This window comes from Bacillus sp. UMB0893, from assembly GCF_002858905.1.
Lineage (GTDB): Bacteria > Bacillota > Bacilli > Bacillales > Bacillaceae > Bacillus_P.
In genome coordinates this window covers 57,672-173,014 of the sequence record NZ_PKLB01000008.1, presented here as the reverse complement: position 1 = coordinate 173,014, position 115,343 = coordinate 57,672, and the positions used below count along the sequence as shown (strand labels likewise).

Here is a 115,343-nt window from a genome sequence, read left to right as displayed (position 1 = left end):
ACTGAAAACGTTCCGCTTCCCTGCATGAGAACAGCCGTGTATTCTTCTGAACCAGGAGCTGCAAGAGCTGTTAATCTCATTCGAATTTCCTGAACGATTTCGTTATAATCCTTATCCCACGTGCACCAATCTTTCAGCATCGACTCGCGGACTGTTTTTGAAGTTGATAATGGTCCGGGTGTTAACAGCAAGTATGGATTATTCATGTTCTGTCAGCCCCTTTTCCATTTCTTCTAATAAAGGAATCAGTTCTGCAAATTCATTGATTACATAATGAGCACCAGCTCCATAGAAACGGTCCCTGACTTCATCCATCTTTTCCTTTAACTCGTCCTGGTCAAGTCTGCTCACTTCATCTTCAGTCAATCCAAGCTCATTGCTCCCAAGAATAACTCCAATGGTCCACATGCCTGCGTTGATGCCTTCTTTCATATCTGAAACGGTATCACCGACTTTTACAAGCTTGTTCATTGGATAAATCCCCATCTCCATTGCATTCATGTAGGTCATCCACGGATATGGACGGCCTTCTTTTACATCATCAGGAGTGAAAAGATAATCGGGAAAATAGCCTTTTTCCTTTGCATGAGGCGCCACAATTTTCATCATTTCTTTTGTGTAGCCAGTGGTGGAGCCAATTTTTAAACCTTTTTCGCGCAGCTTTTGTATCGTTTGAACCACACCTGGAAGAGGCGATGTAAATTGCGGAAGAATAGTAAATAAAATCTTTTCAAACTCTTCATACATTGTTTCGATATCCTGTTCAGATGGCTCCTGTCCATGAACATTCACCCATTCTTCTTTAATGCGCGGCATTTCGCAAAGTGCGCGTATATGATCAATTTTTAATAACCCCATCGGCTTGCGCGCTTCCTCTGCTGTAATATTTACATCCCGATTCAGAAAAACTTCTATAAACACCTGGAGCGGAGCAAAGCATCCATAATCAATTGTTGTTCCTGCCCAATCCAAGATAACTCCCTCAATTTTCCCCATTTATAGTTCCTCCTTCATTGATTTTCGATTTTTCATCCATTTCACAATCAGTTCATAGCTCACTCTGACAAGAATGTTTGTCGCAACAATCAGGATGCTCATAGCAGCAGCAGACGCTAAATTCCCGGCATCATCCATGCCTACGATTGATACGGCTGCAAGTTTAAAATCAGCTGTATATAAGAATATGACCGCTGAAACTGTCACCATGGCATTCACAAAATAATACATCGCTACTTCAAGAACGGCCGGCAGACACATTGGAACCGTCACCTTCATGAAGGTTTTATAAAACGGAATGCCCATAGACTCAGATACGAGCTCAAATTCTTTGTCCAGTTTTTTCAATGCCGTTGTTGCGGTAATAAACGAAACGGAATAAAAGTGAACGATATTTGCAATGACAATGATGGCAATGGTTCCGTATAGAAAATGAAACGGATTTGCTATCGTATATCCAAAGATTGATAGATTTTGTTTACTGAAAAAAAAGATGTAACCGAGTCCAATGACCAGACCAGGAACTGCAAGTGGAATCAGAGATAAAAAGGTGCTCAATTTCCGGAGTCCAATCATTCCTCTGAATTTTTCAATCATATAAGCAAAAGTGAACGTGAAAATGGTTCCAAAGACCGCTGTCAGAATCGCTGCAAGCACACTATTTTTATAAGCTGTTAAGCCATCGCCCGTGAAGCTGTCAAAGGCAAAATGCTCTAAAGTAAACGTCATGTTATATGGCCAGATTTTCACGCAAGCAGCAATGAAAACAGCTGAAAACAGGACAAAAACGGCTAATGATATGCCAGAGCAATAAAGAAATGCGAATCGGTCTCTTAAAGGGCTGCGTTTTATTTGATAAGGAACTGCTTTTGAACTGGCTGCCCCTTGTTGTTTCCGCTGTGATAGCTGGTCAGCTGCAAATGCGAGTATCGCCGGAAGCATGAGAATCATGCCGACCGTGGCGCCCATCCCCATGTTTTGCTGGCCAATGACCTGCTTATAGACATCTGTCGCAAGAACGTTATATTGGCCTCCTACTATTTTAGGAGCCCCGTAATCTGTAAAACTCAAAGTAAAGACGACAAAGATAGAACTGATTATGCCGTATTTCGCAGTTGGAAGCGTAATTGTGAAAAACTTTTTTATCCTGCTAGCTCCCATGGAATCAGCTGCCTCATATAGACGCTGATCGGCACCTGATAAAGCAACCATTAAAATCAGAAAAGCCTGAGGAAAGGTGTAAATTGTTTCAGCCATAATGATACCGATTGGTCCATATAGATCGATTTTAAATCCAGGAATCGTTTCGAAAAAACCATTTGTAATCAACCCTTGATTACCAAATAGATACATCAAAGCAATTCCGTGCATCATCGTAGGTGCAAATAACGGAAGCAAAGCAGAATAGCGAAAGATTGCTTTTCCATATACATTTGTCCGAACGATTGCAAATGCATATACAAATGCCATACTAACTGCCAGGACTGTTGTGATGCTTGAAACAAAAAGTGTATTTTTTAGAGATTGCACAAGAATTTCCGACTGAAAGTAGCTTGCAAAATTCTGCAGACCAATAAAGATGCCTTCACTATCAATAAATGCTTGTACAAACAACATTAACAATGGGAGTACCAATACAGCAGCAGCAGCTAAAAGCGAGAAGATCAAAAGCAAGCGCTGCAGCCATTCATTTAATCCTGCTTTTTGCCGTTTACGTTTAATCGATGAAAGCTTAGAATGTGCAGTGGCCATTTGCATCTCCATTTAGACAACCACCTGTTCTTTGTAGGCTAACAATCGATGAGCCGGCAGTGTAATCTTCAAAGATTTCCCCTTCGAAAGGTCCATGCGGTGCGCCATATGAGCCGATAAATCGACATGCAAATTCTGATTGAATAGCATCGATTCATTTTCGGTAATTTTCACCTTCACCCTGTAAACAGGTCCTTTGAATTCAACTGCCTCAATCACTGCATTTGCTCCGTCATCATTTGAAACCTGGACATGCTCAGGCCGTATCGCCATCATTTGATTTGTGTCAGAATTCAAGAAATTCATAGATCCGATAAAGTTCGCGACAAAGGGCTGATTCGGCTGATGGTACACTTCCTGCGGAGTACCCGCCTGCATGATTTGAGCATGATTCATGACGACAATCCGATCCGCCATTGTTAATGCTTCCTCCTGATCGTGCGTGACCATAATCGTTGTGATCCCAATCTTTTCTTGAATGGCGCGAATTTCATACCGCAGTTTTTCACGCACCTTAGCATCAAGCGCAGATAAAGGCTCATCCAGCAAAAGGAAGTCCGGCTCAAGTGCTATCGCTCTTGCAAGTGAAACACGCTGCTGCATACCGCCTGAGAGCTGTGCCGGATATTTGTCCTTAACATGCAGAAGATCTACTAGATTCAGAGCTTCCAGCGCTTTCTCTTTCATTCTTTTTTTCGGAACCTTGCGGGTTTTCAGTCCAAATTCAATATTTTGAAGAGCAGTTAGATTAGGAAATAGTGCATAGGATTGAAACACGATTCCGAAGTTGCGTTTAGCCGGAGGCAAATCTGTAATATCTTTGCCATTCACATAAACACATCCTGCATTTGGTTCCTCAAGTCCTGCAATGATGCGCAGCAGGGTTGTTTTTCCGCATCCGCTCGGTCCGAGCAGACAAACAAATTCATTTTTACGAATGTCAAAAGATACATTGTTAAGAGCTGTAAACTGATTGAAGTTTTTACTTACTCCTTCGACCTTCAGATAGGAATTCGGCATCTTTATACCAGCCTTTCTAATGGCTTTGGCGAGAAACCAAGCCCTCGCTAAAGCCTCATTTTCTTACTCTTTCGGTTCCGCTTTTTCACCAAATTCTGCTTCCCACTTCTTAAGAATCATGTCTCGGTTTTCTGCAGCCCAATTCAGATCATTGTCTTTGTACATTTTGTCTTGTACACCTTCAGGGAATGCTTCAGGTTTTTCATACTTATTTTCCATTGTTGAAAATCCATTAGCATCGTAATATTTCTTCATCACATCTTCTGTAATCGCCCAATCTAAGAAAGCTTTTGCAGCCTCTTCATTTTTCATCTCATTTTTAGCAATAAGACCATTCGCTTCAACATCCCAGCCCAAACCTTCTTCAGGAAGAATGACATCTACAGGGGCACCGTCTTGTTTTTGAGTGACACCGCTGTATACTAATGAAATACCAATTGGATATTCCCCGGCTGCTGATAGCTTGGCAGGTTTTGATCCCGAGTGTGTGTAAGTACCAATGTTTTCATGCAGCTTTTTCATATATTCATAGCCTTTATCTTCGCCCATCATCTGCAGCCATGCATTGACTGTTAAGTATCCTGTTCCCGATGATGCAGGGTGAGGCATGACGATTAACCCTTTGTATTCAGGCTTTGTTAAATCTTCATACGTTTTTGGAATTGGCAAGTTTCTCTTTTTAAGCTCCACTTCGTTCACAACAATCCCCGTCATAAAAGCTGTGTTTCCAACCCATTTCTCAGGCTGATTGGCATCTTTGTATTCTGGCAGAATTTTATCTGAATCCTTTGGAGTATAGCCTTGCAGCATTTCTTTCCCATCAAGTGCCAGCAGACTTGAAGCAGCAAGCCCCCAAACAACATCCGCTTTAGTATCTTTTCCTTCTGCTAAAAGCTTAGCTGTAATTATTCCGGTTGAATCCCGAACAATATTTAAGTCGATATTCGGATATTTCTCCTCAAATGATTTTAAGTATTCTGGAATCAGTTCTTCTTCAATTGCTGTGTAAACCGTTAGTTCACCTTTTACTTCTTTGTTTGCTGCTCCATTTGAAGCATTTGACCCGCAAGCAGTTAACAACGTGAATGACAAAAGTAAAACGAAAAGCTTAAGAATGTGGTTTTTCATTGTTTTTTCTCCCCGTTTCGTATTTTTCCTTACAAATACAATATAAAACCACAATGTTAAGCTAATATTAACGTAAAGTTAAGAGTTTGTTTTGTATGCTTTTTTGTTGTATTTTGTTGTTTTTGAAACAAAAAGAAACAGAGGGCACGATCTTCCTCTGTTTCTAAGCTGCTTTGTTATTCAAACCTTTAAATTTTTTTCTATAATAAATCGATAATCCGATAATGATAGGAGTGATCACGATTGTCGGCAGAAACCACAAGAGGATGCTCACAGATTCAATACCCAGCAGCCTTGGAGCCCCAAATACCATAAACGCTGTAATCGTCGAAATACAGCAAGCCAGCATGCCGGAAAAATGCTCAAACCACCAATGCATTTTGTGCTTCGGTTTTTGAAGCCAATAGGAGAGCTGAGAGATTCCAAGAAAAATACCTACAAGCGGAAACCATGTAAGTAAGGGAGCCTCATTTACAGTCCCATAGATGCATATTCCAATTCCAGATGAAAGAAGCAGCAAAGGATAGAAGAGATCAAGCACATTTCTGTGGCGATCCTTTCGATTTTTAAACCGAAGGACACGAATTCCATAATAGGCTGCCGCTGAGCTTAAAATCGCAATAAAAATTAAAAACCATGAAAATGAGATCAGCTCCGCATTTGCATTTTGATCAAAAAAAATACGGTAGGCACCCATATAAAACGCACTGATTGCAACCACGATCATGCCGCTTGTATAAACCCAGCCTGACACACGGTGTGCCTTCCCTCCCTTTTTCGTGACGATTGGAATCCAAAAGACAAATAGGGCAATAAATCCTCCGATAATATGAAGGATTTTAAATAATTGAAAGAACTCCACTTGAATCGCCTCCCTCATTTCATCTTACCATTTTTTACATTATTTTCTTATTATTATTTGTGTTAATTTCTTATCTCAATGCTACCCGAAGAGTAATTTGATTGATTTTTCCAAATAGATCATAACAGCAAGAATGAGGACGAAATGGATTCAGCTTCCTTGTTAAAATTGGAACAACCAAACCATTAGGAGGCTGTAAAATGAATAAAATAAACAAATTTAATGAGCTTCACTTATCAGGGGATGTATTATTTTTAGGAAATGCCTGGGACTTGCTGTCTGCTTTGGCACTTGAAAAAGCAGGGTTTAAGGCAATTGGCACGACAAGCTTTGGGATTGCCCGCTCTCTTGGATTTACAGATGGTGAAAACATTGAATTTGATGATCATTTAAAAATTATCAAAATGATTGTGGATTCTGTTAAAATTCCCGTTTCAGCAGACATTGAAGCTGGCTACGGAGAAGACATCGATACCATTGTTTCTAATGTGTTAAGAACAGCAGATGCAGGTGTCGCAGGTATTAATATTGAGGATTCACTCAAGAAACAAAAGGGGCTTAAAGAAGTTGAGCAGCACAGCAGGCTGCTATCAAAAATGAGGAAGGAATTAGATCGTACTGGCTTTGAGGGATTTTATATTAATGCTAGAATTGATACGTATCTCCAAAAGGAAAATCCCTTTTTGGAAACAATCAATCGGGCAAAAGCATACGCAGAAAGCGGAGCAAGCGGAATTTTCGTTCCCGGTTTGTCTGCAGATGAAGAAATAAAAGAAATTGTCTATCATGTAAACGCCCCGCTTAATCTATTATCTTTACCAGGACTAACAAATTGTAATAAGCTTAAAGAATTAGGAGTTAAACGCTTCAGCTTCGGTAATGCGCTATCCGACAAAATGATAACTTTATTAGAAAAGAATGCTGCTCGCTTATTGGAATATAACGAGACTGCACACTTATATGAGGAATAACCTAATGAGGCGGTGAGTCCTATGATGCCGGATATCAACCTTTCTTTTGAAGAAAAGTGGGAAAAAATCATTGCTTGCGATCAAAAATATGATGGGTTATTCTTTACGGCAGTGAAAACAACTAAAATCTATTGCCGCCCTTCTTGTCGGTCAAGAAAGCCTAAAAAAATGAATGTAGTATTTTACAATGACCTAATAAGTGCAGAAAAAGCCGGTTTTCGTGCTTGCAAGAGATGTCAGCCAGAAATAGATCACTCTCCTCATATTGCACTTGTCAGAAAAGTCATTGCTTTCTTGGTAAATAATTATAATCAAAAGCTCCAATTACAGGATATTGCTGTTCATGCAGGGGTAAGTCCGTTTTATCTCGAACGGCTGTTTAAACTGGAAACTGCTGAAACCCCGCGATCCTATTTGGAAAAAATAAGAGTCGACAAAGCCGTACACTTGCTGATGAGCACTGATAGAAATAATCTGGAGATTTGCTATGAGACTGGATTCCAAAGCCCTTCAAATTTTTACAAAGTATTTCGCCGCTTGAAAAATTGTTCGCCAAGTGAATATCGAAACCTTTTCAGGCAGTGAGATTACAGGAATCCAAAATCAGAAGGCATTACCTTTTTCAGGTAAAGCCTTCTGATTTTAATAGATGGTCTAAAATTTACAGCTGTCTTTCTGCTTTGTGCAGTAAAACGTTAGCCAGTTCCAACAAGCTTTCTGTCGTTTTATTAATTTCTTGAATAGAGTCAACAATTGTATCCAAATCCACTTTATTCCGCCCGAACATCTTTAAGTAATTTTCTATTTTCATTTTCACTGTGATAAGTCCGTTTCTCACTTGTGCAATTTGTGATTGAGAGGTTTGAGTTGAATCATTCATTGAACTCATAATGGTAACAATTGTATCCATATGTTTATTGCTGTTAGCGATTAGTGAGTTAATTTCGTTGCTCGTTCTCTTCGAATCTTCAGCAAGTTTTCTGACTTCACTCGCTACAACCGCAAAGCCTTTGCCGTGATCTCCCGCCCGTGCAGCTTCAATGGAGGCATTTAGTGCCAGTAAATTCGTTTGATCTGCAATGCCTTCATTACAAGCAGTTGACTTATATCCATATGAACATGTTATTAAGTTTAATTGGTTTACTCTCTGTATTTTCCATCTATCCGAAATCGAGATCTAACTTTCCTGTTTAAAAATCCACTTTCAAAAATACAAAAAAAGCGCAAATCAATTTGATCTGCACTTCATTCTTATTGAACAAGAGAATGCTTAAACGCGTAAATAACTGCCTGTGTCCGGTCTTGAACATCCAGCTTGCTTAAAATATTACTCACATGAGTCTTAACTGTTTTTAATGCAATGAATAATTCGTCAGCGATTTCCTGATTTGTCTTTCCTTCTGCAACGAGAAGCAGGATTTCCATTTCACGGGCAGTCAGCTCATCGTGTGGAAGGTGTACCGGCTTTTGACGCATTTTCATCATCATTTTCCCAGTGACTTCAGGCTCAAGAACAGATTGACCGTGAAACGTGTTTCGGACAGCATTAGCGATTTCGCTGGCCTTTGATGTTTTAAGCATATAGCTTGTGGCACCAGCTTCAAGGGCTGGATATACTTTTTCATCATCCAGGAAGCTTGTGACAATGATGATTTTTGCATCTGGCCATTTTTCGATGATCTGTCTGGTTGCTTCAATTCCATCCATTTCGTCCATAACAAGATCCATTAAAATGATGTCAGGACGAAGTTCCATCGCAAGCTCAATTGCCTTAAATCCATTTTCTGCTTCACCCACGACTTCAATGTCGCTTTGCGCGGCCAAATAGGAGGAAACTCCGATCCGCACCATCTCATGATCATCTACAAATAAAACTCTAATCATCATTCTCACCCCTTACAATTGGTATTTTAACTTCAAGCTTCGTTCCTTTTCCGGGGAAGCTTACAATCTTCATCGTGCCACCCAGTTCAACTGCACGTTCATGCATATTTTGCAGACCGTAGCTTCCTGTCTTTGCATCCTCTACTTTAAAGCCGACTCCATCATCCATCACTCTTAGCAGAACAAGGTCGTCACGTTCAATAAAAAGCACTTCAAGTGTTTCGGCTTTTGAATGACGAAGCGTATTGGAGACAGATTCCTGCAAAATGCGGAAAAGGTGATCTTCAATTCCTTTGTCCAGCTTCATCTCTTCCATTTTCCATGTGATTTCCATCGGCACCTTTTGCTGAAGCTCTACTAACAGCTCTTCCATCCCTTCCTGCAGCGTTTTCCCTTTAAGGGCAGCAGGTCTTAAATGCAAGAGCAGGGCTCTCATTTCCAGTTGTGATTGATGGATCATTTGCTCCACCATCTTTAATTGCTTATTTTCTGCATCGCTGCGATTATCTGCTGATTCATTTACAGCTGACATCATCATGGATGCAGCAAATAGCTGCTGACTGACAGAGTCATGCAGCTCTCTCGCCAGCCTGTTCCGCTCTTCTGAAACAATTTTCTGAATGCGCTTTTCCTGCTCTTCCGCCTTTTCATTCGCAAGCTTTTGCGATAGCTTTGTCTGTTCTGTCATATGCTTTTGCAGTTTGCGGACATGCTGCCATATTTTTTCAAACTCCCCTGACTTTCGGGTAAAAGCGCCATCTACATATTTTCCCTGTTCAAGCTGCGAAAGCCCGTCCGAAAGCTGGGTAATCTCGCTTCGCAAAAAAAGACCGGAAAGAAATCCAACGAATAAGCCGATTAGAATACTGACAGCCGGTAAGAAATAGATGAAAGGAAGGTCAAGCATTTCGCTCTCCCATAATATGCTCCAGTCATCCAGCGGAAACATAACAAAAAAACTGACAGACATAAAGATGAGGACTGAAAAAGAAATGGCTGCACCTAGAGCCATTTGCCGAAAAATGCTGCTCATATTCTTTTCACCTCTAAATCGCCGACTATCGAAGTTGTTACCACTTTCACCTTTTGCACAGCAGATTCGTATCCTTTTGTCTGATAAGTAACAACCTGGTTAAAGAACTTTGGCTCACGATTTTCGAAAATCGTAACAGCCCCTGCCCATGCAGAATGAGAAAAAGATGCATCCAGCTCGTATGGAATAAGAATTTTCACATTTCCTATGACATTTCTAATGACGATAATGCATTCTTCCTTCGGCAAAACCGTGTTGCTGAGATCAATGATTGTGTCTCCGATTCCGCTTTGAATGTTAATATCGTTCCATTCATAGATGTCTTCAGCTGATGACTGCTGTCCAAATACATTGTTGCTGAATAAAGGTTTTCTATAGACAACGTCCTCTTTTTGCAATCCGATTGACACTTTGATTTCGGGTGATATAACAGATGGTGTTTTTTTAGACTGCCGATATTGAAATAATAAATAAATGACTAAGGCAAAAATAAGGAATTTAACTGCCCATAAATTTATAATCGTGATGACTAAACTGATTAAGCCGAACCAAAAAAGAAGTTTGCCCGTTTTCTTGGCAAGGCGCTTTTTCCCAAGATAGATGCAGATTGAAGAGAAAAACAGAAAAAAGATAAGACCACCATGATCAAATAATACTTCAAGCATTAATAGAACAATACCTACGAGTAAAATATACGTCATCAAATCAGCGTTCGCTTTTTTGAGCATCTGGGCTTACCTCCTTTCCATTCTGTATGGCTTCAAAAAGGCGCAGATATCTACGCCTTCTTAAGAATACCATGTTTTTACTGTGTAATAGAATCTTCTTTTTTAAGTTCTTTTTCAAGCTGTGCTATTCTTCCGTCAATCGTGTTGCGGTGATAGCCGGTATTCACTTGATGCTCTAAGCGCTCCAAATAGTTTTCCATTTCATCAAAGCGTGCATATGAGCCAGTTGAAAAGCTGCTGCTGTCTAAGACTTTGTTCATTCTGTGTGAAGCGCGTGCTGTATTTTCACGGCCCATCAATTCCATGCGTTTAATGTACATGTCCTTTAATTTATGCTTCATTTCCTCATACTTGCGTTCAAGATCTTCTAACTGACGAGTTACTTCTTTTAGAGACTCGTTTAATCTTACTGTCCGCTCCTGGTATTGCTCATGCTCTCTTACTGCAAATTCATGCAATTCTGTCTCGCCTGCTTGTGCTGCAATCTCAGCCTGACGTTTGCGTTTTTCAGTGAGGTGCTCTGCCTGCTTAAATTCACGTGTAAATTCTTCTTGTAATAAATACTGTCTTTCCACAAGCTTGCGGACCTTATCCGTTTCCTGCTCGCATTCTCTTAAGTATTGGTTCAGCAAAGCGATTGGATTTTTCTGTTCCTTTTGATCCAGCATTTCATGGAAATCTGCTGAGATTGTTTCTTTAATTCTTGTAAATAAATTACTCATTATTTACCTCTCCTTTTTATGTTTTTGTATAGAGCCTGAACTATTGATTTTTTTTCATTTCTGCCCATTGTCTTTCGAAGTTAGTGAATGGGTCATTTGATTCTTTTACGGATGACTTTTCTTTGTTATTCCATTTCTTATAGATAACATAAAGGATATAAGCAGCAACTGCGCCTAATACAGCTGGAAGATTTGAGGCCGAAGCACACAAGGCAATGATTCCGACGATTGCCCAGAAGATCTTCATTCCAGTTGAATCTGTCTTCATGAACCCTTTATATGAGTAATAAAGGATGACAAGGCTGATGGCGAGTGCTAGCATCGGGGCAAGGTTTGCCAGTAAAACAATGGCTGCTATACCTCCTGCTACCAATAAACCGAATTTTTTCATTTTCTGTTCCTCCTTTCTATATCTCTATCCTACCTTCATCGCTGTTTTCTCATAACGAGCCTGAGCTTTATTTTGTACTAAGACCTGAGGCGTAGCATGCCTGAGACTAATGTAAGACTCAAACTTTCGCTTAATATATTAAATTTTTATATAATTTTAAAGATTCCCTCTTGTCCAATACTTATTTCCTTGTTATTATAATGAACATTCAACTATGTAACATCAGGAGGCATTTTTGTGAAAAAACAATATTTGATAGGATTACTCATTTTCATTCCATTTTTACAGATTATCTTGCTTCCTTTCGTAAACAAGATTGATCCGATCATCCTCGGACTGCCATTTTTTCATTTTTGGCTTTTCCTATGGATTGCTCTGACTCCTTTATGCACATGGGGAATCTTTAACATCCAAAGGAAACAAGGAGGGCATGAATGATGCAGGGAAATGTAACAGCATTAAGCATTACGATTTTCATCATTTTAACTGTCGTATTAATCGGTTTTTTAGCAGGCCGTGATAAATCATCAAGAAGTTCAGTTGAAGAGTGGTCTGTTGGCGGGAGAAAATTTGGAGGACTGCTTGTATGGTTCTTAGTAGGTGCTGATCTGTATACAGCCTACACCTTTCTCGGTTTAACAAGCACGGCCTTCCAGGCAGGAAGCATCGCATTTTTCGCGATTCCTTACACAGTATTAGCTTACTTTATAGCTTATTTCTTCCTTCCAAAGCTTTGGAAAGTAGCAAAGGAGTTTCAGCTGACAACACTTGCCGATTATGCCCGTGAACGATTTGACAGCAAGCTTCTATCATCATTAATTGCAATTGTCGGTGTACTAATGCTGATTCCATATATTGATTTGCAGCTCAGCGGAATCATGGATACGCTGCGTGTTGCAGGAACTGGCTACATTAATGTTACCGTTGTTGTTATTACCTCTTTTTTCTTAGTCGCTCTTTACACGTTCTTCAGCGGAATTAAAGGACCGACGTACACAGCGATTATTAAAGATGTTCTTGTATGGGCGATTATGCTCTTTATGGTTGTGTCCCTTCCATTGATCCATTTTGGAGGCTGGACACCAATGATTGACAGAATCGTAACAGATGCCCCGCAGCTGCTGACGATTCCAGAATCAGGTCCTAAAGGGATGGTGTGGTTCTCAACCGCGGCGATCGTTTCGTCCCTTGCCCTATTTATGTGGGCTCATGCGGCTACAGGGGTATTTACAGCGAAAAGCGCAAATGCCATTCGTAAAAATGCTATGTTCTTGCCGTTATATAATGTTGTATTAATTCTTGTTATCTTTTTGGGTTTCATTGCATTTCTAGTTCTGCCGGAAGATACAGATCCGCGCTTTGCTTTGCTGACATTGATACAGACATCTTATGGCGGTGTTGCACAGGGCCTTGCCTATTCAACAATCGCACTTGCATCGCTTATCCCATGTTCCATCATGGCCATCGGTGCATCTAACTTGTTTGCAAACAATATCTACAGAGATTTAATCAACCCTAAAGTAAAACCGGCAAAACTGACGCTCATTACCAGAAGCATGGTTTTTCTTGTAATTGGTCTAGCCTTAATCTTTGGATTGTTGTTCCCAACAGCACTTGTCTCCCTTCAGCTGCTCGGCGTATCCGGAATGGTTCAAATTTTTCCTGCAATCGTGCTGAGCCTGTTCTGGCAAAAGCAGACAAAGGAAGCGACTATCATCGGTCTGCTTGTTGGATTAGGGGTTACCTTCACAGTATACGGAACAGGCCTTTCGTTTGGAGTGTATGAAGGTTTCTGGGGATTATCAGCGAACTTCTTAACTCTTTTTATCTTAAATCCTATTTTTTCTGCAAAAACAAACCATGTTTCTACCTATCTTTTTAAGCCGAAAAAGGAAGATGCTCCGATAAGAAAAGGAGCATAAATGATTCAGGTACATTTCTTACAGAGATGTACCTGTTTTCTTTATAATGAAAGAAACAAGCTAAGGGGTCATTTTATGAAATTTACAGCAAACTACTCAGAGAATACGGTTTTACGCGAAAAATTATATGGTTTATTCGAAAAAGTATTTGGAATTGAAGTTTCCCTGCTCAAAGATTTTCACAGCAGAGGATTTTGGAACAATACTTATCAGCCTTTCTCTTATTTTTTGGAGAACAAGGCCATTGCCAACGTTTCCTTGTTTGAGCTTCCTCTGCTCATCAATGGGAAAGTAGTAAATGCAGCTGGTATACAATCCGTTATGACACATCCCGACTTTCGCGGTAAAGGATTGATGAAAGTTCTATTTCAGAAAATGCTGCAAGAGATCGATGACAATTATGCTTGTTCTTTTTTAATGACAGCAGAGCCTGAGCTGTATACACGTTTTGGTTTTCAAGTGATAGAGGAGCACTGTTTTATTTTGGACTGCCCGCATATTCCAGTACAAAACCGGCTAAGAAAAATGGATTTTTTTGCGGAAGCTGATTTATTCTTTTCATTATTTAAAAATCGGGAGCATCTTTCTCAGGAGTTCTCGCCTCTTCAATATGAATCTTCCTTTGCCTTAAATATGTATAATCCAGCTTTGCAGGAAAATCTTTATTATTCCAGTGAACTGAATTGTGTACTTGTATTTGAAGTGAAAGACAGTACATTAAAACTATATGATGTGATAGGAGCTCAACTTCCATCGCTGCTTGATTTGTGCGCAGAAATTTCTGCTCCCTTTGAGAAAATCGAATTTCATTTCGTGCCTGATGCTTTTGTCAAACAGAGAGTACAAGAAGTAAAAAAAGAGCAAACAACAGTTTTAATGGCAAGACATTCATTTTTATCAGAAAATCAGAGGATTAAACTTCCGATTACAGCAGCCTTTTAAATTCATTATTATGGTTTCCTTCTTTCGTAAAAAGGGGATAATAACTCAAAAAGGAGGCTGCTATCAAAATGAATCTTTCTGGTAAAGTCGCGATAGTCACAGGTGCAAGCTCTGGAATTGGAGAGGCCGCCGCCATTAAATTAGCTGCAAATGGAGCAAAGGTGGCTCTTTTAGACATAAAAGAAGAAAATGCTGAAAAGGTGAAAACAGCTATTGAAGACGGAGGCGGAGAGGCAATGATCGTAGAATGCGATGTTTCTGACGCCGAAAGAATGCAAAACAGCTATGGAAAAGTCATCAGCAAGTGGGGAAAAATTGATATTGTATTTGCAAACGCAGGTATTAATGGCAAATGGACTCCAATTGAAGACCTCACTCCGGAAGATTGGGATCAAACAATCAACACGAATTTGAGAAGTACGTTTTTAAGCGTGAAATATGCGATTCCTTATATGAAAAACAAAGGCGGAAGCATTATCATTACGAGCTCTATTAACGGCAACCGGACCTATCGGGGATTTGGACGCTCAGCCTACAGCACGTCTAAAATCGGGCAGGTCGGATTTGGTAAGATGGCTGCTTTAGAGCTTGCAGGCTATAAAATCCGAGTAAACATGATCTGTCCAGGAGCGATTGAAACAAACATCGGAAGCAACACCTTCACAGAAGAAGAAAACATTAAAAAAGTTGAGATCCCGATTGAGTTTCCAGAAGGTGAACAGCCTTTGGAAAAGAAAGCTGGATCACCTCAGCAAGTGGCTGATCTCGTTTATTTTCTTGCTTCAGATGCATCAAGTCATATTACCGGTACGGAAATTTACATTGATGGAGCAGAATCATTGTTATAAACCAAGTCACCTTCTTTAAAGAGAGGGTGTTTTTTAAATTCCAATGTGAGCCCTCCTGATAGAGAGCTCATTTTTTCCATGCTAAAATTGATCAATATCAATGAAACTGGGATCAAAATCGGTCTTTTGTATAAACTAAACTCCGAACATGTACGAAAGGAGGTTTGACCATGACAAACCGAAATGATAATCGTGAAAGTAAAAATAAATATCCGAACAACCAGAAGCAAGATACTGAAGTCTCTAAAGAAATCAACATTCGAAGTGAAATTACAAAAAAGGATATGAAGAAGTAACGAAAACAGCCGGCAGAAAAAAACCATTTTCTCTGCCGGCTGTCTTAATCTATCCTTGCTTTGCATTCTCAATTTCTTCAACCATCAGCGAAAGTTCTTCCCAGCGCTCCATCGTTGCTTCGAGTTCAGCATCAATTGTCTGCTGCTTTTCCATGAGCTGCTGAATTTTGCCGTAATCACTGCCGCTTGAAGCGATTTGACCTTCAAGCTCTTCTCTTTTTTCTTCTAGTTCTGCAATTTTATCTTCAATAACGTCCCATTCCTGCTGCTCTTTATAGGAGAGCTTTTTGCGCTGCTTCGGAACTTCGGCCGTTTCCTGAACTTTTGGGGCTGCGGCCTGACTTTCAGCCTCTTTCACTCTTTTTCTCTCATCCATATAATCTGTGTAACTGCCTTGAAAACGGCTCACCTCTCCGTTTCCTTCAAAAACGAGAAGGCGGTCAACAACCCGATCCAGGAAATAGCGATCATGGGAAACAGTTATGACGACGCCAGGAAATTGATCAAGATAATCTTCCAGGACACTGAGTGTTTGTGTGTCTAAATCATTCGTAGGCTCATCCAGAAACAGAACATTTGGCTCCTGCATCAATACTTTAAGCAAGTATAAACGGCGCCGTTCTCCCCCAGACAGTTTGCGAATATACGTCCACTGCATCGAGCGCGGGAACATGAAGCGCTCAAGCATCTGTTCTGCTGTTATCGTTTGATGATCAACCGTTTGAACCACTTCAGCAACTTCTTTTATATATTCAACTACGCGCAGATCCTCATCCATTGCTTCATGATCCTGAGTATAGTATCCAATTTTGACGGTTTCACCAATCTCAACCGTGCCGCTGTCAGGCTTTATGCGCCCTGCTATCATGTTCAACAGCGTTGATTTCCCGCTTCCGTTTGGCCCGATAATACCAAGCCGCTCACCTGGGACAACAAGATAATTCACATCTGTCATTAAGCTGCGATCTTGAAAAGCTTTTGATACTCCTTCAAGTTCGATCACTTTTTTGCCAAGCCGAGTAGAACCAATTGCGAAATCAACACTTTGTTTACTAGCTGGTGCATCTTGATCCTGCAAGTCTTCCACACGTCCAATACGGGCTTTTTGCTTTGTTGTACGGGCTTTCGCTCCGCGTCTGAGCCAAGCCAGTTCTCGGCGCAGCAGATTTTGACGCTTGTTTTCAGATTGCTCAGCGTTAAATTCGCGCTCCGCCTTTTTCTCCAGAAATACTTCGTAGTTCCCGTCATAAACGTAGAGTTTTCCGCGCTCTAATTCGAAAATTTGATTTGTTACACGGTTAAGGAAGTATCGATCATGTGTCACAAGAAGAATTGAGCCTTTGTATTGCGCCAAAAATGATTCAAGCCATTCAATGGTTTCATTATCAAGATGGTTCGTAGGCTCATCTAGGATAAGCAGATCTGCCGGCTGAATCAATGCTTTCGCAATTGCAACACGTTTTTTCTGGCCGCCAGACAAGAGGTTAACCGCTTTAGAAAAATCAGAAATCCCAAGACGGGTCAATACAGTCTTTGCAATGGTATTAGCTTCCCAAGCATCGTTTTCATCCATTTTTTGCTGCATTGCAAGAAGCCTCGATTGCTTTTTCTCATTTGCCGGATCTGCTTCTAACTCCGTAAGTGCTAGTTCATATTCGCGCATTACCCGCATGATTTGTGAATCTCCATAATAGATTTGCTCAAGCACGGTCAATTCTTCTTCTAGCTCCGGCTGCTGTGGAAGGTATTCAATATGAAAGGAGTTTGCATGGATCATTTTTCCTTCTTCAACCGTCTCAATTCCTGAAAGATACTTCAGGAGCGTTGATTTGCCTGTTCCGTTTGTTCCAATTAATCCAATTCTCTGTTTTTCAGCAATAGAAAAAGAAATGTGATCAAACAGTGTTTTTTCGCCATATGTTTTATATAAATTCTCTACAGAAAGAATGCTCATTTGCTATCCGCCCTTATCTTTTGCAATGTTTCATTATATTGTACAGCAGGTAGCTGCAGAAAAACTAGCATAAGATATTTCCCTTCACCTAATAACACCTTAGTTTCCAACAACTACCATGGTGTATTTCTGCAGGAATCACCAAATATCCTTATTTATTTCCAAGGAAATGTCGAATGAATAAGAAATGACCTGTTTTTCTAAAAAAAGAGAGAGGAATGTATGTCTCCTCTCTACCTGCTTTTGTTCGACATGATATTCAGTTCTATTAAATTCCCATCTGGATCATTGAAATAAATCTGATCAAACCCGCTTACCCCGTTTACATCCTCACGATATTCAATATGATGCTGAACAAGCCAATCAAGGGCAGACCTATAATCATTTATTCTTAATGCAAGGTGGCCTTCTCGGGAATTCAAGTCATGATTTTTCCGGAGTGTCTGTGAATTTTCATCCACAATAAGATGAATTTGCTGGGATCCGATTTCATACCAGGCACCGTCTGAATCAAATGGCGGTCTTTCAATTTCCTTTAAACATAAAATATTTTCATAAAAATGCTTTGCCATCTCAAGATTTGTTACAGAAAGGCTGACATGCTGAATTGATTGATGTGAGATCATTGGACACACTCCATTGCTCTTATAGTGTATTTCCTGCAGCAGGAATTGGATGTTCTGCCAATATCCTTGCTAAATGAACTAAATTTGAACTCATTGTTCTCGTATTCTTAATCGTAAAAGCATTTTCTTTTCCTGCTTCGATATAGGATGGACCAGGACCTGCTTCTCCAACCCAATACACATCCGCATTAGGAGGAATAAGAAAACCGATGTGCTGTAATCCGTATATAATGGAACGGGACGCTTCTTTTGCTCCATCTTCGTTGCCCGTTACAGCAACTCCGCCAACTTTATTATAATAAATCGACTGACCTTTTTCATTCGTTTCATTGCTTGACGCATACAGCCTTTCCATCACAAGTGTTGCGATGCTGCTCTTTTCTCCCAGCCATAGAGGGGTTCCAATCACTACAATATCAGCTTCCCTTATTTTCTTCAAAATAAGCGGCCACTCATCACCTCTGCCCCTATCCTCAGCCATTCCAAATGCAATATTATAATCTGCTATGCGCAAGACTTCTGTATGCACATTTTCATTATGCAAATACTTTTGAGATTGTTCCATTAACGATTCCGTATTTGAAGGTTCATTTCCTCTTTTTAAAGAGCAATTTAAATAGAGCGCTTTTAACATAGCAAAATCTCCTTTTTGGTTCAATGATATAAATCTAATTGCCTTTTTTTCTTTCCAATAAACATAAAAGCCTCTCGGGTAGATGCTTCGAGAGGCCATTAAATGCGGATGCTACTGCTAAAAAACCCAAAAGTGTTACCTTAAAGAGAATTAGTTAAAAATTGAATCAACCCATTCAGGATGATCAATAAATGGATTTCTGTTGTATTGATAATCATTGTATATGATGTCATTTCTTCTTATTTCACGTGCATCGACAGGATCCTCTCTGTGCCATTCAAGCAGGACAGACAATTTCCCATGAAGCGGAGCTGTTCCGTTATTTACTAGATTATTCAATTCAAGATCAAGCTCTCCGCTGTCACCTTCATAACGGACAGCCATGTAAAATAACATTCTTGCTACATCACCTTTTACAGCATCTCTAGGCTCCCAGGAGTCAGAATCATAATAGTTTCCAAGAGCTTCTGAATGCTGTGAGCCGCCGTTATCAAAATCAAGATTTCCCCGTGAGCTGTTTACAGATACATCAGTCGGCCTTAGATGATGAATATCTGTACCGGCGCCAGCACTTGTTCCAAAGTCTCCATGAGATTTCGCCCAAACGTGCTCTCTGTTCCAATCATTCACGTTTCCGCCGTTTGTCAACTTGCTTTGTGAACGACCTGTATAGAGAAGAAGTACATTATTCGGATTATTTGGGTCTTCGTCTGTATTTCTGAGCGCATCCCAGACACTGTCATAGGAAAGCTCTCTATGGTCATCAATAATATTATGAAGTTCATTCTTTAAATCTTCACCTGTTTTGCCGATAGCAGATTGATAGTATGTGTCATCATATGGGGAAGGTGTTGGATCGACAGGATCAGTTGGGTCAGTCGGATCGACAGAGCCATTTTGTTTTTCCATTGCTGAAGCATTCTTAATTCCAGCATGTGAAAAATAGGCTGCTAATTGACCCGTTACTTTTAATTCTGAACCTTTTAAAGCAGGATTTGTTTTTAAACCGAATTGTGTACGGAATGATGATGGAATTTGAACATAAATCATGTTGGCTGTATTTGTTTCTGTTGGTGAATCTGCCAATGCCAATGCATAATCATTCGGATAGCTGCTTGTGACAACTGTGTTTGCCGCTGTTGGCTGACCAACAACATATCCTTTAACCGTCTTCACAGAATTGTTTTGATTCATATTCGCCTGAGATACAGAATATGGGGCTGACCAAGAGCCGTCTCCCGCTGCAGCCTGTGATGGTGATGCCTGAAACATAGGTATGAATAAACTAAGTACAAGTGACAGTGTTACAATCATCTTTACCTGTTTATTTTTCAGCATGATTCACATTCCTCCTTATTTTTTCAAGATTACGAAATTAGAATACTATGGAAACATTAACTATTTATGATGATTTTGTAAATTTACGTCATTATCCTGCTCTTTCACGAAAGATGAGCGAATGAGACTACAAAGTTCTAATTCAATTAGCATAGAATTATGGGTTAAAACAAAAAAAATACACCTCAGCTTGAAGTGCATCTTTTCATACATATTAATGATTCTGATTTTTCATATGCCCAGCTTTGCGCTTGTTTTTCCGTTTTACGCCAATCACCGCAAAAACGAGAACTACAAACAGCAAGATTATGCCGATGTTTAAAAATCCGCCGATAAAAAGGAAGATATCTCTTAGCATATCAGTCATTACTAATCACCTCTTCTCTCTTTTTACCCGGCTGCGGCAATAAATAATCCTTGTACAGAGAGTTTACACGGCATGAGAAATTTCCTTTTTACCGCAGGATGACAAAATCGCTCCATTCATATGGCAAAAGCGCTTGGTATTTTCCGCTTAAAAAACGGTCGTCTACAAGCACAATGGTACCTGTGTCATCCTCGGAACGGATCAGTCTGCCTCCTGCCTGCAGCACTTTATTCATCCCTGGAAACACATAAGCGTAATCAAAGCCGTTTTTTCCTGTCTTCTGGAAATAGTCTTTCATGATATTCCGTTCAAAGCCGATTTGCGGCAGACCTACCCCAACCACAATGACACCATTTAATCGATCGCCTTTTAAATCAATGCCTTCCGAGAAAATGCCGCCCATAACTGCAAATCCAATCAGCGTTTTGCTGCTATTCTCTTTAAACTCAGCTAAAAAAGCCTCTCTTTCTTGTTCAGTCATTTGAGAGTGCTGAATGAGTGTTTTAATATGAAGATTTTGCTGAATATATGATTCATACACTTCTTTCATATAAACATAGGACGGAAAGAAGATGAGGTAATTTCCAGAACGCTCTGTAAGCAGCTGGTTCAGCATTGATACAATCGGCTGCTTGCTTCTTTCTCTGTCATGATACTTGGTTGATATCGGCTGAATATAGACTTGTAAATTTTCCTTTGCAAAAGGGGAAGGAATTTTGATTTTGAAATCGTCAGACTTACCGCCAAGCATATTCATATAAAATGGAAGCGGGGACAGCGTTGCCGAGAAGTGAATCACAGAACGGTACGATTTTTTCACTTGCTTCAGCAGAAAGGATGGATCAAGACAAAGCAGCTTAATTAAAACCTCACTTTTTTCAGTTTCGATCGTCGTCACATACCTCTCGTCATACAGCTTCGACATTTTCACAAATGCCTGAGCTGAAAAGTAGCAATCCAAAAGAAGCTGTGACTGGCTTCCCATCATGAGTTCTTTTTCCGCGTCCGCGATGAAACGTTCAAGCAGATGAATGAACTCTGCCGGTGAATCCTCCATTTTCACGGCCTGATTTTCACATTGTTTTCTAAATGCAATAAAAGAATCGTTAACTTTTTTAGCATGTTCAAAAATAAGCGTGCTTCCTGCTTTAAATTCTCTTTTCAGTTGAAGAAAATCTGATTTTATTAGTTCCGCTGAAAACATAGATCTGCTTCGGTCAACTAAATTATGAGCTTCATCAATAAGCAGAACCGAATGCTTATTTTGATCGTCAAAAAAACGCTTTAATGAAACACGAGGATCAAATACATAATTGTAATCACAAATAATTGCATCTGCTATGTATGCGAGATCTAATGAAAATTCAAACGGGCATACCTTATGTTTGATTGAATATTTCTCAATAACACTTGCTGTTAAAAGGGATTCATTCGATATTATATCAAGCACGGCACCATTAATCCGATCGTAGTATCCATTTGCAAACTCGCAATAATCCTTTTGACAGCGGGTCTCCTCCTTTAAGCAAACCTTATCTTTAGCAGTAATCGTAACTGTGTTTAAGCACAGTCCCTTTTTTTCCATAAAAGAAAAGGTCTCTTCTGCTGCTGTTCTTGTTATCGTTTTAGCCGTTAAGTAAAAGATCCTTTGGAGCTTGCCCTCTCCCATTGCCTTTATCGCTGGAAAGGTCGTTGAAATCGTTTTTCCAATTCCTGTTGATGCTTGAGCAAACAGATCTGCCTTTTCTGTGATTGTCTTGTAGACAGTTCCTGCAAGCTTTCTCTGTCCTTCTCTATATGTTTCAAATGGAAATGATAACTCCGCCATGCTTTTGTTCCGCTGCGTATGATGCTTAGTCCTTACCTCGGCATATGGAGTATAAGCTTGCACCAATTCACCCATAAATGATTGAAGATCTTTGGCTGAACATGACTTTCTAAACCGCACCTGCTCGCCTGACTGAACACTGACATATGTTAACTGAACGCCAATCTCATCCAGCTCTCTCTCTTTTGCAATCATATAGGCATAGCATTTCGCCTGTGCCCAGTGAACTGGATGTGTATCTTCACCTATAAGAGAAATGTCACCAGCCGTTGATTTAATTTCATCTATATAAATTTGCTCTTCTGATAGGATGAGGCCATCGCATCTGCCTTCAATTAAAAACGAAAGATTATTGTATTCAATGACGGTTTTCACTAATACTTCTTTTTGATCCAACTCTTTATATGTCTTTTGTATAGCTTGGTGTGCCTTCGTTCCTTCTGTCATTGCTGCTGCAGTCCGGAACCTTGAATCAATGCTTCCAGCTCTGAAAACATATTCTACTAGTGCTCTAACTGATATATGAATTTCATTCATTTCGTCATCACCTGCTTTTATTTTACCAGATATGGAGTATGTGCTGAAATCGCTATGTGAACTCAATATTTTTAACGCACTCCCCTTAAATCAACGGTCAAGCTGGGTCCTACTATCAAAAACAGGTCTTCCATTATCAGAAATGCCCTTTTATTAGCGAAACACCCGATTCAATTATCAAAAAACTTAGTTTCATTATCAAATCGGTATATATGAACGAAATCTCAGGTAAAAGCTCGTATCGGCTCTTACTAAAGAGAATATGAACTCCATATTATAACACACTCCCGTAAATCAACGGTCAAACTGGTCCAACTATCAAAAACAAGTCTTCCATTATCAGAAATGCCCTTTTATTAGCGAAACACCCGATTCAATTATCAAAAAGCATAGATTCTTTATCAAATCGGAAATATGAAAGAAATCTATGGTAAAAGCTCGTATCGGCTCTTACTATAATGAATGTGAACTCCATATTTTAACACACTCCCCATAAATCAACGGTCAAACTGGGTCCAACTATCAAAAACAAGTCCTCCATTATCAGAAATGCCCTTTTATTAGCGAAACACCCGATTCAATTATCAAAAAGCATAGATTCATTATCAAATCGGTAATATGAAACAAATCTCAGATAAATGCATGAATCCAGCTCTTCCTAGACAGAATGTATCCATCCAGTCTTTACACATTTTACTGCTAATCCTACGATTCGCCCTGTCGAATAAAAAATCGCCCATCTCCAAAGATGAGCGATTCTCCTATCTAACAGCAGCGTGAAACCTTGCCGCCTTTTGCATTATAGCGAGCTTCCTGTGCTTCACAGAAAAATTCTTTTCTGCTTTGAACTGGCTGCTCTGGATGATGTGCGGTCATATGCTCCACATACGTTTCATAGCTTGGAACACCTGCTATTAAACTAATAAACTGTTTTCTATGCTTTAAGATCGAAGATAGTTTCCTAAACATGATGGCTCATTCCTCCTTCAGAACGAGGGATATATGGAGCCTCATGCAGAGTCGTTTTTTGATTTGTCAGCACTTTTATCCAAATACGAACGGCTGAAATCAGTACGGCTATTACAACGATCATAAAGATGGCACAAAGTGCGGCATCGACATAATCATTGACCAAAACTTGATTCATTTGATCGGCATTCGCTGCAGGTGCGAGTACTTTTCCTTCATCTAGCGCGCCTTTAAACAGTTTTGCATGTGATAAGAATCCAATTTTTGGATTTTCATGAAAAAGCTTTTGCCATCCGGCTGTCATGGTCACAATTAAGATCCATGTCGTTGGAACAAGTGTGATCCAAACGTAAGCTTTCTTGCCCATTTTAAAAAGAATGGTTGTTCCCAGCAGCAAAGCAATGCCTGCAAGCATCTGATTCGCGATGCCGAATAAAGGCCAAAGTGTATTAATTCCTCCTAATGGATCAATAACACCTTGATATAAGAAATATCCCCATCCAAAAACACATAATGCTGTTGCAAGAATATTGGCAGGAAGATATTCCGTTCTGGCCAATGGCTTGTATATGTGACCTAATATATCCTGGATCATAAAGCGGCCAACACGTGTTCCCGCGTCGATCGTGGTCAGGATAAATAAAGCTTCGAAAAGAATCGCAAAATGGTACCAAAATGCCATTAGAGCTTTTCCCCCAATGACTTCAGAAAAGATGTACGCCATTCCAATGGCAAGAGTCGGTGCTCCCCCTGTCCGGGACAGAATGGTTTCTTCTCCAACATCATCCGCAAGGGCAGTTAAATCATCAGGCGTTATCGTAAAGCCCCAGGTTGAAACTGTTGTTGCAGCTTGAACAGCTTCCGTGCCAATTAATGCCGGGGGACTATTAATCGCAAAATAAATGCCGGGCGTCAAAACACATGCAGCAATCATTGCCATGACAGCCACAAAAGATTCTGTAAGCATGGCTCCATATCCTATTGGACGCGCATGTGATTCTCTTTCAATCATTTTCGGTGTTGTTCCCGAAGATACGAGAGCATGGAATCCTGATACAGCACCACATGCAATCGTTATGAATAAGAATGGAAACATGTTTCCTGCAAACACAGGTCCTGTTCCATCAATAAATGGTGTGACAGAAGGCATCTGTAAATCTGGTGCAACGACGATGATCCCGAGTGCAAGTCCGACAATCGTACCGACTTTCAGAAATGTACTTAAATAATCGCGCGGTGCAAGCAGCAGCCAGACAGGTAAAACAGACGCAATGAAACCGTATACAATCATTAAAATGGCAATCGTTTCACCTTTATATGTAAACATCTTTGCCAAAGCTGGATTTTCAGCTACATATTGTCCTAAGAAAATAGATAAAAGCAGCAAAACGACTCCAATAATGGATCCTTCACCAATTCTGCCTGGCCGTATATATCTCATGTAAAGGCCCATAAAGATCGCAATTGGAATTGTGGCTGCAATCGTAAACATTCCCCATGGACTTCCTACAAGCGCTTTCACAACAACCAATGCCAATACTGCTAATAAAATAATCATAATTCCTAAAATGCCAACCATCGCAATAAGTCCAGTTATCGGTCCAATTTCTTCTTTGATCATCTCACCAAGTGATTTTCCTTTGCGGCGCATCGATCCAAATAAAATAATAAAATCCTGTACAGCTCCTGCAAGGACAACCCCTACAATGATCCAGATGGTTCCAGGCAAATAGCCCATTTGTGCTGCTAAGATAGGTCCAACAAGCGGTCCTGCTCCCGCGATTGCTGCAAAATGATGACCAAACAATACCCACTTGTTGGTCGGCACATAATCCTTACCGTCATTATGTGTCTCTGCAGGTGTTTCACGTTTGTCATCTAACTCAAATACCTTATTTGCAATAAATCGGCTGTAAAATCGATAAGCAACCGCATATACACTAACAGCAGCTACCAATAGCCAAATTGCATTTATGCTCTCTCCCTGGTTAAGAGCTATCACAGCAAATCCCGCTGCCCCTAATGCTGATACTAAACCCCAAATTACAATTGATCTCAAAGCCTTCAACTGCATCACCCCTTCTATAACATACAAATCTATTATACTTTTAATATCTGAATTTTTAAATAATTTTTTAGATAATAATACCTTTTTGATAGCAAAAAGGTATAAAACTAAACTCCATTTGTACAAAGAACAAAAGGGCGATGCAAGGGCACGCATCAACAGAAAAGTTCCGGTTTTACTTTTTTTGGCGGAGCCGCTCTGAGTTTTAAAGTAGTTCATGGAAAATCTACTAGGTATAGTGATATTCTTTGATGCACTTTTTTCATCAGTGATCATTATTATAAATATTCTTGGTGAACAAGCAAATAACCACAGCATAATTTTACTGTGGTTTTTTCTTCACATTTTTTATCGGCAAAATCATAGTAACTTCAGTACCATAACCATATTCACTTTTATAAGTCACTCTTCCATTCATTGTTTCGATTATGCGCAGAGAAACAGTTGTCCCAAGTCCTGTCCCTTTATCTTTAGTCGTATAAAAAACAGTCCCAATTCGGGAAAGCTGCTCGGTTGTCATTCCTTTGCCTGTATCTGAAATGACTGTATAAGCTTGCCCGTTTCTTGAATGGAGGTTCACACGGACTTTTCCGCCTTGGGGAGTCGCTTCAATTGCATTCTTAATAAGGTTCACAAGTGCCTGCTTAAGCTGGCTTCGATCCGTTTCTATATAAAGATTGGGCTGCAGCTGATAGTTTAATAGGACTCCCTGTTTAACAGCCAGTGCATTTAAGAGATAGATGACATCATAAATAACCTCTGAAAGCTGAAATTTTTCTATTTTCTTCAGCTGGGGCTTCGCAAAATTCAAGTAATCATTCAGGATGGTTTCCGCTCTGCCAAGCTCACTTAATATCAGACTTAAATATTCTTCATTGTGATTCTTTTTTTCTTTTTCCATCAGCTGCAAAAATCCTTTTACAACGGTTAAAGGATTTCTGACCTCATGTGCGATAGATGCAGCGAGCTCACCTAGCGTGTTCAGCTTTTCCGTGCGGATAATCTCCTGCTTCATCATCCTTCTATCAATACTTGCCTCGAGCAGCATAGCAGCTATGCCAATCGCAAAGACTTGGAGAATCCCGAAAACGAGCACATAAAACAGCAATTCCTTACTCCCGTTAAACGTGTATCTTGATGTAAACAAGAAAACGATCAGAATGAAAAGCTGAACAAGCGCAGGCCAAAACCCAATGATAATGGAAAGCTGAACTCTCTTTCTCGGCCTGTATTTTATAAATCGCCTTGAAAATAGAAAGGGTCCAATCAGCGCAAGGAAGGCACTTATGTACCCAAATAGAAGAGCTTCTCCTCCAATATATGTACGGGCAAGCAGGATGAAAGCGAATACAATCAGACCTGCTGCCGGTCCTCCATATAATAAAGCCAGCACCATTGGAACATATCTTAAATCCCAATAAAGTCCGTAATCATAAAATGAGAAAATCATGCACAAAAAAGCGGCAATCCCGTATAAAACACCTGAAAAATAAGGTGAGGACGCTATTCGCCTATTTTCAAATAGAACTGTGTAAATTAAAACAGGAACTAAAACGATTAATACATGTAATGTCAGTTTCTCTGCGAGCATCGTAATTTCCCCAATTATATATTTATTTCTTGAAGATATTCGACAAAACTCGCATAAATCCTCTTCAATTTTGAACTTACATAACATTTAAACAAACGTTTATTTAATGTTTTAATCCTATGTAAAACAGGTATCTGTACAAACATGGAGGTGATGTTAGCGTGAATGATAAAAAAAAGACAAAACAGGATAACCCTGAACAGATTCCAAATAGAGATGGAAAAACACTGATTGAACGAGAAAATGAAATAACCGTTGACGCTATTCCAACAGAAGAGGTTAAGATCGGACTTCATGATGAGAAAAATAAACACAAAACAAAAGACAGTTCTTCAAGTGAAAACAAGCATAAATAGCAGAAAAGCCCCCTGCCTTGTTAAGCAGGAGGCTTCTTTCTTACTGTGAAGCGTCTCTCATCCCAGTATTAGCTTTCACGAGTACTTCATCAAACTTCTTAGCATCTTCCTTCTTGTTTGAAACAATGGTTCCAATGTAAGCCCCAATAAAGCCAAGTGGTATTGAAACAATTCCTGGATTAGATAAACTGAACAAAGGATCTCCTACCAGAATGGCAGCACCAGCTTCAGGTGACCATACGTTAGGACTTATCGCTACAAGAATCAGTGAACTGAGTAATCCTGTCAGCATACCTGAAACCGCTCCAGCTGTATTAAAACGCTTCCAAAAAATCGTGAATAAAAGGATTGGCAGGTTTGCGCTTGCCGCAACGGCAAAGGCTAGTGCAACCAAAAACGCCACATTCATATTTTGGGCAAATAAAGCGAGAATAATAGAGAGAACAGCTACACCAATTGATGCCCATCTAGCTGCAACAACTTGCTCTTTCTCAGTCGCTTCACCGCCTCGGAGAATATGACTGTAAAAATCATGGGCAAAAGCAGAGGCAGCTGAAAGTACAAGTCCCGCGACAACAGCGAGAATCGTAGCGAAGGCTACTGCTGATACGAATGCAAATAGGAAATCTCCTCCAATAGCTTCAGCAAGCAGCGGTGCAGCCATGTTCCCTGCAGAATTCGCAGCCACGATATTGTCATAGCCAACAAATGCAGCAGCTCCAAATCCTAAGAACACGGTCATAACATAGAACGCACCGATAATCCAAGTTGCATAAACAACTGATTTACGTGCAGTAATAGCATCCTTAACTGTAAAGAAACGAATCAAAATATGCGGAAGTCCAGCTGTTCCCAAAACAAGAGCAAGATTCAGGGAAATCGTATCAAGCGGATTCTTAAACTTATTTCCGGGATTCAAAAAGCTTTCCCCAAGCGGTGTTGCTGTCTGCATCTCTGAAAACATCTTCATAATACTGAAATCAAATTTAGCAAAAACAATAATGGAAATAATGAAGGTTCCAATCATAAGCAGAACAGCTTTTACAATCTGCACCCAGCTTGTTGCTGTCATTCCGCCAAATACCACATAAATGGTCATCAGCGTACCTACAATTAGAACAGAGTAAACGTAATCAATTCCAAGCAACAGATGAATAAGTCCACCCGCTCCAACTAACTGAGCAATCATATAAAAGATTGAGATTGAAATCGTATTAAGAGCGGCAACACCACGTACCTTATTATTTTTAAATCTGACTGCAATCATATCTGCCATTGTGTATTTCCCCAGGTTGCGAAGTGGTTCAGCCACAATATATAAAACAACAAGGTAGGCGACCAAAAAGCCAATACTGTAAAAGAATCCATCAAATCCAGAAAGCGCTATCATACCTGCGATCCCTAAGAAAGATGCAGCAGACATATAATCGCCTGCAATAGCCAGTCCGTTTTGCCAGCCTGTTAAACTGCTGTCTGCGGTGTAGAAATCACTTGTTGTCTTCGTTCGTTTGGAGGCGAAATATGTGATGAATAGTGTTAGAATGACGATTCCCAAAAAGAGAGAAAATGCTAGCATGTTCATTGTAAAATTCCTCCTTTATCCTTTTGCCTCGGCAACAATTTCTTCTACGATCTCATCGAAGTGTTTCGCTCGTCTTGAATAAAGAATACAAAGCGTCCATGTCATAATGAATTGGGCAAATGCAAACACCCACGCCCAGCTGATCGGTCCGACTGCATACTCATTCAGTACAGTCGTATAAGCTGTTAATACTGGCAAAGTAAAGTAAAACGCTAAGAAGAATAAGGACATAGGCAAGATGAAATTACGTTTAGCCTGAAGCAGCTTTTGAAAGGATTGTGACTGAACAATTTTTGTGTAATCAACTGAAGACTCTGCACTCAGCTGTTTCGATGACTCTCCATTACTCACTATCAATTCCCCCTTTTTTAAATAACGTAAAAACCTAATCCTCCTTCTTGTCAATTTTCCACCTTTTCATTATATATTTTTCTGAAAAGTATGTAAATTTAGATATCTTATTTTTAGAATCTTTTCTGAAACATTGTATCTTTTCCATCATATTAGGATGCTAATGAAATAATTGAATATGTCTATCTATGTAAATTAACAATTTTCACGAACAAAGCCAATTTTTAAAAATTAATTCCCTTCCCTTCATTCAAAAATAGATATATTTTAGAAGGTAGACTAAAATAAAAAGGATTATTGAAATCTTGTAATTTCATCAGCTGTTCCAGACAGCTGTTTAGGAGGATAATATGGAGAAAACAAATACACTTCCAACCCGTAAGCTGCTGGGAATCGCCGGCCTTGGCTGGCTGTTTGATGCGATGGATGTAGGGATGCTGTCATTTATTATAGCGGCCCTGCAGTCTGAATGGGGTTTAAGCGTAAAGCAAATGGCATGGATAGGGAGTATGAATTCAATCGGAATGGCTGTTGGGGCCCTTGTTTTTGGACTTTTATCAGATCGGATTGGCCGGAAACATGTCTTTATTATTACGTTGCTTCTCTTTTCAATCGGGAGCGGACTATCTGCTTTCACAACAACATTAACAGCCTTCCTCATCCTCCGATTCTTTGTCGGAATGGGACTTGGCGGAGAATTGCCGGTTGCATCAACACTCGTTTCCGAAAGTGTTGCTCCTGAAAAACGCGGACGAATTGTTGTGCTTCTTGAAAGCTTTTGGGCTGCAGGCTGGCTTATTGCTGCACTCATTTCATATTTCATTATCCCAAGCTATGGATGGCAAACAGCGCTGCTGCTAAGTGCCGTGCCTGCATTGTATGCGTTATACTTACGAATTAAATTGCCGGATTCCCCTCAGTTTTTAGCAATAAAGAAAGCAGAAAAACCTTCCATTCTGCAAAATATAAAGACGGTCTGGTCAAAAGATTACATTCGTCAAACAACCATGCTTTGGATCCTTTGGTTTTGCGTCGTCTTTTCCTATTACGGCATGTTTTTATGGCTGCCGAGCGTAATGGTGCTGAAAGGCTTCAGTTTAATAAAAAGCTTTCAATATGTCCTGATCATGACTCTTGCACAATTGCCGGGATATTTCACCGCTGCGTGGTTTATTGAAAAGTTTGGGAGAAAATTTGTGTTAACAACTTATTTAATCGGTACTGCTCTAAGTGCCTATTTCTTCGGAACTGCTGAATCACTTGCCCTGCTGCTTACATCAGGAATATTCTTATCTTTCTTCAATTTAGGAGCATGGGGAGCCCTATACGCCTATACTCCAGAGCAATATCCGACTGCTGTTCGCGGTACTGGAGCTGGAATGGCTGCTTCCTTTGGACGAATTGGCGGTATTTTGGGACCATTAGTTGTTGGTTATCTTGTAGCACAAAATGCTCCTATGACCGTGATCTTTTCAATCTTTTGTGTATCTATCCTGATCGGTGTGTTAGCCGTAGTTATTCTTGGAAAAGAAACAAAAGCGAAAAAATTATTTTAACAGGAAAAGGGGCTGTCCTATAAATCCCTAAAATGAAGCAGGCAGGAAAAACTTCCGTTTTTCCTGCCTGCTTTTTTTGTGATAATAATAAGTAGCATCAGTCGCCTTAGTATTACCCCTTTTAACAGCTCAAAGCATAATAAGTGGCATCAGTCGCCTTAGTATTACCTCTTTTAACAGCTCAAAGCATAATAAGTGGCATCAGTCGCCTTAGTATTACCTCTTTTAACAGTTCAAGTATAAAAATTGGCATCAGTCGCCTTAGTATTACCTCTTTTAACGGTTCAAAGCATAAAAAGTGGCATCAGTCGCGGTAGTGCGCTACCACTTTTGATGGGGCAAGATCCCAAAAGAAAGGGCTATCCATAAAGTCAGTGAAAAATGACTTTATGGACAGCCCCTCTTATTAATGGCCACCGAGATATGCCATTTTCAGCTGATCGCTTGCATTCAATTCTTCTGCTGTTCCAGACAGCACAACCTTGCCTGTTTCTATTACATATACTCTGTCTGCAATTGATAAAGCCATATTCGCATTTTGTTCGACTAATAAAATTGTTGTGCCAGTCTTATTAATCTCTTCAATGATTCTGAAAATCGTTTTTACAAGCAGCGGCGCGAGTCCCATCGATGGTTCATCAAGCAGGAGGAGCTTAGGGCGGGCCATCAAGGCGCGTCCCATTGCGAGCATTTGCTGTTCTCCCCCAGAGAGTGTTCCTGCCTGTTGTTTTTTGCGTTCAAGCAATCTTGGAAAGAGTTCAAACACTTTTTCGAAATCCTGTTTGATTTCAGCTTTATCCTTGCGCAAGTAAGCACCGAGTTCCAAGTTCTCCTCTACCGACATGTTGGCAAACACCCGACGTCCTTCAGGTACATGAGAGATTCCCTGTTTTACGATTGTTTGAGCGGCTTTTCCTGCAATCGGTTTATCTTGAAAGAGAACCTCTCCCTTTTTAGGCTTTAATAGCCCTGAAATGGTTTTTAAAAGGGTGCTCTTACCAGCACCGTTCGCTCCAATCAGCGTCACGATTTCACCTTGATTGATTTCAAGAGAGACATCCTTTATTGCTTGTATATTTCCGTAGTAAACATTGATACCATTCACTTTCAGCATTATGAAACCTCCTCGCCGAGATACGCTTCGATGACTTTTGGATTGTTCCTGATTTCCTCAGGCGCTCCCTGAGCGATTAACTGACCATGATCGAGCACATAAATTCGTTCACAAACCCCCATGACTAGCGGCATATCGTGTTCGATCAGCAACACGGTTAAATCAAACTTTTCACGGATAAATGCAATTAAATTCATCAGTTCTTCTGTTTCCTGAGGATTCATCCCTGCAGCAGGCTCATCAAGGAGCAAGAGTTTAGGGTGAGCTGCAAGCGCACGCGCAATTTCTAACCGGCGCTGCTGTCCGTATGGGAGGTTCTTTGCTTTCTCGTGCTTCACTTTGTCCAGCTTGAAAATTTTAAGAAATTCAATCGCTTTTTCTTCCATTTCGCGTTCTCCTGAAAAATGGGCAGGCAGCCTGAGAATAGAGCTTGCGATTGAGTGCTTGGCAAGAGAATGATAGGCTACTTTAACATTATCCAAAACAGAAAGTTCGCCAAACAGTCTAATATTTTGAAACGTCCTGCTTATTCCTTTACGCGTAATTTTATAAGGTACAAGTCCGTTCAGCTTTTGACCCTCAAGCATTAACGTTCCTTCAGTCGGAACATATACACCTGTTAATAGATTAAAAAAGGTCGTTTTCCCAGCACCGTTTGGTCCAATCAATCCTACAAGCTCACCTTTTTTCAATTCAATATTTACGCCTGAAAGAGCCTTAAGACCCCCAAACTTTATGCCTAAATTCTGCACATTAAGCAACGGTGTTTTTGCTGTCATGATCCGGACCTCCTTTGATGCCATTGCGATTTTTGAAAAAAGAAGTGATTTCTTTCGTGCCAAGCAAGCCTTGTGGACGATAAAGCATCATCACGATCAGGACAAGACTGTAAATGATCATTCTCGTCTCTGGGTATTCCTGAAGGAATGTAGAGACAATTGTAAGCAGGATTGCAGCCAGAACAGCACCAGACATACTGCCTAGTCCCCCAAGAACAACAAAGATTAAAATATCAAATGACTTTAAAAAGCCAAAGTTTGTTGGCTGAATGATATAAAAGTTATGCGCGAACAGTCCGCCTGCAATTCCTGCGAAAAAGGACCCGATCACGAAAGCCGCAACTTTGTAGTACGTTGTATTGATGCCCATTGCATCTGCTGCTATTTCATTTTCACGAATGGAAATACAGGCCCGTCCATGAGTTGAATTCGTAAAATTGACAATCGCAAGAATGGTAATCAGCAAGCACCCGAACACCCAAGGCCATGTAGTCAGATGGGATACCTGCATACCGCTTGCTCCGCCGACATAATCAATATTCAAAAGCGTAATGCGGACAATTTCACCAAATCCAAGTGTAGCAATGGCAAGATAGTCCCCTTTTAGACGTAAGCTTGGTATTCCAATAATGAGACCCGCAACTGCAGCTGCAAGTCCGCCGACAATCAAGGCAACTGAAAACGGCAGCTGCATCTTCATTGTAATAACAGCTGAAGCATATGCTCCTACCGCCAAAAAGCCTGCATGTCCAATTGAAAATTGGCCGGTAATTCCAATAATAAGATGAAGACTTGCAGCCAATATAATATTAATAGCCATAAAGAACAGTGCATTGACAAGATAGATGTTCATAAACCCGCCAGAGATTAAAACCTGAACGACGATGAAAACAACGAATGCTAAAACGATGGATAACCAAAACCCTTTTGATTTCTTCATTGCTGTCATCCCCCTTACACTTTCTCTCTAACGTTTTTGCCAAACAATCCTGATGGACGGAAGATAAGTATAAGAATAAGAACGATAAACGCTACACCATCACGCCATAATGAATAGCCAAGTGCACTTACGAGTGATTCAATGACTCCGAGAAGCAATCCGCCTACCATCGCACCTGGAATAATACCGATTCCGCCCAATACTGCAGCGACAAAGGCCTTCAAACCTGGAATAATCCCCATTAACGGTTCAATCTTTATATAATACGTTCCAAAAATAACACCTGCCGCACCAGCTAAAGCAGAACCGATTGCAAATGTAGCAGAAATTGTATTATCTACGTTGATCCCCATCAGTCTTGCTGCATCAGCGTCAAAGGAAACCGCACGCATGGCTTTGCCGATTTTCGTTTTATGAACAATAAATTGAAGCAAGATCATAAGCCCGACAGAAATACCCAGAATAAATAATGACTGACTGCTAATTGTGACGCCGAAAATTGAAATGCTCTCAGATGGAAGAACAGTTCCAGGATAGGCTTCCGGCTGTGCTCCTCTCACATAAATAACTCCGTATTCAATGAGGAGGGAAACTCCAATTGCTGTTATTAGAGCTGCAATTCTAGTCGCATTTCTCAAAGGTTTATAAGCAATCCTCTCGATTAAAACTCCGAATAATGCACAAACTGCCATGGAGATGATTAAAGCCGGGAAAAAACCAAGCTCTAAAATTGTAATCGAGTAAAACCCTACAAAGGCACCAATCATGAACACATCACCATGAGCAAAGTTTATGAGCTTTACGATGCCATATACCATTGTATAGCCAAGTGCAATTAACGCATAAATACTGCCCAGAGATATTCCGTTGACAATCTGCTGAAAAATTTCCATAATCTCTTTCTCCCCTGAAAGCCTATTATTTTGTATGGCAGTTTCATTAAAAAATTCAGAATAGGAGGCATTGCCCCCTATTCCATTTGTTATTTGCCTGTTTATTCAGGATCTACATTCGTTTTAAATGTTTGCTCGCCATCTTTATATTCAAGGATAGCTGCAGACTTAACCGGATCATGAAGCTCATCAAGCGTCAGGTTACCTGAAACAAGAGCAAGATCTTTTGTTTCTTCGATTGCTTTTTGAAGCTTCTCAGGATCAGCGCCGCCTGCACGTTTAATAGCATCAGCAAGGAAATATCCAGTATCATATCCAAGTGCATTAAATGCATCTGGAGATTTATCTTTGTATTTAGCCTTGAACGCTTTTACAAAGTCTTGAATTTTCTCCGATGGATCTCCAGCAGAATAGTGGTTTGTAATGAATGTGTTATTTAGTGCTTCTCCGCCTGCAATTTCAATCAGTTTCGGAGAATCCCATCCATCTCCTCCCATGAAAGGAACATCAATGCCAAGCTCACGGGCTTGTTTCACAATTAGACCTACCTCTTCATAGTAGCCAGGAAGGAATACAAATTCAGGATTAGATGATTTGATTCTTGTAAGAGTTGCACGGAAGTCTGTGTCTTTAGCTACATAAGCTTCCTCTGAAACAATTTTACCGCCGTTTTTCTCAAACGATTCTTTAAAGGATTTTGCAAGACCTTTCGCATAATCGCTTGAGCTGTCGATTAGAACAGCTGCATTTTTAACTGATAGGTCTCCAGTTGCAAAGTTTGCAGCAACCGTTCCTTGAAATGGATCGATAAAGCAAGTACGGAATACATAGTCATTCACTTTGCCATCCGTATTCGTGATCGCAGGGTTCGTTCCAGTTGGTGTGATTAATGGCACCTTATTATCCTGTGCAATCTGTACTTGAGCCAATGTATTTGTACTTGTAGCTGCTCCAATAATGGCAGCTACCTTATCTTGGCTTACGAGTTTGATCGCTCCATTTGTAGCTTCAGCTGCATCTGATTTATTGTCAAACTCAACCAGTTCAATCTTTTTGCCGTCGATCCCTTCTTTATTGATCTCTTCTAAAGCAAGCTCCAATCCTTCTGAAATGGATTGGCCGTAAGACGCTACTCCGCCTGATAATTCTAGATTCGCACCAATTTTAATTGTTTCTCCTTCAGATGAACCTGTGCTTTTTGCACCACATCCAGCCATCACGCCCGCTGAAATCATTAGTGACATAAACACTGCCATTAATCTTCTCTTTTTCATTTGTATCCCCCGTTTTTTGATCGTATTTTGATGCAAAATATTGACTTTATCCGTCCCTAACTCTAGTCGAACCACCTCCTAATAGAATCTTTCATTTAAATTATATGATTCTTCTAAAGAAAATTAATATTCTGAAAATATATTATAATATTATTTGTTATCCGTCTATAGTATCTTATTCTTTTTATTTATTGACATTCAGGCATTTGTTGATCCCTTTATCTGAATAGTAGACTAAAATACATCCTTTTATATTGTTTTTATTCAGCCAATTATATAAAAATAAAAAAGAAAGCATCATATTACATGACACTTTCTCTTATTGATTTATAAATATTCATTTTTCAGCTAAAACATCTGCAAAAGCTTTTACATAAGGAGGCAGGTCTGGCGGTCTTCTGCTGGAAATAATATGTCCATCGACAACAACTGCTTCATCATGCCAAATGGCACCCGCATTCTCCATATCATCTTTGATGCCAGGTGTGCTTGTTACATTTCTGCCTTCTAAAATCTTTGCAGAAATCAAAACCCAGCCTGCATGGCAAATTTGGCCGATTGGCTTTTTCTTTTCATGCATATCCTGCACCATTTGCAAGACTTCAGGATATCTTCGTAATTTGTCAGGAGCCCAACCGCCAGGGACTAGAATTGCATCATAATCTTCTGAACGAATTTCTTCAAACGCATAGTCCGATGTTGCTGGAACACCGTATTTTCCGATATATGTTTCATTTGCTTTTTCACCGACTAAATGAACTTCGGCTCCTTCTTCCTGCAAACGAAGCACTGGGTACCACAGTTCCAGATCTTCAAAATCTGCACTGACTAGCGCAATGACTTTTTTATTTGATAAACGCATCGTACCACCTCCATCCTAAGTATAGCATGACCCAATCCACTAATGAAAATATAGGAATTACAACACTTCGTCCTTCAGCTGACTCTTATAAAGAGCATAGTAAAATCCTTTATCTTTTAAAAGAGATTCGTGACTTCCTCTTTCAATCAGCTTCCCATTCTCAAGTACAAAAATTTGATCAGCCTTTTGAATCGTGTTTAATCTATGGGCAATGACAAAGCTTGTTCTGCCTTTCATCAGCCTCTGCAAGGCCTCTTGTATTTTCATTTCCGTAATCGTATCAATGCTGCTTGTCGCCTCGTCAAGAACGAGAATCACAGGACTTGCAAGAATCGCTCTTGCGATAGATATCAGCTGTTTTTGACCTTGGCTTATTCCGCTTCCATCTTGTGTAAGCACGGTATCATACCGATTCTTTGTTTTCATGATAAAAGAATGAGCATTTGCTTCTTTTGCAGCATGAATCACTTCTTCATCTGTTGCATCTAAGCGTCCATAGCGAATATTTTCCATGATTGTGCCTCTAAAGAGGAAAGGATCCTGAAGTACAAACGCCATGTGTTCCCTCAAGCTATTTCTTCTGATTCTCGTACTTTCCATTCCGTCTATCAGGATAACTCCTTTATCAGGATCGTAAAAACGGGATAGCAGATTGATCATTGTTGTTTTCCCTGCACCCGTCGGACCAACAATGGCAACTGTTTCACCTGGAGAAGCTGTGAAGCTCAAATTCTGCACTGTTTGCTGTTCTTCTTCGTACGAAAAGGAAACATCCTTAAAGTTTATCTTTCCCTTCACTTCCTGAAGATTTGAAGCAGAGTGCTCATCTTTCATTTCCTCATCTTCATCGAGAATTTCAAAGACTCGCTCAGCTCCTGCAACAGCAGACAAAATCGTATTGAACTGATTTGCAAGCTCATTTAAAGGACGCGTGAACTGACGCGAGTATTCGGTAAAAATGACGATGACACCGATTGACACCATTCCATTTAATGCAAAAATGCCGCCAACCCCCGCGATAACCGCAAAGCTTAAATTGTTAAGCACATTCATCAGTTTCGGAATAAATCCGGAAATGGTCTGGGCCCAGAAGCCAGCCCCTTTTAGCCGTTCACTTTTTTCAAGGAACTCCGAGATCACTTTTTGTTCCTGCGAAAACGTCTTGACGATGCGCTGACCAGATATGGTTTCTTCAATAAACCCATTAAGATTTCCTAAGTTCTGCTGCTGGGCTTTGAATAGCTTTCCTGTCCGGTTTGTGATCCACCTCATTCCAAAGAACATAATCGGAATAATGGTCAGGGTAATGATTGTAAGCATGGGGCTTAACCAGAGCATGACGCCTACGGTTCCTGCGAGAGTAAGAATACTTGAAAAAATTTGAATGACCGAGCTGTTTAAGGTAGAACTCACATTCTCAATATCATTGGTTACTCTGCTCATAAGCTCTCCATGCTGACGCTTGTCGAAATAAGAAATCGGCAGGCTATGAAAATGACGAAAAAGCTGTGTTCTCATTGTAAAAACGGTATTTTGAGCGATGCCGATCATCCATATATTCTGGAGCAGCAAGGAAATGGACTGCACAATATAAATAACAATTAAAGCGGCAAGCAGTGCGATAAAACCGCTGCTTTCTTTTGTCACGATATAATCATCAATTACCCGTCCAATTAAGTAAGGGCCGAGAAGCGCTAAAAATGAACTGAGAACAACCATTAGGAGTACTAGAAACATCAGCCCTTTATTAAGTGCAAGATACGACCATACTCTGGTTATTGTCGCAAACCAATTTTTAGGCTTCGTTGTCTTCTTCTGAACGGTTTCTCCCTGGTTTACTTTTGGATACCGAAAAGGCTTACTCAGCTCGTTGAACATTGTGCAATGCCTCCTCCCCAAACTGAGACTGATAGATACGCTGATAAAGAAGGGATTTTTGCATTAATTCATCATGTGAACCATTTGCCAGAATTTCACCTTCATCCAATAACAAAATTTGACTCGCTTCCATAGCCGTGCTGATTTTTTGTGTAATGATGAAAATCGTGCAATCATAAGCTTTAATGGCTTTCAAGAGCTTCGCTTCTGTCTTTAAATCCAAAGCGCTTGTGCTGTCATCCAGCAGAAGAATTTTAGGTTTTCGGACAAGTGCTCTTGCAATAGAAATCCTTTGCTTTTGTCCGCCTGAGAGATTGACTCCTTTTTGACCTACTCTTGTATCATAGCCGTTTGGAAGGTTCTCAATTGTTTCATGGATTTGAGCATTGCCTGCAGCTTCCTTAATTTCATCAATTGATGCCCCTTCTTTTCCCCATGCAATATTCTCTTTAATGGAGCCTGTAAACAAAAGGGATTCCTGCGGCACGAATCCGATCTGGCCGCGCAAACTTTCAAGCTTCATTGCCAGCAGATTCTTTTGATCAATGAAAATGGCACCCTCTGTTACGTCGTATAGCCTTGGAATCAGATTAAAAATAGAGGATTTCCCCGAGCCTGTTGCACCTAACAACGCAATCGTTTCTCCCGCTTTCGCAGTAAAAGAAAGGTCCTTCAGAACAGCCGTTTCTGTCCCGGGATAAGTAAAAGAAACAGACTTAAATTCAATATCTCCTTTTTCAATGACAGACGACTCTTTGGCATCAATCGAATCCCTTAAATCTACTTCTGTTTCAAGAACATCATGAATGCGCCCAGCTGAAGCTTTTGCACGTGAAAAAGCCATAATAATAAACGAAAAAATAGATAATACAGAAGAAATCCGCAGCGCATAGTTAACGATTGCCACTACTTCCCCTACTTTGGCTTCTCCTGAATTTACGTTGATGCTTCCAAACCAAAGGATTGCCAACATGCTGATATTCATTACCAACAATAATAGAGGCATTGCGATTTCCATCAGCCTTAGTGCTGTAACAGTACCATCTCTTAGTTCCTCATTTGCTTTTGTGAATCTGGATACTTCAAAATTCCTTCTCAAAAAAGCTTTAATAATTCTCATCCCTGTCAGATTTTCCTGCATCACACCATTTACGGAGTCAAGCCGTTCTTGCACTGCTTTAAAGAGGGAACTTCCTTTTTTCATCATCCAAAATAGGAAACCTAATAAAAGCGGGATGGAAACGAGTAAAATGAGCGCCAGCTTTGCATTTACGATTAGTGCCATAATCGTTCCCCCAACAATCAGCAGAGGCGCACGGAGCATGATACGAAAGCTCATAAAAATCGTATTTTGAAGCTGTGTGACATCATTTGTCATTCTTGTAATGAGAGAGGATGCAGGGAACAAGTTAAAATTTGCAAAGGAGAAAGATTGAACCTTCTCAAAGAGATTTTTACGTACATCAAAGCCAAAGCTTTGACTTACGTGAGCCGCATAAAAGGAATTCGTAACACCTGCAGCAAAAGCCGCAATCGAAATTCCAATCATCACGCTTCCCCAGTAAATGACGACATTTATATCATTCTTTAAGATTCCATCATCAATTATTTTCGCCATTATAAGCGGATGCAAAAGCTCTACACCAAGCTCAATCAGCATTAAAGCTAACGCCACTCCCATTGCTAGACGGTATGGCCTAAGAAGTAAAAATACTTTTAACATGCGGTTGCCTCCAAACGATGCACTTTCTATGTAACTATTTAGTCAGGCTAATATCTTTAATTTCATCTATTCTATCATACTCTTTTTTGGATGGATTTTGAATATTTTGAAATGTTTTTCCTGTTTTTCTTGGTCAGTTGATTTAAACAGGTCCGGCAGATGTACCTTCATAGTACGATTTTTGGCCCATTATGGATTTTACCTCGGTGAAGTTAGGAAATAAGACTTTTTCAGAATTTGAGTTTGATTTAAGTTGTGCACGCTGCCATATTCCAGTCAAATCAAAGTTTACTTTCCAAAATGAAGTGTTTACTTTCTTGAATGTCCTTTTTACTTTCCAAACTCTACGAGTTACTTTCTTTTTTACAGATATCTCCTAAAGGGGCGGAATGATCTTAAATGTCTTTTCCATGTTAACAAAAAAAGACCTCCTGCATAAAAGCAAAAGGTCCTTTCCTATTATGAACTTATCGTACGCTCTTTCTTGTCCAACTTTGTGTCAGGCTCTATATATTTGTATTCATGTTCCCAATAATCTGCATTTTTAATTCCCAATTTTACTGGATCAAATACTGGGTCCACACCTTGTTTCTTTTGAGCCTCATAATCTTTCAAAGCAAGAAGGGCGGGTTTAGCTAATATTAAGATTGCAATTAAGTTCAGCCAAACCATTATACCGAGACCGACATCCCCTAATGCCCAAGCTAATGATGCTGTTTTAACTGATCCGTAGTAAGTTGCACCAAGTAAAACAACTTTGAGCAAGAACATTGCCCATTTATTGCTTTTTCCGCGCATTAAGTAGGCAATATTGGTTTCAGCAATGTAGTAGTAGGCCATAATTGTCGTAAAAGCGAAGAACAAAAGTGAAATTGCGACGAATCCAGCTCCAAACCCAGGAATCGGAATGACAGACTCTACTGCTGCCTGAGTAAACACTGGACCTGGCTCAACTTCAGCTCCCAGTTCATTAACAATAAAATTACCTTCAGGATCCTGTGTATTATACATGCCTGTAAAAAGAATCATAAATGCTGTAGCTGAACATACAAAAAGAGTATCAATATACACTGAGAATGCTTGAACTAATCCTTGTTTGGCCGGATGTGACACCTCGGCTGCAGCTGCAGGGTGAGCTCCTGTACCTTGACCAGCTTCATTCGAATAAATACCGCGCTTTACTCCCCATGCGATCGCCATTCCGACAATACCGCCAAATGCAGAATCTAATGCAAACGCACTTTTAAAGATAAGAGCGAAAACGGCAGGTACCTCTGTTATATTGGCAGCAATTATAATTAATGAAACAAGAATATATCCAAGCGCCATAAAAGGAACAACGAACTGGGCAACATTCGCAATTCTTTTAACTCCTCCAAAAATAATAAGAGCTAATACAATAACAAGTCCTATACCAGTATAGACTGGATTTAAACCAAAAGCATTATCAAGACCGCCCGCAATAGAGTTGGATTGAACGCCAGGCATCAGCAGACTCATTGCAAGTATTGCTGCAAAAGCGAATGTTACGCCATACCATTTCCATCCAGTTCCTTTTTCAATATAGTAAGCTGGCCCCCCGCGATATTGTCCATCTTGCTTTACTTTATAAATTTGAGCAAGCGTCGATTCAATAAATGCACTTGAGGCACCGATAAATGCAATCGCCCACATCCAGAATACAGCTCCCGGACCTCCAAAGCCAATTGCCGTGGCAACCCCTGCAATGTTACCAGTCCCTACACGGCCCGATAATGCAATTGATAAAGCTTGGAAAGAAGAAACTCCAGCTTCAGAGCTTTTGCCTTGAAACATCAGCATAACCATCTCTTTAATGTGTCTTACTTGCAGAAACCTGGTTAAAATGGAAAAAAGCAAACCTATAACCATAATTGTGTAAATAACGGGTGAACTCCACAAAATACCATTTAAGCCAGTAACAAACGACTCCAACTAAAATCCCCCTTTAAAACTGAATTTTCTTTCTTTTTAGATTATAAGGGATAAATTATGACAGCACAATTACATTTTGTGTGAAATCAATTCCAGAATTGGTGTTAAAATGAGTGGAAACGCTATCAAATCAGCAATATTAAGGATATAATATAACATTAGATGTTAAGAAAAGTTACATCATTCTACTGCACTAAATTCTAAGAACAAAAAAAGAGACACATAACAAGTGCCTCCCTTTCATTCTTAAATGAACAGCCCCGGAAAATCAGACATAATAGCCGATACACCTGCATCTTCCAGCTTTCCAAGCATCTCTTTTTCATTCACAGTGAACACCCGAAGCGGATACCCAGCTTCAATTGTTCTTTTTCCCGCAGGGGACATGGCAAAAGCGGCTTCGCAATGGACAGCATTTACACGGTTATTTCTGGCGTCCGTGATGACATTTGAGGGGACACCTTCAAATAAAAGGGCAGTATTTACACTGCTGTCCAGCTCACGCAATCGTATTAAGCTTTTAGAATTGAAGGTTGATAGAATGGCATTATTCCGTAAACCAGCTTCATCTAACAGTTCAAGTACTTTCAGCTCTAACCCATCATAGTCAATAAGGTTATTTTTAAGTTCAATATTAAGAGTAATTGAACGTCTCTGCTCCAGCATTTTCAGAACTTCTGATAACAGCGGAATAGATTGCCTTGAATAGCGCCTGTCAAACCAGCTGCCCGCATCATATAATTTCAGCTGTCTATAGTTTAAGTCTTTCACATAGCCTATCCCGTTTGTCGTACGGTCAATTCTTTCATCATGGATGACAACAACTTCGCCATCCTTTGATAACTGAACATCTAATTCGATTCCATCCGCATTCGCTTTACATGCTGCTTCAAACGCAGCCATTGTATTCTCCGGATACTCTCCGCTGTATCCGCGATGGGCGTAGATTTCTATCATTCTTTCCACAATCATACTCCTTCCGGCTCTTTTCCAATGATGTTTTTAGATGATTCGAAGATTATCATACTTGTTATTAGTAAATGCCATATGAAGAAAGTGTGTATATTGATTGATAAGATTGTTACAAGAATGTAAATGCTTTCAGTCACATGCTGACCCAACAAAAAAACCTCCATCAACATGACGGAGGATTCCTATTCAAATGCATTTTGCGAAGCTTAAACGTCAGCACATCAATATTTTCTTCTGCATGATGTCACCTGGAATGACAACATTCTCTCTCCATGGAATTGAATCGTCCAAATAAGAGCAATCTGGCTACATTCTATTCAAGCGCTAATCAACGGAACCATAGATACTGGTCATTTAGCTCCGTTTATTTAACCTTTTCTTGCAGCTTTGATTTTCGAATCACTTGATTAATCACTTCTGAGAAAACAAGGCCGATCGCGATGGAACCTGAAATCATAAATGCTTTTGCAGCTAATGTAATCGCAGTATTATAGTCATTTTCAACGAAATTTCTCATCGCGTCATAAGCCATTCCTCCAGGAACCAAAGGAATGATGCCAGCTACGCTGAAAATAATAATCGGTGTTTTATAGATTTTTGCGATCACCTGACTTGCTACGGCTACAAAAACGGCTGCAATGACAGTCGAAGGAACTTCATCAAATCCTTGTCCAACCAATGATATGTAAATCATCCATCCGAACATTCCGATCAATCCGCATTTGATCAGTGAAGGCTTTGGAGCCTGAAAGATAATCCCAAATGCTGCTGTTGATATAAAGCTTGTCAGCAGCTGACCTAAAACCCACATGACAAAATCTCTCCCGTCCTAAAATAATGAAAAAACAACCGCAATTCCTGATCCGATTGCAAATGCCGTTAAAAACGCTTCCGCTCCTTTTGAAAGTCCGGATATCAAATGACCGGCCATTAAATCTCTGACTGCATTTGTAATAAGAAGCCCTGGTACTAAAGGCATGACAGACCCAATAATTACCTTATCCATCTCCATCCCAAATCCGATCTTCACAAATAAATACGCAAGCAGGCCAATAATAAATGCTGCTAAAAACTCTGCAAAAAATTTAATTGGCACAAGACGGTGAAAATAGATAACAGCCAAAAAGCCGCTGCCCCCCGCTAAAACGGCAGGGAAAAAATCCCCCCACTGCCCCTGAAACATGATCATAAAGCAGCCGCTTGCTATGGAAGCTGCAATTACCTGCAACAACAAAGAATAGGTTGAAGGTGCACCTTCAATTTCTTTTAACAGGTCGTATGCCTCTTCTACATTTAAATCACCATTGCTGATTTTTCTCGAAATGCTGTTTACATTCGCCACTTTATCTAAATCTGTCGTTCGTTCCATGATCCGGATTAATTTTGTCTTTGTCGGTTCATTTGATTCGATCGAAAAAATAATGCCAGTCGGTGTAACATAACTATGCGACTTCTTCACACCGTAAGATGCCGCTATCCGCATCATTGTATCTTCTATCCGATAGGTTTCCGCACCGCTTATGAGCATGATCTTTCCTGCAAGCAGACAAACCTCCATGACCTGATATGAATAATTTTGCTGAATCTTCATCTTTTCTCTCTCCAATAGCCTGATGTATTCCCCTTCAAGTTCGGATTTTGTTTTTGTTTCAGTTTATCTGATATATAAGGGATTATCAATTTTGATAAGAAAAACCGGTCACAAAAAGTGTGCAAAACCAGTTAATTCAAACAATTCGCAGCCGTTCCAAATTCATTCACTGCCTTTTCAAATTAATTTACGCGCTTTCCAAATTCATTCAACATAAATGTTAAAAAAGGAGCAAACATATAAATTCCGATCGCAGCATAAAAATCCCACTGGGTATTTAACCCCTAAACTGACCTATATATACCCGAAATTTTTAATATTTCGCCCAAAAAAGGAATACGTATAAAAAAGAAAAGAACCCGTAAAATTAGGGTTCTTTTCTTGTCAGCCTTTAATATACAAGCTCTCCTCATTCGCCTTCACCATAAATTCATATTGAAGGAGTCTTACTTCAAAGAGACGCAATGGATCGTAATAGATTTCAGGGTTGGATTTCATTTTTTCAAGGGTAGCTTTTGAACTTGAAATCTCGGTTTCTGATTCTTTAATTGTCTGCTCTACATATAGAATTGGATCCTGATAGAACATCGTAATGTCTGCTTTTAAAGCTTTTTCAAATAAATCGAATTCAAGGAAGAATTTCCTTGAAATTTCCTCTGCAACGTCTTCATAGTTTTTGCTTTCAACGTATTTTTTATATTGGTTATACAGCATCGACTTGTTTTGCGGAAGCGCCGCAAATAGCTTTCCAGCACTTTTCAGCAGGAATTCAGTCGGTTTGAAACGAAGCAGAATATTCTGTTCTTCCACATCGGCTCTGCTTGTCATCCGGTTCAAATCACGGCGCCAATCTTCAATCACTTTAAAATCACACGCCAGCTTTATTTTTTCCTCACCATATAGTCCGTTGAACGATTCACTCATTTCATCGAGGTACGCCTGGCTATCATTTAGCTCCTCGTTTGATTGTGAAAGCCAGTCGCGTAAAGCGGTTTGGAATTTCGGAATCAAATCCTGATGAATATAGGTTCCAATTTCATCATTCATCTTCTTGTTTAAAGCAATATGAATTTGGCTGAAATCACTGTTTTCACTAATATGATTTGAGCAATTGCGCAAAATTTTCGGAATCTGCAGTTTCAAATCTTTTTTCATCTGACCCGTCACATCACGGTAAGAATTCGAAATGGCAGTTGCTTTTTCCTGCTCAACATCTTTCAAATGATTCATGAAGCCATTCAGTCTTACTAGTATATCTTCGTTCCATTTTACTGATTCTACTAGATGACTTTCCAGCTGCACACGCTTATTCAAGAGATCTGTTAATGTTTTTCGTATGAAATATAAAAGCTTTGCTGTGCGTCTCTCTTCAAGCTTCGCGCGTTCTCTGCTGAAAACCGTGTTTACAAATTCATTTAAACCGGCAGGATTGCCTTGTGAAAAGGCAAGGACCTGGGCTTGCGGGAAAAACTGATTAATGGTTACCTGCAATTCCTCTGCCAATTTCCACTGCTCAGCTGAATGATTTAAAATAAAGTGAAATGGTGTATCAAGAGCATATTCTTGCAGCTTCATCAGCAATTCCAGTTCATGTTCATTGAATGGCGTATGTTTATCCAACACAAACAGCATTCCATCTGACAGAGGAAGGAAATCTGCTGTTGGACCAAGATCTCCAAGAGCATTCACTTCAGGGGTATGCAAGAATACAAGATTATTTTCTTCTAATAAGGCTGACGGCCATTTCACTTCAATCCAGGCATCATTGGATTCTTGATAATCTGGATTATCAGAAATTTTTCTTATTCCCGCATTTGTAATTTCATTCATCTCAGCCAGGTCGCCTTCTGAACGAACAAATACCGGTGAAGCACTTGGGCTGACAAGATTTTCTGAAAGTACCGCATTAATAAATGAAGATTTATCACTTTCTGACGTACCGCTGACTAATAGATGCGACTTATTGAGATCCGCAAGCTCTGATACGAGCCATTTTTTTTGATAGCCAACCTCTAAATGGTTATTTTCCGCCCATGCAACAAGTGATTGGAACAGTTCAAGACTGTATTCAAGACTAATGCTGTCATGTTCAGAGTCAAAGATAAGCTTTTCCGCTATTTTAAGAGATTCTGAATCCATAGATGAAGGGAAAATTTCGCTCCAGGCAAGCACTGCTGTTGCAGCAAATAATGCTTTTGATTGGTTCGCAATTTTTTGCCAGTTTGATAGCAGCGCAGGAATAATATCCTCTAAATCCTTCACTAAATATTGTCCATTAATCACACTTAAATATGTGTCCTGATGAAGATCAGACATCTTATGCCAAGAATCAAACGGCTGTACTTCAACATTCAGGAAGATCGTGTTCACCGTCTTCAGCCATGATAAATAAGATGCTTCGTGACGGTAGCTATGCCACAATGAAGCTGTAACCTGCTGGAAAAGCTTCTGATTGATTCTAAACAGCGTAATCAGCGGCTGATAAAAGAAATCGGGTTCAAATGATTTTGTATATCCTGCTTCAATATACTCATCCAATAATTCAAACCAAACAGGTGACTCAGTCCGAATTCCTTCACTAACCGCAAGCTCCACCGCTTGTTTCCAGTCTCCCTGATCTTCATAAAAAGAGCGTGCAAGTGCCGTAACGTTTGGATAATCAGAATTAATATCAAGTGCCTTTTTCATCACCTTGTATGCAAGTTCGATTTTATTTCTCAAAAGATAAAGAGAGAATAATTCCAGCGCCACTTCCATTTTCAAAGTCTTCGAATCACTTTGAATAGATGTGTAAATATCCTCTGCAGATGAAAGATGACCCAGCGCATAGTATGAGTCTGCAATATTCTTTTTCGCCCACGGCTCAAGTTCGTTGCTGATATTTTCCCACTTAAAGATCGCAGTTTCATAATCTTTGTTATGGAAATAAACTTCGCCTTGAGCAAAGCGGATGTAGGATAACTCATAAACTTCCTTCGCCTGCTCCTCAAAATAAAGCTCTCCAAGAACTTGTACAGGATGAGCCGAAGCACTCTCTTCCATAAATCTTTCGAAATATGCTTTATGAATAAACTGTTTATCGTTTGTCATTTTACCCTCCACCTAACGTACACTAGAAACTTATTTATAATAGTCTATTCTATCAAAAGATGCATTTAGAATGCTTTATTTGTGTTTACCCGTTTTTTCGGTTTTTACACTACTAAAGGTCTATGTATATTCAATTCCTAGGACTTCCTGGGCTTTAAAGCAGCATGCACACGTATATATTTTACAGATTTCATTAAAATAGTGGTTTACTTTGGAAATTAAAAGGGGAATTATCCCTTGTGCGAATACAACATAATACTAAAGCCTTATTTTTCAGGAAAAATAATCAAAATAGACTATTTACCCTAAATTATTCCTTTCAATAAGTGCTTTTTGAGGGATTACTCAAAAAAATTCAAAACCCGAGTATCGTCACTTTCTCTTCAATGATATCCAAGTCAATAATAGATACGCAAACTGTAAACTCATACTTAGCATGTGTCTCGAGGTTTAATTTCCTCCAGGCCTCCGGGTTGCTTGTCATAAGAGTGGCTTCCTGACTCTCTTTGTCAAAACCGATGATGTCAAAATCGAAGCCTTTGTAGAAAGCTGAAGGTATGATTTCATAGGCATCGTCAAAATCTTCTAATCCTACAGTTTTCAAACACCTGTAATACTTGTTCTACTTCGTTCGAAACCATTCGATATGTCTGATGAGTCCATTGACCGCAGTTTTACTTGACCGTTGTTTACTTGAATAATTGAATATTCTTTCCCATTATACAATGCATACCTTCCTTTTTTTATCAATTCAATTGCTCCTTTCAAGAGCACAAAAAAAAGAGGTACACACCTCTCTGTCATTGTGCAAATATGTCATTTTACAAACCCAAGTATTAGCACTTTATCTTTTATTATTTCTAATTCATTAAGAGGTACATTGACCGTAAACTCATATTTATCATGGATTTTCAGGTTTAATTCCTCCAGGCTTCCGGGTTATTTGTCATGAGATTAACGTTTTTTTCCAACTCTCAAAACCGATAACCGCAAATAAGAAACCCTAATAGAAGGAAGATAGTTTTATTTCGTACGCAGGATCTAAATCCTTAGTTTCGATCTGCTTAATATAAATATAATCTTCTTCAGTTGCTTTCTCAAAACTCATAGTTTGAGTCAAAGAATCTTAATCTTAGGAACGGAGATAATAATTTTTTATAGTAAAAAAGTTTATATTCTTTTCCACGATTAACTCCATATCTGCATTCTTAATTCACGACTTATTCATTTTGACCGGATGGCCTTAATTTTTAAAAAAGTTCTGTTTTTCCCTCATCATTTCCAGTTCCTGCGGAATAAGCAGCTTTGATAACGGAGTGTCCGGATTTAAAATTACCCCTGTTTGGCCATCTATATGGTTAAGTACTTCTTGAAAAGATACAGAAATCGCTGTACTATTCTTGAACATTTTCTCAATTGGAAATTTTGAAGAAAAGATAGGCAATAGCTTCCGGTTTTTCTTCTCCATAATCTGAACCTGCTCCAATGAATCTTGTCCATCTGCAGCTATTTTACTTGTCTGTTTTTTAATCAGCCAAATCGTACTTTTCCCGAGTATTTCGTAAAAGTCTGCTATTTTATCGTTGTTGCTCATCGCATCGATCAAAGCTTTTTCTAGGGTGTTAAATTGATTGCTCATTTTTCTCCGAATCCTAAAATCGGGCTCTTTTTTTCCGAGATACTTACTTCGCCCAGCTCCACAGTTTTTATATACTCATATTTTCCGAGTGATGAAAATCCGAGTTCATCCACTGTATTAGGATCAATTGATTTCAAGATAACTGTTTGATCAGCCTCATTTACGCCTTCAATGATAAATTCCCGATTTTTAAATATGGCATAAGGTGTATACTCATAGGCATTCTCTAATTCAGATTGAGCAATTTCTTTAATAAAAATGTTTTTCTTCAATCCTGCTGCCTGAAATCCCGCGCCTTGAGCTGCTTTGTCTCGCGTGCGCAAAGTGACCTTTCCGCTTCCCTCAGGGATGATTGAATACTCTTTTCCTTGATAGATGCCGTATTCTCCTTTTTTAATCATGACTGTTTAACTCCTCTATACTGTAAAATCTTTGATCATATTTATCATAGATTCCGACCAGTTCTTCTGCGCCGTCTTTGACAACATAGATTTCACCTGCGCTAGGTCTGGCATTATTTCCATAAACCGTTTCAAACTCAGGGACAATCTTACCATTTTCTGCAGCTGTAAATCCATGGCCTGTTTGAGGATAGCTGATATATTCATTAGGCTTTGCTGCATGAGGGCTATTTAGCTCCTCTGCATATGGAATTTTGAGACGGTCGCTTTGTTCTGTTGTAAATCGGATCACAGCGTATTCTTTGTCAGGAGAAAAAGGTGTGTTCGAATAGTCCATCCGCAAGGAATTGTACATGTCTGCAGACGTTGTAATATCGCTGACATCATCCATTTTTGCTATACATCCCCCGACGTCTGTAAGTTGACCTGATAAATACAAGGCCATTTTATCCTGATCAATGACCTTCTGCAAAACAGTGGATCCATTGACAGGCGGTACAGCTTCGCGGATTTGATGCATTTTGTCCAATTCCTCAGGTGTTAAATCTTTATAATATTGGGATTGAAGGGATAAAAATTCTTTCTTAGAAAGCCCCGCTTCATCAAGCACCGAATTAATCTCAGCAGCAAACCCTTTCCCCTGTGAAAGTTTCGCATAATCAAAACTCGTATCCATCCCATGTGTAATAGACTCCACTTTAGGCTTAGAGGGTGTCCCATCAGGAACTTTTGTGAGCTTGGCAGCCTTTCCTAGCTTATCAATTCCCTTGCCTCCAAGGATACCAAGTCCGATGGATACGATTCCATATGTAAAGAACTCCGTCCGGCTATGTACATCTCCATTAATGACTTTTGTATTCCATGATTCTGAGAGCGTGTTCCACATGGATTCCAGTGTTTCAAGCGGATGAATGATGGCATCCCACATGGCTTCGTACGTTTCCCATTCTGTGAGGGACACAAGTCCATCCCAAGCATCCGTCAGACCATTTTTTGTACCGTCCCATAATCCCGAGAAAAAACCGCCCCAGCCTGAAGAAGCAGACGATTTGGCGGCCTCATCTGCTTCTCTCATGCCATTTGCCGTGTTTTCAATTAATGTCCTGGCGTCTTCTGTCAGCGTATGAAACCGATTCACTAAGTGACGGATTTCCTCCTGAAGATCGAGAGATCTGCCTACACTTGCAACAGAAGTAAATCGAAGTCGTGCAGATTCCCAATTTAATAAATCCAATGCATCTCCGGTATATGAGCGGGATTGATCAATGCGCTGTGCAAATGATTCAAGTTCTTCCGGTCTAATTTTTATTTCCATGAACAGCTACCTCTCCTTGTATTCCGTTAAAACATTTGCATCGCACGATTAAGCCAGGGCGTCTGCCATTTCTCTCAGTCTCCCGATTTCATTCCGCAGCTCTTGAAAAAGCTCATCCCTAATATCATTTATATGAAAAGCAGTGACACGAATCTCATCCCGAATGCTTTCATAGGCTAATTTCGTTTGTCCTGTCCACTCATCTGCATACTGCTGATGCAGGTTATAAAGATGAAAAACGCCGTCATCAAATGTACCCATCGCATTTTTAATAGCAGCCAAGTATGCCTCCAGTTCATCTGCATCCCTGGTGTACTCTGCCTGCTTTCTTTTTCTCTCCAAGTCTTCAAAGAAGTCTTCGATCGTATCCAACAAGATCTTTCCACGTCCTTCTTCTTGTTTTAGAAGCATCTTATAGTTATGTTAAAATATGGGGATGAATCCGGCAACTAACTATTACACTATTTTTACATATAGGTGAATATTACTAGAATAGCATTATTCTTTCTTACTATTAGAATAAATTGAAAACTCTGTCTGAATTATGACTTGTAAATAATTCATTTCAGGACATATACGCGTTCAGGCCTGCCAATCGTTCCGTATGATAAATCGGCTGCAATTTTCTCCTCTGAAATCAGATGCTCGAGATATCTTCTTGCTGTCGTTCGGCTCACACCTATTTGATTGGCCATTTTTTCAGCGGTTAATCCTTGCTTTGTTTCACCTAAAACTTCCATTACTTTGATAAGTGTCAATTTATCAATTCCCTTTGGCAAAAGGGGTTTTTCATAAATATCCTGCTGCTTATAGAGCAGCTGATCCACTTCTAGCTGATTGATCATTTTATTTTCCGATTTTATAGATCTAAGCTTGCGATAATGGTCTTGATACCTTTTTAAAGACTGCTTGAACCGTTCAAAAATAACAGGCTTAATAATGAAATCGAATACCCCGATCGTAATGGCTTCCTGCACCGTTTCAATTTCTCTGGATGCTGTAATCATAATGACGTCCATTTGTTTATCCATTTGTTTGATTTCCTTTAAAAGTTCACGGCCATTCATATCCGGAAAATAAACATCAAGCAGAATGAGATCCGGCTTTAAGATATCAATCAAGCTTTTTGCTTCTGAATAATTTGCAGCAATGCCGATTGCGTGAAACCCTTCAATCTGTTCAAGAAATCTTCTTTGAATTTCTGCAATTCTTAAATCGTCTTCAATAATAAGCACTTCTATGGCTTGATGCATCTTCATCCCCCCTGCTTTTTTGGAATTGCTACTGTAAACATCGTTCCCGCTCCTCTTTCTGTTGTGAACGTAATGGTTCCTCCTACTGTTTTTAACGCCTGCTGTACAAGATTGAGCCCGATGCCTGCATTTCTGCCGCCGCTCTTTGTTGAAAACCCCTGCTGAAAGATTTGCTCAAAGTGCCCGGGATCTATACCTGGACCATTATCTTCTACTTCAATAATTAACTCTTTGCCTAAATCAGTTAAAAAAAGACACACTTTTTTATCTCCTGCTTCATTTTCTCTGACTGCATCAAATGCATTATTGATTAAATTGCCGATAATGGTGATCATAGCTTCACGATTAAGTGAATCAGGAACATCCTGAAAGCTGCTGCCCTCATCAATTAAAAACTCTATTTTCATTTCACTTGCCAGGCTGATTTTCCCTAAAATAAACCCTGCGAGAATCGGATCCGGAATTTCTCTCATAATGAAGCTGATAAATCCTTGTGTGACATTTACTTGTGTTGAAATAAAATCAATTGCCTCTTTATAAGATCCTAATTGAATTAATCCAAGCAAAGTGTAGAGCCTATTGGAATATTCGTGTGTTTGTGCTCTTAATCCTTCCGCGTATGCCTTAACATGAGATAATTCCTGCAGCACATGTGACAGCTCAGACTTATTCCGAAAGCTTGCTACTGCACCTGCTACAATGCCGCGTTTATCAAAAATAGGAATCCGATTGACCACGAAAACTTCTTCCAGAATAATGAATTCCTGATCATATTCAGCCTGGCCGGATGCTGCAACCTGCAGCAAATGCGTATCCTTTATTATTTCTTCAATTCGTTTCCCTCTCAAAAGAATTTCATTTGGGATCTGCAGGATCTTGTGGGCATTTTCATTCACAACTGTGATTTTCCCATCCGTATCAATTGCAATGATCCCTTCATGTATGGATTCTAAAATGGCATGCTTTTCCTGATACATCCAAGCAATTTCCTGCGGTTCTAGCCCAAAAATTGCTTTTTTAATATTTAATGAAATTAATAATGCCGAAATAATGCCGCCTACTAAAATGAGACTAGTAGAAAATAAGATTTTATTTTGCAGTTTGGAAAGCTCTCTTGCAATATCCTCTTGAAGAAAGCCAACAGATACAACCCCAATGACAGTACCATTCTGATCAAAGATCGGTGCCTTTCCTCTTAGTGAGGGGCCAAGTGTTCCAGTTGATTCTGAAACGATCGTTTCACCTTTAAACACTTTGTCGTTGTCTCCGCCGACCATTTTTTCGCCAATGCGATCTTCATCAGGATGTGAATAACGAATTTCGTCCAAGTTTCCTACTACGATAAATTCAGCCTCTACTTCCTTGCGGATTTTCTCTGCAATCGGCTGAATGGTCTCTGACGGATTTTCAAGAAGAAAGGCCTCAGAGATTTCCGGCATATAGGAAATGGTTTCTGCGACAGATAAAGCCTGCATTCCCTTGTCTTTTTTCAGATTTGTCTCCATGATGGATTTAAACGTAAATTCGAATAAGCCTGCCATCAGGATGACAACCATACAAATGAAAATCATAAGCTTAGCGTGTAAGCGCATTCAACCACCTCATTTCCATCATAGTAAAAAAACCCCTTTATAAAAAGGAGTTTTTTAACCTTCAACGTTGATTACGACATTTTTCCCGCTTTTTTTCATTAAGACAGGTACGATCAGCCACAAAGCTGTAAGGATTAAGAAGGTAACGGAAAGAGTCCGCGTAAAGAAAATGCTGTAGTCTCCATTTGAAATCGTCAGCGCCCTTCTCATATTGTTTTCAATCATCGGCCCTAAAACCAATCCTAAAACAAGAGGAGCTATTGGATAATCATTTTTGGTTAAAAAGTAGCCAAGGATTCCGCATGCAAGAAGCAGCAATAAGTCATAAACAGAAACCTGGACAGCATAAACGCCGAAGATCGAAATCGCGATAATGAGCGGAATCAAATATTTTTTTGGCGTTTGTATGATTTTAGCAAAAACCTTGACGAGCGGCATATTTAGAACAAGAAGCATGATGTTGCCGATGAACATACTTGCAATCAAACCCCAAGCTACCTGAGGGTGGTCCTCAAATAAAAGCGGACCCGGCTGTATGTTATACATCATGAAAGCCCCCATTAAAATGGCAGTTGTTCCTGACCCAGGTATGCCCAGTGTCAATAACGGAATCATCGCACCGCCAGAAGCGGCGTTATTGGCTGATTCAGGTGCAGCAACTCCTGCAATTGCACCTTTTCCGAACTTTGAAGGATCCTTGCTGATTTTCTTTTCCATAATGTAAGAAAAAAAGGAAGCAAGCGTTGCTCCTGCACCTGGCAGAATCCCGATGAAAAATCCCAAGAATGAACCTCGTGCAATGGGACCTGCCGATTCTTTCAGTTCTTCTTTTGAAGGAAGAATATTTTTTATTTTGGCAATTTCGGCATCTTCCTCTTCTTTTTCAAGGATCGTCTTGAACACTTCGCCTAAAGCAAACAAGCCAACCGCTATTGTTAAAAATTCTATGCCCTGATAAAGCCATGGGAAATCGAATGTGAACCTGGCAACCCCCGAAACATTGTCAACCCCGATTGTAGCAAGCAATAAGCCTGCTATCGTCATGATAAGGGCCTTTGTCACAGACTTACCTGCTAAACTGCTGACTGCGGCTATACCAAGGAGCATCAGTGAAAAATATTCAGCCGGGCCAAATTTAATCGCAACATTAGATAAAGGCTTTGCTAGTAAAATGAGAGCAATAAGCGTTACGATTCCGGCAAAAAAAGATCCAATTGCAGCTATGGATAGAGCACTCCCCGCTCTTCCTTTCTTCGCCATTTGATACCCGTCAAGGGTTGTGACAACAGATGACGATTCACCTGGTGTATTTAAAAGAATAGAGGTTGTGGAACCCCCGTACATGGCTCCGTAATAAACACCTGCCAGCAGAATGATGGCACTTGTTGCGGCCTGTTCCGGAGGCAATCCTCCTGTCATTGAAGCAGTAACCGGGATTAAAAGGGCCACACCGCTCATAGGGCCTATTCCAGGCAAAACCCCAACAGCTGTTCCAATCAGGACACCTGCGAAAGCAAAAAGAATGTTGTACCAAATTAAAGCTGACTGAAAGCCTTGAAGCAGATATTCCAGAGTTTCCATTCTGCATCCCCCTTAAATGAATCTAAAACCAGACTGGAAAGCTGGGCAGCGTCCCTTTCAGAACCACTACAAACAAATAATAGATTCCTCCTGAAAAACAAGCAGAAATCATAATGGATTTCAGCCAATTTCCCCGTTCCATAGCCTGAAAGCATACTAGTAAAAAGACAAAGGTCGTAATCACATAACCGATTGTTTCAAGTGCAGCAATATATAATAATGTTGCAAGAAAAATAATGACGAACACCTTAACTTGCAAAGGTTCCTTTTTCCCGTATTTTTTTTGATAGTGAAAGGTTTCATAAAATAACCGGAGACTTAGCAGGAACAGAACAGCCCCCAGAAAAAAAGGAAAGATATTAGGACCAACCACACTTCCGTATGATGTTTCGGCGATTTGCATACTGCCGTACATGAAAAGGGCTCCAACAGTTAAAAACAAGATGGCTGCCGCTCTGTCAAACTTGATTGACATCTGGATCATCCTTTCAAAAGGTGAAAAAGGAGCTGCCTCCTTTTTCACCTTTATTATTGGCTATTCGAAAAGATTGTTGTTTTTCGCATTAAGATTTCAATCACGAAAAAAGCCTTTCTATTTCGCCATTCCAACAGCTTCAAGAATAGTCTGAACTTGTTTTTCCTGCTCTGCTAAAAACGTTTTAAATTCTTCCCCGTTCTTATATTCCATTTCCCAGCCTTGTGCTTCGACTTCTTTTTTCCATTCATCCGTTTCAACTAAATCTTTGATTGTCTTCTGCCAATATTTATATGCTTCATCAGACATTTTTTCTGGTCCAAATACTCCGCGCCAAATAGTGAACTCTGCTTCAACTCCCTGTTCTTTTGCAGTCGGAATATCCTTTAGCTCGCCTTGAAGTCTCTCAGTGGCTGTCGTCGCCAATACTCTCACCTTTCCAGCCTTTAAAAACTCCTTCACGCTGGATACGTCTGTTCCAATCACATCTGCATTGTTTCCAAGCAGGGCAGTAATCGCCTCTCCGCCTCCATCATAAGAAACATACTTTAACTTTGTCGGATCCACTCCATCTGCATAGGCAGGAAGAATAGAGATAAGATGATCCATTGAACCGGGAGCAGACCCGCCGGCAAATGTAAGCTTGCCTGGATCCTTTTTCACATCATCCAATAAGGATTGCAAATCCGTATATTTAGAATCTGCCTTCACAACAATTGCACCGTAGTCTTTCGTCAATTGGGCAAGAGGCGTTGTATTTTTATAACCGTATGGACTGTTTCCTTCTTTTTTCAGGTTATTAATAATAACCGGCGGAGAATTCACAAATAATCGGTCATTATTCTGAACATCCTGTGTTGCATATTCAGCCATGAAAACGGCTCCGCCTCCGCCTGGCTTGTTTTCAACCGTTAATGGCTGATCAACAAGCTTTGTTTCGCTTAACACCTTTACATAAGAACGAGCGGTTAAATCCCAGCCGCCTCCAGCCCCCGATGGAGCGACAACCGTTAAAGCCTTTGAAGGATAGCCTGTCCCGTCTGATGCAGCTTTTTCTTCATTGCTGCAGGCTCCCAAGCTAAAAGCCAGTGCTCCAGCACACACAACCATGGAAATTTTTTTTAATCCAAACATATAAATCCCCCTTTGTAAGCGTTTTCTTAATTTTACAGAGGATTCTGAAAAAATATAGTTTAATCACGTAAAGAGCATAAAAACCTTTATTTCCTTTTTGTCCTTTTTGTTCACGGAAGATTTAGAACTGAATTCATTTGAATAAATGGCCCGGTAAACTTATAATTGTAAAATGAACTTATGATTTATGGACATAATGAAGTTTACATAGAAGAAAGGACGATAAAGATTGGAAAATAACTCGTCAAACTTTATAAAAAACATAATTAAGGAAGACATGGAGAGCGGAAAACATTCGACGGTTATCACACGATTCCCTCCTGAGCCAAATGGCTACCTCCATATCGGCCATGCAAAATCAATCTTAATCAACTTTGAACTTGCCGACGACTTTGGCGGCAGAACCAATTTACGATTTGATGACACGAACCCTTTAAAAGAGGATCAGGAATTTGTAGATTCTATTAAAGAAGATGTAAAATGGCTTGGCTATGAATGGGACGAACTTCATTTTGCATCAAACTACTTTGAAGAAATGTACAATCGGGCTGTTCTTTTAATCAAAAAAGGCAAGGCGTATGTAGATGATTTAACAGCTGATGAAATCCGTGAATACCGCGGGACATTAACTCAGCCTGGAAAAGAAAGCCCGTACCGCAATCGCTCAGCAGAAGAAAACCTTGAGCTCTTTGATAAAATGCGCAAGGGTGAATTTGAAACAGGCAGCAAGGTACTGCGTGCTAAAATCGACATGACTTCACCAAACTTGAACCTTCGTGACCCTATTATTTACCGTGTATCTCACACGATACACCACAATACAGGAGATACTTGGTGCATTTATCCAATGTATGATTTTGCACATCCGCTTGAAGATGCGATTGAAGGTGTGACTCATTCCATCTGTACAACTGAGTTTGAAGATCACCGTCCACTTTATAACTGGGTTGTTGAAGAATGTGAAATGGAAAGCAAACCGCAGCAAATAGAATTTGGCCGCTTAAATATCACGAACACAGTTATGAGTAAGCGCAAGCTGAAGAAATTGGTTGAGGAAGGTTTTGTAGACGGCTGGGATGATCCGCGCATGCCAACAGTTTCCGGTCTGAGAAGAAAGGGATATACATCTGATGCCATCCGTAACTTTGTCCGTGAAACTGGAGTTTCAAAAGGGTATGGAGCAGTTGACGAAGCGATGCTTGAGCACTTTGCAAGAGAAGACCTTAAACTAAAAGCTCCCCGGACTATGGGTGTGCTTAAACCGCTTAAAGTCGTCATCACGAATTATCCAGAAGATCAAGTGGAAATGCTTGATGCGGAAATCAATCCTGAGGTTCCTGAAATGGGGACACGTCAAATCCCATTCGGAAGAGAGATTTACATCGAGCAGGATGATTTCATGGAAGATCCGCCAAAGAAATATTTCCGCCTTTTCCCTGGCAATGAAGTACGTTTAAAACATGCTTACTTTATCAAATGTGAAGAAGTCATCAAGAATGAAAACGGCGAAGTCATTGAACTCCGCTGCACATATGATCCTGAAACAAAGAGCGGATCAGGCTTCACAGGCAGAAAAGTGAAAGGCACGATTCACTGGGTAGATGCAAAACATGCCGTTCCTGCAGAATTCCGTTTATATCAGCCGCTAATCCTAGATGCTGACGTTGAAGCGGAAGCAACTTTAGAAGCAGATGAAGAAAAAACATTCCTTGATTATGTGAACGAACAATCTCTTGAAGTCGTTCAAGGTTTTGTGGAACCTAATATGAAAGATGTTAAATCTCAAAATAAATTTCAGTTCTTCAGACACGGATATTTTAATGTAGATCCGAAAACGACAACTGCGGAAAAAGCAGTATTTAATAGAATTGTTTCTTTAAAAAGTTCTTTTAAATTATAAAAAACATGGAAAAGACCTAAATTCTCAGGAAGAAATTTAGGTCTTTTTTCTATTTTTCCGCAGAATTGTTCTTCAGCATTCGATAAGTCAGAGTGAAAAGCTTGTCCAATTGGATAGAATGAAGTCGCTTCATTCATTCCTTTTACAATTCCGGACAAAGTCAAACCCGTTATTTGCAGAATATTGTGTGGTTTCAATTAAGATTAATTGCGGAATAAACGTACTAACAAAGATAAAATTGGGATGGATCAAATAAATAAATTGAGGAAAGGAGAATACTTCTATGAAAATCAAAGCTGGAAGCTGGAGAATGCTGTCTGTTCAAGAGAAGCTCTTTATTTTGGAAGCTGTGAGCCATAGATTGAAGAAGTAAACTGGATCTGATTCGCCGCCTCTTAGGGGACAGCTGGAAAAAAGAAAGTATTGCGTTTAAAAGGGAAAGTATTTTTCTGGTTTTCGCTAGTAAAAGAGGCATTTTGGAAAGTAAAGCTGCCTACATCCGGGATTTGCTGTTCATTTCAATTAAAATCTAACCCGATTGGCCTATTCCTGGCTGCACTTGGCTATTTGATCACATCCCATGGGGGAAAACGCTTTTTTTCATGCTTGGCAGCAACCCGGAATCTTATGTTTTCCATCTTATTATCCGAGTAAGCATGTTATAGTATCTGCAATATCAGTTATTTTGAATGAATTCGTGATCTTTTCAATTTAATTGGCGCGCTTTTCGAAGGCGCAAACATATAAATTCTGATCGTACAAAAAAAGAACCAATCCTTTAATAGGATTGATTCTTTTAAACTGCACTTAGAGATTATTTCCACCAGCCATCAAATTTACTGGCTGGCAATTGACGTTTATGCTCTGTCATCATATAGCGCTTTTCAACTTTGGAAGCGACTTCTTCTGACACTGATTTTCCCTCCAGGTAGTCGTCTAACTCATCATAAGTAATCCCAAGCTCAGTCTCATCGGCTTGCTGCGGCTTTGCATCAAGCAAATCGGCTGTCGGAACTTTCAAATACAGTCTTTCCTCTGCTCCAAGCTCCTTCAGCACGCTTCTGCCCTGACGCTTCGTCAAACCTGCAAGCGGCAGCAAATCAGCTCCGCCGTCACCATACTTTGTAAAGAAACCGGTGACAGCTTCTGCAGCGTGATCTGTTCCGATTACCAATAAACCCTCTTGTCCTGCAATGGCATATTGCGTGATCATGCGTGTTCTCGCTTTTACATTCCCTTTGTTAAAATCACTTAACTGATCCTGAGCTGCTTCTGAATACTGCTTTTCAAAAGAGTCAACTGTCGATTTAATGTCAAAGGTGATGGAACGGTCAGGCTTGATAAACTTCAATGCAAGCTGGGCATCATCTTCATCATGCTGAACACCGTGTGGAAGACGGACGGCAATAAACTTCGCATCGCTTTTACCTTCACTGCGCAATTCTTCAACGGCAAGCTGCGCAAGACGTCCAGCTAAAGTAGAATCCTGACCGCCGCTGATTCCAAGGACAAACCCCTTAGAACCCGTTTTTTTCACATAGTCTTTTAAGAACTCAATGCGTTCTCTTATTTCAGCCTTCGGATCAATTTCAGGTTTAACATTTAGGTCACTCATGATTTTCTCTTGCATGCTCATCAGAAATACCTCCTATTGATATAAAGAATGTTTTTTAATGTAATCATAACAAGCATTCGGCAATAGATAACGCGGTTCTCCGCCTTTTGAAAATTCATCTCTGATGTATGTAGAGCTGATCTCCATCGCCAGCCCCTTATCGATCAAATGAAAGGTTGTTCCATCATCATGATTTCGCAGAATTGGCGAACGGGAAATCGTCCGGAGCATATCAATGCCCTCTCTTGCCATAACAATAAACTTATTGCCAGAGATCAGTTCTTTATCGTATTTCCACTTGCCGTCTGCAATATCAACAAGCAGATCTGCACCCATAATAAAGTATATTTCATCATTCGGGTATTTCTTTTTAAAGTGCTCCAGCGTGTAATACGTATATACATTCCAGGCTTCCTGCTTAATTTCATAATCATCAGCCAAAAACTTGTCATTTCCCTGAAGTGCAAGCTCAAGCATATTCCAGCGGTGCAGATCAGATGTTTTCATCACTTTATCTTTCCGTTTATTTGAACATGGAAGAAAAATGATTTTATCTAAATTGCAGCGGTGCGCAACCGTACTTGCCGTCCATAAATGCACATTCGTAATTGGATCAAAAGACGAACCGTAAATCCCTATCTTCCCCACTTGCTCTTCTCTCCCATCGTCCTCTAGTTACTTCTTTCCCTGTTCAATCATATTCTTAACCTTTGATTGAACTTCTTCGATGTTTCGCATCTTGTTCTCCCAGCAGCGCTCGCTTAAATCGACCGGATACTCCTCAGGATGCATGGTCCGTTTGTACTCATCCCATAGAACATCCATATTTTGAGCGGCATAGTCTTGAATCTCCTGGAGCTCAGGAAGTTTATAAACCAATTTCCCATCTACAAAAATATCCCGGTGCAGTTCCTTCGCTTCAAAATTCGTCACAAATTTGCTGACGAAGGTATGAATGGGATGGAACATCTTTAAGCGTTCCTCCGCCTGAGGATTTTCGTCCTCGAGCGCAATATAATCGCCCTCTGATTTTTTATTGAGAGAATTGATGATTCTGTATACCTTTTTAATACCCGGCGTAGTTACTTTTTCCGGATTGCCGCTGATTTTAATCGTATCCGCCATTTCCCCTTTTTCATTTTCAATGGCTACCAATTTGTAAACAGCGCCAAGAGCAGCTTGATCATATGCCGTAATCAGCTTTGTCCCAATTCCCCAAGAATCAATTTCAGCTCCTTGGGATTTAAGGTTTATGATTGTATTTTCATCCAGATCATTGGAAGCGATAATTTGCGTGTCCTTGAATCCAGCTTCATCCAGCATCTTTCTTGCTTTTTTCGAAAGATAAGCCAAATCTCCGCTGTCTAAACGAATTCCTTTGAAATTAATTTTATCTCCAAGTTCCTTCGCTACTTTAATTGCAATCGGCACCCCAGATCTTAGCGTGTCATACGTATCAACAAGAAAAACACAGTCTTTATGACGGCGCGCGTATTTGTGAAATGCCGTATATTCATCACGATAAGCTTGTACCAATGCATGAGCATGTGTGCCTGAAACTGGAATACCGAACATTTTGCCCGCACGTACATTTGATGTTGCGTCAAATCCTCCGATATATGCAGCTCTCGTGCCCCATACTGCTGCATCCATTTCGTGAGCTCTGCGCGTTCCAAACTCCATCGCACTTTGCTCTCCAACCACATGCTTGATGCGGGAAGCTTTGGTCGCAATCAATGTTTGATAGTTCACAATGTTAAGCAAAGCCGTTTCAATCAACTGTGCCTCAGCAAGCGGTGCTTCAACCCTTAAGATCGGTTCATTGGCAAAAACAAGCTCGCCTTCAACCATGGATCGCACGGTTCCAGTAAAGCGAACCTCTTTTAAATACTCCAAATAATCTTCTTTATATCCCAATTCGTCCCGTAAATATTTGAGGTCACTTTCGGAAAAAGAAAAACTCTGCAAGTACTCGACAATGCGCTCCAAGCCTGCAAAAACCCCATATCCATTACTGAATGGAAGCTTTCTGAAAAAAACTTCAAACACAGCTTTTCTTTTATGCATCTTATCTTCCCAGTACGTTTCGGCCATGTTAATTTGGTATAAGTCAGTGTGCAGCGTCAGGCTATCATCTGTATATATTGTACTCATCAAAGGAACCTCCATCTGTCTATTCAACTCGTGCATTCAAGCTATTTTTAAAATGTGAAAGCGCCCATGCGTGGCCATCAGGATTGAAGCTTGCCACAGCTTTTTCATGAACAACCATTTTAAAGCCTTTATTAAAACCGTCAACTGCCGTATGCAGCACACAAATATCCGTACAAACCCCGATTAAATGGATTTCTGTGATGCCTCGTGCACGAAGTTTTAATTCCAAATCCGTACCCGCAAACGCACTGTATCTTGTTTTATCCATCCATTGTACATTATTTTTCTCTTTATTTTGCTCATAAACGTCTTCAAGTTTGCCAAAAAGCTTCCGTCCAGCTGTTCCTTCAATATTGTGAGGAGGAAACAAAGCATTCTCCGGATGGAATTCATCCTTTTCAAAATGCAGATCAATCGCAAAAACAACAAAATCGCCGGCTTTAATGAAAGACTCCGTCAAACTCACGATATCAGCCTCAATCTCCTGGCCAGGCTTTCCGCAAGTTAACGCCCCATTATCCGCTACAAAATCCACCGTATAGTCTATGTTAATTAACGCTCTTTTCATAAATGTCCACTCCCCTTTAGTATTTAACACTTAATGAATTGTTAATTATCAAATCTAGTAACGTGCCGTATAGATCGGTTTGACAACATCCATCTCAACAAACGTATAAAGCTGAGTCGGTTTTTTTGACGTGCGCGATGTCTTTCCTTCTGCCTCCCTGATAAATGGAAGGGTCTTAATTTTCCTTGAAAAAGATTGGTCACTTGCAATGGCAGGATCATCCGTCACCGTTTTCAGCACTGCCTGCAGCTCCGAGTATGTAAAGTATTCCGGAAGAAAATTCTTAGCAACTGTCGTCTGCAAAAGATCATTCGTAATCATTTTAATGGCATCTTCAATGATTTCTCTGTGATCAAACGCAAGATCCAGATTCAGAACATCGTTGATTGAAAAAAGATCTACCTCTGCAGCATCATCCTGAGCTTTTCTCAGGGACAGCGAATGCTCTGGAACAATCGCATAATGAGCATTCGAGATAATCCAGCCCCGCGGATCGCGCCCCGGCTTATCATACACACCAAAGTGTTTCACATGAACCCCGGAAACACTCGTTTCCTCTTCTAATTCCCGCTTAGCCGCTTCAAACGCTGATTCATCATCCTGAACAAATCCGCCTGGTACCGCCCACTTGCTGGCCTCAATGTTTGGATTCCCCTCTGCATCAAGCGCTGCACGCTGGATCAGCATCAGCTTCAAATCCATCAATGGCGGCTTATACTCCCCGTCGCTTTCAGACACAATCGTAAACACACAAATATCTGACGTGTATCCATCAGGAGTCCGATATTTTTTTATATCGTATTTCTTAAGAGCTTCATCGTTTGACATAAATAACTGGCTCCTTAATTCGTTTTTAATTAACAAGTTGTTAATTGTTAATTTATTTATACTATATTTTTTGGAAAGTGTCAATGGATATGTGGAAAATTTTACTTGAACATATTTATTACAAGTTGCATTGTTTTAACATCATTTATTTCATGCCATGTTAATTTATTTTTATCGGTATACCTTTATATCACTTGCACTTTTTTAACAGACTCCATACCAAGTTTACTTGCTAATTCGGGTGAACTATTAAGCTAATTTTTAGTCTGATTGAACAAAAATGGCTCGTCTGGCTTTCGCACCAAATCCCCCTTTGCCACCAAGCAGCTGGCCGAATAGGCCTACGAAATAATACTGATTTTTTCTTAAAAAGAAATAACCTTGAAAGGCACATAGCCATTCAAGGTTCTACTAATACATGTTCTAAAAGCAATTATTTTTCTTCTTTATACGCTAAGGCAATCTTAACAACTTCATCTGAAGATAAATCCTCTTCATTCCAAAAAATGACGGGGACGACGCCTTCTGTTGTCCGTTTGCAGTCGTAATAGGCGGATACTTCACTGGTGAAGGTTTTGGTGGTATCCCAGGCTTTTTCGTACCATGGGCGGTTTTCAAGTTCCTGGGCAATTTTTGCTTGTTTTCTTGCTTCTGCTTGTTCGTTCTTGAAGGCGAGGTTTTCTTTGGAACTGTTCTCGATGTCTTTTTTCATTTCGTAGATTTTACTGTTTTTATAGGCTTTTGCGTCGTCCTATGTCGCCTGTTCCGGGATTGTCTTCAAGTCCTTCGCACATTTTCTTACGGAAAATGCAATACCTGTCAGCTATAACTTCAACCACTACGGCGTGTCAGGAACTTTCATCCACTAGTTCAAAGCTCTGCCTAGCGCAAAACATTGGAAGGTTAAATACCACAGGGTTTCTAATTTCATTACATGTATTCTACTGAACCTAAAAACTCCAGCTCACTTGTATCAACATTCGTTTTCTTTTTCACCCCTTCATACTTAAAATTGTATAAAAGAATGACAAGATTATAATTACTATTCAAATGTTCTCCACACAATAATGAAAACTTTGGAATAATTATATCTTCATAAGAAAAATCTTCTAATAATCCACTAAGTGAATTATCAGCATCATCATAAAATTCCGCTTCACGTGTAGCATCATCATATCTTTCAATATCAAAACTATGAGCAAACTTAGATGGAATAAAATCTCCATCCTCTGTATAAGAAATTTTTAGTAGATTATCTAATTCCTTAGAGGATTTAATTTTACCTACCCATAATGATACAAAACCTTCTTTTTGCATAAGCTACCTCCTAATTGGTTTTAAACCATCCGGCAAAGCTTCAGATCCACCCTCGAATCGATAGTCTGCCCAATTCTGTAAGCGTCTTTTAAACATATCGTAGTCTGCAGATGTATCTATTATTTGTAAAAGTTCATTGTGTGCTTTAGTTGAACCTTTACCACCGTGTTTACCGTTTGGATTTACAAATTTAGTTTCACTAATAACTGTTCTCATTTCTGTAATTTGTTCGGCAGATACACCCCAATGTTTAAAAGTATCTGCGCGGGAAACTAAGTGCCATTCGTGCATTCCACCAGGGTGACGCAATCGATCTTTAATTGACTCTCTTAACATAGGGTTTGCCCATACTTTATCAAATTCTTCGATAGTTAATGAATTAAACCAATTTCGAAATTCTCCATTTCTTACTGATGGTACAGAGTCAAGAACTTTCCCCGAACCCTTACCTCTTATTTTAACAGAAGAAGCCATCTGCATAACATCCCGAACCGACTTCGTCTCCACATTTATCTGCTTTACACCAATTCCCATATTGGTCGCCATTTCATCCACACGAACTTTAACCGGCACTTGAAAGTCTCCAAACCGGCTTCCAGTAGACTTTAACGTTTGCTGTGCTATTGCCAGTTTATCCTTCACGTAATTGTTGCTGTATGGCGGCTTCGTAGTTGGTACTTTTCTTGAGGCCAATCGATCAATACCATACCCCGCTCCTGCAACTCCCAAGATAGCAAAAGCATTGAACAGACTCTGGTTGCGCTGTTCTTCAGAAAGCTGGTTGCTGAACATGTCTTTTCCTAACACAGCTTCTCCCAGATCGTTAGCGGAGACGAGTCCGTAGATGCCCATCTCTGCTTTATGCAGAGTACTAAACGATTTAGAAGTTTTATTGGCATCCAGTCCGGAATCTGCGGCGTTGTAGGTTTTGAGTTGTCGGTGCCGCCTTTAAATGCTCGGCCTGTCCACCCCACTACAGGAACCATGGCAGCAGTGGCCATGGCTCCGGCTGGGATGTACTGGGCATCTGAGAGTTTTGTTTGTAGCTACTTCGCGTGTAATTTTTCTGTTTGCATAAAAAAACAGCAGAGATTTCTAGAATCCATCTCTGCTGTTTTTTTCGTTAACTTTCAAAATAAAACAGTCATTTATACTCTTATATGTGTATTCCTAGCAAATAGCAATAATTAAATTGCAATATCCTGGTAACCTACTTCAGTTACTTTTTCATTTAATAGACGAAGTCCTAATCCGTTTTCTGTATCCCATATACAATTAAATATAATTCCCATATCTCGACCTTCATAAATACCCGCATATGTAACAACTATTCCATCTAAATTTATCATTTCTAGTATTTGATCTGTTGTTTCAACTAGTGGATAATTTTCGTTTACTTCAATATCATAACCTAGTTCATGTCTCTTTTGATTGTATTAGTCTAAAATGGGTTGCAAAATACTTAATTGCAACTCTTCCCACTTTTGCATTAATGATTGATATGCTGTATATTGACCTTCCTCAAAATAGCCATCTTCTTCACCATCTATCATCAAAGCTATATTCGTTTCTTTTCCAAAAAATTTAATTGTGGTATCCTTAGACCAACCATATTCATACTCGAGTTCACCGAAAATTGTATCGTTTATTGTCATTTCAGTATCTCCTCTTTTTGTTTATTAGCAAATCCTCCAGGTTCATTAATTTAACACCAATTTTATTTTCAAATTGTTGAATTTCCTCAAAGGAAAGATTTTTATTTGAACTTTTAATTCTCAACATATTTAGTTTCTCCCTGTATATATCCATTATGGAAAAAAGGGTGCCCAAGAACTAACCTTTTGGGACACCCTCTTATTAGGGGTTATCTTATTGTTGAAGATCCATTTTCTTTTATACTTCAGCAGGCATATAAATGATCATTCTTCCACCTGGATATTTGCCATCCCAGCCGCACGGCCATCCTCCCTGTTTATACACCTGAAAAACCCTTTCAAAAAAATTGTCGGCCTTCCCATTTACTAACCTGTTTAATGCACATTGATGTAAATCACCAGATACTTCTTCAAAGATATCTATATAATCAAGTAGAAATTCCTCAGGATAGTTTTTAGATGTATTAAATATTTCTCGTAATGTCTTTTCAAAAGAGTTTACATTTTCTTCATAAAGTTTTCCAAGTATTTCTCCACTTTCAGATGATTTTACATCTTCCCATACTGTATCCACTTCATCTAAATCTTGAGACCATGCTAATTCTTGAGCTTCATCATAGTCATGATTAATAGTATAATCTTGTTCTAATAATTTTTTATTGTAAGATAATCTGAGATTTGAAGCCACTTCTATTACCTCTTCTACTAACGAACTATTTTTACCATATTTCATTTACTTAACCACCTTTCCCATAAATCCTCAGTAGCTCCTCCGCCTCTTTGCCATATCGGAATATCTTTAAATTTACCTGATTTATAAAACAATTCAATCCCCATACTAGTTACTTTCGATCTATATAATGGTATACCTAACTCAGTTCCTCTTTTTAACTTCTGCTGCAAATCATAAACCTGCTTTTCTAATACCTCCACATTTTGATTTAAATCCAATTTATCTAATTGATCTTTTACAACATTGTTATAAACGCTGTGAAATCCTCTATGCCGTGATAACGCACTTACCTCTTCATGAGGAATAGGTAGAAAAATACCGTTTGAACTATGGTCCATTTCCATTCCAATCTTTTTAATTATAGGATGATTATATAAGTTTTTAGGAATAATATGCTGAGCTTGATATCCTTTCCAATTTAATGAACGTGGGAAGCCCATAGATTCCATTAAATTCTTACCTAATTCTGTAGAGTTTCCTTTATTAGTATGACCAGGTTTACCAGGTATAAGTCGATTTGCTTGATTAGAAGTAACAGTATCTGTACTGCCCATTCTACCAGAACTACTCATCTGCATAACATCCCGTACAGGCTTCATTTCCACATTTACCTGCTTCACACCAACCCCAATATTGGTCACCATTTCTTCCATCCGAAACACTGGTACTGGTAAATCACCAATCCTGTTGCCAATAGCTTTTAGCGATTGCTGGGCAACTGCAAGTTTTTCCTGTACATACTTGTTGCTGTATGGCACCTTTACTAACGGAGTGTTTTTCGCAGCCAGTCTATCAAAACCATACCCCGCTCCTGCAACTCCCAAGATAGCAATAGCATTGAACAGACTCTGGTTGCGCTGTTCTTCTGTCAGCTGATTACCAAACATATCTTTTCCGGTCACAGCCTCACCAAGCCCATTAGCAGAAACCAGCCCATAAATCCCCATCTCCGTCTTCTGCAAAGCACTAAACGATTTAGAAGTTTTATAAGCATCAAGCGCATGATCCGCTGCATTATACGCTTTAACCGTTTTATAGATTGCGCTTCCGCCTTTGACAGCACGTCCTGCCCAGCCAACAACCGGAATGAAGCCGGCTGCTGCCATGGCTCCTGCTGCGATGCGCTGGGCTTCTGTGAGCTTTTCTCCTGTGACGGGATCGACGCCTTCTGTTGCCCGTTTGTAGTCATAGTATCCTGATACTTCGCCGGTGAAGGTTTTTGTGGTGTCCCAGGCTTTTTCGTACCATGGGCGGTTTTCGAGTTCTTCTGCAATTTTAGCTTGTTTTCTTGCTTCTGCTTGATCGTTCTTGAAGGCGAGATATTCTTTGGAGCTGTTTTCGATGTCCTTTTTCATTTTGTAGATTTCGCTGTTTTGATAGGCTTTTGCATTGAAGTTGATAGGTGTGATGCTGCTTCCTTGTCTTGAGGATTCGAGCAGCTGTCCGAATAAGCCAAGCAGGTAGCTTTGATCATTTTCCGATATGGCATATTCTTCAGTTAATGCCTGGTCCAGCTGGTTGACGGCATCCACCGTTTGGGAGCGCTCTTTTTCAGCTTTTGCCATGTGATCTTCGAACGAGTCACTTGAAAAAACATGCAGCGGGACAAGATCATCAATACTGTGGAAAATATTCTGCAGGGCATCCTGCTGGCTTTCAACCATTTCTTTCGCACGATTTTGAGCACGCGGCACATTTTCTTCTAAAAAGGACATTTGGACAAAGGTATCGCCTGATAGCTTCGCATCTTCCGTGCTGCCGGGGATTCCCCTGAAAAAAGCAATGTTTTTATCGATCAGCCTCATCCAGGCTTCCACTACATCGACTTGGGCAGAATAAAAGCCTTTTATCGCTTCTGCGCCTTTTCCCTGGAATTCATCACCAGAATTTACGATATCTAAAAACTGTTTCTTCAGCTGATTCAGCTGTTCCTTCAGCTCTTCGTATTGCTTGGCTCTCTTTTCCATTGCCGACACTAACGTTTTTGCTTCATAAACTTTAATCTCTGCCACCTCCCTATTGTCCTTTTTTATCTGTGGACAATCGCTTCATCTTGTTCTTTCAATGAATCCACATTTGCACGCGTATCTTCCACATTTTTTTGAACGATCGTTACGTACTGCGAGACAAATTGATGAATCATTTCCTCCCGCTCCTGCCATTTTTGCGTAAAATCAAGCTTGTTTTGGCCGACATCGTCTGGTCCTTCCAAAGCAAGGGCATTCAATGCCCGTTTGATTTCATCCAGCTGCTTCATCATTTCGGCATGATTCAGTTTAATTTGGGTCATTTAAAACAACCGCCTTTTTAAATCATCTAGTCTGTTGCCAAGCTCCTCAAACGCATCCTCGCCAACGGCAAGCAGCTTATCTGCTTCATGTGCAAGACTGCTGGCAGCGTTTATGACGGTTCTTTCGATTTCCAGTGCATGAATCTTCATCTGAATGCGCTGCATATATCCATCATAGTCCTCATCTGCAATGTTCCTCATCACTCTATAGGCTTCATTGCGCTCATCGTGAAACGAATCGGCTCTTGATCCCTTCCATAAATGATCCAGTTCGGGATCCAGGATCTTGCGCATTTCATTCATGCTTTCACTTTGCTCACGTTCAATCTGCATTTTGGCCCGCTCCAGACGATGGATCTGATCATTCAGTTCAGAAGATTGATAGGATATAGCTCCGTGAATCTGATTCAATACTTTTGAAAAATCCAATTTGATCACCTCAAACCTCACTTCATATTAATTTCCATATTTTATAGTATAAGGTAGATAGTAGCATGGTTAAATAGGACCATTGCTTTAATTTGACAGCAGTCTCTATTTTTTTACAAAAAAAATAGAAATGCAGAATCTGCACTTCTTAATCTTCATCCTTTATATCAATATCCTCTGGGATCGGTTTGTTCAGCCACTCCTCAAGCTGTTCTTTGTATTTTTCCATCTGTTCCAAATGAGTTGTAAACTGTTCTTTGTTGATTAAATATTGCTCCCCGTCATGAACAGCTCTGATCTGCTTTTGAATGATGAGATTTTCAATATAGGCTTCCGGCATGGATAGATGCTCGGCTGTTTCTTTTATCGTCAGATACATGATTCCATTCTCGCTTTCCTTGCATGATTGTTACCCATCATTATAGTAGGATTGCTTAACAAAAGAAAGGGAGTATTTATCTTGTAAAACAGATTTCACAATCCCAGCTTCTTTTTATCTTTCCTGCTCATGGTCAATAACATTTTCTGTTAAAATTAACATAATACTTAGATAATTCAGGAGGAACCTCTATGCCAAAAAGAAAACTAATCATCACTCAAGACCTTAATCCGAAACAACTGCAGCAAATCACCGGAATCGTCCCTGGCTGGGAAGTCATTGCGGGCAGAGACAAGTCTGTCTGGCAGAATCACCTTAAAGATGCGGAAGTGATCGCTGGCTGGAAAAAAGAGATTGCAGAACATTGCCTTACTCCTCAGTCAAAGCTTCGCTGGGTGCAAACGTGGAGTGCGGGAGTTAATAACACCCCTCTTCAAATCCTTGAAGAAAAAGGCATTCTTTTAACAAGCGCAAACGGTGTTCATGCCTTTCCTATTTCTGAAACAATTTTCGCTCTTATGCTTGGTCTGACACGAAAAATTCATACATACGTAAAAAATCAAACGAAGAAAAAGTGGCATCATGCTGATATGAAACTTGAAATCCATGGAAAAACAATCGGAGTCATTGGTGTCGGTGCCATTGGGCAAGAAACAGCGAAAATCGCAAAAGCTTTTGGTATGACAGTGCTTGGCGTCCGTCATTCAGGGAAGCCTGCAGATTTTGTTGATGAAATGTATACGAGCGATCAGCTTGATCTCGTTCTGCCTCAGTGTGATTATGTCGTGGTAACATTGCCTCTTACAAATGAAACTCGCTATCTGTTTAAGTACAGCCAATTTAAAATCATGAAGCGTTCTGCGTTTTTTATTAATATAGGACGCGGCGAAATTGTGGCTGAAGAGGATATGATAGAAGCACTGCAAAACGAAGAAATTGCAGGAGCAGGACTTGATGTGTTTGAAAAAGAACCCTTAGGGGAAAAGAGTGCTCTGTGGGGGTTTGAGAACGTCATCATAACCCCGCATACATCCGGTTCAACCGAATACTATAACAAGCGCCTAATTGAAACCATATTGATTCCTAATTTAAAGCACTACCAAGCAGGAGAAATTCCTTCTGTAAATTTAGTGAGTTATGAAAAAGGATACTGATTTTTAATAATTTTTAGTATAGGAAAAGCGCTTGTATTGGAAAATATAAAGACAATCACAAATCTAAAATCATGAATGAGGAACAGGAATGATTATACAATTTGATCAACTAGAGGACGTTGCCTTTCAGCATATTTTCGGACAAGCTTCACAGAACATCACAAGCCTTGCTTTTCATTCTAAACACGTTAAACCAGGAGCCATCTTTTTCAGCATAAAGGGTGAGGCGCATGACGGTCATCAATATATTGACGAGGCGATTGAGCGCGGAGCCGCTGCCGTTATTGGCACAAGCCTTGAAACGCTTGAGAGGCTGAGCCTTGTGTACCTGTCCTGCACGTTTCTTGTTGTTGAAAATGTGAGAGATACGATGGCTCTTTTAGCAAAAAGGTTTCATAACAGAGCTGATGAACAGCTAAAAACAATCGGAGTAACAGGTACAAACGGAAAAACAACTGTTGCTGCCTATGTCCGTTCTCTTTTAACGCTTTTAGAACTTCCAACAGGTTCAATTGGAACCACAGGTATTTGGTCTTCTTCTCAAAAACTTACTTATAAAAAAAGCACTCCGACCACTCCAGAATCTATCGACTTGCATCAAATCTTTCATGACTTAGCTGACATGGGTGACAAAGCGGCCGTCATGGAAGTTTCTTCTATCGCAACAGATCAAAAAAGGGTGCACGGTATTCATTTTGATGCAGCCATACTTACAAACTTTTCCGAAGAACACCTTGAATATCATAAAACCATGGATCATTATAAAAAATGCAAACTTGCTCTTTTTGAACAGGCGAAAACTGCTGTCATCAATATCGATGATGAAGAGATGGGAAAAGAGCTCGCTCAAACGTTTAATGGTCCTAAAATCACTTATAGTCTATTGTCTCAGAGCGGGGCTGATTTAACAGCGGACATGATTGAATTTACAGATATAGGTTCAACTTTTGACATTTTCTATCAAGGCAAGATTCATCACGCTAAAGCTCCTGTTTTTGGAACTTATAATATTGCCAATGTCCTTGCCGCTATTGGCACAGCGATAGGGTTAGGCTATAAAATGAGAGAGATCCTTCAAGTTCTCCCAATGCTTCAAAGCCCAGAAGGACGTTTTCAAGTCATTGCCGGACCGGACAACAGGAAGATCATATTGGATTATGCACATACACCAGTTGCGCTGACCCGACTTGTTGAAGAAGTAAAAAAGATGGATTACAACCGATTAATTGTGATGATCGCCGGCATTGGCATACGGGATTTTAACAAGATGCCTAAAATGGCTGCTGCCATTGAAGGACAGGCAGATGAAGTCATCGTTACCGTTGATCATCCTGGCCATCATGATCCGCAAATAATAATCGATCAAGTCATGACAGGCTTTTCCGAACCAAAAGCTCCAAATATCCAAGCTGCCTTAACACGGGAAGAAGGTGTAATCGCCTCTCTCTCAGCAGCCGAACCTGATGACATTATTCTGCTGACAAGCGGATGCATTAATGGGGCACAAATTGTAAAAGGACAGGAAATTCCTCATTCTGATGAGGAAATTATCGAATCACATTATGATTCTTATGAGTATGATTGCCATGAGCTCGAAATCTGAGTTTATGGCTTTTTCTGCTTGTTAATTTTTTTATGGGCTGTCTCTAGGCATAAGCCCTGTCACTCCGCACATTACCTACATAGGGTATTAAGAATGACAACGCAAAGGAGAGCAGTCCTATGAACCCTTATCAATTTTATCAAGGCTATATACCTCAGCAATCAGACTATTATATGCAGTATCAATACAATCCTTATCAGCCTCAGCAAACTCAAGAACAATATGATCCAGATCGCCAGCCGCCGCAATTTCAATCACTTGAAAGAAGAATTAATGCATTAGAAAGACAAAACGAGCAGCAGCAAAGAGAATTGAACCGCCAAAATCAAGAGATCAGAAACCTTAGAAGAGATCTTAACCAAACAAATCAGGAAGTGTCTCGTCTGAACCAAGTTGTTGAGCGTCATACAAGACGTTTGAATCGTTTAAATCAGAGACTCCGAACTGTCGAAAACAGGTTAAATATTCCGTTTACAGCTGAAGATGGATTTTAACATTTGAAAGCAGCTTTTGGCTGCTTTTTTCTATTTCCTTTGCTAATAGATATCGTTCCATTACAATAAAAACATAATTCTTTCAATCAAAAGGGGTAGAATGATGTTTGAATTACTCATTACCATGCTCGAACGATTAAGCATTATAGTAACGATTGCCTTTATTTTAACGAGATTCCGTTTTTTCCGGAGCATGATTTATCAAGACCAGTTAAATCGCAGTCAGCAATATACCGCTATTCTTTTCTTTGGTTTTTTCGGAATTATCGGTACATATTCCGGTTTATCTCTAAGTACAGAGACGCTCGAATTCAACCGCTGGGCATCAGCACTTGCTTCTGATGAAGCCATCGCCAATTCCAGAGTGATCGGGGTAGTTTTAGCAGGTCTTCTTGGCGGATGGAAAGTAGGAATAGGAGCCGGGCTTATCGCAGGAATTCACAGATTTACACTTGGAGGATTTACAGCCCTTTCATGTGGGCTTGCTTCTATTATTTCCGGGGTTCTGGCAGGTGCTTTTTTTAGAAAAAATTCACACGTCAAGCTTTCCTCTGCTTTTCTTATTGGAGCTTTGGCCGAAACAGTGCAAATGGCGGTTATTCTCATTGTGTCACGTCCTTTTGAAAAAGCGGTTACCTTAGTAGAAATGATAGGTCTTCCCATGATCTTAGCGAATGGACTCGGTTCTGCTCTTTTTCTGCTTATTATAAAAAATGTTGTTAATGAAGAAGAAAAAGCAGGCGCTTTACAGGCTCAAAAAACATTGCGGATAGCAGACCAGACGCTTGCGTACCTTCGAGGAGGCATGAATTCATTATCAGCACAGACAGTATGCCAGATTCTCCAAAAAGAAATCAAGACAAGTGCTGTTGCAATGACAAATAAAACAGAAATCCTTGCTCATGTCGGCCATGGAGATGATCATCATCGAACAGGCAGCCCGATTCAAACTCAAATAACAAAAGATGTGATTCATAATGGTAAGCTTGTAATTGCGAATGATCGGACGATTCATTGCCGGGAAGCAGCCTGTCCTCTTGGAGCAGCAGTCATTGCCCCCCTGAAACAGCGCGGAGAAACGATTGGTACGATGAAATTTTATTTTCGATCAGAGAAGGAAATAACGGATATCATCATGGAGCTGATTACCGGTCTCAGCAGCCTTTTAAGCAATCAGCTTGAAATTGCTGAAGCAGATAAAGCCTACCAGCTTGCAAAGGAAGCAGAGATAAAAGCTCTACAGGCGCAGATTAGCCCGCATTTTCTTTTTAATTCATTAAATATGATTGTATCTTTGATTCGAATTGATCCCGGAAAAGCCCGAAAACTTCTCTTGTCTCTTTCCCATTTTTTAAGATCAAATTTAAATGCCACTACAGTAGACATGACTTCAATGGAACAGGAATTAAAACATATTAAAGCGTATCTCGCCATAGAGGAGACACGTTTTGTCGACAAGCTGACTGTTCTTTACGAAATTGATGAATATGCCCTTTTTGTCAAACTTCCTCCCTTAAGCCTGCAGCCAATCGTTGAAAATGCTGTAAAACACGGAATTAAGGATAAAGAAGAAAATTGTGTGATAACCATCTCGGTCCAAAAAACAGGCGGAAAAATTATCGTAAAAGTGGCAGATAACGGTCAGGGAATGAGTGCTGAACGAGCTAAGCAAATTGGCAAACATGCTGTCCCATCTGTAAATGGAACCGGCCTCGGACTATACAATGTTAATCGCAGGCTGACGATGCTGTTTGGCAGCGCGTCGGCTCTTCAGATAAACAGTGTGCCTGGACGCGGTACTGAAATCTACTTTACGATCCCGTATACGGAGGAAAATGAAAATGGAGCAGGTTAAAATAGTTATCGCGGATGATGAACGATACAGCCGTGATGAATTAAAGCACCTTTTAAGTGAATTTTCATCCATTCAAATCGTTGGCGAGGCAGAAACCGGAGAAGCAGCTGTCATGAAATCGATTCAGCTTCAGCCAGACGTCGTCTTCTTAGATGTTGAAATGCCTAAAATGAATGGAATGGAAGCGGCAAAGGCATTAATGGAGCTTAAGAAGGTTCCTCTCATTGTCTTTGCCACAGCGTATCCCCAATTTGCGGCAGAAGCTTTTCGTTACGAAGCAATCGACTATTTGCTTAAGCCATATGATGAAGATCAGCTTAAGCAAACAGTACAGCGTATTGAAAAATTGCTAATGCAGCCAAAAGAAACAGAAAAAAGCTCCGCATCCGGTAAGCTTGCAGTGGAAGCTGAAGGTGAAATCATCTACCTTGAACCTAAGGATATTTTATATATGTACCGTGATGAAAAGCTTACTAAAATCCTAACGAAAACGAAAGAATATGACACAAAAACGCCGTTAAAGGATTTAGAATCACGACTGGTTCCTTATTGTTTTTTCCGAATTCACAAAAGCTATCTTGTTAATTTAGATTTTGTTGTCAAACTGACACCCTGGTTCAACGGAGCCTATCAGCTTGAGCTCGAAGGAACTAATGAGATGCTGTCTGTCAGCAGAAACTATGTGAAATCACTGCGGGAGAGGCTTGAGATTTGAAAACGGCATGATTCCCCTTAATATATCCCTGATATGAAAGCAGACTTACAGCTGCTTTTTTTTGCATGTAAATCCTGAATAACTACATGTTAACCCTCTTTTTCTGCATGTTGGTCATAAAACATCCATATATAAATCTAGTCCTTTATACTTATGTAAACGCATTCATTACCATTCATTCAAGGAGGGTTACCATGTATACTTTTTTAGCCGGTGTTGTCCTTTTAATTGTTGGGTATTTTACGTACGGTAAATTTGTTGAGAAAGTTTTCGGTGTAAATGAGGCCAGAACAACTCCCGCATTCACTCATAAGGATGGTGTTGACTACCTTCCGATGACGACCAGCAAGAATTCATTGATCCAGCTGCTTAATATTGCTGGTGTAGGGCCTATTTTCGGGCCAATTATGGGAGCGCTTTACGGACCTGTAGCTTTCCTTTGGATTGTCTTAGGTTGTATTTTTGCAGGTGCTGTCCATGACTATTTAACAGGCATGATTTCAATCCGCAACCGCGGTGCTCATTTGCCTGAGCTTGCAGGAAAGTTTTTAGGAAATGTGATGAAGCACGTTGTAAATGCATTCGCCATTCTTCTTCTTTTATTAGTCGGGACGGTTTTCGTGACAGCTCCAGCGGGCTTGCTTTACAGCTTAATGAACGGCTGGGCTACAATGGGACTGATTCTAGCAGCTATCTTTATCTATTACATCTTAGCAACTTTGCTTCCGATTGATAAAATTATCGGCAGATTCTATCCGATTTTCGGCGCATTGCTTTTAATCAGCGCAATCGGAGTCGGCGGCGGACTTGTCATTACGGGTGCACCAATTCCTGAATTAACTCTTGCCAATCTGCATCCTGATAATGTTCCAATCTTTCCGTTATTATTCTTGACGATTTCATGCGGTGCATTATCTGGGTTCCATGCGACACAAACACCGATTATCTCAAGAACCACTCAAAATGAGAAACAAGGACGCAAAATTTTCTACGGCATGATGATTGCTGAAGGTGTCATCGCCATGATTTGGGCTGCTGCAGCGATGAGTTTATTTGACGGCGGCACAGGATTGAACGCGCTGCTAGCAGAAGGCGGACCTGGTGCAGTAGTTAGTGAAGCTTCTACTCTTATGCTTGGAGCAATCGGAGGAACACTTGCTGTACTGGGTGTTATCATCCTTCCAATCACATCTGGAGACACAGCTTTCAGAAGTGCACGTATGATCATTGCAGATTATTTCAACATTTCACAAAAGAAAATGTCTAGCCGACTATGGATTGCCCTTCCATTGTTCGTTATCTCTTTTGCCTTAACAAAAATTGATTTCACAATTCTATGGAGATACTTCTCATGGGCAAACCAATCAACAGCCGTTATTGCACTGTGGGTTGGAGCAATGTACCTGTTCATTGCCAAGAAAAATTATTGGATCGCCATGATTCCAGGAATTTTCATGACGATGGTAACGGTAACTTACATTTTAAATGCACCGATAGGCTTCGGTTTATCAATGAATATTTCCTATATCGGCGCGACTATTGCAACAAGCGCTGTAACGGTCATTTTCTTCATAGCAGCTAAAAAAGCCCGGGCAAATAATATTCCCCTTGATGACGACGTTTCAGGCTGGAAGAACGTGTCTTAATGGGCTGCTGCAGTCCTAATTACCGCAAAACTGTGAATGAGAAAGAAGAAATGATAAATGGCAAGGGAGCCGATCGTGTTCCCTTGCTCGTAAAAATCATTGCAATTATAGTGATTGGCAGCGGAGCAGCGGCTACCATCTTCATGTAAAAAAGCAGGAACCGAAAATGGTAAGTAGTTCAGTTATTGTGGAGAAAATCTAAATTTACAAGCTAAATAACATTTAAATTCACAGATTAAATCACACACAAAAAAGCTCAGAGTTTATTGCTCTGAGCTGGTCTCTTTTAAGGAGTTAATTCCATTAAATCTCCCTATTATGAAATAGATGGGCTATCGTTACGCACCATTTCGTTCTTTTATTTGATTAAGAGTTATCATCAAACCAGTAAATCCCGCAACAAAGGAAGGCGGAATACTCCACGCAAGATAACCCCATTGCCCTGTAAACATTGATATGAAGAGAAAAAGAATTGGAAAACCTACTAATACTATTAAAGAAACAAATAGTGCAATTTTGTTGTTATTTTTCATAGCGAGCCTCCATTCAGATAATAAACGTCAATTAAACTGCCCGTAACGGAACAAAAGCATTTCTTTTTTTATATTTTAACATAAATTACCTATTCCTTCTGTTTGTTTTTTAACACACTTCAAATAACAACCTTTATCGCATCAAAAATAGTCAAGTGACAACAGCTATTGTCATACTGTTAATTGGTATGCTATTTAACTTGTTAATTCGTTAATGGAAACAGGTAGAACCCTTACGTATCAACAAAAAAATCGAGTATAAAACCTTTGCGATTTCATACTCGATTTTAAATGCTAATTCTATTGTTTCTCCACGTTATCTGAACTACTTACGAAAATGGTTCCTGCTTTTTTATTTATGAAGCTCTTTAAGCACGCAGCTTCTGCTTAAGTTTATTTTCTTTTACAATCAGCTCAGCTTCAGCTTCCTCACGCTTACTTTTTCCCTCTCCATAAATTTGCATTGTTTCCTGAATGGAAGCTTGTAAATTTCCTTGTATCTCTTTTAGTGTATCGAGATCAAAATGCCCGAGCTGTGTTCCTCCAATGAGATTGGCTTGTTTTTGAAAGAGATCATTCGCAGATTCTGAAACCTTTCTTCCGGCATCTGCTGCACTGCTCTGTCTAATTAAAGTTAATGCAATCGACACTTGATTCTTCCAAAGAGGGATCGCTGTTACTAGAGAGGATTGTATTTTTTCGGCAAGCTTATGATTGGTTGTTTGAATCATCCGAATTTGCGGTGCACTCTGAATCGTAATCTCCCTGCTCATTTTCAAATCATAAATCCGAGCCTCCAATTGGTCGGCAAATTGCAGAAGATCGCTCATTTCCTGCTGCTTCATTGGGTCGTGAGTACCTTCTATCACTTTTTTCTGAGCAGGTATGGATTTCGTGTGCAATTCCTCAAGCTTTAATTCACCAGCTGCAATGTACACATTTAGGGATTGAAAATATTCTTTGTTATTTTCATAAAGCCGGTCCAGCATGACAATATCGGATAAAAGCATATTTTTGCTGCGCTCGAGCCTTACACTGATTCTGTCAATCTGCGCCCCCGTTTTATGGAATCTCGAGAGCACCTCCTGAATTGACTTTTTGCGCTTACCAAACAAACGCGCCAAAAAAGAGGTCTGCTCCTGATGTAAATCTTCAGGATTAACCTCATTCAGGTTTTTCATGAATTCATCCAGAATCTCGCCAACCTGGCCAATATCCTTGCGCTGTACCTGCTCAAGCATGACATTCGAGAAGGCAAGCAGCTTTGACTGCGCCGGCAATCCATATGATACGAGCAAAGCATGATTCTTCGGGTTGATTTGTTCAGCCAGCCGATAGGCCTTATCTTTTTCCGCTTCTGTGAGCAAATCAATGAGACGATTCTCATTTACTTGCTGAAAAAAATCGATTTCGTTCATTTGAATTTCCGGCTTTCATCGATCATTTTGGCATCTTTATTTGTCTTTATCGAATGCTTCGCCACATCAATTTCCAAATGAAGCTGATCCACATCATCCTGAACCATCGTATACAAATCCTGCTCAATTAGACGGGTCAGCTCAGTAAGAGTATTTCTTGTTTCATTTAAGGACTTTTCAAGCTCCCAATTCTTTTTTGGCTGCGAGGATAAGAAAACATACTTCTCTGTCAGCTGCACCGCTGAATCTAAATGGGAAAAATAAAATTTCTCCGCTTTGTAGAAGCGTTTTGGCTCCTTGATCGTCAAGGTGTATATTTTTCTCGCCACACGCACAAGCGCAATACGCTCTTTCAACGAAGGCAGATGGCGGATCGTCAAGAGTGTTTTCTGTAAGCGAGCCATCTTCGGCTTCGCCTCATTCAGCTGCTTTTTAATGTATTTATAATCTTTTCGTGTAAGAGAATTTTTCTTCAAAAAACGCGAATTCATACTGACTGAAGCAATCGAATAAGCGGAAGCCCCTCCAGCAACGGAATATGCCGCTGCCAGCAAAAACGGCTGATCAAAACCAAATAAACTTACTGCCCCCGCCGTCCCTGCAGCAGGTATCGCAGCCATCATCCGAACACTAAACGCCACTAACGGGTTCATGGTCAATCGACTCCTTACATAAAGTCATCTATTTATATACGTATGTATATGTTCAAGGGTTTCAGTCCTACAGGAATAAAAATGGAAAATCGTTCTTTATGTTTAATATACAGCATAATAGCCCGTTTTTCTATTGGTCGGTGAAAGTATTGGGTTGTAGGGCTTGAGACGTAGAAAGCTTTCGGATCGTTTTTAATTACATAACTTAATTTGTATACTCATTCATTTCAGCACTTCTGCCCTGTATAGTCAATAAACAAGTCCACACTTAAAAACAGCTGGGAAACATGCCCCCAGCTGTTATTCTAAATTATTCTGCTTTCTTGTTTGTCGTTCTCGTTTCCGAAATCTTTCCGAGGAAAAATCCGTCGATCTCTTTTAATTTGCCTCTCCAAAGGATTTGTCCTTTTGAAGGTGTCGATTTGCTGTCACCAATATACACCTTTGTGTTTTTCAAGTGAATGAAATGTGCTTCTGCATCTCCATTCGATTCGACTGATTCACTTGCAATCGACAGTTGTTCACTTAATTCTTGGGCAATTTCACTGCCATCCTCAAACGTTTCGCTTAGGGCATCAAAGTATTCTTTTGCGGAAACCATTGTACCTGAAATGACTGATCCTTTCACATTTAACGTAATATCTAGAGAAAAGGCATGTTTATTTGAGGCCTTTACAAAGAACTCAAGTACACTGTCTTTTGATGAGGCTGATTCTGCAATACTCATCTCCATGTTTCCTCCTTTCGCACTCAGTTATGATGATGTGTCATCGTCGCTGCTTAGAGAAGTATCTTCTGATTCTCCTTCATCTTTATCTTTTGTTGTTTTTGAAGCTTTTGGCTTTCTTCCGCGTGTTGATTTTTTTGGTTTCTTCTCTTCTTTTCCGTTATATTCCATTTCTTCTTCATCTTCATCTTCTTCATTATCGTCTTCGTTATCGTCTTCGTCTTCGTCTTCGTCTTCATCTGTTTCTTCCGAATCTGCTTTTGATTTGCTTGTTTTCTTCTTGCTTGGCGCTTTTTCTTCTTCTTCGTCTTCGTCCTCATCTTCATCTGCATCGCTTTGACTTAATTGGTTCATTTTTTCCTCAAGCTGCTGCAGACGTTCTTGAAGCGTTTGGTTTTCTTTCTTCAAAGCCTCAAAATCTTCATTTGAAGAGGAGTTTTCTTCTTCAGTTGAATTGTTCGCTGTATCTTGATCTGAGTCATCAGACTGATCTTTATTTTTCTTAAATAAATTAGCAGCCGATGATTTTAAGCTAGATGCCCCTTGCATGGACTTTTCTTTCGCTGATTTTCCAAAGTCTGCAGCTTTGCTTCGCAATTCTTCTGTATCAATATGTGCAAGCAGCTTCTTCCCATTTTCTGGTGTGGCTAAATAACCTACTGTTGCTCCTAAGATACTTCCTGCAACTGTACGCTTGATTGGTGCGCTTTTTCTTGAAGTTTTCTCTTGTGTTGAATTTTCTTTATTTGAGTTCTCTGTTTTCGTACTTTCCTTTGAATTTTCCACCTGTGAATTGTCTAATTTCGTTTGTTCTGCCATTGTAAATCCCTCCATTATTTTAATTGGTTAGCTGTATTCAAACGGTTCGAGCCTAGTTGATTTTCAAGCAGCTCTAGTCGTTCATTCAATTTTTTGTTTTCTTCTTCAAGTGCCTTTGTATTGTTATTCTCTGCTTTTGAACTTAGATAAGGGTCATTTTCCCACCAGTCCATGCCGATTTCTTTTGCTTTATCGACTGATGCGACGATAAGCCGTATTTTAATTGTCAGCAGTTCAACATCGGCAATTCCAACCGTTATATCACCTGCGATGACAACACCTTTATCCAGAATCTTTTCCAGTACATCGACAATCGTACTTGATTGCATATTGCTTTGCACTGCCATTACTTGTCCCTCCAGTGGCCGAATTAGGTTATAACAAGCTGCCTAAAGGGCCGAGATCTATATTCAAGTCTTCGGCGTCAAGACCAAAAACCTCTTTCAATTCTTCCATCTTGTCTTCTAGGTTCATCAGGGCAACACCCAGATTTTCAATTTGCTCTTCCGTCAGCGTTCCACCCTCCACCCGCCTCATCGCATGTCTTTCGACAATCTGCCTCAGGAGTTCTATGACCGTCATCACAAGCTGTGCTAATCCATGTTCAGCATTGTCAGGATCAAGCTGAATCCTACCATTTGTTTGGCTGGCCTGTTGCATCGACTAATTCCTCCCTTTGCTTATCGAATTGGTCAGATGTGACGGGCTTCCGATTGCCTGCCTTTGATTGAACAAGCGTTTCAACAGAAGCAATTAAGACCCGTAAATCCAGATACACCAGATCCACACCTGCTATCGAAATGATTAAATCACCTTTGATTGCCACACCCTTATCGAGAATGACATCTAAAATATCAATAAGTGCAATATCCTTATTTTCAACGGATTCTCTAAGAGACATCTGTCAGATCCCTCACTTTTTTATGAAAAACTGGAGAAATGGTACGCCGGCCATGGGCCTGTGGCTTCGAATCTCCAGCCAGTGCCTCCAAGTTCCTGTTCAAACTGCTTCATTTCTTCCAAAAAGCTTTCCACTTTTGGAATTGGAAGAAGAAACACGCTGTTCCAGGCCATGTTTTCTTTTAGACCTGTGACATCTTTGCTCCAATTTTTCTTAATAGCTGCGTGAAGCGATTGCTCCTTCAGCTTCTCATGCACTTGTTCACAAACTCGATTCTTCTCATTTTCAAGCTCGTCCTCGATCAGCTTATCGATTTTTTTCTTTTCGAAAAACTGTCTTCCGCGCGGCAGCTCGCTAATTTCCTGTTTTTTAGCTTCTATCGCGGAATTATTTTCACTTACTTGCTTTTTCAGTTCATTATCGTCAGAATAGATTTTCACATTCCATTCTTCGTTTCCCTTAAGCATGGAAAGTGTCTCTTCAATCCTCGTTTCATTAGATTGAATGGTTTGCTTCAGACTATCTTCATTCTTATAAATCGTGCAAAATTTAAGCGGAATGATTGTGAAGCTCTTATAAAGGGCAGCAACCATTTCATGATGATGGAACGCTTTTTTCTGCAGCCAGTCCATATCACTGTCGATCTTGTCTTTAATGGCTTCTTCTGAATAATGATCAGAATCCAGTTTGCAAACAACTGCTGTGACATTGTTGATCGGAATGGTGTACAGCTTGCGTTCACCATCAAAGCCTGTGAAAGATGGAAACGATTGATGTGCTGCCGCTTCATTAGTTGGCATCAATCCATATAAATAAATCAAGTCGTCCATCTGCTTATCCCTCGTTTCTTGGTTTCGTCAGCTTATCCCACTCTTCCATTTCCCTGCGCTTGGCAATTTCATACCTTGTCAAAAGCTCATCTTCTTTTTCTTGAAAAGCTTTCTCAGGAATCTCGCCGAGCTCAAACATCATTTGGAGCTGAATGAGCTTTTGCTGAATAGTAGGAAGGTCATATAACTCTTTCTCTGCTTCTTCCTGTACCTTTTGTCCGATTTTAACTACAAGATTCATTGGTGCGGTAACCAATTTATGAAGCATATCAGCTTTCCTCTACTTTTAACCTGATGTTGACAAAGTTGTATGCAGGCCATGGACCGCTGTAGTTAAAATCGACTTTATCTTTCCATTTTTCATGTGCATCATTAACCTTTTGATCAAAAAGCTCCTCAGAATCACGGTCAATTAAGAATGCGGCATTTAAAAGCATTGTTTCTCCAGTCGGTTCATTTGCTTTTGCGGCTTCAGCTGCTTCCTCAAGCGGCGTGAATACCTCGGTTTTCACTTCGTTTTGAAGATCGGCAAATAGTTTCTGGGCAATGCCTCCAAGCTGGATGCGTTCATAATATCCAGCCGCTTCAGACTTGCCTTTCACAGAAGCTGACATCTTTTCAAGCTCTGGATTTTCATTTACTTTTGCTTCAAGCCATTCTTTCTTGCCAATGACTTTTAACCCAACTTCGATTTTTCCTTTAATAGCCGGGAACAGTTTTTCAAACTGCGGATACAAATTTTCCAGCAGGACTTTTACATCTTCTTTGGATTTAAAAACATTTCCGAAGCTGATCGGAATGACTGTATCATTCTTGCTCATGATTGCTGCAACTGCATGCTGATGCATCATCAAATTTTGACGGTTCGGATTATAAATTTTCATTGGAACCGCAGCAGCAACCATCGCTGCATCTTTGTAGCGAATCGTAAAGGTTTCCCTCTCTTCACCTTCAATTTCCACTGTTCCAAAATCCGCGTCTTCTGTCGTTTGAATTCCGCTGAAAATATATATACCCATTTCGTTTTGTTCACTCATCTTCAAACACTCCTCTAATCCTCAGTGACGTCCATTTTTCTGCATTCATCTATAATTAATTTTTCTGCTTCTGCTTTAGAGTCCTCCGAATCTAAACAGCGGCTGATTGGATGACATAAAATATCGATGCATAAGCTTTGAAAATCCGCGTCTTCACCATCTATTGGTATATCTTGTTCTGATGCAAGTTTCGCGATCATAATGGAAGCTCTTAAACTAGGACCGTTATTCTTATCATTTGAACATGATTCACGCAGATTCATAACGAGAGTTGTGATCGCTCTTGCTTCACTTTCCTCGACATCTGTTTTTTCAGTAACAATCATTGTCTCTCTTTCAACATCCTTATAATCAATGAACATTGTAATCAATCGATCCAACAAGGCATCCTGTGTGTCGTACACTCCCGCATACTCAGCCGGATTGCTTGTGAAAATAACGGCAAAATCGGGATGGACCCGGACAAATGGTTCTGTTAATTTAGAGCCGTATAATGGAAGCACACCCTCTTCTAAAATCGATAGAAAAATATTATTAGTAGTAGGCCTGGATCGGGTAAATTCATCGTAAATTAACGTATATCCGTTTTTAACTGCTTCAAGCAGCCGCCCGTCTTTCCACATTTCACTGACGCTTTCGTCCTTTTTATAAACAGATCTTACATATTGATCAACAACCTTTTTGCTCGTATACCCTGTAAAATCTCCAATTAAATCTTTGTTGTTTAATTCGTGATTTCCGTGCATTAGCATGACCGGCCGTTTTCTTTTTTTAGCAAGAGCAAGGGCGAGGGAGGTTTTTCCTGCACCTGAAGGGCCTGTAAAATGAACTGAATATCCGGCTTTCAAGTATTGTAAGGACCGCTTGAGAATATCCTTCGTCTCATCGTCCTGTATCAATGCTCTTGCATCTTTCTTTACCTTTTCTTTTAAGACCGTCATCTTTGCTTCCCTCCTGCCAGCTCATCCCTTACTGTTCCATACCGATCGCGCTTCGGTACCGAATGTCGAGTCTTTTAAACGACGTAACTTCTTCATCTTTATTTAACTGACAATCATAGGTTCCGAGCATTTCATCTTTTGCGTATTTCTTCATATATTCTTTTTCTTCAATGACTTCTACTGTTACTCTCCAACCTTCATCCATCGCTTCCACCGAAGTAATTTTGTGGGGCGGAGCTACATGTTCGCTGAAAAAGTCATTTACATTTTTCATGATTTCTTTAATAGCCATAGTGTCGCCTCCGATTGTTCCTAAGCCATTTTAAGGTAAGAAGCAGGAGCCATTATCAGAACGGCTCCAAGCCAATTGTTTTCCTTAAATACTAAACTGCGAACTTCTTTCATTTGATTGCGCAGGGAGACCTTTTTCTTCTACTTCATCACGAAGCAGACCTACAGCCTCTGCATAACGCAGCCATGTATCCACACTGGCGATAACTACCCGTGCTTCAACAGTCAAGATCTCAATACCGACTACTGATACTCTTGCAAATGCATCTATTACGATCCCTTTATCTAAAATCCGGTCAATAACCTCTGCTAAACTTGAACTGTTGTTGCTTTTTTGAATCGACATTTCTGTATTCTCCTCTCAGGTTAAGATCCAATTGATTTTATATCTGTAGAAGATTTAATATCATTGGAACTTTTGATCTTCGTAGAGCTTTTTAGATCTGTGGAGCTTTTAATTTGATTAACGCCTTTGATGCCTTTATAGCCTTTTACTTTTTTCTTATCATCTTTAGAAGAGATTTTTTCTTGAAAATCTTCACCTGCTTCTTTCACATTTCCAAGCTTATCTCTGACAGACAGCAGAATATCCTGAACCTTTTCTTTCGCTTCTTCAGCTTTGCCGTGAACTTTATCCGCGTTCTCATCTTTTGCATGGCCAAGCTTTTCGGCAGCTGCATTTACTTTTTCCTGCAGCTTTTCTTCTGTCTTCTCGATGAATTTTTCCTTCGCTTTTTCCTTTACCTTGTCTTCTACCTTTTCTTTAATAGGTTCAGGAGTCTTTTCTATTATTTTCTTACCTGCTTTTAAAGCAGCTTTTTTCATTTCATCCATCAAATCACCCCTTTAGGGCAAAGCAATTATTTCTTCGCTTCAATCAACTGATTCAGCATTTCTTCAATGCGCTGAAGCTGGTCGTTCATGTTTTTGTTCTCCTCTTTCAATTCTTCATATTGAGATGAGTCTAATTCCTTATCTTCACTTTTCTCATTTTCCGAAGAAGATTCTTTCTTTTTCTTCGGAGCAAGCAGGCTGCTTAAGTTTCCTTTATCAAGGTAGCCTGTTGCTGTTTGTCTAAGCGCAACCATCGCCTGCTCCGTGATAATCTCCTGCGCCGTTCTTCTTAATTCCTTGCCGGCAACTCTCACTACTTCTGACTGTCCAATACTGCTAAACACTTTTTTACTTGTTTCAGGACTAGAGAGCAATCCGATGCCCGCACCAACCACTCCGCCTAAAATGGCATAATTCAAAGAATTGTGCTGCTTCTCATCTTGTTTTTGTTCTTCTTGCTGATTCGTTTCTTCCTGATTTTCCATTTTTTCTTCCTTATCTTTACTCGCCATGATTTATCCCCATTTCTTCATATAGTAGTAATTCATCTATTAAAAATTAAAAGCTGATTGTGAGCTCCGTTCATTTTTCTGATTTGCAAGACCTTCCTCCTGCACCTCATCACGCAGCAATCCGACAGCCTCTGCATATCGCAGCCATGTATCAACGCTCGCAATGACAACTCTTGCTTCAATTGTTAAAATTTCAATTCCTACAAGCGACACCCTGGCAAATGCATCAATTACAATTCCTTTATCAAGAATCCGGTCAATAACTTCCGCTAAACTCGAACTGTCCGTACTTTTTTGAATACTCATTTCTCTATTAGCTCCCTTCATTGACGATGTAAATTTGGGCAAGCCCTAATCGCTTTGTTATTTGGGTTATACCTTTTAGAAACATGCTTAAAACATCAGTTGGATAAAACAAGAAATAACATTCCATGATTTTCTAGTAATTCTGTTTTGAATTTAAAATTTGCAATGGATAAACCCTGTAAGGAAAGGATTTTTTAAGGATTTCGATGTGGAGTAAGACAAACATTTCAATTATGTTACAAGATAGTTACAAAGTGATCTAGAGGGAATTTTTTTTCGTTTTGGGTATGAAAAAACCCCGTATTCGGTTGGAATACGGGGTTTATTGTTCATTTTTATAATTATATATATACTTACGCTCATACCTTGCATCATCATAAAGTTCTGCTAAATTTACATGTCGATCCCAAACTTTTTTTGCATCTTCTCTCATGTATGGGAAAATATATTGATCTACCAGAATGGCAAAGTCAGTTTCATCGATTAAGTTGTAAGTTCTTATTTTTGTTATTTTTCCATCCAATGATTCAATGATAATGTCATTTATTAAGTTAATTGGATTTCTGACAAATGCTATATTACGTATCTGATTGAATGGAATGTTTCCTTTTTGGAATTGTACATATCCATCTTCGCCTTCAACAAGAGATAACAGAACCTTTCCGGGAATAAACCCTGGCAGACACCAAATAATTAGATAAAAAAATATAGGAAAAAATACAAACCCTCCTGCTAACCAAAGCATTGAGTAAACAGAACTGAATTTTATTCCCTCTATTAAAAGGCTGGCGCAGCCAACAAGTCCTCCTAGAAGTACAATTGCTATCATACTGTAGTAAAATTTACTTCCTTTTACTTGTATTAAAGAATCTGTCTGTTTTATGTTAAGCACATTTATTACTCCTTTAGAGACATAATTTAAGTTCAAAAATTAATAATCTTTTTCCTGTAAGGGCGTCATAAAATAATAGGCCAGCAATTTATGCTGGCCTATTATTTTATCATTACCACTTCATATTGTGCTTTCGTTCAAAGTTCAAATCCTTTAACAATTGATTATTACTTATCCTTCTGTCCCATATTTCTTTTGCTTCAATGCATAAAAAGGGATAAACATGTTCATCAATCGTTGCATAAAATCTATAATCATTTAAGACATTGTATGTTTTAATAACAAAACTTCTATTATTAAATGTATTAATTACTATATTGTTATATAGTGTAAATCTATTTCGTTCTAAATCAATCATCTTTATATCTCTAATTGGTACTGTGAATTTATTTGAAATAATTTCTCCATTATCTCCAGGATGAATTTTAAAAAGTATTTTACCTGGCTTAAACCCTGGTAATCCCCAGAATGTTAGATATGACACAATGGGCAAAAAGATGAGCCCAGTTCCTATATATAAGATAGAATAGCTCGAGTTAAATTTAAATCCTTGGTAAATTAAGAAAAGGCAGACCATTACACCTCCGATTGTAAACAGACCCGACCATACACGCATATAGTTTGATGGCTTTATATGAATTACTTGTTTACCAGCTCCATAACTCTTAAAGGCATATGTAGCAATCCTTAACCTTTGATACCGGTTTCTCTCTCATACTTTACATTCTCATATAATTTATCCAAGTTTACCTTGCGATCCCAAACTTGCTTAGCTTCAGGGGTCAAATGCAGGAAGATGTATTTATCCACGATTACCGCAAAATCAGTATCATCAATCAAATCATAAGTTGGAATTTTTATGACTCTTCCGTCGAAGGTTTCAATGACCATATTATTTACTAGATTAAGCGGATTACGTACTAAATCTATATTGCGAATTTGTTTAAATGAAATGTTCCCTTTTTTGGTTACCAGGTAGCCATCGTTTCCTTGGAACAGTGAAATTAAAACCTTTCCAGGGATAAGTCCTGGAAGAAACCAAATAAACAAATAAAGATAAATAGGAAAGAAAATAAATCCTCCAACAATCCACAAAAAGGAGAAAGCTGAGCTGAACTTTAAACCATCAAAGATTAAGTAACTTGTTCCCAGCAAGCCGCCCAATATAAAAGCCGCGAGAATTCCATAATAGAATTTGCTTCCTTTTACTTGAAGATTCGACCCACTTGATATTAAGTTAAGCAAGGATTTCTCCCCTCCAAAAATAAGCCTATAAGATACAAGGTATTAGTTATAACTATTTACTGCTGATTTCTTTCATAGTTAATATCTTTTAATAATTGATTATTGCTAATTTTTCGATCCCAAACAATTCTCGCTTCATCAGTCATATAGGGAAATACATAACGGTCAATATGATCAAAAAACTGTACCTCTGCAACAAAATTATAGGTCTTTAACTTTATTTTTTTCCCTTGGTAGGTTTCAATAATAACTTCATTCAGCAAATTAATAGGGTTTCGCTTATATTCTATATTCCGAATCTGTTTAATCGGCACAGATTGTTTCTTTGAAGTAATTTCACCTTGATTCCCTTGATGAATTACAAAAAATGTTTTTCCTGGAATAAACCCAGGAAGTGCCCATAAGGTTTCATAGATAAAAAATGGAGATAAAAGTAATCCTCCTGCCAAGTAAAGTACTGCATACTTAGATTCAAATTTCAAACCGCTGGTAATTAATACGTAGCATGCAATTAAACCTCCAAGTATAAATAACGTCATACCTACATACATGACCTTGGAGGCTTTTACTTTAATTTCTTTTCCGTCATATGTTGTACTAGACAAGATGTTTTCCTCCTTGTTAAACAGAAATGGATTGGTTCTTAAATAAAATGTCTTTTAATGGACGTTGGTTCCAATTTTGGAATATGTAATCATTCTCAGGACCTCTAGATACAAACCAAGTTCGATCCTTACCTGGAATAATAAAACAAACATCCATTAAATCTGGCATGTTTTCTTTATCGTATTCCATGTATAAGATACTGTCCATCTTACAATTTCTTGACTTTAAATCAATTAAAAATTCATCATAAAAGTGATTTTCCAACAATTCTTCTTTAGTAGCTGTTTGAGATTCAATGTTCTGGCTTAAATTCCCTAAAAGTTCCTCGAATTCTTCAATTTTTATTGAGAAAAGAACCTTACTTTCTTCATTATCGTAGTTGCCATCAAAGTAAGAATTAATTGTATTAAATAATTCTTTTTCAGACACTTTACTGATTTGATGTACCTGCTGTTCATACAACAGCCTATGGAGATAAAAACTATCTCCTTTTCTATGATACGATAAGGAATCTTCGGTTTCTGATTCCAAAATGAATCTAGAAGCTTTAACAGTACTCTCTGCATGATTAATTATATGAATAAAGTCAACAATTTCGTTTTTTAACTTATAAAGATTATCTTTTTCTTCAACCATATTTTTAGCCATTAAAGATCTAGACGCACACTCCAATATGAGTTTAAGCTCAGCGTCCTTCATATCAGGAAAATAAACTTCTTTTAACGAAATGCCTTGTTCATACAATCCCTCACTATAGAATGCAAAGATTAGTTCTTCAATACTTAATTGAATTGATTTCATAAGTCCTCCTAAAAAGAAAATTTATTTTTTAAGAATCCTGTTGCTCCTTCTATTAAAGAATTCGCAGTATCTTTTGCTTTGGATAGCCCATTTCCAATATCTTTTACTTTCCCTGCTGGATCTGCAATCGCTTCTTTTATATGTTTATTCGCATAATCTTTCATATTATTTATACCTTCTATTGCTTTTCCAGCTTGTTCAAACCCGCCTTTAGCAAGATCTAATCCAAATTGAATAGGCGTTTCCAATTTTATAGCTACCTTCTCTGCAAATCCTGCAGTAAACTTTGCAACGTGTTCACCTACTAAGCCCCCAACAAACGAGCCTGCTGCAGCTCCTACTACAGTACCTACGGGTCCTACCATACTTCCTATTGCACCGCCTACTACAGCTCCTCCTAGAGAACCAGCCGAAATGGCAACAGTGTTGTTAACAGCGTTTCCGACTGCTTTGGCATTCTCTCTTTTCAAAACATCAGGCATACTTGAATACTTTGAATAATTTTCGGAAATCTTGAGTCCCATACCGCCTATTTCCATAGCTCCTGTCACTATAAGTGTACTTGCCACATTTGTTCTGCCAAACTTTAAAGCGGTTTTTCCAAGGTCTTTAGCCATGGAAGAGTTGACACTCCCATTCACTAATCCCTCTACTACTCTTTTAGAACTGTTAGTAAAATTCACAACATCACCAGGCAAATACTTAGCATATTTTTTATGTACAAGATCCGCAAAAGGAGTATTCTTATATTTTCCTGAAAGAAAGGTCAAGCTAACTAATCCTTTAGCCACTCTTTTATACTTTGAGCCATCTACAACTTCTGAAAATTGACTGAGTGCACTCATATGACGGAATGAATAGATCTCATCTGCATTTTTAGCAAATTGAGTGAAACCTAAGCCATAATAAGTAAGCTGCCTAGAAACCAAGCCGCCCATTGCAACCATCGTACCGTATTTTTCATGCATATTAAAAAGCCGCCCAAGCAGGTCATCTCTTTCAGCAAATTTATTGGCAGTCATTCTGACATCTTGCTCCATCTCACTAAGCCTATTTACAAGTGCATTGCCTGTTCCCCACGGGTCACCCACTTGATAGAAACAATGGCTGTATTCTGGGGGAACACTCATAATAAGATTGGCAAGATCCATATGCAGGCGTTTAGCCTCATCATCGATATCAGACATTTTAAAAACAATTTGATTTGCAAGTTCGTCAAGACTATTAGGATCAACTGAAATTTTATTACTCATTTATTCTTCAAACCTCATTTCTAGAGCAATTATTTAATGTTCAAATCATATTAATAAACTGATAACCTAAAATTCCAATTTGCAAAGGGATTATAAAAAAATCTATACATCCGGGTAACATACAGCCGCCTCTTGCAGCATTCTCATCTTCCTCTTTGCTTCTTTTATTGTTCTTGTCATTTTTACTCATTTTGCACCTCTGCATTTCTTTCTTTTATCTGGGGCTTCATACCGACTCTTTGGTTACTACATTTCGGGTTTTGACCTGCTAGAATCAAACCATTATTATATTAATTGATAGAATTGATATCCTAATATCCCTATTTGCAGCGGAATTAAGAAAATATCAAGACAACTTGGGAAACATCCTTCGTCACCCGGTATATGTCTTTTTTTCTTACGATTATAATTAGGATCATGATCATAGCGATGATTCATTTTGCACCTCATAAAATCTGAAATGATATCTTAAAATACCAACTTGCTAAGGGATACAACTAAAATTAATACATCCCGGCAGCATCGTCACCCTCATCTTTGCTCATTTTTCTATTATGTTTGTTTCTCATTATCCACCCCAAAAAACGATTTCATTTTCATATAATCTGAATCAAGTGATAAGCAACGATGCTGACTTGAATCGGAATGATAAAAAAATCAACACACCCCGGCATGCAGCCGTCATTCATTCCCTGCCGTTCATCCACTTTCTTTTTCTTTTTCTTAGTATGATTATTCATGGTACATCCCTAATTCTCATCCAAATTTTTTAATCGCATCATTCTTTCAAGTCTCTCCAATTCTTCCTGTCTCTCAATCTCTTCACGGACACGATCTACGGAGTCTGCTGCGCTTTGGAGTTCTCTGCTGATGTCATAGAGATTGTCAGAGTGTCTTTGGAAAAGGACGCGCGCTTCTTCTAAAGCTGAATCGAATTTATCACGGCTTTTTCCTGACCACGTTGCAGCTTTATCATCTACTGCTTGCATAAGATTGGTTTCATTAAATTTGACAGTATCGGATGCTTCCTGAAACACCCTTGCCATGGCTCTTACATGTTCCGAATTCACGTCTTCACCTCATACCTTTTATGTATAATACTTAAATTTCTTTTGATAAGTTTCCGTTTTTTTGCACATAAGAAAATACTACTAGAAAGCCCATTTAATTTCCATAAGTCTCCAGTAACAAATTGTAAGCCTGTTTTCTCAATTTTACGTGTGTTTTTAGTAACAGGAACAACTGTGTATCTGTTTCATATTTTAAGATAGCAGGTCTTTTATCCCGAATGGGCAGTGCCATATATACTAATTTTCTTTACCACCTATCCATTATATGTAAACTTCATTTTTGGAATTTTTTTCTGTTTTTGTAAAAAAATTGATTGGATCCTTCTTTAAATACATCATGGTTCAGTAAATTCACATAAAAAAACCCTTCAATATGAAGGGTTTTTCCATTTGGTATATTGTTCTTCGATTTGGAAATGTGTTTACTGATCTTTATGATAGACTAGCGGATTTAATGGTGAATTCACAACATCTCCTGTTTTTAATCCGGGCATCCATTGCTTCAAGTCATTCTGGCGTGCTTGATGATCAATTTCAGAAACTGTAGTCCCATCAGCCATATAAATGATGGTCATCACTTCACGGGTTATGTCCGTTGGATTGCCTGGAGCACTGTGAAGCGTCCAGCCGTAATGAAAGGTTGCGTCCCCAGCAGACATTGCCCCATGTGTTACTTTTTCAAAACCTTTTCCATCAATGTATTCGCCAAGGGTTCTATGAGATTCATCTGAAATTCCCAGCTTGCTGATGTACCCCTTTTTATGGGATTTTGACGCAAAGGACATGGATCCCATTTCCTCTGATATGTCCACTAATGGCATCCACAGGGTAATGGTATTCGAAGTTTCGATTGGCCAGTATGTCTGATCCTGATGCCAAGGGGTATGCCCGCCGCCAGGCTCTTTATACAAAGCCTGATCATGATAAATTCGCACACCTTCAACACCAAGTAATTCAGCAGCTATTTTGGCAAATCGTTTAGCCAAGACGAACTTCTCGGTATTTTTTGATTGGGTCCATAGGTTCATCACCTGTACAAATGCTTTTCCATATGTGTCTCTTTCATTAAGGGGGGCAATTCCTTTCATGTGTTCCTGAACAGACTCATTTATTGCTTTGCGGAATTCGATCATTTCATCTTTGGTCACAATATTTCTCAGGCAGACATGCCCATTTTCCTGAAAATATATGATATCTTCCTGTGACAGCGGATAGCTGCTTTCAAGCTTTGGCAATGACTTTTCTTTTTGATCCTTCATTTCAATCCCTCTTTTCGATTGATTTAGTAATGTGTTCATTATAGAGTGATAATAGAGATTGAAGTTTCATTTTTTTGAGCAGCAACATGCAATTTATTGATATTTTTTTTTATTTGCAAAACTACTTTTAGGAGGGGAATTGAGTGGAAATAAGAAGAGAAACCCGTTCATATGACCCCTTATTTCCGTTTACCCTCTTGTATATGATGATTGGAGAGCCTGATCAAAAAGTCAATTTTCATCACTTCCATGATTGGTATGAGATTGTGTATGTTCATAAAGGAACGGGATCCTTCTTAATTGATAAACAATTTTATTCCATGAAAAAAGGAGATCTATATGTAATTCCTGGAGATATTATTCATCATCCAAATCCATCAGCAGTTGAACCATATGTGTGCAGTGTTCTTCTATTTCACCCGCATATGATTCATTCGTCAGTGCTTGGCGATGAAGTTTCCTACTTGGCTCCATTTGAACAAACAATCAGAGACTCCAGGCATTGTCTCTTGCTGACAGAGAATGAACAGAAAGAAGCAGAGAAAATTTTCATGGAAATGAATAAGGAGGCAGCTTCAGGTCGGGTCGGAAGCAGACATGCCCAGCTTCTCCACCTTCATTGGATCCTTCTGATGATCAGCCGGCGTCCAAAAGAGGTTGCCAGGCAGCAGCGCGCTCATCATCACTCAAAAAGCGAGCTGTGGATGAAAGAGATCCTGCTTTATATTGATGATCATTTGCTTGATGGAAATTTAAATTTAGGAACTCTTTCAAAACAGGCGCTTGTCAGTCAGGAGCATTTCAGCCGGGTTTTTAAAAAAGTAACCGGCGTATCCCTTCCTTCTTATATAGGAATGAAACGGCTTTATAGAGCAAAAAATCTTCTTCTGAATTCAGATTACCCTATATCTTATATATCGGATTATTGCGGATTTAAAAGTCCGTCTTATTTTCATCATAAATTCCGCGAAGAAATAGGCACTACACCCGGCGATTACAGAAAACGAAACCAAAATAAGTAAAAGGGCAGAATTCCATTGAGAATTCTGCCTTTTATTGACCTCTTACCTCATTTGCCCATTTCCAGTTATCATATATTTAATCGTTGTTACGAAGGTTTAAGACGTCACCAACGCTCCTGCCATTTCTTCATTAAGCTCTTTCGATCGTTTCGCTGCATGATGAATCGCCTGTGATATGGCTCTGCCGCCATTATGTTTCTGCAAAGCATCAAGTCCTGATGCAGTCGTTCCATTTGGTGAAGTGACTTTTTCTCTGAGACTAGCCGGCGCTTCGTCATTCGCCATAATCATCTTGGCTGCGCCTAAAATTGTTTGGGCGACAATATCTCGGACCATCGCTTCATCCATACCCCTTTCGACGCCAGCACGCTCCATATGCTCCATTAAATAATAGATGTAAGCAGGACCGCTTCCTGCAATTCCTGTGAAAATATCCATCTGGTTTTCTTCAATTAAAAAGACTTTTCCCATACAGCTGAGCAGCTCTTTCACAGCAAGCACGTTGTCCACCGCCGTATGTCTGCCAGGGCTTAAGGCTGTAGCCGATTCTTGAATCATGCTCGATGTATTCGGCATCACGCGCACAACCTGCTGATCAATATTTGAATGCTCTTCCATAAAAGTTGTTGAAATACCCGCTAAAACAGAAATCACAACCTGATCCGCTCTAACTTTATTCTTTAGTGCTTTGAGTGCATCCGCTGCGCCCTGAGGTTTCATGGCTAAAATAAACAAATCAATTTCTTCGTAAGGCAAGGCATTCTGATGTACCGCATTCACTCCGTACACATGATTCAATTCTTCAAGCCGCAATTGATTGCTTCTATTTGTGACATAAATGTTTTCTGCCGGAATGATGCCGACCTGTACAATCCCTGAAATCATTGACTCTGCCATCGAACCTGCCCCTAAAAATGCAACTGTTTTTTCACTTAACATAATGAGCCCCCTCAAAAAATCTGTTCGTGTCCGTTCGTATTTTTTCAACGTTTATTATCGTAACATGCTGAGAGATAGATTCAAGGGAATACAGGACAATTATAAGGAATAGACCGAGATAGTGAAGGAAAGCGCTATCATTGAGGGGTTACCAATGAGTGAATTCGTTTAAACAGGAATAATCGGCTGTAATCGTGTTATTTGCGGATATTTGAATCTCGGTCTTTAAAGTTAATGGTCGTATGGATAAAATTGGGAAAATTAAAGTATTTTAGCCATTTCGGCAAGTAAGAGGCCGATTGTGGAAAGTAAATCTGGTGAAAAAGAAAGTATTCTGCCTGAATTGGAAAGTATTCAAAAAAAGTGCCTCATTTCATAATGAGACACTCTCTGTCTTTTAGTTCATAACCCACTTATCCTTCATAAACAGCGCTCTTCCGATTAGAAAAGCCGTTGCCATAAACAAAACGTTGCTGCCAATCGCGATAAGGATGTGATCATACTGAATGACGCCAAACAGCAATTCTTTCAGAAGACTGAACAGGTTCAGAATCGGAATCGCAAAGTGATGGAATGCAAGCTCATTGATGCCAAGGTTTGTTGTTGTAAGGGCAGGGATTGTAACAAGCATCATGATCGGTGTGCTATAGCTCTGCGATTCTTTTACTGTTTTTCCGATAATGCTCGTCACCATAAGCACAGATGCAATAAACATGGAATAGATGACAGAAATAAGAATAGCAATGCCGATAATCAGCGGCGCATCGTCACCGAATGATACAGCTTTTCTCAGGTTTTCTGTTAAAAAGGCTATTTCAAGCGCTACTACAGCCAGTGTGATCATACCTGTAATGGTCCCTATAGATGAAATGGTCAGCCATTTTGAGAAAAGCAGCGTCGACCTGCTCACTGGAGTCATTAAAAGCGCCTCCATTGTTTTCTTCTCTTTTTCTCCAGCAAAAAGATCGGATGCAGCAGGACCAGCCCCGATGCCGACTGCTAATGCAAGAATCATCGGAACCAGAAGCGCAAGTAAGTTAATCGTAGGGTCTTCTTCCGATACTTCTTTTTGTTCAATGGAAAACGGCTGAATAAGGGATGGATCTGTGCCCTCTTGAGCAAGCCTCTCGGAAACAATCGTTTTTTCATAAGCAGTCAAGGCACCTGATACGAGTGTCATAAGAGTGGAAGAATTTTGACTGAAGGAATCCCCAATGATTGTGATGGATGCTGCTTGATCGTCCTCAATCTTAGCTGTGAAATCAGAGTCAAGAAGAACGGCTGCCTGGGCTTCACCTTCTGTAATGGCTTCTTCGGGATTCTCCGTTTTGACTATCTCCACATTTTCAAGAACACTGAAAATGTCTGCTTCCGCTCCGCTTATTTTTTTATCAAGAGCCAAAGTGTACGTATTGCCTTCTCCGTCCGATACTAAACTCTCATAAAAAAGCGTTAATCCAGTCATCATGATAATCGGCAGCAATACGGTTAAAAATAACGTTCTCCGATCTCGGAAACAGTCCTTCATTTCTTTTAAATAGATATCAAGAAGCATAATCATCTCTCCTAACAAGCTTGCTCATGAAAATATAATTCAGATCACGGCTGCCTTCTGTTTTATAAAGACTTTCAAGATTTCCCTGGTAGACAAGTTCTCCCTTGTGCATCATCGCAACAGAGTCGCACAGCATAGAGACTTCTTCCATGATGTGGCTTGAAAACACGATCGTTTTTCCTTCTCGCTTCAGCTGATAAACGAGCTGGCGGAATACGTTAGATGAAGTAATATCAAGGCCTGTTGTCGGTTCATCAAAAAGAATGATTTCGGGATTATGAATAATTGCCCTTGCGATTGCCACTTTTTGGCGCATCCCTTTTGAAAAGCCCCCGACTTTCCGGTTTAAATAGTCCCTCATGCCGAACATCTTTGCCAAGTCATCGATCCGCACCTTTGTCTCATGCTTGCTTAGTCCATACAATCGGGCAAAGTATTCGAGGTTCTCCCGAGCAGTCAGGCGATCATACAAACCGGTTTCCCCTCCGAACAGTACACCAATTCTTTTCTTGATTTCACCCGGTTCTTTTAACGTGTCATAGCCTGCAACACTTACCTGGCCTTCAGTTGGAGAAAGCAGAGTTGCGATCATCCGCAGCAAGGTTGTTTTTCCCGCTCCGTTTTCTCCGAGCAATCCGACAACTTCTCCTTGCTTCATGGAAAAAGAAACGTGCTTAAGTGCTGTTACAAATACTTTTTTATCTTGAAATGTTTTTGTCACTTCATGAATCTCAATCATCGTTATCCCACCTCTTTGTTTGTCTTCTTGTCATTATCATACAAACAATTGGGAGGGGAATCTGCACTTCTGTCGCGAATAGTCCATTTGATGTCATGAAAATGCCAAATAACCCCTTAAAAATGGTAAGATAAAGAGAATCTTACTTTATGAAGAAGTTCAGCAATACGATGGCAGGTGAAGCATATCAATGAAAGTTGGACTAGTAGACGACCGGTTTATCGATCTTGATAAATTAAATGGAATTATCGCAGGCATACCGGATGTGGAAATTGTGTTCTCCACACAATCGGCTGAGGAGGCATATGAGCATATAAAGAAAGAGGCAGTTGATGTACTGATTGCAGATATTGAAATGCCGAATCTGTCAGGCTATGAACTAGCCGATGTGATTCATTCGCATGCGCTGAATATATCGGTAATCTTTGTAACCGGAAGCAGCGGCTACGCCGTTCACGCATTTGAACTGAATGTGCATGACTACATTATGAAGCCTTATCCGAAGGAACGGCTGATCAAATCCATTGAACGATTGAAGGAAAAATCAAAATCAGCGGAAATCGCCGGAAGACTGTATTTAAAACAAAAAAATGACATTCATATCCTTCAGAAGAAAGACATCATTTTCATTGAACGATCGGGCAGATCAACGACCATCTATACCAAATCAGGCTCTATCAAGACGTACCTGACGCTGAATGAACTTGAAGGAGAACTGAGAGAGCGGGATTTCATTCGTTCCCACCGGTCATTCATCATCAATATCCATTATGTGAAAAACTTTTCGCTGTACGCCAAAAATTCCTACATCGTGACATTTGAAGGCTTGGATGCACAGGCCATGATTACGAAGGAAAAAGTGGATTTCTTGCAGCAGCATTACTTTTAAAGGCGGGGAAATCGTGAAAACGCAAAAATTATACTGGGCATTCACAGCCGTCCTTGGAACAGTTCATCTTCATGCTTTAGCCATGAATCTTCCTTGGGAAACGCCTATTTATTTTACTAGTTTACTAGCCTTCGGAATCGCTTATTTTCTTTATAAAAAATCCATTTTGAACCTCAGTGTTCTGAATGTGAAATGGCATCTTGTTTTATCCTTTATGCAGCTGATTCTCCTGTCTATCTATGCAGCGGATCTGCCTTCCTTTATGGAGCTTGTCCCTTTTCTGATTTTTATCGGACTAGAAACGGTCCGGCAAGCCGGTTCAAGGAAGCTGAACATTTTATCTCACGAGCTTCAGCAGTTTGAAGAACAGCGGGATCACTTTAATGAAACGTTCAGAATTGTCCGAAGCGAACGGCATGATTTCCTTAAGCATGTTTCTGCTGTTCATTTCCTGCTTGAAAACGGAAAAAACAAGGAAGCAAAAGTCTACTTGGATGAATTAGTTGGAGGATATGAAGAAACGAACCTCTCGATTAAAGGAGAACGGGGAATTGTGGCAGGAGCGCTGCATCAGATGTATAAGCGTGCCCAAGCGGCCGGCATTTCCATTGTCTATGATCTCGACCTCCCTCTATCATCCCTGCCGTTTTCAGACCATAACATCGTGACCTTGATCGGCAATCTTCTATCCAACAGTATCGATGCAAGCGAAGAATGGCAAAAAACACATAACGAACAGGCACAGATTTCCCTGCAATTTTATAAAAAAAGCGGTCTGTACATATTAATTTGCAAAAATACCGCGTTGCCCATTCCAAACGATATTTTGGATCAATTGTATGAAACATACGGGATCACGACAAAATCGGATGGACATGAAGGCCTCGGCACGAAAATTATTCATGATATCGTGAACGGGCACCAGGGATATTTAGATTTTGTTTATAAAGAAGAAGAATTTACGGTGAAGATTAAGGTTCCCGCCATCAGATAAAAAGCCCAGCTCATAAATGCAGCTGGGCTTTACCTATTCAAATCTCTTCCAAACCTCAGGAAGCAGCTCCGTTAATTCATGGGCCAGCATTGTATGTGCCGACTTATCCTCCGTCCATTTATCCGCACAAGCTCCATGAAGAAAAACAGCATTTAACACAGCATGCTTCCATTCCTTATGACAGCACAGCATCCCAAGCATCATCCCTGTTAACGTGTCACCCGTTCCGCCCTTCGCAAGCGCACTGTTGCCTGTCGGATTTGTCCAGGCTTCACCATCCGGGAAAGCGATGATGGTCTCGTTTCCTTTTAGAACTATAGTTACACCCAGCTTCTCAGCCCAAATGAATGCATGGTGCGAGCGATTTTGCTGAAACTCCTTCACTTCTATTCCCGTTATTTTTGAAAATTCACCCGGGTGAGGAGTCAGAATCACAGGTGCCTTTCTTTCACCATACGTACGATCAGATAGTGCTCCCGCATCCAATATGACAGGACATCCCGATTTAAGCAGCTGCTGAATGGCCTTTTCTGTTTCTTCATTAGGTTCTAAACCAGGTCCTGCTGCAATGGCCTTGTACTGCTCCAAATTAACTGTGCCTTCTGCCGTTTTCTCCAATCCATTCCTCAAATAGGTTGCTTCAGGCAAGACAGGAACAACATATGGGATTACTTCTTCTTCAGTCCCTATTACAAGCTTGCCAATTCCGCTTCGCATTGCTCCCAAGCCTGACAGCAAGGCAGCTCCGGGCATATCCTTGCTTCCCGCTAAAAGAAGACCGGTTCCGTAAGTCCCTTTGTGACCAGAATCTTCTCGTTTAGGGAGGGTTGATCTTACGTTTTCTTCTGTCCAAAATGGTTGAGAAGTCATAAGGCCACCTCATTTCTAAGTTAATGATAGCTCTCTGATACGAGGACGCGCTGCCCGGTACCACTGCAGGCAAAGTATATAAATAATCATAATATCAATGGCGTCTCCCCCATAGTACATCAGCATTCCGCCAGCCTCAGCCTGCTCTGCGGATACTCCTGATGGAGGATGCGCATAAATGTACTTAGACAAGATACCATGGCCTCCGAGTGCCAGAACCAGCACGATTGACCTATAAACAAAGCTGGTCCTATGAGGCGCCGGATCAATATAAATCATAGATACAGTAAACAAATAACCTGCTATGAAAACATGAAAATGGATAACAATATGGAGAAGGGCATTCTGATGCATAGAGGCGTATAAATCCGTTGTATACAGGAGCCAAAGTCCCCCTACATTAAGCAAAGCGGCAACAATCGGGCCACTCAGTACTCGTACCGGTAAGGTTTTCAACACACGTATAAGCCACCTTGCCTGTTTCACTTTTAAAGTGCGCAGGGCAAGAGTCATTGGTGCGGCCAGCACCATGAGCATCGGCGCCAGCATGCCTAGAAGCAAATGCCCGAGCATGTGCGCGGTGAAATCCATATGAGCCCGATTTGCTAAAGGGCCTATCACTGATAAAAGCGACACAAGTATTCCTATAATCCAGAAAACTGTCCGGTAAAAAGGCCATTGCTTGCGGCTGCGATTGGATAAAAAAACAGCCAAACAATATAAAATCAAGGCAATAACAAACGGCAGGGCCAATAGCAGCTGAGATCCGATTCCAATTGCATGGTGTGAATGGTGCATACTAATCCGCCTTCCGATTTTTTGTCTGGAGGATGAGAATGATGCCGACAATCAGCATCAAAGCTGCGATGATATTCCAGACCCAATCATATATGTACACATTCTCCACGTAACGAATTTGATGCAGCCCCATCATCTTATGCTGAACGGTGCCATCATACAATTGAAAGGCGCCTGCTCCGACTAACAGCCCTCCAACCCACCTCTTGAGCCACAATGCATTTCTGCGTTTAAGATCCGCAAACAAAAATAACCCTCCGATTGTCGCAAGCCAGCTGAACGCATGAAATAGACCATCCGAAACCAATCCGATATCCGTTGTCGATTTGTCATAAAAATGATGCCAGTGCAGAAGCTGATGGAATATCGTTTCGTCGATGAATGCGACAAGTCCTAGGCCAAACAAGACCCCTGAAAGCAGATTGCGGGAAGAATATGCCTCCCTTTGATCCGAATTTGCAGAATCCATAACAGGGTACCTCCATTCCAAATGTTTACCATTAGAATTCCCCTTTTACTATCTGGCATAAACGTTTTCCTAAGAATGCGCCAGCTCAGAAGCACTATCAGCAATTAAAATATATAGTTGCTAATACAAGCATCTATATATACATTACATACCAATCTCTTATAAATTTTAAATAAAAACCCCCTCTGCAGGCATGCAGAGGGAGCATTGGTTTTATACGAACATATCAAACAGCAAAACAGTTCCAAAAGCGATAAATGAAAGCAATGTCTCTAATACGGTCCATGTTTTAAAGGTTTCTTTTACAGTTAACCCCAGATATTCTTTTACCATCCAGAAACCGGCATCATTTACATGTGAGAACATGAGCGAACCTGCACCAGTCGCAATGACCAATAATTCCAAGTTCACACCGGACATGTGCTCAATAATTGGTGAAACGATCCCGGCAGCGGTTGTTAATGCGACCGTTGCCGAACCTGTCGCAATTCGAATTAAGCCTGCTACCATAAATGCTAAAACAATGGGAGATAAGGATGCCTGCTCAGACATTTGAGCAATTGAAGTGCCGACACCGCTATCAATAAGGATTTGCTTAAACCCGCCCCCTGCACCGATGATGAGAATGATTGAACCAACCGGAAGCAGGCATTCTTCCGTTAACTTTTTCAATAAGTTTTTATCGAAACCTTGGCGAAATCCAAGGAAGTAGTAGGCTGCAAAACAAGCAATTAGAAGGGCCATTACTGGACTGCCGATGAATAGGCAGAATTTTACGAAGCCATCAGGCAGTGCGATATAAGGCGCAACAACCGACAGAATCATTAAGATAATAGGCAATAAGATAATGAAGAATGAAATTCCTGTACCCGGTAATTTTTTTGATGCCGTGTTTATGCGGATCAGCTCCGGCTCACCTTCAGGAATCACCCGTTTGTGCACCCACTTCGCAAACAATGGTCCTGCAATGATGGCTGCAGGAAGCGCAATAATTAGAGAATAAATCAGGACTTTTCCCATATCGGCCTGATAGATGCCGATAGCCGTCATTGCTCCCGGATGCGGAGGAACAAGTCCATGTACAATGGATAATCCTGCAATAACAGGCAGTGCGATTAATAAAATGTTTTGTTTCGTAGTTTTATAAATTGATATGACCAGAGGCAATAAGATCACAATTCCCACTTCAAAAAATACCGGGATTCCAATAATAAAGCCTGAGAAAAGCATTGCCCACGGCAATCTCTTTACACCAAAGAACCGAATGAAAAAATCTGATACTTGCATTCCTGCACCTGAATCCGACATCAGTTTTCCTAAAATCGTGCCCAGCGCCAAAATTCCAACTAGGTGCCCTAAAACGCTTCCAACACCTGTTTCATATGCTCCAATAATTTTATCCATTGATAATCCGGACATAATGGCCAAGAACAAGCTTGCAACCGTTAAACTAATAAACGCATGCCATTTCCACCATGCTACTCCTAAGATAACAATCACAATCGATAAAAAGGTAACCATTAATAGATAAAGTTCCATATTTAATTCCCCTCCCCTATACAGCAAGCGCTTTCAAAAGCCCGTCAGGAAAAGGAGCTGCATTCCCTTTTTTCCCGCGTTTCCTATCTATCAAAATTAACAATATAATGCTGCATGTCCGTGTTATAGTAACCTTCACTGTATTCGATCACATCGCCCGTTTCATCATAGGAATAACGTGACCTCTTTAATAAAGATGTTCTCTCTTTCACACGCAATATTTCCGCCACCGAAGAAGGTGCAATGGCAACAGCAAACCCATCCCGAAACTTTTCTAAAGAAATATCTTGTTCTTCAATCAAATCATATAAGGATTGCACGTTTAAATCCGATGGGTCAGTCCCTTTTATACACTTTTTATCTAAATAATGCGTGAAATGAATATAGGGTACCCCATCAAGACGATAAAGCCGTTCGATTCGAAAACATTGCTCCCCGAATAATCGATACGGTTCTGAGCCCTCTTGATTGCTTATGATTTCAGCTTGCAGCAATTGTTTTTGAATTTTATGCCCTTCTTCTACTAATACTTCTGTAAAGCGTTTCCCTTTGGAAAGCTTTGAGGCAGAAGTATTTCGAATAACCTTCGTGCCTTTTCCGCTCTTCTTTTCAAGATATCCTTCTAGAACAAGCTCATTTATGGCATTGCGGACAGTAATCTTGCTGACCTCGAATTCATTTTCCAATTGCGGTTCTGAAGGTATATTTGCATCAAGAGGATACACACCATGCAAAATCCGGTCTTTTAAGATTTTCTTTATTTGTAAATATAATGGTCCTTTTTTCCGAGATACGTTCACTGTTACATCCACTACCTTTCTACATCGCCCACTGATTCCGTCATCGCGCGGAGGATATCACTCTCCGATGACATTGGGGTATCGCCAGCAACCGTATGCGCAAGCATTGCTGCTGCTGCTGCAAACGCTACCGTTTTTTTCGGTGAAAATCCTTCTGCCTCACCATGTACGATACCGCTCGTATAGGCATCTCCAGCACCTATTCTATCATAGACGGAAAACGTGAGTTCTTTTGAAAAGGTGAATGCTTGATTCTTAAACATAAAGCCCTGCAAGGAATGAGTATTGTCGCCATTGATTGAACGATGCGTACCCGCTATGACGGATATATTATACTTTTTTGCAACTGCTGGAATCAGATCCATAAGCTGTTCAGTCCGTTTTTTCTTCTCTGTGTGCATACCAAGAACAAACATGACATCTTTTTCATTCATCATGACTGTATCTGACAGATGCAGCATTTCTTCATATTCCGGCTTTGCTTTTTCATAGCCGTCATTCCCCCAAAGAGATGGACGGTAGTTGCAGTCGAAGACAACCGTGCCGCCATTTTCTTTGACCGCTGTTGCGAACGCTTTCATATGATGGCGGACCGTATCATTCATCGCGAGTGTTATCCCGCAAAAATGAACAATATCGATTTTTCTGGCAATCTCTTCAAATGCATACGTTCCTGCAGAGGCTGTATTGAAGCTGCTTTCCTGACGATTTGTGTAGGTTACGCGGCTCGGACGCGCTCCGAATCCATTTTCTAAAAAGTACATGCCTACATATTTCCCATCCCGGACAATGAATGATTGAGAAACTCCCAGTTTTCGAAGATGCGAAAGGGCGGCATCCCCCAATGTATTATCCGGCAATGCGGACACGAGGTGCCCAGAATGCCCAAAACGTGCAAGTGCTGATGCGACATTCACACCCGTCCCTGAAAAGGAATAGTTTAATGTGCCGGCTTGTGACAAGAGTTCATATCCCGGTGCTTGCAAGCGCATCATGATCTCACCAAAAGCCGCAATTTGCTTAGCCATTTTGATCAGCCAAGTTCTTCATCGTTTCAAGTAATTCCCGCACATCGCTGACATTTGTTTTTCCGGTTTCTTTATCAATGATCGATGAATACACATGAGGAATCACTTGCGGTACGTTTGCTTCCAGGGCAATGCGCAAGATGGCTTCAAAATTCTCTTTGTCGATTCCGCCGGTCGGCTCAAGCGCAAATCCTTCTTCACCGCATGCTTCTGCAACAGCACGGAACTCGTCTTCACGGCTTAATCCTTGCATTGGGAAGTATTTTAATGCATTGCCTCCCATATCGCGCACAAGGGCAATGGCCGTTTTAACCGGCACAATCGCATGCTCGTCCTGTGCAGCGCTAACTGGTCCAGTTGAGATATTTACATATCCTGGGCGACCTGTCGGAGATACCAGGCTGTTGATCCAGCTGTCTTTGTCTCCAAGGTTGGCGCGTGTTGCTCCAACTGCAGGGAAAACTTGATTAATGTGACTGCCAGGGTAATGTTTTGCAATCTCCGCCACTACAGCAGCCTGTCGATTGTCACCTGCACCCAGTCCAATCGATACGGCCTCCTCAATTGCTTTTCCGTATTCTTTCATCGCCGCAACCGCTTCTTCTGCTGTCGGATAATCTTTTGAAAGAACACCGACTAAAACATGCCCTTCTGCCGCTTCAAATACTTCTTTCGCATTTTCTATGCTGCTGGCAAGAACATTTAATGCAACACGATCTTTGTAAAACCGTTTAGTTATAGTTGACATCTTATTTTCCCCCTTCTGTTAATTCGCGTATTTTCGCTTCTATGACATGGATATCGTCGCCTTGCAGCGGACGCGGATCGATATCGAAATAGCCTTGTCTCACACCATAATCACGTGTGTAAATGGCAATGTCCCCTTCACGCAGTCCTGCTGCTACATCTTTTGCAGTTGTATTTGCCTGCTCTGGATCTATTTGAATGCGTGCACGGAAAATGGCCCGGCCCGCTTCATCCTGTACAATCGTAACATTGACACCTTGAATCTCCTTCAGAGGCATCAATACTTGCAAGGCATCTTTTTCTTGTTCGCTTTTATCTTCCTTTACGCCGTATTCATCAAGTGCCTGAAGGAGGCCGAACGTCGTTTCTTTGCCGACTTTCATGCTTCTTCCTATACAATGAAGCTGCACTTTCAGCCATTCAATGTAAGTTCTCTTGCCGCCGACGATTCCGGAAGTCGGTCCTTCAATCGCCTTTGAACCGCTGTAAATCGCAAGATCCGAGTATTTCACATATTTCTGAAGATCTTCTTCTGCAGCAGCATCCACAATAAGCGGTATGCCTTTTCGCTTTGCAACCTCCCATGCTTCCTCAACGGATATCATGTTTTTTTGAACAGCATGATGCGATTTGACATAAAGAATGGCTGCTGTGTTTTCTGAAATGGCATCTTCGACATATTCTGCCTTCCCTTCATTGGCATAGCCAACTTCAACGAGCTTTCCGCCGCCCAAAAAGATCATCGTTTCAACCGGTGCACCGTATTGGACATTGTGACCCTTCAGCATGATAATTTCATTTTGAGGAATGAGTTCTTGGTGAAGGCGCTCGCTCTTCCGGCGATTCCCTTTTGTCACCAGTGCCGCAACTGAAAGTGCGATTCCGCTCGATGCCGAGTTCACGATAACAGCTGCCTCTGAACCAAGGATATCCGCTGCATAATCGCCTGCTTTATCCACTAAATCTGCAATCTCTACATACCTTTGACCGCCTTGTTTCATCGCATCCATCACCGTATCTGTAGGAGCTGATACACCCAGGATACTCATTCGGCCGCTTGCATTAATCACGCGTTTCAGTCCATATTTAGCATTTAATGAATTCGCCATTTGCAACCACTCCTTTTGTTTCGATCCTTTTTTCCGCTATCCGTTCATCCCCTTCGGAATCGATGAGAGTAATTGGATTGCTTTGAACGGTAAATAGGGTTAAGTTCGCAGCGTCCCCAACCTCGATTCGTCCAAGTTCCGGTTTTTCAAGCCAGCTTGCAGCATGAGATGTGACAGCTGCGATCACCTCTTTAAGCGAGTATCCTAAATAGAGGAATTTCGTTAAAACATTTGCCATGCTATAGACGGGACCGTTTTCTCGGTTCCCGCGGTAGATATCTGTGCTGATTGTATTTAAACCTATGTGGTTAGCTTTTGCTGCTTCCGCAACCTTAAATGAAAAACTGGCAGTCCCATGACCGACATCCAAATGCACGCCGCGGTTGATCGCATCTGTAAACACTTGAAGCGGTTTATCTTGATCATCAAAAAGGTTATTTTCTTTTCCGTTGAGATAATGAGTAATCACATCCCTTTTTTCCAAGAGCGGAATAACATCTTCAATGTTTGGCGGTCCAGAGCCGATGTGCACCATTAAGGGCAGAGAAGTTTCCCTTGAAATGGCCCGGGCAATACGCAAAGGATCAATGCCGCTGTCACGAACTACACTTTTACTGATTCGCGCCTTTAATCCAACAATGAAATCTTTATACTCTTGTACCGCCTGTACAGCTTTCTCTGTATCGATCCATTCTAACTTAGATAATTCATCCACTCGTTTTAAACCAATCCGGGAAATGTTTAAAAAAGCAAAAAAATTCGTTTTGGCCCGTTCCCTGCTCGCAGCAAGATCTGCAATTCGGTCGGCCCCGCAGCTTCCCGCATCTACGATGGTAGTAACACCTTGTTTTACTCCTATTTCATCGATTTCATCGCCATACGGATCAAATTCAGGAAAGGCATGGACATGTAAATCAATCCAGCCGCTTGAAACATAAACACCGGAGTAATCGAAAACTTGCTCTCCACATCCGCTCCCAGCCTTTGTCAGCTCGGCAATTTTACCGTTTTCAACCACTATATCCATTTCCTCTTCATTCACAAGCTTTACATTACGCAATACAAACCGTTCCTTCATACCTGTCACCCTTTTCCATGATCCTTTCGGAACACGCTTACATTTATACCTAGTATTTCTTTTCACACCTGAAGGATATCATAGAAATTTCACAAAGTAAATATAACGTTATAATGTTTATAATAAAAATATATAACGTTATAATCTTTATTTAAAAATTACTCTCTTGCACTTCTTTGTAAACTAAAAAAGGAAAGGGACTATTTATCCGCTTTCCTCACATTTTATAAAATGGATGAAGTACTACTTTTCACTCGCATCTTTATTTCTAATACTCATCAGGAGAGGCCCTTAAATAGAGCCGCTCCGATTAGCTCTCTGCCAATTCCTTAATCACCTTTTTAGCTTTATCTGCAAATTCAACAGAAGCCTCATAATAGTTTCGCCCGTTTTTAAGCAAAGAAAAATCACCGATCCTGATTTTTAATAGTGTGCTCCTGCCCCGCTCCTCAAGCTGAAATAGATAAGCTATATCCCCTTCTTTTACCTTTTCTTCCCACTTTGTGACGAAAAGAGAAATCTTTAACTCTTTTTGAGGCTCTGCATTAATGATCGTGGTGATAGATTGTTCCCCGTCAGGAAGCTCCCAGATCACCTTGCTGCCCTTTCTCATGGCTCCTTCAGGATAACCCTCAGGGAGCTCATCCCATTGTGCTACATATTTTGTTTCTGTCAGCACCCTCCAAATGGTTTCAGGTTCAGCATCTATAAGGATCTCTTCATTTACAATCAGTGAATTTACCATGTTGATTCTCCCTTCATTCAGCCGGATACATTTCCTGCAAAAACGTAACCGACTCCTGAATAAGCTTCTTCAGCACCTCAACATCAATATCAGCCACTTTGTTTATGTAAACGCATGCTTTCCCGTTCGTATGCTTTCCAAACTCTTTTAAAAGCTCTTCCCGCTTCGTTTCACCAGGCGCAAAGTAAAGGCTGATTTTTGCTTTACGCGGTGAGAAGCCGACAAGCGGTGCATCCCCTTCATGACCCGTTGCATATTTGTAATGATAGGAACCGAACCCAATAATGCTTGGCCCCCACATCTTTGCCTCATACCCGGTCGTTTCTGTAAAAATGTCCAGCAGCTGATAGGCGTCCTCACGCTTTTTCGGGTGATCGACAGCCTCGATAAATTCAATCACACTATTGTCAGTCTGCTTTGTTTTCAATTCGTACGACATAATTCGCTCCTTTACAGGTCCTTTTTCAAATAGTGATGCTTAAAGTCTCTTCCAACTCCATCAAGCGTGCCATATACTTCGTACCCATGCTTTTTATAAAAGTCCACTGCCTGAAAACTGAGAGTGTCCACTTTTACAAAGTCGCACTTTTTTAGTACAGCAAGGTTTTCTGCTTCTGCCAGAAGCTTTGATCCATGTCCTGAATGACGAAGGTCCTCATCGATCATCAATGTATGAATCTCAAGCCAGTTCCAGCAGATTTCTCCTAAAATGCCTCCGCGGACCATGCCGTTTTCATCTTTGAGGTACAAATTGATTTCTTCATATCTGCCGTTTAAGTCCTCCGGAAAGTGCAAGGAATTGTACTCATAGAGCTTCTGATTGACGATATTTTTGCTGTATGGATTATCTTCTTTTAAAATACGGTAATTCATATGCTGTCTCCCTGTCTAATTAATATTTACTTAATAATTCTTTTTAAAGACGCCAGTTCCTTTTTCTTTTCGTTTTTTTTCCGCAGAAACAAACAAAAAAACAAAGAAATTTTGACTTTTTGTTTTGATGAACGAGGAAGATTGCACCATTTTACATTTGCTAGAACAAATCCGTCTTACTTTTCTTTTATTCTAGCAATATCCTTTTATGTAAATTATACGGTCGCAGTGATGATACTTACAAGGGAAAAACCCGTTTATCTTACAACGTTTCTTGACCGTTTTCTTGTTAGCCGAAGTACCATGCTTACTGATATTAAGCAGATCAAACAGGAATTGAGCGCTACAACCAAATTCTTCTATTCAAAAAGGAAAAGGGTACTATTTATCAGGATCTGAGCTTGCCTAACACTTTGCGGGTGTTGGGATCCACGTTTGCAGCGGAATTATATTTTTCCATTTAAGCCATTCGAGAAAGACTCAATCAGAATGTAACCTATACCTTATGCTCCCATAATCCAAGCCTTCCTTTTGCAGGGATATATTCATCCAGCTGCTGCATGTCCTCAACTTCCCACACATAGCCTCCCACTCTGTAGTCTCCCAGGAAAAAATCATTGCCTGTGACAATCCGTCCATCTTCCAAAATTGCCGATTCCTGATTATTTTCTATAACCCTAAGGCACTTTTCAAGCCTGCAAACTGCAATAATTTTGCCCGATGGAAGTTTATTTTCCGTATACCCATGCTTGCCCAGCAAAGCTTGGATGCCTGCATGTCTGCAGGCTGTCTTATCCATTTTTTTACTCGTGTGAATGGCCAGCTTCCCGCGATAGGCTGTGCGCCATGACCTTGTTTCATATTTGACCTCTCCGAGCACAAAAAGACTTGCCCATGGCTGAATCATTGATAACACTTTCACTCTGCCCGCCTCCATAATACGTTTTCGTTGTCTATATCTTGTCCATGAGAGAGGGTATTATGAGGACCGGACAAATTCCTGTTTGAGATCGGAATTCATCTTACAATCGATTCAGTTTTTATATAAATGAATCTTATAAGAACATACTTCCTGATATACCTACAATCTATGTAATGCTCTACTTCATGTATAGTCTGGTGAATGAGGGTATTTTCATCATTTTGAAGCTACCTGCACCAGGCTTAAAGTTAAGTAACATCCCAAACAATAATTATTCTTACACAAAAAAAGAAGCTGCCATTGTTCAGCAGCTCTTCCCCTTTTTATTTTACAATTCCAAGAACAAATCCATCGTATCCTTTGCTTCCAACCGTTTGAATTGCCGTCGCCTCTATTCCAGGCTCCTTCGACAGCAAATCCATTAACGTGCGGACACCGCCCACATTTACATCCCCGCTGTTTTCATTGATGACCTTCCCGCCGCGGACCACATTGTCTCCCAAAATAACGGTTCCAGGTTTAGATAGCTTCATCGCCCATTCAAAATAGCCTGGATAATTTACCTTATCTGCATCAATAAAAATAAAATCAAATGGTGCCTGATCCTGTAATGCAGGCAACGTATCAAGCGCCGCTCCTACAATAATTTCAATTTTATGATCAAGACCGGCTTTTTTCATATTTTCCTTCGCAACCCTCGCATGCTTCTCCTCATATTCAAGAGTGACAAGCCTCCCGTCTTCAGGCAAAGCCCGTGCCAGCCAAATACTGCTATAGCCGCCCAGCGTTCCTATTTCAAGAATCTTTTTCGCACCCTTCAGCTTCGCGAGCAAGTAAAGGTGCTTGCCTTGGTTAGGCGCCACATCAATCTCAGGCAAACCCGCCTCTTCGTTGGCTTTAAGGATGTAAGACATATCTGGGTCAGCGGAATGAAGTTTAGAAATAAAATAATCGTCTGCTTTCTTCCAATTGGCTGGTGTGGTCATAGTAAAGGCTCCTTTATCTTTTATTCTATTACTATCTTATTCATTTGCAGCTTTTGAAGAACATCCTCTCGAAACCTCTTTTTTAGCACGTTCTTATTCCCACTTAAACGTAAAACTCGCAACTATAAAAGCGCCAACAACCCAGCAGCCCAAAATCAAGGTTTCGGTTCCAAGTGCCAAAAAGGATGCTCCAACGTTCATGACTTCCCTTAAGGCATGGCTTAAGTGGGAAATCGGGAGCACATAGACAAGCGGCTGCAAAAAATCGGGCATGTCTTTGATTGGGAAAAAGACGCCTCCTAAAAACAGCATAGGAAAGGAAAGGAATCCTGCGATTGGCGCGGCGCTTTCCGGTGTTTTTGCAATACCTGCAATAATAAATCCGATCGCCATAAAGGCAAGTGTTCCTAAAATAACAAAGGTGATCAGCGTCAGCCAGGAGCCGCGCACATCCACTCCGAAAATCAGCTGCGCAATCACGAGCACAAGCAGAGCCTGCAGCCCATTCAGCATAAGACGCGCCGTTATCTGAGCTGCAATAAAGGTCGATGCCTTTAGCGTTGTACCCTGCATTCTTCTTAAAATACCACGCTCTCTCCACGCCGCAATTTGTCCGGCAACCCCGTTCATGTTGTTGCTCATAATCATCATCGCCACAATCCCCGGAACAAGAAAGTCGATATATTTCAGGTTCAGCGTTTCAATTCCTTTTGGCTCAGTGACTACCGCAGGCTTGTAATCTGCTTTCTCTTTGCTGATCTGATCAACAGCTCCATTTACAAGCTGAAGACCAACCTGCGAGACCATTGTGTTTGTTTCGTCATAATAGACGGGCAGTTTGAAAGGAGATGCCTGACCAAGCTCTTCACCATAGCCTTTTGGAATCACAATCGCAATTTGAAGGTTTCCATTTTTCACCTCACTGAAGGCTTTGTCCTCCTTCGACTCCATTTCAAGCTCCATCGCTTTATTTTCCTTTAATGCCGCTACGAAAGCCTTCGATTCACTGGATTGATCCTGATCCAAGACTCCAACGGTCACTGACATACTGTTGCCATTCCCAAGAAACGACCCGAGCATGACCATTAGGAAAATTGGAAAAGCTAGCGTCCAAAACAAGACTTGACGGTTGCGCATGAAAATACGCAGCTGGGTTAATGTCAATTGCCAATATGCCTTCATGCTTCCCTCAGCCTCCTTCCGGTCATATGAATAAATACGTCCTCAAGCGTTGCCGTTCTAATCTGCAGATCCGCCAATTTCAACC

The 115,343-nt window shown here is 40.1% G+C and carries 124 protein-coding genes and 3 pseudogenes (2 of these 127 cut by a window edge); 19 read left to right on the top strand and 108 right to left on the bottom strand.

The genetic code is table 11. The annotated features are described in order from the left end of the window. From phnW to CYJ36_RS18090, 6 genes are all read right to left on the bottom strand, one after another. On the bottom strand, positions 1 to 206 hold the 5' end (the start) of the coding sequence (gene phnW / locus CYJ36_RS18115) for a 2-aminoethylphosphonate--pyruvate transaminase (protein WP_101568661.1). It extends 907 nt beyond the left edge of the window; 206 of the gene's 1,113 nt are visible here — the first part of the coding sequence; its start codon is at positions 204 to 206; its stop codon lies beyond the left edge, outside the window. Continuing rightward, entirely contained in the window at positions 199 to 996 is a 798-nt protein-coding gene (gene phnX, locus CYJ36_RS18110; protein WP_101568660.1) for a phosphonoacetaldehyde hydrolase, read from the bottom strand. Before phnX ends, phnW begins: the two co-directional genes overlap by 8 nt. Then, positions 997 to 2,754: a putative 2-aminoethylphosphonate ABC transporter permease subunit gene (locus tag CYJ36_RS18105; protein WP_101568760.1), complete on the bottom strand. Its 1,758-nt coding sequence runs from the start codon at positions 2,752 to 2,754 to the stop codon at positions 997 to 999. A gap of 6 nt (positions 2,755 to 2,760) precedes the next feature. Next, a complete protein-coding gene (locus tag CYJ36_RS18100; RefSeq protein WP_101568659.1) occupies positions 2,761 to 3,768 on the bottom strand; it encodes an ATP-binding cassette domain-containing protein in 1,008 nt (335 codons plus the stop codon). Between the two features lie 63 nt (positions 3,769 to 3,831). Further along, positions 3,832 to 4,896 (bottom strand): putative 2-aminoethylphosphonate ABC transporter substrate-binding protein, encoded by a 1,065-nt coding sequence (locus tag CYJ36_RS18095; protein WP_101568658.1) that lies wholly within the window; start codon positions 4,894 to 4,896, stop codon positions 3,832 to 3,834. Between the two features lie 163 nt (positions 4,897 to 5,059). Next, the gene (locus CYJ36_RS18090) at positions 5,060 to 5,758 is read right to left on the bottom strand and encodes a DUF2306 domain-containing protein (protein WP_180850444.1); all 699 of its coding nucleotides are present in this window, start codon (positions 5,756 to 5,758) and stop codon (positions 5,060 to 5,062) included. A 200-nt stretch (positions 5,759 to 5,958) separates the two neighbouring features. Here CYJ36_RS18090 and CYJ36_RS18085 point away from each other — a divergent pair, with 200 nt between their 5' ends. Next, positions 5,959 to 6,729, top strand: coding sequence for an isocitrate lyase/PEP mutase family protein (locus CYJ36_RS18085; protein WP_101568656.1), 771 nt, complete (start codon positions 5,959 to 5,961; stop codon positions 6,727 to 6,729). A 24-nt stretch (positions 6,730 to 6,753) separates the two neighbouring features. Next, positions 6,754 to 7,314, top strand: coding sequence for a bifunctional transcriptional activator/DNA repair enzyme AdaA (locus tag CYJ36_RS18080; RefSeq protein ID WP_374702829.1), 561 nt, complete (start codon positions 6,754 to 6,756; stop codon positions 7,312 to 7,314). Positions 7,315 to 7,390: 76 nt separating this feature from the next. On the opposite strand, the pseudogene CYJ36_RS18075 reads toward CYJ36_RS18080, so the two are convergent. The 6 genes and pseudogenes from CYJ36_RS18075 to CYJ36_RS18050 form a co-directional block, all read right to left on the bottom strand. Further along, positions 7,391 to 7,810, bottom strand: a pseudogene (locus CYJ36_RS18075) (methyl-accepting chemotaxis protein); the annotation flags it as partial. 170 nt (positions 7,811 to 7,980) lie between these two features. After that, entirely contained in the window at positions 7,981 to 8,613 is a 633-nt protein-coding gene (locus CYJ36_RS18070) for a response regulator transcription factor (protein ID WP_101568654.1), read from the bottom strand. Then, positions 8,606 to 9,646 (bottom strand): sensor histidine kinase, encoded by a 1,041-nt coding sequence (locus CYJ36_RS18065; protein WP_101568653.1) that lies wholly within the window; start codon positions 9,644 to 9,646, stop codon positions 8,606 to 8,608. The genes CYJ36_RS18070 and CYJ36_RS18065 overlap by 8 nt, the downstream gene beginning before the upstream one ends. After that, a complete protein-coding gene (gene liaF / locus CYJ36_RS18060) occupies positions 9,643 to 10,374 on the bottom strand; it encodes a cell wall-active antibiotics response protein LiaF (protein WP_101568652.1) in 732 nt (243 codons plus the stop codon). Before liaF ends, CYJ36_RS18065 begins: the two co-directional genes overlap by 4 nt. 77 nt (positions 10,375 to 10,451) lie before the next feature. Beyond that, positions 10,452 to 11,096, bottom strand: coding sequence for a PspA/IM30 family protein (locus CYJ36_RS18055; protein ID WP_101568651.1), 645 nt, complete (start codon positions 11,094 to 11,096; stop codon positions 10,452 to 10,454). Between the two features lie 40 nt (positions 11,097 to 11,136). Next, positions 11,137 to 11,487: a lmo0954 family membrane protein gene (locus tag CYJ36_RS18050; RefSeq protein ID WP_101568650.1), complete on the bottom strand. Its 351-nt coding sequence runs from the start codon at positions 11,485 to 11,487 to the stop codon at positions 11,137 to 11,139. A 237-nt stretch (positions 11,488 to 11,724) separates the two neighbouring features. Between CYJ36_RS18050 and CYJ36_RS18045 the strand changes: the two genes are divergently transcribed. From CYJ36_RS18045 to CYJ36_RS24510, 5 genes are all read left to right on the top strand, one after another. Continuing rightward, the gene (locus CYJ36_RS18045) at positions 11,725 to 11,925 is read left to right on the top strand and encodes a DUF3311 domain-containing protein (protein WP_101568649.1); all 201 of its coding nucleotides are present in this window, start codon (positions 11,725 to 11,727) and stop codon (positions 11,923 to 11,925) included. Beyond that, the gene (locus tag CYJ36_RS18040; protein ID WP_101568758.1) at positions 11,925 to 13,409 is read left to right on the top strand and encodes a sodium:solute symporter family protein; all 1,485 of its coding nucleotides are present in this window, start codon (positions 11,925 to 11,927) and stop codon (positions 13,407 to 13,409) included. The genes CYJ36_RS18045 and CYJ36_RS18040 overlap by 1 nt, the downstream gene beginning before the upstream one ends. Positions 13,410 to 13,484: 75 nt before the next feature. Then, on the top strand, positions 13,485 to 14,351 hold the full coding sequence (locus CYJ36_RS18035; RefSeq protein ID WP_180850442.1) for a GNAT family N-acetyltransferase: 867 nt from the start codon (positions 13,485 to 13,487) through the stop codon (positions 14,349 to 14,351). A 68-nt stretch (positions 14,352 to 14,419) separates the two neighbouring features. Beyond that, a complete protein-coding gene (locus CYJ36_RS18030) occupies positions 14,420 to 15,199 on the top strand; it encodes an SDR family oxidoreductase (protein WP_101568647.1) in 780 nt (259 codons plus the stop codon). A 170-nt stretch (positions 15,200 to 15,369) separates the two neighbouring features. Then, positions 15,370 to 15,495 (top strand): hypothetical protein, encoded by a 126-nt coding sequence (locus CYJ36_RS24510; protein WP_257962526.1) that lies wholly within the window; start codon positions 15,370 to 15,372, stop codon positions 15,493 to 15,495. 49 nt (positions 15,496 to 15,544) lie between these two features. On the opposite strand, the gene CYJ36_RS18025 is transcribed toward CYJ36_RS24510, so the two are convergent. From CYJ36_RS18025 to CYJ36_RS17990, 9 genes are all read right to left on the bottom strand, one after another. Continuing rightward, positions 15,545 to 17,449, bottom strand: a complete 1,905-nt coding sequence (locus CYJ36_RS18025; RefSeq protein ID WP_101568646.1) for an ABC-F family ATP-binding cassette domain-containing protein — start codon at positions 17,447 to 17,449, stop codon at positions 15,545 to 15,547. Positions 17,450 to 17,682: 233 nt separating this feature from the next. After that, positions 17,683 to 18,075: a VOC family protein gene (locus CYJ36_RS18020; RefSeq protein WP_101568645.1), complete on the bottom strand. Its 393-nt coding sequence runs from the start codon at positions 18,073 to 18,075 to the stop codon at positions 17,683 to 17,685. A gap of 19 nt (positions 18,076 to 18,094) precedes the next feature. Further along, positions 18,095 to 18,709, bottom strand: a complete 615-nt coding sequence (locus tag CYJ36_RS18015; protein WP_101568644.1) for a flavodoxin family protein — start codon at positions 18,707 to 18,709, stop codon at positions 18,095 to 18,097. A gap of 150 nt (positions 18,710 to 18,859) precedes the next feature. Continuing rightward, positions 18,860 to 20,047: an endonuclease gene (locus CYJ36_RS18010; protein ID WP_101568643.1), complete on the bottom strand. Its 1,188-nt coding sequence runs from the start codon at positions 20,045 to 20,047 to the stop codon at positions 18,860 to 18,862. A 214-nt stretch (positions 20,048 to 20,261) separates the two neighbouring features. Further along, complete coding sequence (locus tag CYJ36_RS23825) at positions 20,262 to 20,414, bottom strand: hypothetical protein (protein ID WP_180850440.1); 153 nt, start codon at positions 20,412 to 20,414, stop codon at positions 20,262 to 20,264. An 88-nt stretch (positions 20,415 to 20,502) separates the two neighbouring features. Next, entirely contained in the window at positions 20,503 to 22,779 is a 2,277-nt protein-coding gene (locus CYJ36_RS18005; RefSeq protein ID WP_101568642.1) for an ATP-dependent DNA helicase, read from the bottom strand. A gap of 765 nt (positions 22,780 to 23,544) precedes the next feature. Continuing rightward, complete coding sequence (locus tag CYJ36_RS18000) at positions 23,545 to 23,748, bottom strand: YbdD/YjiX family protein (RefSeq protein WP_101568641.1); 204 nt, start codon at positions 23,746 to 23,748, stop codon at positions 23,545 to 23,547. Next, positions 23,741 to 25,816, bottom strand: coding sequence for a carbon starvation CstA family protein (locus CYJ36_RS17995; RefSeq protein ID WP_101568757.1), 2,076 nt, complete (start codon positions 25,814 to 25,816; stop codon positions 23,741 to 23,743). The genes CYJ36_RS18000 and CYJ36_RS17995 overlap by 8 nt, the downstream gene beginning before the upstream one ends. A 322-nt stretch (positions 25,817 to 26,138) precedes the next feature. Then, on the bottom strand, positions 26,139 to 27,407 hold the full coding sequence (locus CYJ36_RS17990; protein WP_101568640.1) for an ATP-binding protein: 1,269 nt from the start codon (positions 27,405 to 27,407) through the stop codon (positions 26,139 to 26,141). 161 nt (positions 27,408 to 27,568) lie between these two features. Between CYJ36_RS17990 and CYJ36_RS17985 the strand changes: the two genes are divergently transcribed. Beyond that, entirely contained in the window at positions 27,569 to 27,763 is a 195-nt protein-coding gene (locus CYJ36_RS17985) for a hypothetical protein (protein ID WP_101568639.1), read from the top strand. 40 nt (positions 27,764 to 27,803) lie between these two features. Here the strand turns inward: CYJ36_RS17985 and CYJ36_RS17980 are convergent, their stop codons facing one another. Next, entirely contained in the window at positions 27,804 to 29,345 is a 1,542-nt protein-coding gene (locus CYJ36_RS17980; RefSeq protein ID WP_101568638.1) for a solute symporter family protein, read from the bottom strand. Positions 29,346 to 29,360: 15 nt separating this feature from the next. Then, on the bottom strand, positions 29,361 to 29,699 hold the full coding sequence (locus tag CYJ36_RS17975) for a DUF485 domain-containing protein (RefSeq protein ID WP_101568756.1): 339 nt from the start codon (positions 29,697 to 29,699) through the stop codon (positions 29,361 to 29,363). 347 nt (positions 29,700 to 30,046) lie between these two features. On the opposite strand from CYJ36_RS17975, the gene CYJ36_RS17970 reads away from it, so the two are divergent. After that, positions 30,047 to 31,252, top strand: coding sequence for an MFS transporter (locus CYJ36_RS17970; RefSeq protein WP_101568637.1), 1,206 nt, complete (start codon positions 30,047 to 30,049; stop codon positions 31,250 to 31,252). Positions 31,253 to 31,658: 406 nt separating this feature from the next. On the opposite strand, the gene CYJ36_RS17965 is transcribed toward CYJ36_RS17970, so the two are convergent. The 24 genes from CYJ36_RS17965 to CYJ36_RS17855 all read right to left on the bottom strand — a co-directional run bounded on the left by CYJ36_RS17965 (position 31,659) and on the right by CYJ36_RS17855 (position 57,711). Next, the gene (locus tag CYJ36_RS17965; protein ID WP_101568636.1) at positions 31,659 to 32,366 is read right to left on the bottom strand and encodes an ABC transporter ATP-binding protein; all 708 of its coding nucleotides are present in this window, start codon (positions 32,364 to 32,366) and stop codon (positions 31,659 to 31,661) included. After that, a complete protein-coding gene (locus CYJ36_RS17960) occupies positions 32,366 to 33,145 on the bottom strand; it encodes an ABC transporter ATP-binding protein (protein ID WP_101568635.1) in 780 nt (259 codons plus the stop codon). The genes CYJ36_RS17965 and CYJ36_RS17960 overlap by 1 nt, the downstream gene beginning before the upstream one ends. Next, positions 33,120 to 34,094, bottom strand: coding sequence for a branched-chain amino acid ABC transporter permease (locus tag CYJ36_RS17955; RefSeq protein ID WP_101568634.1), 975 nt, complete (start codon positions 34,092 to 34,094; stop codon positions 33,120 to 33,122). Before CYJ36_RS17955 ends, CYJ36_RS17960 begins: the two co-directional genes overlap by 26 nt. 5 nt (positions 34,095 to 34,099) lie before the next feature. Next, positions 34,100 to 34,978 (bottom strand): branched-chain amino acid ABC transporter permease, encoded by an 879-nt coding sequence (locus tag CYJ36_RS17950; protein ID WP_101568633.1) that lies wholly within the window; start codon positions 34,976 to 34,978, stop codon positions 34,100 to 34,102. A 101-nt stretch (positions 34,979 to 35,079) separates the two neighbouring features. After that, positions 35,080 to 36,252: an ABC transporter substrate-binding protein gene (locus CYJ36_RS17945; RefSeq protein ID WP_101568632.1), complete on the bottom strand. Its 1,173-nt coding sequence runs from the start codon at positions 36,250 to 36,252 to the stop codon at positions 35,080 to 35,082. A 337-nt stretch (positions 36,253 to 36,589) separates the two neighbouring features. Then, positions 36,590 to 37,114, bottom strand: coding sequence for a type 1 glutamine amidotransferase domain-containing protein (locus CYJ36_RS17940; protein ID WP_101568631.1), 525 nt, complete (start codon positions 37,112 to 37,114; stop codon positions 36,590 to 36,592). A 57-nt stretch (positions 37,115 to 37,171) separates the two neighbouring features. Next, positions 37,172 to 38,992 (bottom strand): ABC transporter ATP-binding protein, encoded by a 1,821-nt coding sequence (locus tag CYJ36_RS17935; protein WP_101568630.1) that lies wholly within the window; start codon positions 38,990 to 38,992, stop codon positions 37,172 to 37,174. Then, the gene (locus tag CYJ36_RS17930) at positions 38,973 to 40,715 is read right to left on the bottom strand and encodes an ABC transporter ATP-binding protein (protein WP_101568629.1); all 1,743 of its coding nucleotides are present in this window, start codon (positions 40,713 to 40,715) and stop codon (positions 38,973 to 38,975) included. Before CYJ36_RS17930 ends, CYJ36_RS17935 begins: the two co-directional genes overlap by 20 nt. 459 nt (positions 40,716 to 41,174) lie before the next feature. Continuing rightward, positions 41,175 to 42,668 (bottom strand): alanine/glycine:cation symporter family protein, encoded by a 1,494-nt coding sequence (locus tag CYJ36_RS17925; protein ID WP_101568628.1) that lies wholly within the window; start codon positions 42,666 to 42,668, stop codon positions 41,175 to 41,177. Between the two features lie 246 nt (positions 42,669 to 42,914). Next, positions 42,915 to 43,625 (bottom strand): glycerophosphodiester phosphodiesterase, encoded by a 711-nt coding sequence (locus CYJ36_RS17920; RefSeq protein WP_308315358.1) that lies wholly within the window; start codon positions 43,623 to 43,625, stop codon positions 42,915 to 42,917. Positions 43,626 to 44,004: 379 nt separating this feature from the next. Next, entirely contained in the window at positions 44,005 to 44,451 is a 447-nt protein-coding gene (locus tag CYJ36_RS17915) for a threonine/serine exporter family protein (protein WP_101568626.1), read from the bottom strand. A gap of 18 nt (positions 44,452 to 44,469) precedes the next feature. Then, entirely contained in the window at positions 44,470 to 45,231 is a 762-nt protein-coding gene (locus CYJ36_RS17910; protein ID WP_101568625.1) for a threonine/serine exporter family protein, read from the bottom strand. Between the two features lie 384 nt (positions 45,232 to 45,615). Continuing rightward, complete coding sequence (locus CYJ36_RS17905; RefSeq protein ID WP_101568624.1) at positions 45,616 to 48,321, bottom strand: GTPase domain-containing protein; 2,706 nt, start codon at positions 48,319 to 48,321, stop codon at positions 45,616 to 45,618. Between the two features lie 355 nt (positions 48,322 to 48,676). Further along, on the bottom strand, positions 48,677 to 48,925 hold the full coding sequence (locus tag CYJ36_RS17900; protein ID WP_101568623.1) for a hypothetical protein: 249 nt from the start codon (positions 48,923 to 48,925) through the stop codon (positions 48,677 to 48,679). Beyond that, complete coding sequence (locus CYJ36_RS23820; protein ID WP_180850438.1) at positions 48,922 to 49,071, bottom strand: hypothetical protein; 150 nt, start codon at positions 49,069 to 49,071, stop codon at positions 48,922 to 48,924. The genes CYJ36_RS17900 and CYJ36_RS23820 overlap by 4 nt, the downstream gene beginning before the upstream one ends. Before the next feature lie 493 nt (positions 49,072 to 49,564). Then, the gene (locus CYJ36_RS17895) at positions 49,565 to 49,960 is read right to left on the bottom strand and encodes an SseB family protein (RefSeq protein WP_101568622.1); all 396 of its coding nucleotides are present in this window, start codon (positions 49,958 to 49,960) and stop codon (positions 49,565 to 49,567) included. Then, entirely contained in the window at positions 49,957 to 50,361 is a 405-nt protein-coding gene (locus CYJ36_RS17890) for a hypothetical protein (protein WP_101568621.1), read from the bottom strand. Before CYJ36_RS17890 ends, CYJ36_RS17895 begins: the two co-directional genes overlap by 4 nt. Further along, the gene (locus CYJ36_RS17885; protein ID WP_101568620.1) at positions 50,354 to 51,676 is read right to left on the bottom strand and encodes a hypothetical protein; all 1,323 of its coding nucleotides are present in this window, start codon (positions 51,674 to 51,676) and stop codon (positions 50,354 to 50,356) included. Before CYJ36_RS17885 ends, CYJ36_RS17890 begins: the two co-directional genes overlap by 8 nt. A 48-nt stretch (positions 51,677 to 51,724) precedes the next feature. Continuing rightward, a complete protein-coding gene (locus CYJ36_RS17880) occupies positions 51,725 to 52,048 on the bottom strand; it encodes a hypothetical protein (RefSeq protein ID WP_101568619.1) in 324 nt (107 codons plus the stop codon). Between the two features lie 188 nt (positions 52,049 to 52,236). Beyond that, positions 52,237 to 52,929, bottom strand: a complete 693-nt coding sequence (locus tag CYJ36_RS17875; protein WP_308315353.1) for a response regulator — start codon at positions 52,927 to 52,929, stop codon at positions 52,237 to 52,239. A 2-nt stretch (positions 52,930 to 52,931) separates the two neighbouring features. Beyond that, the gene (locus CYJ36_RS17870; protein WP_101568617.1) at positions 52,932 to 54,521 is read right to left on the bottom strand and encodes an ATP-binding protein; all 1,590 of its coding nucleotides are present in this window, start codon (positions 54,519 to 54,521) and stop codon (positions 52,932 to 52,934) included. 54 nt (positions 54,522 to 54,575) lie between these two features. After that, the gene (locus tag CYJ36_RS17865; protein WP_101568616.1) at positions 54,576 to 56,102 is read right to left on the bottom strand and encodes a tripartite tricarboxylate transporter permease; all 1,527 of its coding nucleotides are present in this window, start codon (positions 56,100 to 56,102) and stop codon (positions 54,576 to 54,578) included. A 22-nt stretch (positions 56,103 to 56,124) separates the two neighbouring features. Further along, positions 56,125 to 56,577 carry a tripartite tricarboxylate transporter TctB family protein gene (locus tag CYJ36_RS17860; RefSeq protein ID WP_101568755.1) on the bottom strand — a complete coding sequence of 151 codons (453 nt, stop codon included), beginning with the start codon at positions 56,575 to 56,577 and terminating at the stop codon, positions 56,125 to 56,127. A gap of 117 nt (positions 56,578 to 56,694) precedes the next feature. Then, complete coding sequence (locus tag CYJ36_RS17855) at positions 56,695 to 57,711, bottom strand: Bug family tripartite tricarboxylate transporter substrate binding protein (RefSeq protein ID WP_101568615.1); 1,017 nt, start codon at positions 57,709 to 57,711, stop codon at positions 56,695 to 56,697. A gap of 229 nt (positions 57,712 to 57,940) precedes the next feature. Here CYJ36_RS17855 and CYJ36_RS17850 point away from each other — a divergent pair, with 229 nt between their 5' ends. Continuing rightward, entirely contained in the window at positions 57,941 to 59,611 is a 1,671-nt protein-coding gene (locus CYJ36_RS17850) for a glutamine--tRNA ligase/YqeY domain fusion protein (RefSeq protein WP_101568614.1), read from the top strand. 814 nt (positions 59,612 to 60,425) lie between these two features. On the opposite strand, the gene nadE is transcribed toward CYJ36_RS17850, so the two are convergent. The 15 genes and pseudogenes from nadE to CYJ36_RS17765 all read right to left on the bottom strand — a co-directional run bounded on the left by nadE (position 60,426) and on the right by CYJ36_RS17765 (position 71,579). After that, entirely contained in the window at positions 60,426 to 61,247 is an 822-nt protein-coding gene (gene nadE / locus CYJ36_RS17840) for an ammonia-dependent NAD(+) synthetase (protein WP_101568612.1), read from the bottom strand. Between the two features lie 12 nt (positions 61,248 to 61,259). Continuing rightward, positions 61,260 to 61,874, bottom strand: a complete 615-nt coding sequence (nadD, locus tag CYJ36_RS17835; RefSeq protein ID WP_101568611.1) for a nicotinate (nicotinamide) nucleotide adenylyltransferase — start codon at positions 61,872 to 61,874, stop codon at positions 61,260 to 61,262. Between the two features lie 27 nt (positions 61,875 to 61,901). After that, on the bottom strand, positions 61,902 to 63,380 hold the full coding sequence (locus CYJ36_RS17830; protein WP_101568610.1) for a nicotinate phosphoribosyltransferase: 1,479 nt from the start codon (positions 63,378 to 63,380) through the stop codon (positions 61,902 to 61,904). A 19-nt stretch (positions 63,381 to 63,399) separates the two neighbouring features. Next, positions 63,400 to 63,948 (bottom strand): cysteine hydrolase family protein, encoded by a 549-nt coding sequence (locus CYJ36_RS17825; RefSeq protein WP_101568609.1) that lies wholly within the window; start codon positions 63,946 to 63,948, stop codon positions 63,400 to 63,402. Between the two features lie 54 nt (positions 63,949 to 64,002). Further along, positions 64,003 to 64,776, bottom strand: coding sequence for an NUDIX hydrolase (locus tag CYJ36_RS17820; protein WP_101568608.1), 774 nt, complete (start codon positions 64,774 to 64,776; stop codon positions 64,003 to 64,005). A gap of 119 nt (positions 64,777 to 64,895) precedes the next feature. Further along, positions 64,896 to 65,103: pseudogene (locus tag CYJ36_RS17815) on the bottom strand (HNH endonuclease); the annotation flags it as partial. 106 nt (positions 65,104 to 65,209) lie between these two features. After that, positions 65,210 to 65,488, bottom strand: coding sequence for a hypothetical protein (locus CYJ36_RS17810; RefSeq protein WP_101568607.1), 279 nt, complete (start codon positions 65,486 to 65,488; stop codon positions 65,210 to 65,212). Between the two features lie 218 nt (positions 65,489 to 65,706). After that, positions 65,707 to 66,093, bottom strand: coding sequence for an immunity 22 family protein (locus tag CYJ36_RS17805; RefSeq protein WP_101568606.1), 387 nt, complete (start codon positions 66,091 to 66,093; stop codon positions 65,707 to 65,709). A gap of 3 nt (positions 66,094 to 66,096) precedes the next feature. Then, positions 66,097 to 66,945, bottom strand: a complete 849-nt coding sequence (locus tag CYJ36_RS24115; protein WP_219621120.1) for a hypothetical protein — start codon at positions 66,943 to 66,945, stop codon at positions 66,097 to 66,099. 335 nt (positions 66,946 to 67,280) lie between these two features. Continuing rightward, positions 67,281 to 67,748: pseudogene (locus CYJ36_RS17790) on the bottom strand (DUF6985 domain-containing protein). A 238-nt stretch (positions 67,749 to 67,986) separates the two neighbouring features. Then, a complete protein-coding gene (locus tag CYJ36_RS17785) occupies positions 67,987 to 68,481 on the bottom strand; it encodes a cytoplasmic protein (RefSeq protein WP_101568604.1) in 495 nt (164 codons plus the stop codon). Beyond that, a complete protein-coding gene (locus CYJ36_RS17780) occupies positions 68,478 to 70,493 on the bottom strand; it encodes a T7SS effector LXG polymorphic toxin (protein ID WP_101568603.1) in 2,016 nt (671 codons plus the stop codon). Before CYJ36_RS17780 ends, CYJ36_RS17785 begins: the two co-directional genes overlap by 4 nt. Positions 70,494 to 70,510: 17 nt before the next feature. Then, entirely contained in the window at positions 70,511 to 70,771 is a 261-nt protein-coding gene (locus CYJ36_RS17775) for a YwqI/YxiC family protein (RefSeq protein WP_101568602.1), read from the bottom strand. Beyond that, a complete protein-coding gene (locus tag CYJ36_RS17770; protein ID WP_224773358.1) occupies positions 70,772 to 71,209 on the bottom strand; it encodes a DUF5082 family protein in 438 nt (145 codons plus the stop codon). Positions 71,210 to 71,348: 139 nt separating this feature from the next. Continuing rightward, a complete protein-coding gene (locus CYJ36_RS17765) occupies positions 71,349 to 71,579 on the bottom strand; it encodes an excisionase family DNA-binding protein (protein ID WP_101568600.1) in 231 nt (76 codons plus the stop codon). A 191-nt stretch (positions 71,580 to 71,770) separates the two neighbouring features. Here CYJ36_RS17765 and CYJ36_RS17760 point away from each other — a divergent pair, with 191 nt between their 5' ends. From CYJ36_RS17760 to CYJ36_RS17735, 6 genes are all read left to right on the top strand, one after another. Beyond that, the gene (locus CYJ36_RS17760) at positions 71,771 to 72,733 is read left to right on the top strand and encodes a D-2-hydroxyacid dehydrogenase (protein ID WP_101568599.1); all 963 of its coding nucleotides are present in this window, start codon (positions 71,771 to 71,773) and stop codon (positions 72,731 to 72,733) included. Between the two features lie 88 nt (positions 72,734 to 72,821). Then, positions 72,822 to 74,336: a UDP-N-acetylmuramoyl-L-alanyl-D-glutamate--2,6-diaminopimelate ligase gene (locus CYJ36_RS17755; RefSeq protein ID WP_101568598.1), complete on the top strand. Its 1,515-nt coding sequence runs from the start codon at positions 72,822 to 72,824 to the stop codon at positions 74,334 to 74,336. 119 nt (positions 74,337 to 74,455) lie between these two features. Next, positions 74,456 to 74,830, top strand: coding sequence for a hypothetical protein (locus CYJ36_RS17750; RefSeq protein ID WP_101568597.1), 375 nt, complete (start codon positions 74,456 to 74,458; stop codon positions 74,828 to 74,830). A gap of 103 nt (positions 74,831 to 74,933) precedes the next feature. Next, a complete protein-coding gene (locus CYJ36_RS17745) occupies positions 74,934 to 76,685 on the top strand; it encodes a sensor histidine kinase (protein ID WP_101568596.1) in 1,752 nt (583 codons plus the stop codon). Next, a complete protein-coding gene (locus CYJ36_RS17740) occupies positions 76,672 to 77,400 on the top strand; it encodes a LytR/AlgR family response regulator transcription factor (protein ID WP_101568595.1) in 729 nt (242 codons plus the stop codon). The genes CYJ36_RS17745 and CYJ36_RS17740 overlap by 14 nt, the downstream gene beginning before the upstream one ends. Positions 77,401 to 77,594: 194 nt before the next feature. Next, entirely contained in the window at positions 77,595 to 79,046 is a 1,452-nt protein-coding gene (locus CYJ36_RS17735) for a carbon starvation CstA family protein (RefSeq protein WP_101568594.1), read from the top strand. A gap of 338 nt (positions 79,047 to 79,384) precedes the next feature. Here the strand turns inward: CYJ36_RS17735 and CYJ36_RS17730 are convergent, their stop codons facing one another. The 27 genes from CYJ36_RS17730 to CYJ36_RS17610 all read right to left on the bottom strand — a co-directional run bounded on the left by CYJ36_RS17730 (position 79,385) and on the right by CYJ36_RS17610 (position 96,013). Continuing rightward, positions 79,385 to 79,579 (bottom strand): hypothetical protein, encoded by a 195-nt coding sequence (locus CYJ36_RS17730; protein WP_101568593.1) that lies wholly within the window; start codon positions 79,577 to 79,579, stop codon positions 79,385 to 79,387. Positions 79,580 to 79,947: 368 nt separating this feature from the next. Then, positions 79,948 to 80,997 carry a toxic anion resistance protein gene (locus tag CYJ36_RS17725; protein ID WP_101568592.1) on the bottom strand — a complete coding sequence of 350 codons (1,050 nt, stop codon included), beginning with the start codon at positions 80,995 to 80,997 and terminating at the stop codon, positions 79,948 to 79,950. After that, complete coding sequence (locus CYJ36_RS17720) at positions 80,994 to 81,650, bottom strand: 5-bromo-4-chloroindolyl phosphate hydrolysis family protein (RefSeq protein WP_101568591.1); 657 nt, start codon at positions 81,648 to 81,650, stop codon at positions 80,994 to 80,996. The genes CYJ36_RS17725 and CYJ36_RS17720 overlap by 4 nt, the downstream gene beginning before the upstream one ends. A gap of 310 nt (positions 81,651 to 81,960) precedes the next feature. After that, positions 81,961 to 82,377 carry a gas vesicle accessory protein GvpU gene (gene gvpU, locus CYJ36_RS17715; RefSeq protein ID WP_101568753.1) on the bottom strand — a complete coding sequence of 139 codons (417 nt, stop codon included), beginning with the start codon at positions 82,375 to 82,377 and terminating at the stop codon, positions 81,961 to 81,963. A gap of 27 nt (positions 82,378 to 82,404) precedes the next feature. Next, on the bottom strand, positions 82,405 to 83,196 hold the full coding sequence (gvpT, locus tag CYJ36_RS23810) for a YtxH domain-containing protein (protein ID WP_180850434.1): 792 nt from the start codon (positions 83,194 to 83,196) through the stop codon (positions 82,405 to 82,407). Positions 83,197 to 83,210: 14 nt separating this feature from the next. Then, on the bottom strand, positions 83,211 to 83,543 hold the full coding sequence (locus tag CYJ36_RS17705; protein WP_101568590.1) for a gas vesicle protein: 333 nt from the start codon (positions 83,541 to 83,543) through the stop codon (positions 83,211 to 83,213). A 28-nt stretch (positions 83,544 to 83,571) separates the two neighbouring features. Then, entirely contained in the window at positions 83,572 to 83,856 is a 285-nt protein-coding gene (locus CYJ36_RS17700; RefSeq protein WP_101568589.1) for a gas vesicle protein K, read from the bottom strand. Continuing rightward, positions 83,828 to 84,097 (bottom strand): gas vesicle protein, encoded by a 270-nt coding sequence (locus tag CYJ36_RS17695; protein ID WP_101568588.1) that lies wholly within the window; start codon positions 84,095 to 84,097, stop codon positions 83,828 to 83,830. The genes CYJ36_RS17700 and CYJ36_RS17695 overlap by 29 nt, the downstream gene beginning before the upstream one ends. Before the next feature lie 20 nt (positions 84,098 to 84,117). Further along, a complete protein-coding gene (locus tag CYJ36_RS17690; RefSeq protein WP_101568587.1) occupies positions 84,118 to 84,927 on the bottom strand; it encodes a GvpL/GvpF family gas vesicle protein in 810 nt (269 codons plus the stop codon). 4 nt (positions 84,928 to 84,931) lie between these two features. Continuing rightward, positions 84,932 to 85,195, bottom strand: a complete 264-nt coding sequence (locus tag CYJ36_RS17685; protein ID WP_101568586.1) for a gas vesicle protein GvpG — start codon at positions 85,193 to 85,195, stop codon at positions 84,932 to 84,934. 1 nt (position 85,196) lies between these two features. Further along, the gene (locus CYJ36_RS17680) at positions 85,197 to 85,964 is read right to left on the bottom strand and encodes a GvpL/GvpF family gas vesicle protein (RefSeq protein WP_101568585.1); all 768 of its coding nucleotides are present in this window, start codon (positions 85,962 to 85,964) and stop codon (positions 85,197 to 85,199) included. A gap of 14 nt (positions 85,965 to 85,978) precedes the next feature. Then, positions 85,979 to 86,905, bottom strand: coding sequence for a gas vesicle protein GvpN (gene gvpN / locus CYJ36_RS17675; protein ID WP_101568584.1), 927 nt, complete (start codon positions 86,903 to 86,905; stop codon positions 85,979 to 85,981). A 28-nt stretch (positions 86,906 to 86,933) separates the two neighbouring features. Beyond that, positions 86,934 to 87,197 carry a gas vesicle protein GvpO gene (gvpO, locus tag CYJ36_RS17670; RefSeq protein WP_101568583.1) on the bottom strand — a complete coding sequence of 88 codons (264 nt, stop codon included), beginning with the start codon at positions 87,195 to 87,197 and terminating at the stop codon, positions 86,934 to 86,936. 84 nt (positions 87,198 to 87,281) lie between these two features. After that, entirely contained in the window at positions 87,282 to 87,542 is a 261-nt protein-coding gene (gene gvpJ, locus CYJ36_RS17665; protein WP_101568582.1) for a gas vesicle protein GvpJ, read from the bottom strand. A gap of 20 nt (positions 87,543 to 87,562) precedes the next feature. Next, the gene (gene gvpQ / locus CYJ36_RS17660; protein ID WP_101568581.1) at positions 87,563 to 88,030 is read right to left on the bottom strand and encodes a gas vesicle protein GvpQ; all 468 of its coding nucleotides are present in this window, start codon (positions 88,028 to 88,030) and stop codon (positions 87,563 to 87,565) included. A 26-nt stretch (positions 88,031 to 88,056) separates the two neighbouring features. Further along, positions 88,057 to 88,542 carry a GvpT/GvpP family gas vesicle accessory protein gene (gvpT, locus tag CYJ36_RS17655; RefSeq protein ID WP_257962525.1) on the bottom strand — a complete coding sequence of 162 codons (486 nt, stop codon included), beginning with the start codon at positions 88,540 to 88,542 and terminating at the stop codon, positions 88,057 to 88,059. Positions 88,543 to 88,581: 39 nt separating this feature from the next. Then, positions 88,582 to 88,848: a gas vesicle protein GvpJ gene (gene gvpJ, locus CYJ36_RS17650; RefSeq protein WP_101568580.1), complete on the bottom strand. Its 267-nt coding sequence runs from the start codon at positions 88,846 to 88,848 to the stop codon at positions 88,582 to 88,584. A gap of 322 nt (positions 88,849 to 89,170) precedes the next feature. Further along, positions 89,171 to 89,776, bottom strand: coding sequence for a YfjD family protein (locus CYJ36_RS17645; RefSeq protein ID WP_257962524.1), 606 nt, complete (start codon positions 89,774 to 89,776; stop codon positions 89,171 to 89,173). A gap of 76 nt (positions 89,777 to 89,852) precedes the next feature. Beyond that, complete coding sequence (locus CYJ36_RS17640; RefSeq protein ID WP_257962537.1) at positions 89,853 to 90,374, bottom strand: YfjD family protein; 522 nt, start codon at positions 90,372 to 90,374, stop codon at positions 89,853 to 89,855. Positions 90,375 to 90,427: 53 nt separating this feature from the next. Then, positions 90,428 to 90,985 carry a DUF5381 family protein gene (locus CYJ36_RS17635; protein ID WP_101568578.1) on the bottom strand — a complete coding sequence of 186 codons (558 nt, stop codon included), beginning with the start codon at positions 90,983 to 90,985 and terminating at the stop codon, positions 90,428 to 90,430. A 56-nt stretch (positions 90,986 to 91,041) separates the two neighbouring features. Then, complete coding sequence (locus tag CYJ36_RS17630; protein ID WP_224773362.1) at positions 91,042 to 91,590, bottom strand: DUF5381 family protein; 549 nt, start codon at positions 91,588 to 91,590, stop codon at positions 91,042 to 91,044. A gap of 16 nt (positions 91,591 to 91,606) precedes the next feature. Beyond that, positions 91,607 to 92,392, bottom strand: a complete 786-nt coding sequence (locus CYJ36_RS17625; protein ID WP_101568577.1) for a hypothetical protein — start codon at positions 92,390 to 92,392, stop codon at positions 91,607 to 91,609. Positions 92,393 to 92,400: 8 nt separating this feature from the next. Continuing rightward, positions 92,401 to 93,645, bottom strand: coding sequence for a glycine zipper domain-containing protein (locus CYJ36_RS17620; protein WP_101568576.1), 1,245 nt, complete (start codon positions 93,643 to 93,645; stop codon positions 92,401 to 92,403). A gap of 40 nt (positions 93,646 to 93,685) precedes the next feature. After that, positions 93,686 to 93,835, bottom strand: a complete 150-nt coding sequence (locus tag CYJ36_RS23805) for a hypothetical protein (protein ID WP_180850430.1) — start codon at positions 93,833 to 93,835, stop codon at positions 93,686 to 93,688. A gap of 406 nt (positions 93,836 to 94,241) precedes the next feature. Further along, positions 94,242 to 94,385, bottom strand: coding sequence for a hypothetical protein (locus CYJ36_RS23800; protein WP_180850428.1), 144 nt, complete (start codon positions 94,383 to 94,385; stop codon positions 94,242 to 94,244). Positions 94,386 to 94,394: 9 nt separating this feature from the next. Then, positions 94,395 to 94,715, bottom strand: a complete 321-nt coding sequence (locus CYJ36_RS17615) for a WXG100 family type VII secretion target (RefSeq protein ID WP_101568575.1) — start codon at positions 94,713 to 94,715, stop codon at positions 94,395 to 94,397. A 422-nt stretch (positions 94,716 to 95,137) separates the two neighbouring features. Continuing rightward, positions 95,138 to 96,013, bottom strand: coding sequence for a phytanoyl-CoA dioxygenase family protein (locus CYJ36_RS17610; protein WP_257962523.1), 876 nt, complete (start codon positions 96,011 to 96,013; stop codon positions 95,138 to 95,140). A 104-nt stretch (positions 96,014 to 96,117) separates the two neighbouring features. On the opposite strand from CYJ36_RS17610, the gene CYJ36_RS17605 reads away from it, so the two are divergent. Further along, positions 96,118 to 96,996, top strand: a complete 879-nt coding sequence (locus CYJ36_RS17605; protein ID WP_101568573.1) for an AraC family transcriptional regulator — start codon at positions 96,118 to 96,120, stop codon at positions 96,994 to 96,996. Between the two features lie 96 nt (positions 96,997 to 97,092). On the opposite strand, the gene proC is transcribed toward CYJ36_RS17605, so the two are convergent. The 3 genes from proC to CYJ36_RS17590 all read right to left on the bottom strand — a co-directional run bounded on the left by proC (position 97,093) and on the right by CYJ36_RS17590 (position 100,229). Next, positions 97,093 to 97,935, bottom strand: a complete 843-nt coding sequence (gene proC, locus CYJ36_RS17600; protein ID WP_101568572.1) for a pyrroline-5-carboxylate reductase — start codon at positions 97,933 to 97,935, stop codon at positions 97,093 to 97,095. A 397-nt stretch (positions 97,936 to 98,332) separates the two neighbouring features. Further along, the gene (locus CYJ36_RS17595) at positions 98,333 to 99,490 is read right to left on the bottom strand and encodes an ABC transporter permease (RefSeq protein ID WP_101568571.1); all 1,158 of its coding nucleotides are present in this window, start codon (positions 99,488 to 99,490) and stop codon (positions 98,333 to 98,335) included. Then, positions 99,480 to 100,229: an ABC transporter ATP-binding protein gene (locus CYJ36_RS17590; protein ID WP_101568570.1), complete on the bottom strand. Its 750-nt coding sequence runs from the start codon at positions 100,227 to 100,229 to the stop codon at positions 99,480 to 99,482. The genes CYJ36_RS17595 and CYJ36_RS17590 overlap by 11 nt, the downstream gene beginning before the upstream one ends. A gap of 190 nt (positions 100,230 to 100,419) precedes the next feature. Here CYJ36_RS17590 and CYJ36_RS17585 point away from each other — a divergent pair, with 190 nt between their 5' ends. Both CYJ36_RS17585 and CYJ36_RS17580 read left to right on the top strand, forming a co-directional pair. Continuing rightward, positions 100,420 to 101,118, top strand: coding sequence for a LytR/AlgR family response regulator transcription factor (locus tag CYJ36_RS17585; RefSeq protein WP_101568569.1), 699 nt, complete (start codon positions 100,420 to 100,422; stop codon positions 101,116 to 101,118). A gap of 13 nt (positions 101,119 to 101,131) precedes the next feature. Next, positions 101,132 to 102,112, top strand: coding sequence for a sensor histidine kinase (locus tag CYJ36_RS17580; protein ID WP_257962521.1), 981 nt, complete (start codon positions 101,132 to 101,134; stop codon positions 102,110 to 102,112). Positions 102,113 to 102,145: 33 nt separating this feature from the next. Here the strand turns inward: CYJ36_RS17580 and CYJ36_RS17575 are convergent, their stop codons facing one another. From CYJ36_RS17575 to CYJ36_RS17500, 16 genes are all read right to left on the bottom strand, one after another. After that, complete coding sequence (locus CYJ36_RS17575) at positions 102,146 to 102,982, bottom strand: NAD(P)H-hydrate dehydratase (protein ID WP_101568568.1); 837 nt, start codon at positions 102,980 to 102,982, stop codon at positions 102,146 to 102,148. A 15-nt stretch (positions 102,983 to 102,997) separates the two neighbouring features. After that, entirely contained in the window at positions 102,998 to 103,786 is a 789-nt protein-coding gene (locus tag CYJ36_RS17570; RefSeq protein ID WP_374702828.1) for a cytochrome c oxidase assembly protein, read from the bottom strand. Further along, positions 103,782 to 104,249, bottom strand: coding sequence for a DUF2243 domain-containing protein (locus CYJ36_RS17565; protein WP_101568566.1), 468 nt, complete (start codon positions 104,247 to 104,249; stop codon positions 103,782 to 103,784). Before CYJ36_RS17565 ends, CYJ36_RS17570 begins: the two co-directional genes overlap by 5 nt. A 213-nt stretch (positions 104,250 to 104,462) precedes the next feature. After that, complete coding sequence (locus CYJ36_RS17560) at positions 104,463 to 105,788, bottom strand: GntT/GntP/DsdX family permease (RefSeq protein ID WP_101568565.1); 1,326 nt, start codon at positions 105,786 to 105,788, stop codon at positions 104,463 to 104,465. Positions 105,789 to 105,871: 83 nt separating this feature from the next. Beyond that, positions 105,872 to 106,600 (bottom strand): GntR family transcriptional regulator, encoded by a 729-nt coding sequence (locus CYJ36_RS17555; protein WP_180850426.1) that lies wholly within the window; start codon positions 106,598 to 106,600, stop codon positions 105,872 to 105,874. Beyond that, a complete protein-coding gene (locus tag CYJ36_RS17550; RefSeq protein ID WP_101568563.1) occupies positions 106,600 to 107,616 on the bottom strand; it encodes a sugar kinase in 1,017 nt (338 codons plus the stop codon). The genes CYJ36_RS17555 and CYJ36_RS17550 overlap by 1 nt, the downstream gene beginning before the upstream one ends. Next, positions 107,609 to 108,364 carry a 2-dehydro-3-deoxy-phosphogluconate aldolase gene (dagF, locus tag CYJ36_RS17545; protein ID WP_101568562.1) on the bottom strand — a complete coding sequence of 252 codons (756 nt, stop codon included), beginning with the start codon at positions 108,362 to 108,364 and terminating at the stop codon, positions 107,609 to 107,611. Before dagF ends, CYJ36_RS17550 begins: the two co-directional genes overlap by 8 nt. Position 108,365: 1 nt before the next feature. Then, entirely contained in the window at positions 108,366 to 109,472 is a 1,107-nt protein-coding gene (locus CYJ36_RS17540; protein WP_101568561.1) for a DgaE family pyridoxal phosphate-dependent ammonia lyase, read from the bottom strand. Continuing rightward, the gene (locus CYJ36_RS17535) at positions 109,450 to 110,550 is read right to left on the bottom strand and encodes an amidohydrolase/deacetylase family metallohydrolase (protein WP_101568560.1); all 1,101 of its coding nucleotides are present in this window, start codon (positions 110,548 to 110,550) and stop codon (positions 109,450 to 109,452) included. The genes CYJ36_RS17540 and CYJ36_RS17535 overlap by 23 nt, the downstream gene beginning before the upstream one ends. Positions 110,551 to 110,860: 310 nt before the next feature. Next, the gene (locus CYJ36_RS17530) at positions 110,861 to 111,295 is read right to left on the bottom strand and encodes an SRPBCC domain-containing protein (protein ID WP_101568559.1); all 435 of its coding nucleotides are present in this window, start codon (positions 111,293 to 111,295) and stop codon (positions 110,861 to 110,863) included. Positions 111,296 to 111,308: 13 nt separating this feature from the next. Beyond that, positions 111,309 to 111,734, bottom strand: a complete 426-nt coding sequence (locus CYJ36_RS17525; RefSeq protein WP_101568558.1) for a DUF1801 domain-containing protein — start codon at positions 111,732 to 111,734, stop codon at positions 111,309 to 111,311. Between the two features lie 11 nt (positions 111,735 to 111,745). After that, positions 111,746 to 112,168, bottom strand: coding sequence for a GNAT family N-acetyltransferase (locus tag CYJ36_RS17520; RefSeq protein WP_101568557.1), 423 nt, complete (start codon positions 112,166 to 112,168; stop codon positions 111,746 to 111,748). A gap of 496 nt (positions 112,169 to 112,664) precedes the next feature. Further along, the gene (locus CYJ36_RS17515; RefSeq protein WP_101568556.1) at positions 112,665 to 113,090 is read right to left on the bottom strand and encodes an ASCH domain-containing protein; all 426 of its coding nucleotides are present in this window, start codon (positions 113,088 to 113,090) and stop codon (positions 112,665 to 112,667) included. Positions 113,091 to 113,413: 323 nt separating this feature from the next. Continuing rightward, the gene (locus CYJ36_RS17510) at positions 113,414 to 114,076 is read right to left on the bottom strand and encodes an O-methyltransferase (protein ID WP_101568555.1); all 663 of its coding nucleotides are present in this window, start codon (positions 114,074 to 114,076) and stop codon (positions 113,414 to 113,416) included. 93 nt (positions 114,077 to 114,169) lie between these two features. Further along, positions 114,170 to 115,258 (bottom strand): ABC transporter permease, encoded by a 1,089-nt coding sequence (locus tag CYJ36_RS17505; RefSeq protein ID WP_101568554.1) that lies wholly within the window; start codon positions 115,256 to 115,258, stop codon positions 114,170 to 114,172. Next, positions 115,255 to 115,343, bottom strand: partial view of an ABC transporter ATP-binding protein gene (locus CYJ36_RS17500; protein ID WP_101568553.1) — the 3' end only. The gene runs 841 nt beyond the window's last position; only the last 89 of its 930 coding nucleotides appear in the window; the start codon falls outside the window, past its right edge; its stop codon occupies positions 115,255 to 115,257. Before CYJ36_RS17500 ends, CYJ36_RS17505 begins: the two co-directional genes overlap by 4 nt.

Excerpts from the sequence above, each read along its gene's own strand:
- phnX (WP_101568660.1), bottom strand. The coding sequence starts at position 996 with ATGGGGAAAATTGAGGGAGTTATCTTGGATTGGGCAGGAACAACAATT.
- CYJ36_RS18105 (WP_101568760.1), bottom strand. The coding sequence starts at position 2,754 with ATGCAAATGGCCACTGCACATTCTAAGCTTTCATCGATTAAACGTAAA.
- CYJ36_RS18100 (WP_101568659.1), bottom strand. The coding sequence starts at position 3,768 with ATGCCGAATTCCTATCTGAAGGTCGAAGGAGTAAGTAAAAACTTCAAT.
- CYJ36_RS18095 (WP_101568658.1), bottom strand. The coding sequence starts at position 4,896 with ATGAAAAACCACATTCTTAAGCTTTTCGTTTTACTTTTGTCATTCACG.
- CYJ36_RS18085 (WP_101568656.1), top strand. The coding sequence starts at position 5,959 with ATGAATAAAATAAACAAATTTAATGAGCTTCACTTATCAGGGGATGTA.
- CYJ36_RS18080 (WP_374702829.1), top strand. The coding sequence starts at position 6,754 with ATGCCGGATATCAACCTTTCTTTTGAAGAAAAGTGGGAAAAAATCATT.
- CYJ36_RS18070 (WP_101568654.1), bottom strand. The coding sequence starts at position 8,613 with ATGATTAGAGTTTTATTTGTAGATGATCATGAGATGGTGCGGATCGGA.
- CYJ36_RS18065 (WP_101568653.1), bottom strand. The coding sequence starts at position 9,646 with ATGAGCAGCATTTTTCGGCAAATGGCTCTAGGTGCAGCCATTTCTTTT.
- liaF (WP_101568652.1), bottom strand. The coding sequence starts at position 10,374 with ATGCTCAAAAAAGCGAACGCTGATTTGATGACGTATATTTTACTCGTA.
- CYJ36_RS18055 (WP_101568651.1), bottom strand. The coding sequence starts at position 11,096 with ATGAGTAATTTATTTACAAGAATTAAAGAAACAATCTCAGCAGATTTC.
- CYJ36_RS18050 (WP_101568650.1), bottom strand. The coding sequence starts at position 11,487 with ATGAAAAAATTCGGTTTATTGGTAGCAGGAGGTATAGCAGCCATTGTT.
- CYJ36_RS18040 (WP_101568758.1), top strand. The coding sequence starts at position 11,925 with ATGCAGGGAAATGTAACAGCATTAAGCATTACGATTTTCATCATTTTA.
- CYJ36_RS18035 (WP_180850442.1), top strand. The coding sequence starts at position 13,485 with ATGAAATTTACAGCAAACTACTCAGAGAATACGGTTTTACGCGAAAAA.
- CYJ36_RS18030 (WP_101568647.1), top strand. The coding sequence starts at position 14,420 with ATGAATCTTTCTGGTAAAGTCGCGATAGTCACAGGTGCAAGCTCTGGA.
- CYJ36_RS24510 (WP_257962526.1), top strand. The coding sequence starts at position 15,370 with ATGACAAACCGAAATGATAATCGTGAAAGTAAAAATAAATATCCGAAC.
- CYJ36_RS18025 (WP_101568646.1), bottom strand. The coding sequence starts at position 17,449 with ATGAGCATTCTTTCTGTAGAGAATTTATATAAAACATATGGCGAAAAA.
- CYJ36_RS18020 (WP_101568645.1), bottom strand. The coding sequence starts at position 18,075 with ATGATCTCACATCAATCAATTCAGCATGTCAGCCTTTCTGTAACAAAT.
- CYJ36_RS18015 (WP_101568644.1), bottom strand. The coding sequence starts at position 18,709 with ATGTTAAAAGCGCTCTATTTAAATTGCTCTTTAAAAAGAGGAAATGAA.
- CYJ36_RS18010 (WP_101568643.1), bottom strand. The coding sequence starts at position 20,047 with ATGCTGAAAAATAAACAGGTAAAGATGATTGTAACACTGTCACTTGTA.
- CYJ36_RS23825 (WP_180850440.1), bottom strand. The coding sequence starts at position 20,414 with ATGACTGATATGCTAAGAGATATCTTCCTTTTTATCGGCGGATTTTTA.
- CYJ36_RS18005 (WP_101568642.1), bottom strand. The coding sequence starts at position 22,779 with ATGAATGAAATTCATATATCAGTTAGAGCACTAGTAGAATATGTTTTC.
- CYJ36_RS18000 (WP_101568641.1), bottom strand. The coding sequence starts at position 23,748 with ATGTTTAGGAAACTATCTTCGATCTTAAAGCATAGAAAACAGTTTATT.
- CYJ36_RS17990 (WP_101568640.1), bottom strand. The coding sequence starts at position 27,407 with ATGCTCGCAGAGAAACTGACATTACATGTATTAATCGTTTTAGTTCCT.
- CYJ36_RS17980 (WP_101568638.1), bottom strand. The coding sequence starts at position 29,345 with ATGAACATGCTAGCATTTTCTCTCTTTTTGGGAATCGTCATTCTAACA.
- CYJ36_RS17970 (WP_101568637.1), top strand. The coding sequence starts at position 30,047 with ATGGAGAAAACAAATACACTTCCAACCCGTAAGCTGCTGGGAATCGCC.
- CYJ36_RS17965 (WP_101568636.1), bottom strand. The coding sequence starts at position 32,366 with ATGCTGAAAGTGAATGGTATCAATGTTTACTACGGAAATATACAAGCA.
- CYJ36_RS17960 (WP_101568635.1), bottom strand. The coding sequence starts at position 33,145 with ATGACAGCAAAAACACCGTTGCTTAATGTGCAGAATTTAGGCATAAAG.
- CYJ36_RS17955 (WP_101568634.1), bottom strand. The coding sequence starts at position 34,094 with ATGACAGCAATGAAGAAATCAAAAGGGTTTTGGTTATCCATCGTTTTA.
- CYJ36_RS17950 (WP_101568633.1), bottom strand. The coding sequence starts at position 34,978 with ATGGAAATTTTTCAGCAGATTGTCAACGGAATATCTCTGGGCAGTATT.
- CYJ36_RS17945 (WP_101568632.1), bottom strand. The coding sequence starts at position 36,252 with ATGAAAAAGAGAAGATTAATGGCAGTGTTTATGTCACTAATGATTTCA.
- CYJ36_RS17940 (WP_101568631.1), bottom strand. The coding sequence starts at position 37,114 with ATGCGTTTATCAAATAAAAAAGTCATTGCGCTAGTCAGTGCAGATTTT.
- CYJ36_RS17935 (WP_101568630.1), bottom strand. The coding sequence starts at position 38,992 with ATGTTCAACGAGCTGAGTAAGCCTTTTCGGTATCCAAAAGTAAACCAG.
- CYJ36_RS17930 (WP_101568629.1), bottom strand. The coding sequence starts at position 40,715 with ATGTTAAAAGTATTTTTACTTCTTAGGCCATACCGTCTAGCAATGGGA.
- CYJ36_RS17920 (WP_308315358.1), bottom strand. The coding sequence starts at position 43,625 with ATGATAGAAATCTACGCCCATCGCGGATACAGCGGAGAGTATCCGGAG.
- CYJ36_RS17915 (WP_101568626.1), bottom strand. The coding sequence starts at position 44,451 with ATGTGGGTTTTAGGTCAGCTGCTGACAAGCTTTATATCAACAGCAGCA.
- CYJ36_RS17910 (WP_101568625.1), bottom strand. The coding sequence starts at position 45,231 with ATGAAGATTCAGCAAAATTATTCATATCAGGTCATGGAGGTTTGTCTG.
- CYJ36_RS17905 (WP_101568624.1), bottom strand. The coding sequence starts at position 48,321 with ATGACAAACGATAAACAGTTTATTCATAAAGCATATTTCGAAAGATTT.
- CYJ36_RS17895 (WP_101568622.1), bottom strand. The coding sequence starts at position 49,960 with ATGAGCAATCAATTTAACACCCTAGAAAAAGCTTTGATCGATGCGATG.
- CYJ36_RS17890 (WP_101568621.1), bottom strand. The coding sequence starts at position 50,361 with ATGATTAAAAAAGGAGAATACGGCATCTATCAAGGAAAAGAGTATTCA.
- CYJ36_RS17885 (WP_101568620.1), bottom strand. The coding sequence starts at position 51,676 with ATGGAAATAAAAATTAGACCGGAAGAACTTGAATCATTTGCACAGCGC.
- CYJ36_RS17875 (WP_308315353.1), bottom strand. The coding sequence starts at position 52,929 with ATGCATCAAGCCATAGAAGTGCTTATTATTGAAGACGATTTAAGAATT.
- CYJ36_RS17870 (WP_101568617.1), bottom strand. The coding sequence starts at position 54,521 with ATGCGCTTACACGCTAAGCTTATGATTTTCATTTGTATGGTTGTCATC.
- CYJ36_RS17865 (WP_101568616.1), bottom strand. The coding sequence starts at position 56,102 with ATGGAAACTCTGGAATATCTGCTTCAAGGCTTTCAGTCAGCTTTAATT.
- CYJ36_RS17860 (WP_101568755.1), bottom strand. The coding sequence starts at position 56,577 with ATGTCAATCAAGTTTGACAGAGCGGCAGCCATCTTGTTTTTAACTGTT.
- CYJ36_RS17855 (WP_101568615.1), bottom strand. The coding sequence starts at position 57,711 with ATGTTTGGATTAAAAAAAATTTCCATGGTTGTGTGTGCTGGAGCACTG.
- nadE (WP_101568612.1), bottom strand. The coding sequence starts at position 61,247 with ATGAGCATGCAAGAGAAAATCATGAGTGACCTAAATGTTAAACCTGAA.
- CYJ36_RS17830 (WP_101568610.1), bottom strand. The coding sequence starts at position 63,380 with ATGAGTACAATATATACAGATGATAGCCTGACGCTGCACACTGACTTA.
- CYJ36_RS17825 (WP_101568609.1), bottom strand. The coding sequence starts at position 63,948 with ATGAAAAGAGCGTTAATTAACATAGACTATACGGTGGATTTTGTAGCG.
- CYJ36_RS17820 (WP_101568608.1), bottom strand. The coding sequence starts at position 64,776 with ATGTCAAACGATGAAGCTCTTAAGAAATACGATATAAAAAAATATCGG.
- CYJ36_RS17810 (WP_101568607.1), bottom strand. The coding sequence starts at position 65,488 with ATGAAAAAAGACATCGAGAACAGTTCCAAAGAAAACCTCGCCTTCAAG.
- CYJ36_RS17805 (WP_101568606.1), bottom strand. The coding sequence starts at position 66,093 with ATGCAAAAAGAAGGTTTTGTATCATTATGGGTAGGTAAAATTAAATCC.
- CYJ36_RS24115 (WP_219621120.1), bottom strand. The coding sequence starts at position 66,945 with ATGGGCATCTACGGACTCGTCTCCGCTAACGATCTGGGAGAAGCTGTG.
- CYJ36_RS17785 (WP_101568604.1), bottom strand. The coding sequence starts at position 68,481 with ATGAAATATGGTAAAAATAGTTCGTTAGTAGAAGAGGTAATAGAAGTG.
- CYJ36_RS17775 (WP_101568602.1), bottom strand. The coding sequence starts at position 70,771 with ATGACCCAAATTAAACTGAATCATGCCGAAATGATGAAGCAGCTGGAT.
- CYJ36_RS17765 (WP_101568600.1), bottom strand. The coding sequence starts at position 71,579 with ATGTATCTGACGATAAAAGAAACAGCCGAGCATCTATCCATGCCGGAA.
- CYJ36_RS17760 (WP_101568599.1), top strand. The coding sequence starts at position 71,771 with ATGCCAAAAAGAAAACTAATCATCACTCAAGACCTTAATCCGAAACAA.
- CYJ36_RS17755 (WP_101568598.1), top strand. The coding sequence starts at position 72,822 with ATGATTATACAATTTGATCAACTAGAGGACGTTGCCTTTCAGCATATT.
- CYJ36_RS17750 (WP_101568597.1), top strand. The coding sequence starts at position 74,456 with ATGAACCCTTATCAATTTTATCAAGGCTATATACCTCAGCAATCAGAC.
- CYJ36_RS17745 (WP_101568596.1), top strand. The coding sequence starts at position 74,934 with ATGTTTGAATTACTCATTACCATGCTCGAACGATTAAGCATTATAGTA.
- CYJ36_RS17740 (WP_101568595.1), top strand. The coding sequence starts at position 76,672 with ATGGAGCAGGTTAAAATAGTTATCGCGGATGATGAACGATACAGCCGT.
- CYJ36_RS17735 (WP_101568594.1), top strand. The coding sequence starts at position 77,595 with ATGTATACTTTTTTAGCCGGTGTTGTCCTTTTAATTGTTGGGTATTTT.
- CYJ36_RS17730 (WP_101568593.1), bottom strand. The coding sequence starts at position 79,579 with ATGAAAAATAACAACAAAATTGCACTATTTGTTTCTTTAATAGTATTA.
- CYJ36_RS17725 (WP_101568592.1), bottom strand. The coding sequence starts at position 80,997 with ATGAACGAAATCGATTTTTTTCAGCAAGTAAATGAGAATCGTCTCATT.
- CYJ36_RS17720 (WP_101568591.1), bottom strand. The coding sequence starts at position 81,650 with ATGAACCCGTTAGTGGCGTTTAGTGTTCGGATGATGGCTGCGATACCT.
- gvpU (WP_101568753.1), bottom strand. The coding sequence starts at position 82,377 with ATGAGTATTGCAGAATCAGCCTCATCAAAAGACAGTGTACTTGAGTTC.
- gvpT (WP_180850434.1), bottom strand. The coding sequence starts at position 83,196 with ATGGCAGAACAAACGAAATTAGACAATTCACAGGTGGAAAATTCAAAG.
- CYJ36_RS17705 (WP_101568590.1), bottom strand. The coding sequence starts at position 83,543 with ATGGCAGTGCAAAGCAATATGCAATCAAGTACGATTGTCGATGTACTG.
- CYJ36_RS17700 (WP_101568589.1), bottom strand. The coding sequence starts at position 83,856 with ATGCAACAGGCCAGCCAAACAAATGGTAGGATTCAGCTTGATCCTGAC.
- CYJ36_RS17695 (WP_101568588.1), bottom strand. The coding sequence starts at position 84,097 with ATGTCTCTTAGAGAATCCGTTGAAAATAAGGATATTGCACTTATTGAT.
- CYJ36_RS17690 (WP_101568587.1), bottom strand. The coding sequence starts at position 84,927 with ATGGACGACTTGATTTATTTATATGGATTGATGCCAACTAATGAAGCG.
- CYJ36_RS17685 (WP_101568586.1), bottom strand. The coding sequence starts at position 85,195 with ATGCTTCATAAATTGGTTACCGCACCAATGAATCTTGTAGTTAAAATC.
- CYJ36_RS17680 (WP_101568585.1), bottom strand. The coding sequence starts at position 85,964 with ATGAGTGAACAAAACGAAATGGGTATATATATTTTCAGCGGAATTCAA.
- gvpN (WP_101568584.1), bottom strand. The coding sequence starts at position 86,905 with ATGACGGTCTTAAAAGAAAAGGTAAAGAAAGATGCAAGAGCATTGATA.
- gvpO (WP_101568583.1), bottom strand. The coding sequence starts at position 87,197 with ATGGCTATTAAAGAAATCATGAAAAATGTAAATGACTTTTTCAGCGAA.
- gvpJ (WP_101568582.1), bottom strand. The coding sequence starts at position 87,542 with ATGTCGATTCAAAAAAGCAACAACAGTTCAAGTTTAGCAGAGGTTATT.
- gvpQ (WP_101568581.1), bottom strand. The coding sequence starts at position 88,030 with ATGGATGAAATGAAAAAAGCTGCTTTAAAAGCAGGTAAGAAAATAATA.
- gvpT (WP_257962525.1), bottom strand. The coding sequence starts at position 88,542 with ATGGCGAGTAAAGATAAGGAAGAAAAAATGGAAAATCAGGAAGAAACG.
- gvpJ (WP_101568580.1), bottom strand. The coding sequence starts at position 88,848 with ATGAGTATTCAAAAAAGTACGGACAGTTCGAGTTTAGCGGAAGTTATT.
- CYJ36_RS17625 (WP_101568577.1), bottom strand. The coding sequence starts at position 92,392 with ATGAAATCAATTCAATTAAGTATTGAAGAACTAATCTTTGCATTCTAT.
- CYJ36_RS17620 (WP_101568576.1), bottom strand. The coding sequence starts at position 93,645 with ATGAGTAATAAAATTTCAGTTGATCCTAATAGTCTTGACGAACTTGCA.
- CYJ36_RS23805 (WP_180850430.1), bottom strand. The coding sequence starts at position 93,835 with ATGAGTAAAAATGACAAGAACAATAAAAGAAGCAAAGAGGAAGATGAG.
- CYJ36_RS23800 (WP_180850428.1), bottom strand. The coding sequence starts at position 94,385 with ATGAATAATCATACTAAGAAAAAGAAAAAGAAAGTGGATGAACGGCAG.
- CYJ36_RS17610 (WP_257962523.1), bottom strand. The coding sequence starts at position 96,013 with ATGAACACATTACTAAATCAATCGAAAAGAGGGATTGAAATGAAGGAT.
- proC (WP_101568572.1), bottom strand. The coding sequence starts at position 97,935 with ATGTTAAGTGAAAAAACAGTTGCATTTTTAGGGGCAGGTTCGATGGCA.
- CYJ36_RS17595 (WP_101568571.1), bottom strand. The coding sequence starts at position 99,490 with ATGCTTCTTGATATCTATTTAAAAGAAATGAAGGACTGTTTCCGAGAT.
- CYJ36_RS17590 (WP_101568570.1), bottom strand. The coding sequence starts at position 100,229 with ATGATTGAGATTCATGAAGTGACAAAAACATTTCAAGATAAAAAAGTA.
- CYJ36_RS17585 (WP_101568569.1), top strand. The coding sequence starts at position 100,420 with ATGAAAGTTGGACTAGTAGACGACCGGTTTATCGATCTTGATAAATTA.
- CYJ36_RS17575 (WP_101568568.1), bottom strand. The coding sequence starts at position 102,982 with ATGACTTCTCAACCATTTTGGACAGAAGAAAACGTAAGATCAACCCTC.
- CYJ36_RS17565 (WP_101568566.1), bottom strand. The coding sequence starts at position 104,249 with ATGGATTCTGCAAATTCGGATCAAAGGGAGGCATATTCTTCCCGCAAT.
- CYJ36_RS17560 (WP_101568565.1), bottom strand. The coding sequence starts at position 105,788 with ATGGAACTTTATCTATTAATGGTTACCTTTTTATCGATTGTGATTGTT.
- CYJ36_RS17550 (WP_101568563.1), bottom strand. The coding sequence starts at position 107,616 with ATGGCTAAGCAAATTGCGGCTTTTGGTGAGATCATGATGCGCTTGCAA.
- dagF (WP_101568562.1), bottom strand. The coding sequence starts at position 108,364 with ATGTCAACTATAACTAAACGGTTTTACAAAGATCGTGTTGCATTAAAT.
- CYJ36_RS17540 (WP_101568561.1), bottom strand. The coding sequence starts at position 109,472 with ATGGCGAATTCATTAAATGCTAAATATGGACTGAAACGCGTGATTAAT.
- CYJ36_RS17535 (WP_101568560.1), bottom strand. The coding sequence starts at position 110,550 with ATGAAGGAACGGTTTGTATTGCGTAATGTAAAGCTTGTGAATGAAGAG.
- CYJ36_RS17530 (WP_101568559.1), bottom strand. The coding sequence starts at position 111,295 with ATGGTAAATTCACTGATTGTAAATGAAGAGATCCTTATAGATGCTGAA.
- CYJ36_RS17525 (WP_101568558.1), bottom strand. The coding sequence starts at position 111,734 with ATGTCGTACGAATTGAAAACAAAGCAGACTGACAATAGTGTGATTGAA.
- CYJ36_RS17520 (WP_101568557.1), bottom strand. The coding sequence starts at position 112,168 with ATGAATTACCGTATTTTAAAAGAAGATAATCCATACAGCAAAAATATC.
- CYJ36_RS17510 (WP_101568555.1), bottom strand. The coding sequence starts at position 114,076 with ATGACCACACCAGCCAATTGGAAGAAAGCAGACGATTATTTTATTTCT.
- CYJ36_RS17505 (WP_101568554.1), bottom strand. The coding sequence starts at position 115,258 with ATGAAGGCATATTGGCAATTGACATTAACCCAGCTGCGTATTTTCATG.